This is a genomic window from Kaistella rhinocerotis (assembly GCF_030243905.1).
Classification (GTDB): Bacteria; Bacteroidota; Bacteroidia; order Flavobacteriales; family Weeksellaceae; genus Kaistella; species Kaistella rhinocerotis.
Window position 1 is genome coordinate 115,343 of record NZ_JASSYY010000002.1, and the last position, 115,343, is coordinate 230,685.

The following is a 115,343-nucleotide window of genomic DNA, read 5'->3' on the forward strand; positions in this document are numbered from 1 at the left end:
ACGCGCAACGATGATCCTACAACAGCTTCCAGGCCTTTCGACAAAGACCGTGACGGTTTTGTGTTGGGCGAAGGCGCAGGAACTATTATCCTTGAAGAATACGAGCACGCAAAACAACGCGGTGCCACAATCTATGCCGAGCTGAAAGGCGGCGGTATGAGTGCTGATGCACACCATATGACGGCTCCTCACCCAGATGGCCTCGGCGCTTATCTGGTTATGAAAAACTGTCTGGATGATGCAGGTCTCTCCACAGATGATGTAGACCACATCAATATGCACGGCACTTCTACTCCACTTGGTGATATAGCAGAATCAAATGCGATCTCAAGACTGCTCGGAGACCATGCTTTTGATATTCAGATCAATTCCACTAAGTCAATGACCGGTCACCTTTTGGGTGCAGCAGGTGTTATTGAAGCTATTGCAGCCGTTCATACCATCATTCACAATATGGTTCCTCCTACAATCAACCATTTTACTGACGACGAGAATATCGACAGCCGTTTGAATTTTACATTCCACAACGCTGTTGAAAAACAGGTAAATGTCGCCATGAGTAACACTTTTGGCTTCGGTGGACACAACGCATGCGTACTTTTCGCAAAAATCTAAGAAATCCCTGATGGAGTTAAAGAAATATTTTCCTAAATTCCTTAGTGCGAAAAAAAATAATCTCTCAGAGAAAGATTACCTGCTAAGTCTGGAAATCAGCAAGATAACAGGTTGCAGCGTTTACAATATCAATCTCTACCGTGAAGCATTTTCTTTAAAAACCGGTAGTTCAAAAGAATTTAAAAATTACGAACGTCTCGAATTTCTGGGCGATTCCGTATTAGGTGCGATCATCTCGTGTCACCTTTTTTCTACCTATCCGCAGGCAAACGAAGGATATCTCACTCAAATGAAATCCAAAATTGTCAACAGGAAAAATCTCAACAAACTGGGTGAAGAATTAGGTCTGATCGATATCCTGCAAACCGAAACTCCGTCTACACTTAGCGAAAACATCGCGGGAAACCTTTTTGAAGCACTTATCGGTGCGCTCTACCTGGATGTAGATTACGAGACATGCAAGAAAGTGGTACTCGAAAGGCTTTTGACCCCTTCCTCGATCAACAAGCTCGAAAATAAGATCGTCAGTTATAAAAGTCTTCTGCTAGAGTGGTCTCAAAAGAAAAAGGAACAGATCAGGTACGATACGTTTCAGGAAACCCAGCCCGGACGGCAGGTTGTTTTCCGCAGCATCATCTGGATCAATGACCGAAAGGTGGCCAACGCCACCGAAACTTCCAAGAAGAAAGCAGAAGAAAAAGCCGCACAGCGTGCCTTCTACATTTTAAATAAAAAACAAAGTATCCTTGAAAACTCAAAAGATCCGGCTTAATTTCGATTCTGAACCCGATCCTATACAGATTGGCCTAGTAAGACTCGCGAAAGAGATTCCGGATTTTGAACTTTTCTACCAAATCAATGCGCTCAATACATTCCAGTTTACCCGGATAAAAGATTTTGTCTTAAGAGGAACGTACTTTGACCACAGCTTCGCACGTTTCGAAGGTTATCACACAGACTCGAAGATCTGTATTCATTTCATTTCGAACAAATCTATCCGAAGTGTACAGAAAAAGCTGGCTAATGAGCTCTTTTCCGGCGAAGAAGAATGCCGTTTCCTCCTTCCCAATTCACCGGAGGTGGATTATGTAATCAAAACATCCGAGCCGTTTGATGATTTTTCCTTAATTTTGCATCCTGAAAATCTGATGTTTAAAATTCAGTCTTTCATGCTAAATCCTTCCGAGGAGCTTTATCAAAGCTTTCAATATTATGAATAAATATCTAAAAAAAACCAAAATCATCGCGACCCTGGGTCCAGCATCATCTGACAAAGAAACGATGCTGCAGCTTATCCAGGCCGGTACCGATGTTTTCAGAATAAATTTTTCGCACGCTGATTACGATTTAGTAAGAAAAAATGTAGAGACAATCCGTCAACTAAACCAGGAGTACGGATTTTCAGTAGGGATTCTCGGTGACCTTCAGGGTCCTAAACTGCGCGTTGGCGTCGTAAAAGAAGGCTCTTACCTGAACCCAGGAGATATTCTCACCTTCACTAATGAAAAGATTGAAGGCGATTCTGAGCGGGTTTATATGACCTATCAGCAGTTTCCACAAGATGTGAAAGTGGGCGAAAGAATCCTCATCGATGACGGAAAACTCGTACTTGAAGTTGTAGAGACTAACAATATCGATACGGTGCGCGCCCGAACGATTCAGGGTGGACCACTAAGTTCTAAAAAAGGGGTAAACCTGCCGAACACCAATGTTTCACTGCCGGCGCTTACCGAAAAAGACATCGAAGACGCCAATTTCATGCTTGATCTTGAGCTTGATTGGATCGCACTTTCATTTGTTCGCCATGCACAGGACATCATTGACTTGAAGGAACTCATTAAAAATCATCCATCAAATAAAGTTAAGACACCGATTATCGCAAAAATCGAGAAACCTGAGGGCGTTCGCAACATCGAGCAGATCCTTATGGAATGTGACGGTTTGATGGTAGCACGTGGAGACCTTGGCGTGGAAGTTCCGATGGAAGAAGTTCCTGCGATCCAAAAAAACCTTGTAGAAATTGCAAGGAAGCACTCCAAACCTGTGATCATTGCGACACAGATGATGGAAACGATGATCAACAGCCTTACGCCGACACGCGCGGAGGTGAATGACGTAGCCAACTCGGTTCTTGATGGTGCTGATGCCGTGATGCTTTCGGGCGAAACGTCCGTCGGCCGCTACCCTGTGGATGTGGTACGCAATATGGCTAAGATTGTGAAAAACATCGAGCAGACGCACTTCTATCAGAACAAAAACTCGCCGATCGAGCGCGAATTTAATTGTGTTGACGAACGTTTCATCACAAACCGCGTTTGTCTTGCGGCCGTGAGAATTGCGAAATCTGCCAATGTTGAAGCAATCGTAACCCTTACGAATTCAGGTTACACAGCTTTCCAGATCTCAGCACACCGTCCGAATTCGAATATTATCGTTTTCAGCTCCAATAAACGCGTTCTTACGATGCTGAACCTGTTGTGGGGCGTTCGCGCATTCTATTATGACATGCAGAAATCTACCGATGAAACCATCATCCAGGTGAATATGCTTGCACACACACACGGCTTCGTTGAACAGGGTGATTTTGTAATCAACCTGAATGCTACGCCGGCTTATGATGGCGGTAAGACCAATACACTAAGGTTAACAACGATTTAAGAAGTACTTAAACAAGATAAATATCCGCGGTTTCAGTTGAAGCCGCGGATTTATTTTGACTAAAATTAGAACTTCTATTTTTAATATTTTATTTCGCAACGCGGGTCGTGCGTTTAGTAATATTTAAGTGATTAAAGTAAATGTAAACGCAGGAAGGACATTTAGTTACTGCTTTCAAGAAGCTACTCCATTAAAGCGCTCTCTCTACTGTTTTCCTTTAAAATTTTCTATATTTATCTGATATTAAATCACCAAAATCACTATGGATAAAAGGAAACTCAGAAGCACAATCTTTCAGCATCTCGATGGTATTGTCACAGCGCCTGTTGCTGCGGCACTTCTCGAAAGGGGCGTTTTAGTTAAAATTGCCGAAAGCCGAAACACTACACTCACAGAACTTTCCGCACTGTTTACGGTAAATGAAGGTTACCTGAATGTGGCAATCCGGGTTCTGGCTTCACAAGGTTTCTTAAACTATTTCGTGGATAATGCAACAGATACAATACACATTTCAGCCAACGAAAATACACAGCACTTACTTAGTTTTGGGCATTTGTACCAAAGGGTTCTACCGGTTTTAGCACAGGCTTCAGATTTTGACTTCCAGAATATGAAACCGGAAGCGTTCTCAAAACTTGTGGCTGTATTCAAAGAATTTAAAAATAATTTCGACCTTCAAATATCATCAGATCAAACTGAAGTAAAGATTGCGGAGCAAATCCTGAAACATATCGAAGGTTGCCTGGCAGGGCCCATCATTGTGCAACTCGGTATGAGCGGCATGTTCCACAAATATTTCATGGAAACATCTTTTCAGGCTGCAGAATTCCACAAAGAACCAGAGAATTTTGAAAAAATCCTGGATTTTCTCAAAGATTTAGGTTGGTTTACGAAAACGAATTCAAATTTTAAATTCACTGAGACCGGACTGTATTTCGCGCGCAGAGCTGCATCGTATGGAGTTACCGTCTCCTATCTGCCCATGCTGAGCGGTGTGGCAGAGTTGGTTTTTGGAAAAGCTGACGGGTTGCGGCCTGAATCTGAAAATGAAGATGAAATCCACGTAAACCGGAAGATGAATGTTTGGGGAAGTGGTGGCGCGCACTCCACCTATTTCAAAGTAGTGACAGACTTCATTATTTCGATTTTCAACCAACCAATTCACCTGCAGCCAAAAGGCATTTTGGATATGGGCTGTGGTAATGGAGCTTTCATACAGCACATCTTTGAAACCATCGAGCGGCATACGCTGCGCGGAAAAATGCTCGAAGACCATCCTCTTTTCCTTGTAGGCGCAGATTATAACCAGGCCGCACTGAATGTAACGCGCGCAAACCTCATCAATAATGACATTTGGGCGAAAGTAATCTGGGGCGATATCGGAAATCCGAATCTGCTCGCAAAAGATCTCCGCGAAAACTACGAAATAGACCTTGGAGACCTGCTGAATATCCGAACATTCCTGGATCACAACAGAATCTGGAAAGAGCCGAAAGATCCTGTTCCAGACCGTGTTTCCACTTCCACTGGCGCATTTGCGTTTCGTGGCAAACGAATTGCGAACAGACTTGTGGAAGAAAACCTGAAAGAACATCTTAGTCTTTGGTTGCCGTATATCCGCAAAAACGGATTGTTGGTAATCGAACTTCATACTTTAGCCCCGGAACTTACAAGCCATCATCTGGGCGAAACCGCCGCGACCGCATATGATGCAACGCATGGATTTTCTGACCAATACATCCTGGAAGTAGATGTTTTTCATAAAATTTGTGATGAAGTTGGCTTGCAGGTAAACCAGGAACTGTTTAAAAAATATCCGGATTCGGAGCTTGCGACGGTTTCAATCAATTTCCTGCAGGCAAAAAATTAATTTAAAAATGTCACAGCATCACGATCACAACCATCACGCAAACCGGAAAACCCTGATCATCTGCTTGAGTATTATCTCAGCATACATGGTGGTGGAAGTCATTGGTGGATTCATCACCAACAGCTTATCGCTGCTCGCGGACGCGGGGCATATGCTGAGTGATGCGGTTTCATTGTTCATAGCGCTGATGGCATTCACGTTCAGTAATAAATCAGCGGATTACCGGAGAACATACGGCTATAAACGGTTTGAGATTTTGGCAGCGGTTCTCAACGGTGCCACGCTTATCCTTATTTCGGTGTACATTATGTTTGAAGCGGTTGCACGGTTCAGAAACCCACCCGAAATCGCCTCGCACGGAATGCTTATCATCGCCGGAGTCGGTTTGCTCGTGAATGCAGTGGTAGCGTACATCATGATGCGCGGCTCCGATGTAAAAGAAAACCTGAATATGCGCGGCGCATACCTGCATGTAATCAGTGATATGCTGGGTTCGGTGGGCGCAATTATCGCGGCGTTGCTCATTATATTCCTGGGTTGGGCGTGGGCAGATCCGCTTGCCAGCGTAATAGTGGCGCTTCTGGTCTTACGAAGTGGCTATCTGGTCACAAAATCTTCCGTTCATGTATTGATGGAAGGAACGCCGGACAACGTTCAGATTGAAAAAGTGACACAAAAGATATTAGAAACCGGTGATATTATCAGTATCCATGACCTGCACATCTGGACAATCACCAGCGGACTGAATGCGCTGACCTGCCACGCCGTGGTAGATGACAGCCTTACCGTTGCCGAAAGCGAGGTATTGCTCGGTAAAATAGATCATGAGCTGCAACATCTTAACATCCATCATGTTACGATACAACTGGAGACCGGCGCACATACACACGATGCTTCGGTGCTCTGCAGTGTGGAGGCAGGACATAATGATCGTCATGAGCACTAGATTTCTGTCCCTGTCATTGTAGACAAAAACTTTGGGAAAGAGAAGATTCTAAACAGTTCCTCTTAAAATTTAGTATTTTTACACAAAAGAAAACGAAGAAATGTTCAATAACCTCCGGCATACAATGGAAAAAGAATGGTTCGGTGTGCTGACGCGTATGGGCGCCAAACTTGGCATTCCGGTGTCGAAACTTCGGGTGTTCTTTATCTACTCTACTTTTGCTACAGCCGGTGTCTTTTTTCTCATTTATCTGGGGTTAGCCTTCACGCTTTGGGTAAAAGATATCTTCATTACCCGCCGGCCAAGCGTGTTTGACCTTTAGAAAGTTTTTTAGGCTCAAATCTTGCAGGGAAGACATCAAATTTCGTTTTCTAATATGGAATATCTGCACATCCCCACTCCTGATGATTACCGCGCTGAAGAAATCTATGCATTTTATTGTGCTACCTTCCCACCAGACGAGAGACGGGGCGCGCAACAGTTTAAAAAATTATTCTCAAATCCCAGTGTAAAGGTTTTTTCAATCCTTCATGATCTCCAAAATATTGGCTACATCATTTCATGGGAACTTACCGGTTTCGTCTTCATCGAACATTTTGAAATTTTCTCGGAATTCCGCAGCCTAAAATACGGTTCCGATGTGATCAGCGATCTCTGCAAAGACTACACACATATCGTTCTCGAAGCTGAACCGGGAACACTTGACGAAAACGCCCGACGCCGCATCAGCTTTTACAGACAAAATGGTTTCGAAGTCATTGACGAAAATTATGAGCAGCCTTGCTACGAACCTGATAAAAATGCACTAAAGCTGTGGCTGCTGGCGAACTGGCATCCAGAGAAAACCGACTGGATCAAGGAGGAAATCTATGATGTAGTTTATTGTTAAGCAGACAAGACTTTAAATAAAAATTTAATTAAAATAAAGCCGGACAGAATAATCTGTCCGGCTTCTATATTAAGGATTGGTAACAGGAACACTGCTGAATCCAATTGACGTTTTGAGCGAAATATCTGAGGTTGGAGACTGTTTTAAAACATACACCACCCTTGCCTGCACGGCACCTGATTTCATCATTGAATCCAAAGTAGTGGATGTATTGATATCAAGTGAAAGCGAACTGCCTACATTTTCGGGTACTACATCCCGCGATGCTACCATCACCTCGTTCCCGCCATTGTTTGAAAGATACACACGTACCGATTTGAACATACTCATGCTCGTATTAGAATCAACCGACATTGTGGCCGATGAAACTCGGATGTCTTTCACATTCGCACCTGCGCCCGTAAGCTGGTTGATACTCTGCGCGGGTGAAACTGCTGAAAGCTGAACATTCGCCGGGGAGCCCGACGTAACCAAAACGGTAGCTGTATACGGAAAAGTGTTCTGAAGAATTGAAGAAACCGTGGAGCACGCGGTAAGCGTAAAAGTGGCAGCCGCAGCCGCGAATAGTAGATTTTTCATAGTACGATTATTTAAATATTGAAACCGTCTGACAGAAACTATACCAACTGAAAATTTTAACGTAAGTTTAACGTCTTGCAAATCACTATTTTATTGAGACAGAAAAGCGCCCTTTAGATTCGCCCGATGCCATATTGCTTTTCCCGATGAGCAACCAAATTTCCCCATTTTCGTGGATTTTATATATCATTTCGCGCCCGAAAGGACCGTCATATTCGCCGTTCGGTAGGCGGACCTGATTGAAACGGATGTTCATGTCTGGATTTTCAGTTGTAATGGTTCCGGAGATGTTTTTGCTCGTGAAATTCTTAATTTTTAAGATGTACTGTTGCTTGTCCTCGGTAAATTCATCGGTAAGTGTAAGCGGAATCATGTCACCGTTGATGGTTTTTATGATTTTACCTTGTTCGACCGTTCTAAAACCTTTATAATTAGAAGATTTTGTGGAATCAACTTGAACAACACCGGCTTGAGGATGGGTTGCAGGCGTTGAATCGTTTTGTAATATGGTGGAAGTAGAATCCGAAATTACCTGATTATTGGATTTGACCGATTCTTCTTTTGTACACGAAACGGTGATTAAAGCCAGAATAAAAACAAGTGTTCTCATGCGGAATGGATTTGATTTACAAATCCTAATCAAAATCCCTGCTAAAAATTGAGATCCTCAGTTTAAAATTCTTTTAAACAAAGTGTGAAATTAAATGATTGTTCCTGTCGCAGCTGGGAAGCTTCGGTCACATTAATCGACCTGATACTCGAGTTTTATCGTAATGCTGGCTTCTTTTTCCTTTGAAGAAGTATTGAAAGTGCCACCGTAAGAGAATTCTTCCGTTGAATTGGGCTCCGTAATCTGTGTGACGCCCATTGTCGCTTTTTTAAGGTTACCAAGTTTGGAACCGGCATTTTCGGCAATTCTTTCGGCTCGCTGTTTGGCATCTTTGGTGGCGTCAGCGATCATCTGCTGTTTTACATCTGCCAGTTTCGTGTAGAAATAATTTGGCGGCGAGGAGGTGAATTCAATTCCAAGATTAATGATTTCTGTGATGTTTCGCGAAAGGTTTTCAATTTTTGCCACGTCTTTGCTGTCTATGGACACGCGCTGCGAAAGCTGATAACCGGCAAAACTCTGCTGACTCCGGCCCATGTTGTCTGTGGAATAGTTGAACTGCTTTTGGATATCAACTGCCGAGAACACCATCTCATTTTTCGGGATTCCTTTTGAAATTAAATAGTTTTCGATCACTTTTTTGTCATTCGCGAGTTCATCGTAGGCTGATTTAAGTTCAAAACTATTTCGCGAGAAATTTCCGCTCCAGGCGATAAGGTCTGAAGTGAACTTCTTTGTCCCCAAACCAGTGACAGAAATGGTATTATCAGACTGGTTCCGGTTCTTGATCGCACTTGCGAGAAATGCAAGCCCGATGATGAAACCTGCGGCAGCGATGGCGATGGCGATGATATTGCGGTTCATTTGGTCTAACGATTTATTATTAAAGTTAAGAAAAAAAATTAAACTCAGATTTTTATTTCTGGTCCTCTGTAAAATCACGTTCCTACTTTGTGGGTTTTAATATATTCCTGATAGGCCATTTTCATATCAGAAAGGATCGCCACGACATTGAAGCTTTTCCGGTATTTTTTCGCAAGCGAATAACTGTTATCGGCATAAATAAGAAATTTGTCAATATCCTCTTCGGTCCATCCTCTGGATGTGTAAAAGCTGAGATCGAGTTCTGCTTTGATCCGTCGGTAAAACGCTTGAGTTTCCGCATAATTCGCGGTAGAAATTGGCGAACTGGTTGTTTTACTTACCAAGCCTATAAGAGCAGACACGGCCTTTACCATATCGACCTGTCCGGCATTATAATCTTTTGGGGCAAATGCAGACGGAGTTATAAGTTTAGGCGAAGATTCTGTTGGTGGAGTTCGCATATAAGAGTCCATTGAAGAATTGAGCGCAACAACCCTTCTCGGTGGATCCAGAGATTTTACATCTTTCTTTAAATTACCCGATGCCTGAAAGGCGAGTTCTACTTCTTCTATCAGATAAGCTGAGTGCGTGAGGGAAATATTAAGCGGCCCGGAATAATTGTAAGTTGAAATCTTTGTTGACGAACGCTCGTAGCCGCTTTTTACAAAACGCAGTTCGTCTGAAGGTTTTGCGCCGATCATGTAATTTCCGTCTTTATCGGAATTTACCTTTTCACCGGTTCGGGTATTTAAAATGAGCGCATTTGGCAGTTCAGAGCCAAACTCGGAGCGCACCTTTCCGAAGATGTATTCCTGAGCGTGGGCCGAAAGGGCCATGAGAAGGAAGGAAAGCAGGAGTAGTTTTGTTTTCAATGCTAATTTTTTCTAAAAGTAGATTTATTTTGAAGATGCTTTGGGAAGTTTAACCGAAGTTAACGCGTTTTAAGAGTTTTTCTGAATTTAGAAGTTTTTCGGATGTTATTTTATCAAATTTTTTGAGGAATCGGGTGCCGCGGGAGGGATAGAAGCGGCATCCTTTTTTGGGAGGCGGCACCGGGCCGCCTCCCAAAAAAGATAGAGCGGATAGCCCGGCCCGAGGAAGGGAATGGAGGCGCGGCCGCCGCAGGCGGCCGCGCTGTAAAGACCGACCGAGGGACACGCCCAAAAAAAAATAAAATTTATTGCGTATCTTTGTAACCTTATAACATGGGGTTGACTGGTTTCGACAGCAAGACCAATGGGTAAGTAAGCATGCAGAGAACCGTAGCGCGATCTCTTTAATCCCTTGCTACACAATTTTAACTGGCGACCAAGAGTTTGCTCTTGCAGCATAATCCGAATCATAGTAGGATTCTGCGCTCTCCCGAAGCATAGTAAGGAGGCAAGATGTCTCACAAACGCTCTGTTCTGCGGCGTTTGAACCTGAGGCATAGCAATGCGGAAATAAGTCCCGGGAGACTTCGGTCCGGGATCGAAAATTTTAGAAGTTAAGCTGTAAATTGGGTGTCTGTGCTCTGTTTGCAGTCGAAAATCAAATACAGAATAAGCATGTAGAAAACTTATGTATTGCTTGTTTGGACGAGGGTTCGAATCCCTCCAACTCCACTTTTAAAAATATAACCTATTGTTTTTCAGTAGGTTATTTTATTTTTAAACGATTTTATATTTCTTCATTCAATTTCGTGTACTCTGTCTCCCGGAGCGGTTCCAAGCCTGAATTTTCATCTTTGATTATCTGAATCTCACACTTTGCAGGTGAATTTATGTAAAACACAGGAAAAACTGGAGTTTCTGTACCGAATATCTGCCGGATTAATATTAATTTTGCTGAAACACACAATGATGAATCTAAATATATTCCGGAAAAGAAGCAAGGCCTGCAACTTTGACAGCGAAGACTGGCGCTTCGACGACGACAAACAGATGTTCTGCCTTATTCTGAGCGTTCCCAAAACTAAAATCACGCCCCAAACCGTTGTTTATCTTTATAAAAAACAGGGCGATCGCTATATTTTCATGTCTGAAGGTTTTGAAGCCATAAACGGCAGTGAACTGGTCTATTATGCGCTGTCACCCTTTGGCGGAAAGATCAGAATTAAATAATATTCAAATTGCCATCACAAAAAAAGATCCTTTAGAAGTTCTAAAGGATCTTTAAAGTTTTAAGTGAATGATTTTATAATTGAGGGCCAGCCGCGACGAGCTTTTTCGCCTCGTCATTGTCGCAGTACTGCTCGAAGTTCTTGATGTAACGTGCCGCCAAATCGCGTGCCTTCACCTCCCATTCTGCCGCGTCCGCGTAACTGTCACGTGGATCAAGGATGCCTTCAGAAACATTAGGTAATGCTGTCGGGATTTCAAGATTCATTACAGGAATTGTCGTTTTTTCTGCGCTATCAATGCTGCCGTCGATGATCGCGTCGATGATTGCGCGGGTATCTTTAAGTGAAATTCTCTTTCCTGTACCGTTCCAGCCGGTATTTACCAGATATGCCTTCGCTCCGTGCTCTTTCATTTTACCGATTAAAGTTTTAGAGTACATCGTAGGATGCAGCGTTAAAAACGCTTCACCAAAGGCCGGCGAGAACGAAGGTTCCGGTGCGGTAATTCCACGCTCCGTCCCAGCCAACTTAGAAGTATATCCGCAAAGGAAGTGATATTGCGCCTGATCTTCATTAAGAACAGAAACCGGAGGCAAAACGCCGAATGCATCTGCCGAAAGGTAAACGATTTTCTTCGCGTGACCTGCTTTTGATGGCAATACGATTTTGCTGATGTGATAAATCGGGTAGGAAACACGTGTATTTTCCGTGATTGAATTGTCGGAATAGTCGGCTTCACCCTCATCATTTACCACTACGTTCTCCAGAAGTGAATCGCGACGGATGGCTTTGTAAATGTCCGGCTCTTTTTCCTCGGAAAGGTCAATCACTTTCGCGTAGCAGCCACCTTCGAAGTTGAATACGCCATTATCATCCCAACCATGTTCGTCGTCGCCAATAAGATATCTTTTAGGATCTGCAGACAGTGTTGTTTTACCCGTTCCCGAAAGTCCGAAGAACAGCGCTACATCGCCTTCCTCGCCCACGTTTGCGGAACAGTGCATCGATGCCATGCCTTTTAGCGGAAGGAAATAATTCATCATCGCGAACATCCCTTTCTTCATTTCGCCGCCGTACCAGGTGCCGCCAATGATCTGGATTTTCTCGGTAAGATTGAACATCACGAAGTTTTCAGAGTTCAATCCCTGTTGCTGCCAGTTCGGGTTGGTAGTTTTAGAACCATTCATCACGATAAAATCCGGTTGCCCAAAGTTTTCGAGTTCATAGTTTGAAGGACGGATGAACATATTGGTTACAAAGTGCGCCTGCCATGCTACTTCCATGATAAAACGAACTTTAAGTCTCGTGTCAGGGTTTGTGCCGCAAAAAGCATCTACTACATAAAGTTTTTTTGAGGTAGAAAGCTGTTTCAGCACAAGTTGCTTGCAGCTTTCGAAGATTTCAGGTGTTGTAGGTAGATTTACTTTTCCGTCCCAGAAAATGGTATCTTTCGTACTGTCGTCTTTTACTATAAACCTGTCTTTTGGAGAACGTCCTGTAAAAATTCCAGTTTTTACTGCCACTGCACCGGATTCTGTCACCACGCCGCGCTCAAAACCTTTGTTCTCCGGAGAAATTTCTGCCTGGAAAAGTTCTTCGTAGCTCGGATTGTAGATTACCTCCTGGTAACCGGTGATTCCCAAATCGTGTAGTTGCTGAATGATTTTGATGTTCTTCATGACTCTCTTGTATTTCTGTTTGATTACTTTTTGGAATGACAAAATTAATGATATCTAAGGGTATTGTCGGTTCTAAAAGTACTGATATTCATCACAAACGGCAAGTCTTTAAGACATCCTGATAATCAGAGAATTAATTCAGACCAGGTATAAATACAGCTAAATCCGCGTTCCGAAAAATAACGCTCGTAACCCGAAAATTTCCGGCTCATTACAAAGTCTCCGCCCCACGCACCAAGGCTTTTCACGAAAACAGGGCAATCTGAAAAGTATCTTTCTTTCACGGTCTTTATTAAAAGCGCGTTTGACAATTTTTGCTCATGCGCTTCCATCAAATTTGAAAACGTATCAATTTCAACCGTATTCACAACTTTATGTGTCAGGTCTGAAAACCACTCAATCAACTCAGGATCATACGGTAGTGCACGGTAGTGTTCAATACCTTCGCGGCTGTCCTGTTTTTGATTCAAATGAATAAAAATAAGTTCATCACTGAAAACAGGATTAAAATCAACCTTATGAACCCGTCTATCCTGCCCTGAAATCTGATACAGAACTGCTGATTTCTCTTTTGCAACCGCTATATCGTAACCGCTTCCGCCCAAACTCGCCTCATTTAGTTCATAAGGATTAATGCCAGCCCATTCGGCCATATTATTCATCAGCGTTGAACTGCTGCCCAAGCCAAAATTTGCGGGGAACTGTAGGTTCGTACGGATGCGGTAAGAGGTATTCTCTTTAAATTTAATTGAAGACAAGCGCGCAGTGTTCTTTAAAACCTTTAAGACAAACTCAGCCGCCGGAAGCAGGTTAGCGGACGTGATTTGCCAGTCCGAATAGCGAATTTCGGTGCTGAGCCAAAGCTCATCCTGGAGATAGGCTTCCCAATGTATCGTAGATCTTCCGTCACTTATTTCCTCAAAAAAAAGCTCCTGCCCCCATTTTGTAGGTACGGCAAGAGCCAGAGCGCCGTCCAGGACGGTATATTCTGAAGTTAAAAGCAGTTTTCCGGGCGAAAATAGTCGGCCTTTCATTACGCTAGATCGCGGCTGAGACTTCCACTTCGCTGTTAATTTTCCTGATCAATCCCTGAAGGGTTTTTCCGGGACCCACTTCGATAAAAGTCGTAGCGCCGTCTTTGATCATGTTTTGTACAGATTGTGTCCACTTTACCGGACCAGTAAGCTGGCTGATGAGATTTTGCTTGATTTCCTCAGGCTCGGTCACAGCTGTTGTCGTGATATTCTGGTAAACCGGGATCGTGGCATTGCGGAAACGTGTGGCTTCAATGGCTGCTGCAAGCTGCTCCTGCGCCGGCTGCATCAGCGGTGAATGAAAGGCACCGTTGACAGACAGCAAGAGTGCACGTTTTGCACCCGCTTCTTTCATTTTTTCACAGGCTTTTTCCACTGCGGACGTTTCACCGGAAATCACAAGCTGGCCGGGGCAGTTATAGTTAGCGGGAACTACGATACCATCAATGCTTTCACAAATCTCTTCCACCTTTTCATCGGCTAAGCCCAAAATAGCAGCCATCGAGCTTGGATTCGCATCACAAGCGGACTGCATAGCCTTTGCGCGCGCAGAAACGAGTTTAAGACCATCTTCAAAAGATAAAACACCGTTGGCTACCAATGCGGAGAATTCGCCTAATGAATGGCCGGCAACCATTGCGGCTCCAAGTCCATTCACGGCTTTCAGCGCCGCTACAGAATGGATGAAAATTGAAGGTTGTGTAACTTCGGTTTTTTTCAGATCCTCTTCAGATCCTTTAAACATAGTAGAAATGATATCGAAACCGAGGATATCATTTGCGGAGTCCATGAGGTCTTTGATGTCTTTCCGGGAATCATACAGTTCCTTACCCATGCCCACAAATTGTGATCCCTGTCCAGGAAATACAAGTGCTTTCATATAGAATTAGAATAGTGCGGTTATATTGTTTTTATTTTAAATCGCCTTCGCTTAGTTGGACAACAGTCTCACAACACGGTAACCTTTGTTCACATAGGCACCGTTGCGGATTTTTTCAAATTCAAATTTTGTCGCAAGCTGCGTTTGAACCTTGTTCATTTGCTTAAAGATCTCTCCCTTTTTATTCTCACGGCTCAGCATATCATTTACGATATCAAACCCGATGATTGAATATTTCGGTGGCGTTTTGCAATATTTGCTCTTGTAAGCTTCCAGAATTTCTTTTTCAAACCTGCCTTCAGAATCTACTTTGCGGTCCATCAGATAAACAAGGTTCACCTGGCTCAACTCGTCTACTTTGCGCTCAAAGATTGGCGAATAGTACATGCTGAACGCTTTGATACCGCTGATTTCTTTAGACAAAGCCATCATTCTGTTTGCAAACGCGTCCCCATCTGCATCGCGGTCACTTGCCAAAATAGCGATTACCGGTGCAGACTGACCTGTCATCATGTTTTTATCGGGCTCGATCTCTGCGCCAGAGTTCACAATGACAATATTGGCGTTCTTCAGCGTTTTTTCAAGGTTTGTCTTAAGGTAATTTGCATTCGATTTGTCATCATCAGCTACGATGTAGATCTTTTGGTCTGAGTAAACGTCCTTCACCTCTTTCACGATGCGGTCTGCAAATACCGATTGGTTTGTTTCAATAAGAATCAGATTTTCAAATTTCAACAGATCATCGCTATTTGCAAATGGTGCAACAACAGGAATTTTCTGCGTTTTCACATAATCGAGTACCTGCAGAACATTTGACTTAAAGAACGGCCCGATGATCAGGTCTGTATTATCAGAATTTATCTGCGTCAAAGAATTTTTAAAGCTTGCCTCGTTGCCGGCATCGATGATTTTCACATCCAGCTTTTGTCCGCTGGCGGCACTGCGCTCAATCGCGAGTTTGGCACCGGAAAGAAAATCCAGCGAAAGTGTGCGGAATTTAGAATCGTTGGTATCAAAGCCAAATGGCAGCATGATCACTACATTCAGTGCATCTCCCGATTTCTTTACGTACCCGGCGTCTAATTTTTTGATTTTTAAGACCATTCCCGCCTTCAAACCTGACGAAAGGTTCGGATTCAGCGTCAGCAACTCATCAAGACCGATCCCGAATTTATTTAGAATACCAAAAACGGTGTCACCGCTTTGCACGGTATAAGTCACATAGTCATCAGCTGTGGAAGTTGTAGTGTAAGTATTCGGTGCAGGTGTGTCGGTTTCAATTTTTTCCGTTGCCGATTTCGCCGGCGCTGGCGAACTGGTGTTTCCCTGTACGATTATCGTTTCACCCGGACGGAGACCTTTTTCTTCAAGACCCGGATTCATCGCAAACAGTTCTTTTTGTGTAAGACTGAATTTACGCGTAAGCTTGTAATAATTATCCTTTGGCTGAACCATGTAGGTGTCATTTGCGTCCGAATTTACTGTCTTTTCAGCCACAGCAGGTGTTTCAACTGATGAATTCTGCGCTGCAATCACCTGATTTCCACCATAACTGCTGATAGCGGCAAGGGGTAAAGTCACTTCAGACCCTATTTTCATGTTTGAATCCAGATTTGGGTTCAGTGCACGTAGGTCTGCTTCTGAAATTTTATATTGTTTGGTAAGACCGTAAATGGTCTGTTTAGGCTGAATAATGATCTTGCCAAGTTGTGCAGATTGCGCTGCTGGCTTGGAACCGGTAGATTTACCCACAACCAACACTTCACCGATGCTTATTTTACCGTCCTGAACTTTAGGATTCATCCGGTACAGCTCTGCGGTGCTGATGCCGTATTTTTTGGAAATATTGTAGGCGTTATCACCCTTCACAACGGTATGTATATTCTGCGCGCCCAAAGCGAGGGCAGCGGTAAATGCGGACAGAGCAATAATTTTTCTGATCATTTCTTAGGATAATAAGTACAAAAATAACGCATTAAAATTAAATGGAGATGACCGAAAGCACCGGTTTATCTACGTTGATCACCTCATAACAAGTTTGAAGCCACGTCTTGCCATGGTCTGCAAAAAACACCGAAAAATTCAGGACACGCTCCTGCCAGACGCCGCCCGGATGCACAGCCATAAATAAATCGTTGAGCTGCTGAAGTTTTTCGTTTTGCTTTATTTTCTCTGCGCGAAGCAAACGTTTCCGCATCCGTACGAAAGATTTCAGTTGCCTGGTTTTTTCGGCATCCACTAGATTTTGGAAACTTTTGTCTGTAAGTGCGGAGATGGAACCAAGTTCGTTAAAATGCTTTTGGAGCTGGCTTTCGCTAATATCTAAATATTTCAGGATTTCATTATCCGAGAGTAGTAAATCCCGCGTAACATTCGCAAAATTTTTATAAAAATCATCTATTTTGAGGTCAAGCCTGTCGATTTTGCCGAGCGTTTTTTCCTGAATCTGTACGATTGAATTTCGCGGAATGAGGATTGGAAACGGGAGTTCAAGCGCTGTGAAATAGTCTTTAAGTTCAAGCCAGTACATTATTTCGGCATTACCTCCGACGTACGCCACATTTGGCAACACGGTTTCCTGGTAAACTGGCCGTAAAAGCGCATTCGGACTGAATTTTTCAGGATGATTCTCTAATTCCTGCAGAAGTTCCTCTTTTGTAAAAGTGATTTCAGTATCGACAATACGGAAATTGTCACCGTCAGCTTCAATGCGGTTTCTTGTGTTGTTCAAATAGAACAGATTGATCTCCCGCGGATTCACCTGCACATTGCCGTAACGCGTCTCCAGCTCCTGTACGGCCGGCTTTGTCGACTCAAAAAGTGCTCTGGTCAATATTTCACCTTTGAATATTTCTTTCATCTGTTCCTTCAGCCGCACATCATTTCCGTCAAGGATCAACAGGCCATACTCTGCAAACAGCTCGTGAACCAAAATCCGTGTTGCCTGAGCGAGGGTATGTCCCTTTTTGTAAGCGCGCTGCATCATCAGAAAGAGTTCTGTCCCGAACACCGAATTTTTAAATTCACTTTCGAATTCTGAGATGAAATGATCATCTTCAATCTCGATTTCGCCCACAGGTCCGCCGGCGTTTGCACGTACTTCAAAGTAGTTTTCAGGCGTACGGAAGTGGTTGATCTCAGCAAAATCGTGATCTTCGGAGGCCATCCAGAAAATCGGGACTGTATATTGACCTGGAAATTTTTTGTTTAAATAATCTGCCGTTTTTATCGTCTGCAAAATTTTATAAACAAAAAAAACCGGCCCGGTAAAAAGATTTAACTGGTGCCCGGTGGTCACCGTAAATGTGTTGTTGAGGGAAAGTTTTTTAAGATTTAGCTGCTGATTATCACTTAGATTTAAACCTTTCGTTTGAGATTTTAAAGTATTAGCTAAAATTTCTCTTTGAGCGTCGGTGAATCTTTGCTTTTTAGCCTCAAATTTTTTCGCGAAGTTTTGATCGCTAAAGAGATCATCCTCAAACCCAGAAATTTTTTGATCCAGATAATCTTTTATCAAAGTCGGAATGCTTTCAATATCCTGAAATGGTATGGAGGTGATACTTTTCAAAACTGTTTGGTTAAATTTTTTGCCCGGATCCATTTATTTCTAAATCAATACGCAGCGTCTCAATATTAATAATTAGCTAAATAAATACCAGACGATCCCGAGATTCAGCCTGAAATCTGAGACCGGATAATAAGGCGCTGCAAATGACCGGTTTTTCTGAATGGTCGTATTCAGGTGCTGGGCCTCGATGAAGAAAAACATTCGCTTCACTTTCAAATTAAAATACACATCCACAATCGGTTGGCCGCCTATAGAATACGATGATGAGTTTGGAAGAATAAATTCGTTCAGCACCGGCGAATATTCCCGCGAGGCGAACTTGCTGAAGTAATAAGCCTTAATTCCCGTTTGAATCTCAGCTGCATCTTTAAACGCTTTAGACTGCCAGTAAAGGTTTGCGCGACCAATAAATTTAGGCATCGGAAGCAAATCCTGATTGCTGAGCGCCGTCTGGAAATGCACACGCGGATTCAAATGAAATTTCCCGTAACTGAATATCGCTTCACCGCCGATCTGCGAAATATTCAAAGCTGAATTACTTTGCTGAGATTGTGCTGCAGCATCCAGATACGTATAATTGTTAATCATGAAATAGTTGGCAAATACCGAACTTTTAAACCATTTCAAGTTTACCGAACCGCCAATTTCGGTAATCGTTTCATTGACTGGATTTTCAAGGAAATAATTAAACCTGCGGTAAACAGAAGGGTTCATCAACAGATTAAATGTTGGGGAGGCAGTTTGGAAATTCACTTTCGCATCTACAAAATAACCCGCGACAGGCTCGAATTTCAGCAGGTTCTGAGAGCGCAGATAACTGCCAAATTCTGTTCCGGTAGAAATCTCAAGGTTTGAATTAAGTGCAACTTTATTCCACAAATTGATCTGGAGATTGCCCACCGCGCCCAAACGGTTTTCTGAAAGTTCCTGCGGAATGTTCAGGGATGCTGGTAATGCCTCGCCGATACCGAGTTTAATGCTTTGGTGACGGACTCCCGCGTCGAGCTTGATATTTTCCTTATCGAAAATAATACTCACGGTGTTACTCAGGTTTTTCGAATACTTTTTCGAAGAAAGCGGATAATCTATGAGTTCTGAAATGTCATCAAAATAAAAATCCTGCGGCAAAGCCTGTATGAAATAATATTTGTTGCCCTGATGGTATAGCGTATGCCGAATCTTGAACGGAAATTTTTCCGATGCAAACGGCCGGAACTGATGACTAAGATAATAGCGGCGGTAAGAAAAACGCGAATCTGCGCCGGTAAGGTTTACCGGTAAATTGATGCGGTTGTCAAAATTCGAGTTATCGCCCAAAAACAAGCCGATATCTGCTACACCGCCATTCTCCTGGTTGTTGACATTTTGATGAACGAAATGCGCGAAAGCATCGTATTTGTTATTCTTCGAAACATAATGTCCGGAGAAAATCACGTTGTTGTTCGCCGCAAGATTCTCTTGATAAAGCCCGAGCGAACGCAAGCCCATATATTCGAGGGCAAAATTGAAGTTTTTACCAATATTTTGCGTGTACGTAGTTTGTAGGGCAGCACCGCTACTCACCGAGTTGTGATAGATAAACGAAGTGGTGGGCGTTTTCACATCATAATATCTGATGTCTTTTATCCCCTGGATGATAAACGACTTATTTGTAGGTAAAAGTGAGAGATTCTGCTCGGTATTTACTTCAAAAATCAAAGGCTGAAAACCCGAGCCGATGTTTGCAAACTGAATACGTCCGAAATTATCGCGGTTGTTGTACTGCGTAAAAACAAAGGTTTTTTCAGGCGTGAATGCGGTATCGAAAATCTTCTTTTCGCTGAACTGTGTCCGGAAAGTATAATCGTAAATAGTGGGTTTAAAAATCTGCAGCGAATCTTTTCGACCCGAATCGATGACAAGTGTGTCTTTGGGTTTTACACGGTTAGAATCGGTTTTATTGAGCACCTGGGCGCTAAGAGACAGTGATAAAAAGAATATACAGAGAAGGAGAATCCTCATTATTTATTTTTGTGAGACAAATGTAAGAAATATGGGCAAATAAAAACCCCGCCGGGTGGCGGGGTAAGTTTTAAGAAAAATCTTAGTTGTAACCAGGATACTGTTTTAGGTTAGCGTTGCTGTTCAGCGCGCCTTGCGGAATAGGGAAGACAAACAGTTTATCACCGGCCGGGATCGTACAGTTAATCGTACAGTTCGATGGTCTTACGACAGGCAGATTGTGTCTCTTAAGATCGAAGAAGCGATGTCCCTCACCATAGAGCTCCTTAGCTCTTTCAGTCAGGATATCATTCAAAAGGTCGGCACCTGTATAAAGCGATCCGTTTCTTGAAGCTGCAAATGCGTTAAGTTCTGTAAGCGCCTGCGCATTCTGACCGGCTAAGTACAAACCTTCGATTCTGTTCAAGTATGCTTCTGAATAACGCAGAATTTTCACGTCTCTTACGTAATTTCCTTCAGAGGTAAGTCTTGGATATTTGTTCATCCAGTAACCTTTCGGGCTGTCTGTATTCGGCGTTGTAGGTCCTGTGTTTGAAATCAAACCAGTGGTAAGTGAACCTCGACGGATATCTGTAGCTGCGAAACTGCTGTAAAACGACTGGTTGATCAGCATACTTCTACGTGAATCCTGACGGCTATAAAACACTGGAAGCGAAACGTTTGAACCAATACCATTAGCTCTGTTAGTCACCTGGTTGAAATCAAGTTCCCAAATAGTTTCCGGCTGCTCTTCTGAAGCAGTATCATCATTACCTGCAAAATAGCTTGTGTAGGCACTGATCGAATTCGTTCCAAGTCCGAATGAACCTGCAGGCGCGGAATCAATTACCTGTGTTGCAAGATCTACAGCCTTTTGGGCATCTCCCGCTGCACGGCGCGTAATGTATACTCTTGAAAGTAACAGTTTGGCTGCATCTTTTCCTAGTAATACTTTAGACTGCGGTGTAGCTTCAGCGTTTTGCGCACCTTCGGTAAGGTCTTGAATGATTCTGTCATAAACTTCAGCAACCGTTGCACGTGCCGGCTGAATGGTAACATCATACACATCCGTCACCAACGGCACACCATACTCCTGATTCACACCAGATGAAGGTGTAGGTGAGTAATAGTTCACCAAAATGAAGTAAGCCATACCGCGCAAAATCTTAGCTTCTGCTTTCATGCGGATTACCTCTTCATCTTCAGGGACCGAAGACTGAATCACGAAATTACATTTGGTGATCATGTCATACAAAGTTCCGTAAAACTTAAAATCATTTACGGTCGCACTGTAGTTGTAAGTATAGGTTGTAGTGTAAGATGAGTTCGAGTTCGAAACGAAGAATTTGTCACCCAAAATATCGGCAAACATTGTAGCTTCGGCACCAAGGGCATTAGCTGAGGAAATTGAAAGGTAAGCACCGTTCAGAAGTTGCTGAAGTTTGGTGGGTGTATTGATCTCGTTTAAGCTGTCCTGGTCGGGCGGAAGCAATTCCAGATCACGGTTGCTGCAGGAGTTGCTCGTGAAAAAGACCAGCGCTGAGGATAATATTATTAAATATTTTTTCATTGTTATATTAAATTTAGTCATTAAAAACCGATTTGAATTCCGAATGAAACGGTACGAACCACTGGAGAGGCGTACCAATATCTGCCTTTTCCAAGTGCTGACCATGAGTTGGAAGTTGATTCCGGATCATAGTTCAAATCTTTATCAAATACGTATGTAAGCAGGTTTGTCCCTCTTGCATAGATAGTCAGGTTGTTTATGCCGGTAGCATCCTTGAATGTATCGCCGAAAGAATATGCAATTCTGGCTTCTTTAAGTCTGATATGATCACCTTTGTTCAGGAATCGCGAAGATTCAAGTCTTGAACTTCTTGGGTTAGTGATCACCGCTTTCGGGTTGTCTGCACTGAAATTTTCAGCTCCCGGCGCATCAGTCCAGCTATTATAAAGCGCATCGGTAATCTGGTTTCTGGTCGCAAAACGTCCGTCGTGGATTGTGTAAGAGTGAACACCATTCTGCACGTAGAAATCAAACTGCCCTGAAAGCATAAAACTCAAAGTAAAGTTTTTGTAGTCGAATGAGTTTGTAAGACCAACGTTATAAGTTGGGAATGCATTTTTACCCATCCATACCTTCTCCGCTTGTGCCTTGTCATTTGTTACAGTGGTGCGTGAACCATCAGTATACCAAATACCGTCACCCGCAGAAATACCATTGGCTGCATCATCGGTTTGCGCTACACCTGCCCAAAGCCATGTGTAATATTCACCGAAAAGTTTGCCCGGAGCAAAAGCTACAAGTTCATTACTTCCATCAGATGTTTCTCCTTCAAATGTTACCAGATCAACGTTCAGTTTTTCGATTCTTGATTTTCCGTAAGATCCATTCGCATTGATGTTCCAGCTGAAGTTTTCAGTCCGTACCGGTACTGCATCCACTACCACTTCAAAACCGCGGTTTCTGATGGCGCCAACATTGTCATAGAAGAAAGTAGGACCACCTGTTTCCACCGCCGGATAGGAGCGGAAGATTGCCTTATCCGTCAGTTTGTCGTAATAATCTAAGGTAAATTTGAGCCTTTCATTCAGAATTCCGAAATCTGCACCTACATCAAGATGCGCAGATTCTTCCCAGCTCAGGTTACGGTTACCCGCCGAAGCGATAAATCCATTACCACCGTATGGTCCCCAACCGATGTTGGAATCATAAACAAGTGTCGCGTACTGGTTGTACTGGCTGTACCACTGGTCTGCGTAAGGAATATTACCCAGGACACCGTAGCTTGCACGAAGCGTCAGTGACGAGAAAGCATCAGGCATGAAAGATTCATTCATCACATTCCAGGAGCCACCTAAAGACCAGAAACTACCCCATTTGTTTTCACCCAAAGTGGAGTTACCGTCACGGCGAAGCTGCCCTGAAATCGTATACTTACTGTCTAAAGTATAATTAAGTCTTCCGAAATACGAAATCTGTCTCCACTGCTGGTCTGTGTTTGAGGCAAACTGCTCATCAGAGAAACCAAAATAAGGTCTGGGATCGTTCTGCGTGAAAGTAATCGCCTGGAAGTTGTTATAGGTATGATCCTGATACTCCATTCCGAGGAATGCCTGAACATTGTGACGTCCATTGAAGATATTTCGGTAACCTAATGTATTCGACCAGTTCCAGTCGAAAATTGTAGTGCGGAAATCACCAAGGAAACCTTGAGTATCCGTCATGATCGTATACACAGGATGCCCCGCAAGAACGTTTTGTCTTTCCGTCATGAACTGTGCCTGCATACCGTACAGGGAATTGAAATAGAAATTCTTGATGAACTGATAATCCATATTCGCTGAACCGATGATGGTGTTGATCGTAGATTTCTGGCTGGTCTCATCCAGGATAGAAACCGGGTTGAAACCTGGTGTTGGTGAGCCTTCACCCAGATCCTGATTGTAGTCACCGTTCTCAAGATAAATAGGTCTCAGTGGAGAAATCATGATCGATGATGTAACCGGGTTTGCCGATGCACGTCCACCGAAATAGGTTTGTCTTTTGATATTTGAATAATTGAGGTTTACCCCAAATTTCAGTTTATCAGATGCTTTGTGATCTACAGCCGTATTTACACTTATTCTGTCAAAGTTTGAGGTTTTGATCAGTGGGCTATTGTTATAATACGTTCCACCGATACGGAAAGAGGTATTCTCGCCACCACCTGATGCAGAAAAGTTGTAAGTGTTTACTACAGATGAAGTTCTGTTTACGGCCTTTACCCAATCTGTATTGGTGGTCCCGTCATAATTACCCTCATAGGTAGGTTCTGAGAGGAAAAAATTTGTAGCCTCCTGCAGTGTAGAAAAGGTTTGGCCCAGAAGGTCCTGACTGTTCCACATCAAGATTCCACCATATTTAATGTATTCGTCAGAAGACATCAGTTCCATCTTGTCGAAGGCGCGGTCCTGTGTTCCGGTCTCAGTAGAGAATTCAAAACGTGTCTTTTGGTTATACTTTCCTTTTTTAGTGGTAATCAGAATCACACCGTTCGCACCGCGTGAGCCGTAAAGTGCAGTAGCCGAAGCGTCTTTCAGCACTGACACATTTTCAATAGCATTCGGGTCGATCGCGGAAAGCGGGTTCCACGATTCCATCAAGGAAGCGTTATCTGATCCCTTCCCTACAATTACACCATCGATTACGTATAGTGGGTTTGGCGTACCAAGAAGAGAACTTACCCCACGGATGGTTACCATATTTGATGATCCCGGATCACCACTGGCTGAAGAGAAGTTGAGCCCGGCCACACGGCCGTTCAATACTTCATCCACCGATGAAAATGGTGTGCTTTCAAAATTAGCCTTGGAAACTACATTATATGCGCCCACTTTCTGAGCCGGATCCAGCTTGATCCCCCCGATCAGTACTACCTCCTGAATTTCTTTAGTTTTAGTTGCAGTATCTCTGTTTGCCCGCTGCGCATTCAATGCGTGTCCTGCAAAGAAAAGCACGCCGATACTTAAAACTCGTAATTTTACATTCATATTAACACATTTTAATATTTTAATAGGCAAATATGTTAATTTATATTAACATAGCCAAAACAATTTTTAGGAAATTGCAATCTTTTTTTTGTTCTGGTACGGAATGTGTGACGTAATACCCATTTCTTTTCCAAAATGGCAACGATACCCGTTAGCGCCCGATTTTACACGTTTTCGTGAACGGAACTGAAGCTTTGATCTCGACGAATTACTTAAATTTTAAATAAAAAATGCTCCACCCAAACGGGTGAAGCACTTTTATAAATTACAACGTCTAAACTATTAGAAGTTCGGATTGTTGTTGATTTCTGCCTGAGGTATATCATACGTCAGTCTATCATCATCAGAGTTGAAACTCTGGCCTGCAAAGAACAAGTGGTTCGGACCTCTCTTCACCGTTGCCTTGTTTCTCTTCATAGCCAGGTAGCTCTTACCTTCACCCCACAATTCGATTCTGGTTTGCAGATAAATCTCATTCAATAGAGCTGTACCAGAAAGACCGGAAATGTAAGATGTATCCGCGACTCTGTTAGCTAAGAAAGAGCTAAGTACTGTTCTTGCCTGAGCTTCGTTTCCAGACTTCGCAAGGGTCTCAGCCGCAAGAAGGTGGAACTCATCAACACGCATGTAAAGGTAGTCTGTGATCACGATACGCTGACCACCGATTGTACGCGCAGGATCAAAGAATTTATTCACAGGAACAGCAGGATAATCAAATGTACCCGCAGCATCAGCAGGAGCCGTAGTGAATCCGCTGGCAGTTTCATTTACAGATCTGAACTGGTTTCTTCGGATATCATCTGCACGCATTGCACTGTAAAGATCTAAGTCAATAGATTTAGCATCACCAACCCAAGAGTAAGAGTACGTGGTAATATCTAACTGACCCCACCAGCTGATCAAGTCAAGATCGTTTGCCAGTGTAAGGTCGAAGCCCCACATCCAACTTGGAGTCGCCAGGCTATTGAATCCGCCCCCTGTAGCACTAGCTTCGTCAAATACAAGGTCACCTGCAGTAGTTTTAGGGAACTTAGCAATTAATTCTAATGAAAGAGTAGCTGCTTTCGCGTTATCTCCCATTGCAGCATATGTGTATGCCAACAAACCTTTAGCCACATCCTGATTGATCATCCCTTTGTTTGCACGGCTGAAACCGTTCAGCAAAGTTACTGCCTCAGAAAGGTCCTTCACGATCTGTGCGTAGATCTCAGACTGTAAAGCTTTAGGCTTCGCTGCTACACCAGTATCCGTATAAAGTGGAATTGCAGGTGATGCCGGATCATATTTGGTAGTGAAATACTGAGTAAGGTAGAAGTATGCATAGGCCCGTATCGCTTTTGCCTGACCCATTGATGCTTTATCGCTGGCTGTAGCAGGAACGAAATCGTTTCCACCCAATCCCGCGATTACATCGTTTGCAGCGTATGCAATTCTGTAGTAATATCTCCACGGCATGTAGTTGGAGTTATTAGTAAAGTCAGTAGTCGCTGTAAGGTTGGCAATGTTTCGGTACCATCCATAAGTTACACCGCTCAGTACCATATCACCCGACAAAAGGTCTGCAGTGAGGTCGTAACCTTTCTGACCGTAATCATCATGACCCGTAGTACCTCCTGTTCCGGTATTTACCATCATCAGGTAAAGACCGTTCAGTTTCGCCTGAGCTGGCGGATTTGCCAACGTTTCCGTCGGCTCGCTTTCCAAAAACTCATCTCTACAAGAAGTAGTAGTGAAGAGTAGTCCCATCATGGAACCTAATATAAGTAGCTTTTTCATTTGTTAATTAAAAATTTAGAAGTTTGTCTTTACACCAAACGTAATGGTAGAAAGAGGTGAATATCTGTAAGTGTTACTGTTCCCGGTTTCAGATGTTGTAGGGTTGAAACCTTGTCTCTTAGTTTGGATCCACAAGTTATCTCCCGTAAGTGAAATAGTAAGACCGTTAAGTCCAAGACCTGCAAAATATTTGTTTGGCATTGTGTAAGCCAGTCTCACATTATTCAACACAAGATAATCAGACTTTGTGAGGAACCTTGTTGACATACTGTTATAGTTAGTATCTCCAGTACGGTTGCTGGTAAGTCTTGGTACATCTGTGATGTCACCTGGGTTCTGCCATCTTTGCATGATATCCTGGTGCCAGTTGTTGTTACCTACGACACTGTTGTGCATCAATGCTGCGTAAGCGCCGTCATAAGCGTATCCACCGATACCATACAGGAACTGAGCAGATAGTGAAACCGCTTTGTAACCTGCATTTACAGAGAACGCACCTCTAAGGTCAGGAATAGCTGATTTACCCACATATTTCTGAGTTGCTTGTGTGTAGTTTTCTGTAGTTGCTTCCAACACTGTAGCTCCAGGATTAGCGGCTAAAAACTCAGCAAGTGACGCGATCTGCTCACCAGAATCGAATTTTCCGTTACCGTTGTTATCCGTATAGCTTACGTTCCACATGGCTGCACCCGTTGCAGGGTTCACGCCAGCCCATTCTCTCATATAGAAATCATAAAGTGAGTGACCTACTGATCTACCGAAGCCAACTTCAGCTACATCAATAATCTTTGGCTGCTGCGTAGAAGGATCAATTGGCATTCTGGTAAGCTTGTTATCAAGCCATTCACCGTTCACAGAAAGATCTAAATAGAAATCGTCTTTATTAATTACGTGACCTGTCAATGTAAATTCAACACCCTGGTTCACCAAAAGACCGTCGTTTACTTTCAGGATTGCGTTACCTGTAGAAGGTGCAAGTCTTGAATCAAAGATAAGCGCGTCTGTAGTTTTGTGGAAATAATCTACAGAACCTTCAATAATTCTGTTTTTGAATAAGGTGAATTCTGCACCCGCATCAAACACTTTAGATTTTTCCCATGTAAGTTCTGGGTATCCGATTCTGTCAAAAGCCGCAGCCGGAAGATCCATAAAGTTACCAGGGTTGTACACATTGTACCCAGGGTAGTAACCTACACCTGCCTGATCACCTACAGTACCGTAGCTGGCCTTAAGTTTAAGTCTGTTGAAAACGTTGCTGTCCTGCATGAAAGCTTCTTTGTTTACAACCCATCCAAGACCTACGGAATAGAAAGTATCCCATTTGTCATTAAGGAATCGTGAAGTACCGTCTCTTCTCACACTTGCAGAAAGCAAATATTTACCTTGGAAATCATACATTGCCTGACCAAAGAAACTTTCAAGCGCATAGTTGTAAAGGTAAGAATATGCCGGGTTCTGGTTGATTGCGTTGTTGAATTCGCCACCATCAGGAATTACCAAACCATATTTAGAAACTGACATGTAGTTGTATTTCCAGTCAGTTGTTTCATGTGCAGCAAAAGCTTGTACGTTATGATCTCCAAACTTCTTCATGTAACGAAGCAACTGAAGGAAGTTGTATGAAAATAATTCTGTACGAACTTTATAAAGTGATCCGAACTGGGAAGCAGAGCTACCGTAGTAAGGGTTGCTGTAGTCGTTTCTGGAGTTGTTGTAATACTGACCACCGATTCTTGTTTCGAAGCTCAGGTCTTTGGTAATGTCAGCTTTCAGGAAGAAGTTCGCGTTCATTTCGTGCTTCTTTCTGTTATCCAGGTTGTACGTTGCGTCCGCAATAGAGTTAGTAAGTGCACCGAAACCTCTACCGTTACCATAATCGTACTGGTATCCACCATAATATGGATCATTTACGAAGCCACCCTGAGCATTTCTAAGGAACAATGGATAGATAGAAGGAATGTTATCTACGAACCAGAAGATACTCCCACTGTCTTCAGTCTGGCCGTTTCTGTCTGTATCAGAGAAAGCATAACCCATGTTGAACTCACCTTTCAACCAAGATTTAGCCTGGTGTGCGATGTTCAAACGTCCGCTGTAACGCTCATACTTAGAGTTGATGGTATAACCTTCATCTTTCAGATAACCGATACCGGTATAATAAGTAGTCTTTCCTTCACCACCGCTGATGCTGAAGTTGGTCTCAGATCTCATAGAGGTCTGGAAACCATAGTCTCTCCAGTCTTCCGGGTTATATTTTCTTGTAACACCTTCTCTTACCTGATGTGTAGCAGGATCAATCAACTGTGCTGCCGTAGCATTCCACATATTATATTGAGTTCTTACACCCGCCGTAGAGAAAAGTCTTGCATTAGCATAAGCTACAGGATCTGCACTTCCGCTTAGTCTTCCCTGGTTGTAAAGTGCTTCCCATGAAAGTCCGATGTATTGTTCCGGGCTGCGGATCACATCGTAACGCGGGATTAAAGGTGCATTGAAACCAATTCTAGTGTCGATTGTTACTACATCTCTACCGGCTCTACCTTTTTTAGTCTGAATCAATACAACACCGTTCGCACCTCTGGAACCATAAATTGCGGTTGCAGTAGCGTCTTTAAGAACAGTCATGTTTTCGATGTCGTCTGGGTTGATCGCAGATACGTTACCTGCAAACGGAATTCCGTCTAAAACATAAAGCGGCTCTCTGTTTCCACTTACCGATCCGAAACCTCTAATTCTGATAGAAGGCTCAGAACCCGGCTGTCCGGAAGTAGTAATAACACGTACACCAGCAGCTTCACCAGTCAGCGCCTGTGCAACGTTCGATACATTTTTCTTAGCAATGTTCTCACTGCCAACTTTGGAAACCGATCCAGTGTAATCTTCTTTTTTCACTGCGGTATAACCAACAATCACCACCTCATCTACTTCAACAGTTCTTGTTGAGTCAGTCTGAGCATATGCCATTCCTCCTCCTAAAAAGAAGATAACACCTGCTCCGAGTGCTTTTAATTTCACATTCATCTTAACACATTTTTTTTAAATTGAACGCAAATATGTTAATTATATTTAACATTAACAAACCGCTCCAATACTCAGGATATTTATTCGTTTTTGATTTTACAATGGTTAAGCGTGATTAATGCCTCATTATAAATAATTGAAAACCTTTTTTGGATTACTTCTGTTAAATTTCTAAAATCCTTACATTAACTAAAATTTTGATTTTTTTATAATTTAACATTTCAGCGTGAGCCACAAGCTGCGAATTAGATTAAATTTTAATTATTTTCTTGCCTTTAAAATAAAAAGCCACCAAAAAACTTATCGTTTTTCTTACGAATTTGCTTTTTTAAAAAAAATCCGTCCCTTTTGCGAAAAAAGGACGGATTAACGAAAAATTAACTGAATGAAGTTTTCATTCAAAGGATGTTACCATCCAGGGTTTTGCTCTGCCTGCAAAATAGGATTGTTGGTAGTGGAGCTTAATGGGAATGGCCACAGCACTCTGAAGTCTTCCTTCGGTATCATCGCCACACCGTAAGGTCCTGTATATGGCGTACCCAGAGTAAACATAGCTGCAGTAGGCATTGCGTTAGCTACTTTAGCCGGGATTCCTGGCATTGGCACCAAATCGTCGTACAGTAATCTGTGAATATCATTCCATCTCATACCTTCGCCCAAAAACTCAATACGTCTTTCAGTGATGATCGCATCTACCATTTCGGTAGCATTAGCGAACGAGGCCGCAGTATACGCTTCAGTTGCCGGTGCAGCTAGTGCGCGGTTTCTTACCTGGTTCAGCTGTGTAAGAGCCATAGGCAGATTTCCGAGACGGGCATTTGCCTCCGCCATACTCAGCACTACCTCAGCATATCTCAGGATAGGGGTTGCATCGGTGAGGTTCGTGATATCTTTGTATTTGTTTGAAAATTTCACACCTGACGCTGCGGTTCTCACCATAGTACCTTCTTCGCGACGCTTGTCGGTAGCTGTCCAGCGCGGATTTCTCCAAATAATGGGGCTGATACAAACCAGTGAACGGTTATTATACATAGAAGCTAACGCCGCATTTACACCAGGGTTTGTAACTGCCGAGTTTTCAATGGAGAAAATAGACTCTGTGTTGCCATAATTGCTGGTGAACGGAGCTGATGGCGCGCCTAACGCATACCCGGCAGCAAGTTTAGCTCCTTCAGTAAGCACTTTGTTCCAGTCACGCATGTTAAGATACACCCGCACTTTTAGTGCCGCTGCAGCTTCCTTAGACGCTCTTGTGATCTTCATGTTACCCGTACGCGTCGTCTTACTCGGCATCATACTTTCCGCATTGTTCAGATCCGTAATAATCTTTGCATAAGCTTCTGCAACGGTTCCACGACCTACGGCTAAAGCCTGATCAATAGTCGCTGGAGAAGTGATTGCGAAATCTCTATAGGGAACACCTGGATGTGTTGCTCCGGTAGTGAAATTGTATGGTCTTGCAAAGTGCTTAAGCAACTCAAGATGCGCCAATGCACGGAAGAAATACATCTCACCTGCGTACCCATCCTTTACAGCTGTTGTAATTACGCCGCCTTCTGCAGCTTTCGCAGCCCCTTCAAGTACAATATTCGCCTTGTTGATCAGTGCATAAAGGTTTTCATAGTGGTGAACGTTGTTTGCCGTACCTGGATCATAGGTCGCAGTGTAAGTCAACTGATAGAATGTGGCGGTATTCACCATATCCTCTCCACGCATATCACCCTGCACGGTATAGGCCGAACCGAAGGCATATCCGCGCGGCGTGTTGGCCGCACCGGGAGCTGTATAGTAAAATCCGTTCTGAGCCGCGTTGTACACTCCCATTACCGCCAGGTCTACGTTAGCTGCCGTAGAAAATGCCAAGTTCTCATCGATGCTGTTAAATGGCTTCAGGTCTATAATCTCATCCCGTGAACAAGATGTCCCGGCAAAAGCGACCGCTGATAGGGATAGCACCAATCCCAGTTTTTTAATTATATTCTTTTTCATTTTTATTTAAATATTTATAGTGAAATATTAAAGCCCATAGTAAATACACGCTGGCGAGGCGTTGCATTAAGGTCTACACCATTTGTTTCCATCTCCGGATCCAGACCTGTGTATTTGGTAATGATGAATGCATTCTGGGCCTGAACATAGATTCGCATGCTCTTGATACCCACCTGCTCAACCACAGTTCTTGGTAAAGTGTAGCCCAGTGAGATAAGATCGAATTTCACATAATCTCCATCCTCCAAAAATCTTGAGGTAGCGTTGCTCGACTGGTTGGTGAATGTGTTGTCACCAAAGAACAGCCTTGGCGTCCATCCGTCTCCCGGATTTGTCGGGCTTTGCCATCTGCCCAGGATTTCGCTGGAGTTGTTTGTAAAGTTCAGGTTCATCATCTCTCTTCTGGTAGAGTTAAAGATTTTGTTACCGCCTGCAAACCTTACGGTAGTGCCCAGATCAAAATCTTTATATCTTAAACGTAAACTTGTGGCTCCAAAGTATTTAGGTAAACTTTGTCCCAGGATCATCTTGTCTGCAGAAGTGCTTAAAGTAGCCGCCTGAGAAACATCGCCAGGGTTTGACTGGTTGAAAACTGCATATCGGTTTCCGCCTACAACACCCTGTACAAGGCTGCCATCTGCTTTATAATACACCGGGTTTCCGTTTGCTGGGTTCACACCCCAGTATTTAAAGCCCCAGATAGAGTTGATAGATTCGCCTACACGGTTGATGTTATTAAGACCAATCATGTCTGCATTGTTATTGGCCAGTGAAAGAACTTCGTTTTCGAGCGTAGTAATGTTTGCGTTCAGATCGAGACCGAAATCTTCGGTGTTGAAAACGGTGTAATCTGCAGAAAACTCAAGTCCTTTGTTCACCATGGTACCGATATTCTTGTAGATAAGGTTACCAGGAATACCCAAACCACTGTCCAGCGGTGCTCCAAGGATGATATCATCGATTTGGTTCTCATAATAATCGAATGTAAAACGCAGTTTGTTGTTGAACATCCCAAGATCAAGACCTGCGTCAATTTTCTTGGTACTTTCCCAACGAAGTTCGTCGTTACCGATTTGCGAGTAAGCAATACCGTTATAATCCGCATATTTCAGGTTACTGAAAGTTCCCAGATAAGGGTAGTTTCCGATGTCTGTGTTTCCTACCTTAGCCCACGATGCGCGAAGTTTTAAGTCATTAACTACATCAGCGATACCCTGCATGAAGTTTTCTTTTGAAACTGTCCATCCTGCTGAAACTCCCGGGAAGTTACCGTACTTGTTTGCATATGGAAGAGAAGAAAGACCGTCTCTACGGATTGATGCCTGAAGGAAGTATTTTTGCGCAAAATTATAGTTCAAACGTCCTGCAAGTGATACAAAACCGTTCTCGGTGATACCACCACCGGCCTGTAGCGTACCGATTGAGCCGCTTATTACACCGCTGCCGAAATACACGTTAGACAAATTGGTTCCCCCACCGAAGAAACTCTGGACCTTTTGCTTCTGAATCTCATTCACACCTACAAGTGTTACATTGTGGTTTTCACCAAATGTCTTGTCAAATGTCAGGATGTTTTGAACGTTATTTCTCAGAAGGTCAGAGAAATCATTTCGGATAAATCCGTTTGATCCCTGACCATCACCGTGCACCGGATTCCAGTAAACGTAGCCTTTGGTCTGAGACTGGTCTACACTCGCCTGAAGTCTGTAGTTTAGGAAAGGAAACAGACGGATATCTGTAAATACCGATCCGATGAATCTGTTCACATCTGATCCATATTTGTTATTATCGATGGTGTACATGATGTTGGTAATGTTATCACCCGCTAACATCGTATTCTGCCATCTGCCCACCACACGTGGATCTATAAGATCAATATTATATCCTGTAGGATGCGCAGGATTGTACACCGGTGTATTCGGTAACTGACGGATCGCGTTGAAAATATTACCCGAAAGTGATGAAGTACCTGTGTTAAGCCCTTCGTACTGTGTTTTTGTAAAACTTAAATTGGTTCCGATCTTTAACCAGTCGAAAGCCTGATGGTCGATATTCGCACGTCCTGTGAAACGCTTCATCGCATTCGGCTTGGTAACACCCTCCTGGTTTGAGTAACCAATCGACGTATAGTAATTAGACTTCCCTAAAGAACCGGAAGCAGACAATACGTTATCTGTCTGGAATGCCGCTGAGCGAAGTACCGCTTTTTGCCAATCAGTATTGAACTCTGTCCCGAACGCGATAGGAGTTTGTGTTGCCGCAGTTGTTGTATTTGCTCTCTTTTCGTTTGAAATCGTGATGAAGTCAGGTGTTTGAAGCAAATCATAGTAACCAGCAGGACTTGCATACCCCGCATAATTACTGAAGTTTAGGTTGAATTTACCGCCACGGCCCTTTTTGGTCGTGATCAGGATCACTCCGTTGGAGGCACGCGAACCGTAGATCGCTGTTGCCGCACCGTCTTTAAGGATTTCGTACGATTCAATGTCATTGGGATTTATTTCACCCAAACCGTTCGTAGCCGTTTGTCCACCAATATCACCAGACCAGATAGGAACACCGTCTACAATAATCAAGGGACTTACCCCATTTGTGATGGATGCAACACCTCTGATTCGGATTCGTGGAGCTTCACCTAAAACGCCAGTAGGCGTAGAAACTGATACACCCGCAGCTCTACCTGCAAGCTGCTGTTCAAAACTCGGCGCGGCGATCGAAGCGATATCCGACGCTTTGATTGACGAAATCGCTCCGGTAACCTCACTTTTTCGCTGCGTACCGTAACCCACTACGATCACCTCGTCGATGTTCTGCACTTTTGCAGTATCTTGTTGTGCGGAGAGCGTTTGACCAGCAAAAAACACAACAGCGATGCTAAGTACTTTAATTTTCACATTCATATTAACACTATTTAATATTATTTTCGCAAATATGTTAAAATTCTTTAACATACCAAACTTTATCTATTGAGTAAATGGAAAATTGTTTGAATAATTATTAAATTTTATAATATTTAAATTATATTAAAGCAAGTAAATCACAAAAACATTAATAATTCCGTAATTTTAAGTTCAATTCTGACCGTTAAATTAGATTTCTCATATTAAGACAATAAGCAATTTAAAATAATTCTAAAATAGGTTTTAGTTAAAAAAAAGACCTGCTTCTCAGCAGGTCTCCTATTTATATGTCAATTTTATTATTTGAGTTTCTTCTTCACAGCAACTTCTTCATACACTTCCAGGATGTCACCAACTTCGATATCGTTGTATCCTTTGATGTTCAAACCACATTCGTAGCCTTTCGTTACTTCTTTCACATCGTCTTTGAAACGCTTCAAGCTTTCCAGTTCACCATCAAATTTCACGATTCCATCACGCAGCAAACGGATTTTGGAGTTTCGTGTCACCTTTCCGGTCAAGACCATACAACCTGCAATAGAGCCAACTTTCGAAATCCTGAACACTTCACGGATCTCTACGTTACCGATTACCTGTTCTTTGATCTCCGGCGAAAGCATACCTTCCATCGCTTCTTTTACATCGTCTATAGCAGCGTAGATTACAGAATATGTTCTGATCTCAATCTCTTCTTTATCAGCAAGGTCTTTCGCATTTACACCGGCACGTACATTAAAGCCGATCATAATAGCATCCGAAGCTGCTGCAAGCAACACGTCGGACTCGGTTATCTGACCGACACCCTGATGGATGATGTTCACGCTGATCTCTTCTGTGCTAAGACTTTGCAACTGATCTGAAAGTGCTTCCACAGAACCGTCCACGTCACCTTTAAGGATAATGTTAAGTTCCTTGAAGTCGCCAAGGGCAATTCTACGGCCAAGTTCATCAAGCGTAAGGTGCTTCTTGGTGCGGATAGACTGTTCGCGTTGAAGCTGTTCACGCTTAGTGGCGATACTTTTCGCTTCTCTTTCATCTTCAAACACGCGGAATTTATCGCCAGCTGTCGGCGCACCGTCGAGTCCCAGAATCGTAACAGGTATTGATGGACCGGCAGATTCAAGAGGCTTACCACGCTCATCAAGCATTGCTTTTACCTTACCGTGGTTTTTACCTGCAAGAACATAATCACCTACCTTCAGTGTTCCACTTTGTACAAGGATAGTAGAAATATATCCACGACCTTTATCAAGTGACGCTTCAATTACTACACCCTGGGCGTTCTTGTCTGGATTAGCTTTTAATTCGAGCATTTCTGCTTGAAGCAAAACCTTATCCAGCAACGCATCCATATTGTTACCAAACTTAGCTGAAACCTCCTGAGACTGTACATTTCCACCCCATTCTTCTACGAGTACATTCATCGAAGAAAGTTGCTGACGTACGTTATCTGGATTCGCGTTTGGCTTATCTACTTTGTTTAACGCAATGATCATCGGAACTCCCGCCGCCTGTGCGTGAGAGATCGCTTCTTTGGTCTGAGGCATCACATCATCATCCGCAGCTATCACAATAATTGCGATATCGGTGATCTGCGCACCTCTCGCACGCATCGCGGTAAAGGCTTCGTGACCCGGTGTATCCAGGAACGTGATTCGCTGACCGTTTTCGAGCTGAACATTGTATGCACCGATGTGCTGCGTTATACCCCCAGATTCACCAGCGATTACGTTTGTCTTTCTGATATAATCGAGTAAGGAAGTCTTACCGTGGTCTACGTGACCCATTACGGTAACAATAGGTGCACGTGGCAACAAATCTTCCTCAGTATCTGTATCTTCTTCGATCGCCGATTCTTCAAGATCCGCATCAGAGAATTCAATTTTGTATCCGAATTCGTCAGCTACAAGCAGAAGTGTATCGGCTTCCAGACGCTGGTTCATGGTTACCATTACGCCAAGAGAGAAGCACGCTGAAATCACTTCTGTCGGGCTGACGTTCATCAGACTGGCCAATTCACCAACAGTAATGAATTCGGTTACCTTCAGAGTTCTGTCCGCTGCATCCATTTCCTGCTGCAGTTCGTCCTGCTCGCGGCGGTATACACGTTTTTCTTTTCTGTATTTAGCACCCTTGTTCTTACCGCCTTTATTGGTAAGTTTTTCAAGTGTTTCTTTAATTTGGTTCTTTACCTGCTCATCGGTAAGTTCTACCGGCATTGTAGGTGCACCGCGTCTGCTGCCACCACGTCCGGCATTTCCACCCTGGCCTCCCGGACGGTTTCCACCCTGGCCACCACGGTTTCCACCAGCCTGACCGGGACCGCGATTGCCGCCCTGCCCTTGTGGTCTGTTACCTTGAGTACCAGCTGTTCCGGTGCCCGGTGTTGCAGGTTTTTCAATTCTTTTTCTTTTCTTCTTGGCTGCCGCGCTTGAAGATTTTGGTTTGTTGAACTGTGAAAGGTCCACAGTCTCTTTCAGAATTTTCACACCATCCAGCTTCTGATAAACAGTTTCGATCTTCTCAGGAACTGAAGGATCGGCCGGAGCTTTCTCGGGCTCAGCAGCAGGTTTTGGTGCTTCTTCTACAGGTTGTGGCTTCACTTCTTCTATAGCCGGTTTCTCCTCCTTCGGAGTTTCCTTCGGCGCTGTACGTGTACGGCCGCTTTCGATCTGTGAAAGATCTATCTTGTCAAGAACTTTAAATTCCTGCTTTTCCGCCGCAGGCGTATGCAGAGTAACCTCTTCAACCGGCTTCTCAGCTGGTGTTTCGACAGGTTTTTCAACCGGAGCTTCAGGCTTCTTAGGCTCGAGGTCTATTTTGCCCAAAACTTTGGTTTCGGGACGGGCGGTGGTTCTGGCGCGAATGATTTCTGGCTTAGATGGCTCTATTTCCAGTTTTTCTTCGGGAACCTTCGTGATCACCACCTCGTGCGAGGCTTTACGCTGCTCACTGTCCTTCGCGAACTCCGCTTTCAGTGCAGAATATGCTGATTCATCCAATTGAGCGTTCGGGTTATTGTCTACCTCCATTCCTTTAGACTGCAGAAACTCTACAAGTCTTGGGATTGAGATATTTAATTCCTTTACCGCTTTGTTTAATCTAATTTTGGACATGTATAATGTAAACTTTTGTTTTAATTTTTGGTAAAGTTAACCTATTTTAACGTTACCGGGTTTTTTTGGAAGTTTAATCCTCAAACTCTTCCTTCAATATCTGTTTTACTTCCTCGATAGTTTCCTCTTCCAAGTCAACCATTTTCAGAAGTGCATCTGTGTCTTTATCCAGCACACTTTTCGCAGTAGTAAGTCCTACTTTCTCGAATTCATCGATGATCCACTGTTCGATATCGCCTTCTTCACTTCCGGCAAATTCTTTCAGTTCTACGTCATCATCCTCAGCAGATTCTCTGTAAACATCAATCTCATAACCGCTTAACCAAGATGCCAAACGGATGTTCTGACCCTGTTTTCCGATCACTCTTGAAATTTCGTCAACCGGCGTATATACCATTGCATAATTGGTCTCGTCGTTGATGTCGATCTTGTTGATGGTGACATTACCCAAGGCTCTTTTAACCATGATCTCAGGATTTTTTGACCATTGGATCACGTCGATGTTTTCATTCTTCAGTTCACGTACAACGCCATGAATCCTTGAACCTTTCACACCTACACATGCTCCTACAGGATCAATTCTGTCGTCATAGGCATCTACAGCGATCTTCGCTTTCTCACCCGGGATCCGCACTACTTTTTTAAGTATAATGGTACCATCCTGAATCTCCGGAATTTCAAGCTCAAGCAGTTTTTCGAGGAATTTCGGTGCTGTTCTTGAAACGATAATCTGCGGTTTTGCGCCTTTGAAATCTACACTTTCTACGATCGCGCGGATGTTTTCACCTTTCTTGAAGAAATCAGACGGGATCTGGTTTTCTTTAGGCAAAATAAACTCATTCTCTTCATCATCAAGCAAAATCACATGTTTGTGACGGATGTGGTGAACTTCACCTACAACTATTTCGCCAATCTTGTCGCGGAACTCTTCATAGAGCATCGCATTGTTATGCTCCTGAAGTTTTGTAGCTAAAATCTGCTTCAGCGTAAGAATGCTGCGGCGTCCCAGACCTTCAATCGGGATTTCAATCGTAAAATCTTCGCCCACCTCAAAGGTTGGGTCAATTTTTTTAGCTTCAGAGATTTCTATTTCCAGGTCGTCATCTTCAGACATATCGTCTTCTACGATGGTTTTATTCAAAAATATCTGAAAGTCTCCCTTATCAGGATTCACGATCACATCAAAATGATCGTCTGAGTCGAATCTTTTTCTCAGCAAAGTCTTCAGCGAGTCCTCAATGATCGCCATCAGGTCGATCTTACTGATGCTTTTTTCCTCCTTGAAATCGCCAAATGCTTCTATTAATGCTAAACCGTCCATATTTATAAGTGATATAGAATGAGGCCTCTGCGGCTCCATCTTTATTGTTAAAATTTAATCGTTACCAGTGCTTTTTTGATGTCGGTGTACAGAATTTCCCTGTCTTCCACCACATCTGTCTTCCCTTTACCAATTTCTTTTGGTTTGCGGTATTTTAATGTCAAAATGATTTTATCTTCTCCCACTTCTTTCAATTCACCCGTGATCTCGCTTGAATCTGTCATTAATAAATCAAGTTCGCGCCCGATATTTTTCCGGAACTGACGAGGCGTACTAAGCGGTTCGCTCAGTCCGGCGCTCATCACCTGCAATGAAAAATCGTGCTCTTCACGATCCACATTAAACTCGATCGCGCGGCTCGCATCCAGACAGTCTTGGAGCGTTACGCCATTGTCACCATCAAGGATCACCGTGATATCGTCAGCGGCAGAAAACTTCAGATCTACCAAAAAAAGGTCTTCTCTTTCCGCCAAAAAAGTGTGAAGCAATTCTTCAATTCTTTTTCTAAATTCCATAATTTCATGTAGGTTACGAAAAAAGGCGTTCTTTCGAAAGCCTTTTCATTATTATCCGTAAATCCGGTGCAAATATACACATTTTTGGCTATCAGACAAAATTTTTGCAGATTATAAAACCTTAACGGGCTGTACCGCAGCGCCGTCTATTTAATTATATTTGCATGTTTTAAAGAATTTTATTTTGAATATTACAATTGTAGGTACGGGCTATGTAGGATTGGTAACGGGGACTACCCTCGCTGAACTTGGAAATACCGTCTATTGCGTGGACATCGACGAAGATAAGGTTGCAGCCATGCAGCAGGGCGTAGTTCCGATCTATGAACCCGGGCTTGAAGAGATGTTTTTGAGAAACATCCAGTCCCGCAGGCTGTTTTTCACCACCAATCTGAACGAAGCCCTGCAGAAAAGCGAAGTGATTTATCTCGCGCTTCCTACGCCGCCGGGTGAGGACGGATCCGCAGACCTTTCTTATGTTTTGAATGTGGCCGAAAAAATAGGTGAAGCGATGACCGAATACAAAGTCATTGTCAACAAATCCACAGTTCCGGTGGGTACCGCAGACACCGTCCGCGAAACCATCTCGGCAGTGACAGACGTACCTTTTGACGTAGTTTCAAACCCCGAATTCTTAAGAGAAGGCTTTGCCGTGGAAGACTCAATGAATCCCGCCCGCGTGATCGTCGGCAGTGAATCTGAGAAGGCACGTGAAATCATGTCGAAAATCTACCAGCCTTTCACCAATACCGGGATTCCGATTATTTTCATGGATGAAAAATCATCGGAACTCACCAAATATGCCGCAAACTCGTTTCTGGCCGTGAAAATCACCTTCATGAACGAAATCGCAAATTACTGCGAGAAAGTAGGCGCCGATGTAGATAAAGTGCGTCTCGGTATGGGTTCAGATGATAGAATCGGGCACCGGTTTCTGTTTCCGGGCATCGGCTATGGCGGAAGTTGTTTCCCGAAAGATGTGAAAGCTTTGATTAAGTCGGGCAAAAAAGAAGATTTTAATTTTCGGCTTCTGGAAGCGACCGAAAAAGTGAATCAAAATCAAAAAATTATTTTGGTTTCGGAAATCGAAAATTATTTCGACGGTGATCTTCAGGACAAAAAAATCGCCGTTTGGGGACTTGCTTTTAAAGCAAACACCGATGACATCCGCGAAGCGTCCTCACTTGACAATATCCGATTGCTGCTCGAAAAAGGAGCAGAAATCTCAGCTTATGACGCGATTGCCGAACAGAACGTAAGAAAAATCCTTGGTGATAAAATAAAATACGCTACCGACATGTATTCGGCGCTAGAAGACGCTGATTGTCTGCTTATTGCCACTGAATGGAGTGAATTCCAAAACCCGAATTTCGAAATGATGGCGGAACAGATGAAAAATAAAGCAATCTTTGACGGCCGGAATATGTTCGCCCTTGAACAGGTGGAAAGTACCGGGTTTTTCTATAAATCGATCGGGCGGAAAACCATAAAATAAGCTAAAACACACAATTTGAAATTAAATTTATTCGGAAAAGCTTTATTCATGGCGATGCTGGCGTTTGTCGTCAGCACGTTTGTTTATTTCTCTTTTGCAAATATCTATTCTTCGAAAATCCTCAATTTTCAGGAATTTGAACAACAGTTCAGTTCGGGCATCTATCAGTACAGAAAATTAAGCGGCTGGCTGCTGATCGGTGTTTACGAAGTTTTTCAGTCATTCAACCTCGATCCTGAAATATTTAAACTAAAATTTTTAGACCCAAAATCTGAGCCGCTATTTTACCTCAGTTTTTATCTTCTGAACACGTTTTTCCTGATGCTTTCGGCGGTCATGCTGACGCTGATTTCAGAATCAAAATCTTTCGAAGCCACCGAAACCGAGAAAACGCTGATCAACGGATTAATCATATTCACGATTTCCTTATCACAATTCGTGATCGTTCCATACGATGTTTCAAGTTATTTCTTTCTTATTCTATTCTTTTATATTCTCCTAAAATTTTTAAACCTACAAAACACGCAAAATCTCGTCTCATTGTGCCTAATCTTAGCACTTTCAACCCTGAACAGAGAAACTGCGGCGCTTTCTGTTTCGATTGCTGCCACGCTTTTATACGCTAAAAACGGACTTCGGCAAGACACAAAAGTTCCTGTGCTGATCTTAGCTGGTGTTTTCGTTTCAGGTTATTTTGGTCTGCGGATGTTTAGCGAAGATTTTACCACGAACGATGGAAATTTGTTGATCCAAAATTTTACACAGCCAAAGAATCTGCTGGGTCTGGTTTTTTGGATTACTTTTCTGGTTTTCTCGCTGCTCATCGCGAAAAACACAGGGTGCGCAAGAAGGATCTTGATGTTCCATGTCCTTTCAGCACCGTACATTTTAATATGTATTTACTCCGGAATTTTATACGAAATACGGCTTTACGTACCGCTTTTCATCACATCAGTTCTTATCGGACGCACGAAACTTAGCCAAATTTCATTAAATAAAACTATTTTTGGTTAAATATCATTAAACACAAATGACACAACCTCAGCAACAATGGACGGAAACCATCGAGGCGCAGCACTCGCTATTTGACCTGAAACTGAGCGAGGTGTGGCGCTACCGGGACTTAGTCTACATGTTCGTTAAGCGTGATTTTGTGGCCGGATTCAAACAGACAGTACTCGGGCCGCTGTGGTTTTTCATCAACCCGATTCTCACGACGGTTGTCTATCTCGTCATTTTTGGAAACATCGCCAATCTTTCAACAGATGGCGTCCCAAAAATTCTTTTCTACCTTGCCGGCGTTACGCTCTGGAACTATTTTTCCTCGTGTCTTACCGGCGCATCGAGCGTTTTCACCTCAAATGCAGCAATTTTCGGAAAAGTATATTTCCCGAGACTCGTGATGCCGCTGACCATCGTGATTTCCAATCTGATGCGCTTTGGCGTACAATTTCTGCTGTTCCTTATTGTTTTTATTTACTATTTAATTCAAGGTGAAGTACAACCAAATATTTGGGTTTTGGCTACACCTTTCTTAATTTTTTTAATGGGTTGCTTCGCACTCGGCATGGGGATGATTTTTTCGGCTCTTACCACTAAATACCGCGATCTGCAGATGCTTTTGGGCTTTGGCGTGAGCCTTTACATGTATGCCACGCCAGTGGTTTATCCGCTTTCAGCCTTATCCGGAATCTGGAAAAAACTCGCCTATTATAACCCACTCACCGGAATTTTTGAATGTTTTAAATATGGCTGGCTCGGCTCCGGTGATTTTTCGGCGATACTGCTTGCAGTGAGTTCTACTATCATCTTTGCGCTGCTGGCCATTGGCACCGTCATATTTAATAAAGTGGAGAAGAGTTTCATGGATTCGGTGTAAAGAGCAAAGTAAATAGTGAATGGTGAAAGTCTTATCCAGAAATTAAAACTTTGAACTATTGAACATTTGAACAAAATTGAACAACCGAACCATTAAACAAATTTGAACAATAAAGAATGCTTGCATTAAAAGCTGAAAATATTTCGAAACAATACCGCCTCGGGCAGGTCGGGACAGGTACGCTTTCGCATGACCTCAACCGATTTTGGCACAAAGTGCGCGGGAAGGATGACCCGTATCTCAAAATCGGGGAAACCAATGACCGTGCGACGAAAGCAGAATCCGAGTACGTCTGGTCACTGCGCGACATCAGTTTTGAAATTGAGCAGGGCGATGCTGTCGGGATCATTGGCCGGAACGGTGCAGGAAAATCCACTCTTCTGAAGCTTTTAAGTAAAGTCACTAAACCCACCACAGGAAAAATTTATACCAACGGCCGTATCGCCTCACTGCTCGAGGTAGGCACCGGTTTTCATCCTGAAATGACGGGTCGCGAAAACATTTTTCTTAACGGCGCGATCTTAGGGATGACCCGAAAGGAAATCACGCGCAAATTCGATGAGATTGTCGATTTTTCAGGCGTTGAAAGATATATCGATACACCGGTAAAAAGATATTCGTCCGGCATGTATGTGCGTCTGGCTTTTGCTGTCGCGGCGCATTTAGAATCAGAAATTTTAATTGTGGACGAAGTATTGGCCGTTGGCGATGCAGAATTCCAGAAGAAATGCCTGGGCAAGATGGGCGACGTGAGCAAAGGTGAAGGACGCACGGTTTTGTTTGTGAGTCATGATTTGAATGCGGTTTCGCAGATTTGTAATACGGGCATCTTACTGAACAAGGGCATTGTAGAGCACATCGGCACCATACGCGACACTGTTGCGACGTACCTCAATGCTGATAATGATGATGCAATCTATTTAAACACAGGCAATAATTCCCACAAGGCCATATTCATTCAGCAGATCGAAGTAACCCGGGATTGCGGAGGGGTTTCCAATGAGTTTACTTATGACGAACCCATCAATTTTAAATTCAGTCTCAGTATGAACGGACCGCCTCCGAAAGCAAGTTTCTTTGTGACCGTACTCGATTCCCGGAAACGAAGAATATTTTCCTGCGAACGCGAAAATATAAGTGAATACATGACGCTTACCATCGAACCTAAAACACTTGTCCGCGGCAAATATTCGATTCAGGCGTTTATTAACCAACCCAAAATCGCCCAACTTGACATGGTAGAAGATGTGTGCAAATTTGTCGTGACCGACCCCAATTCATATTTAGCAAAACACGGCGAATATGATTATGGATCGGTTTTCGGAAGATATAAATGGGATTAATATGATAAATAAGCTGAAAAAACTTTGGGAGGTTTACCGCAAAGAACGCTACCAGGAAAATTTGCGGCACGTGATGGATCACAAAACCGGACTTACCCCCGCAGAACACGCACGAATTTTAGCTTTTCCCGAATTTGTGCCCGGTGAGGCAAGCCTTTTCGGACAACCGTTTTCATTTTCGCACGGCCCTTCTTTAATTCACTCTGTTGACGAAATTTTTAAGGAAGAAATATACAAATTCACCTCAGAAAGTCCCACCCCGTACATCATAGACTGCGGTGCAAACATAGGTTTGAGCGTTCTTTATTTTAAAAGGTTATTTCCCGATTCTGAAATTGTCGCTTTTGAACCTGATGAGAAGATTTTTAAAATTCTCGAAAGAAATACGAATAGTCTCGAAAATGTAACCATCGAAAAAAAGGCTGTCTGGACGGAGGAAACTACGCTGGAATTTTTTTCTGAAGGTGCTCTCGCGGGATCTGTGGTTACCGATTTCAGCAATAAAAACGACATCATTGAGATTGAGACTGTCGATCTGAAAAAATTCCTGAATAGAAAGGTCGATTTTCTAAAAATCGACATTGAAGGAGCGGAAAACACTGTCTTTTTCGATATTGCAGACCATCTTCATCATGTGCAAAATCTTTTTCTGGAATATCATGGTCTTATTGGCGAACCCCAGAATTTAGGCGAAATCTTAAACGTACTGAAAGAAAAAGGCTTTCAGTATTACATCAGGTTAGCAGGCGAGACCATCAAGTTCCCATACTGTGGTGAAAAACCGTCAACGTTTAATCAACAGCTGAATATTCTCTGTTATCGAACTTGAAACTATGGAAAATGCCTTAATCTCAATCTGCATACCCACCTACAACGGCGAAAAATATTTGCAGGAAGCCCTGGATTCGGTGACCAAGCAGACGTACAAAAACATTGAGGTCATTATCTCTGATGATGCATCCGCGGATGCCACGCTAGAGATCGCGGAAAATTTTAAACAACAGGCTCCATTTCCTGTTTCTATTTTTAAACATGAGCCTGCCGGAATTGGCGCCAATTGGGATCACTGCATTGAAAAAGCCACTGGCGAATGGATAAAATTTCTGTTTCAGGATGACATTTTAGAACCAAACTGTCTTGAGGAATTCTTAAAAGTCCAACAGAAAACGGGCGAACATGTCTTTTTTTGCAAACGGATGATAATTGATTCTATTGGAAAGGACATTTCAGACACCTCCTACATTGCAGATCTTCAGAAGCGAATCCTGCCGGACCTTGCTGATTATATGGTATTTTCGAAGAAAGACCTGAAACTGATTGGTAAAAAAAAAGCGCTAAGCCACAATTTCATTGGCGAGCCGGTCGCGGGTTTTGTGAGCAAAAGCGCATATCTGAAAACGGGTCTGCACAATCCCATGCTGCGGCAACTTCTTGATTTAGAATATAATTTGCGCTTGCTTCGCAATTTCAACATCGTGCTGATCAATGAAAAACTGGTGCGTTTCCGCGTTCATCCTGAACAGACCACCCAACAAAACCGGCGCAAAAACATCAACGAACATTTGATTTTAGACCACTATATCATCCGGAATTATTATAAATATCTGGGCCGTGCTGCCATTTTAGGCTATTTTTATGAAAGGTTCGGTCTTCTTAAAAACCTGCGCGGCAAAATCCCATTCTGATGCATCCTAAAGTCTCCATCATCGTCCTCGCCTACAACCACCAGGATTTTATCGGAAAAAACCTGGAAAGTATTTTCATGCAGGATTTTGAAGGTAATATCGAGCTGATTATCTGTAATGATGCTTCCACCGACAATACAGACGCGAAAATCCGGCAAAAGATTGCGGACGCACCGGCAAATTTTAAAGTCAAATACTTCAACCATCCAAAGAACCTTGGCGCCACGCCTAATTTCTATTTTGCTTTGAAAAAGGCGACCGGCGAATTTCTCGCATTTTGTGAAGGTGACGACTACTGGACCGATGCCGCGAAACTCTCGGTGCAGCTAAAACTGATGGACGGAAACCCGGATTGTGCGCTGACATTTCACCAGGTCATCAACGTTTCGACGCATAGCGAGTATGACGGAAAAATATTTGCAGAAATCCAGGACCGTGAATTTTCTGCTACCGAAATCTATCGTCACTGGATTATCCACACCGCCTCGGTGGTGATGCGCCGCGATGTACTTGAATCTGACGCTTTTAAAGTCACAGTCCGGGATCCGAATTTGCTGTATTTTGACACTATTCTTTTTTTGGCAGCCTCTACCACGGGAAAGTTGATCGGTATCAGCCGTACAATGTCTGCGTACCGTCGTCACGAACAGGGTATTTCGTTCGGCCACAACTTAAATAAAGATTTGCGGCACAACACCTTAGACCAAACAATCGGTGAGTATTATAAGGGTAAAATAAAAATTCTCGCAGACTGGCAGATATTTTCGCGCAGCCGGCTGGGTTTCAGTTTAGCAATAAAAAAGAGGAATATAATGACAGCCGCGAAATTCCTGTTTTGGATTTTAAAGAAGTACAAAATCCTCACAATTTATATAATCAAAAAATGGCAGCATTAAGGATCGCTTTTCTCAGCAGCCAGCCACTTGAGGACCGGCGGCATTGGTCCGGGACCATGTTCAAGATGTACGAATCCCTACAGGCGCAGGGCTTTGATATTGTCTGGATGCCAACCGGGAAATTTTCGGCAAGTGAGGAAAAAATATTTGCTTCCATTCACAATATTTACGAACGCACATTCCGCAGGCGCTTCAATTCTCATCATTTTATTTTAAAAGCTTTCCTCGCATCCAAAAAAACCCAAAAAATCCTTCAAAGCACAGATTACGACCTGCTTTTTTCCCCAACCTACATTAATGAAATCGCTTTTTTAAACATTAATAAACCGATACTGTACCTAAATGACGGAACTTTTAATAAACTGATTGGTTATAATCCCGGCTTTATGGGGATGGGCTGGCTTTCAAAAAAAATCACACGCCTGCTTGAAGAAAAGGCATTCAATAACGCTAAGCAGCTCGTATTTTCGTCGGATTGGGCCGCCAACGATGCGCATAAAACCTACGGAATCCACTCCCGAAAGATTTCCGTCGTAAAGTTTGGAGCAAACCTCCGCGTGCCCCATTTTGCATTGCTGGAAAAAGATTATTCCGGATCATTAAACATCTTGTTTTCGGGTGTCGGCTGGGAACGGAAAGGTGGCGATATCGCACTTGCAGCCGTAAAAATTCTGCACGAAAAAGGCTATGACTTAAAATTTAAGATTATGGGCTGCACGCCTGATGTGCAGGAAGTATTTGTAGAAATCATTCCGTTTTTAAATAAAAATTATCCCTGCGAACTGGCCGAAATAGAACGTCACCTGTCCGAAGCCCATTTTATGTTTGTGCCCACGCGCACCGATTGTTCTCCGATTGCTTTTTGCGAAGCCGCTGGATTCTCCTTGCCCGTCATAAGCACTGATACCGGCGGTGTTCCCTCGATTGTTGAGCACGGAAAAACGGGCTTTCTCTTACCCGAAAATGCAACCGCGGAAGATTATGCCAACCTGATCGAGCGCGAAATATTAAATAAAAGAGTGCGTCTCAAAGAACTTTCGGAAAATGCTCGCCATAAGTATGAAGAGGAACTGAACTGGCAAGTTTGGGCAGAAAAAATGAGCGAAATCATTAAAGAAATTTCAGCTAAAAATGCGTAGATAATTGCGGAAACCTAGTTTCCATAAGACCCAAATCTGGCTGTGACCATTGAGTCTCGCAATGGAATTGAAATTCCTGGCGGCGGTCTTTTTTGCATCGGCCGGAATACTGTAAGTCAGCAACTCACCAAAATAGAGCAGTGAACCTTTCGGATTGGTTTCCATCAGCTTGCGGTAATTATCCGTAAGCCCATCTGCCTGATATTCACAGTGATAAATAAATTCATTAAAATAAAGAAGCTGATACTTTGAGGCAATTCTAAACCAGACGAGCGATTCTGTTATAAACTTTTCGCCTGAAAAAACCGGGAAAGGAAATTCTTTAAGTACTTCAGTTTTGTAGATTTCCGCTAAGTCAAAATTATTTTTAAACCGGTACCTCATCTCCAGCGGCGTACTGACGCGCTCGGTGAAGGGAAAATCGTGCATTGTGTCACCGAAAGACCGTTTGCCGGCAATTCCAGCAATTTCAGAAGACTGAATACGCTCTATATATCGCAGTGCAACAGACAAAGCTTCTGCCGGCAACCAGTCATCACTGTCTACGATGAAGAAAAAGTCGCCCTCAGCGTGCTCCACACCGAGATTAGTCGCCGCATGTTTCCCCTGATTTTCCTGCTCAAAATAGCGAATTGGAAAGCTTGAATTTGAAATAAATTCTGAAACTACTTTTTTCGTTACATCCGTAGAACCGTCATCCACAATCACCCATTCAAAATCATTGAAATCGAGCTGTGTAAGGCTCTCAAACAGGCGGGGCAGCAAATGTGCACGATTGAATGTAGGTGTGAAAATGGTGAATTTCATGTATGTACAAATTTAGTTACTTTTACTATCTGTATGAAAAAAACTATTCTGTTCGAAGTCGATTTCAAAGACTGGGCTTTTTACTTCATGGTAAAATCCTGGTCACTGAAATTAGCGGACGAATACATTTGCTACTATGTCTGCAATGAACCGTACCGAATTAAAGCATTAAAAAAAACAAATCAGTTTCAGATTTTCATATGGAATTTAATTTCCACGGTTCGTTTCCAACTTCTTAAAGTGGTTTCCTGCGAAAAGCGGAAAGTACAGTTCATACATCCCTCAGGCAACTATTCTTACCCAAGGTTTACAAAAAACACAGTGGTTGCATTCAATGATGAAAGTACTGAAACCGAAAAATTACACTTCGATTATGTCGTTTCGATGGCATATTTCTTCCAGTACAGCTCGGAGATCCCGTTTAAAGGAACTAAAAATTTAGTAGGAATTTTTAATGATTGTTTTCCGCATCTTGGTCCCGAGTTCGACATTAAAACAAGAACGAATGTAAATGCGCTTTCCCGCGCAGAATTTTTTGAAAAGTACCTTAAACACTACGATTTCCTTCTGTTGGCCAACGATAATCTCATCAATGCGTACAAACAGTACACACCGAACCTTGAATTTGCACTCGGAATCTATAAAGAAGAATGTTTCGGGTTTAAGAAAGTCAAAAGTGAAGTTTTCACTTTAGGCTGGACAGGAAATCCGCACCGGCCCGTGAAAGGGTTTTTCGAAATCATCGAACCAGCAGTGAAAAAAGTGTTGGCAACAGGCCGAAATATACGCCTCAAGACCTCATTTGATGCGCCTTACGAAGAAATGATCGAGTTTTATAATGATGTGGACCTTGCGGTGATCGCGTCCAGTGGCGATGGTGCGCCAACGATGTTTTGTGAGGCCAGTCTTTCGAATATTCCGTCGGTTTCCACGTTTATCGGGCTGCCGGCAATGGTGATTCAGGATGGCGTAAACGGAATCTTTATCAACCGCGATATCGATGAAATGGCCAACGCGATCATTTACCTCTACGATAACCCTGACGTACTTGAATCTTTTGCACAAAGGATTAAAGACGATTACTGCTCTGTAATGAGCAATGAAAAAAACATCGCAAAAATCCGCGCTGTGCTGCAAAAATTAAAATAAAAAGGTCATTCGGCGTTGCCAATTTAAATTTCTATTAAATGAAACCCAAAGTTTCCGTCATCACCACCTTCTACAACTCAGTTTCACTGGGGAACTTTGTACATCGTGCGATGGATTGTTTACTTGCCCAAACCTACCACAATCTCGAGTTGATCTGCGTAAATGACGGTTCTAAAGATGAAACACTCACACAGCTGAAGATGTATGCTGAAAAAGATTCACGTATTTTAATCATTGATAAACCCAACGAAGGAACCGCGCAATATGCAAAAGCGGCCGGACAGGACGTTGCCACAGGTGATTTGGTGATGCTTTTCGATCACGATGATTTGCTTTCCGCAGATGCTATTGAAAAAGGCGTTCAGATTTTTACAGAAAATCCTGATCTCGGGATGGTCGGAATGATTGTAAAAACCGTATTTCACGATGGAAACATTAAAAACATCTATTCGCTCCATCAGCTTCTCGATACCGAGTCCGCCTTTGTTCCACACCAGATCAGCGGCGAAGATGCGCTGCGGCTTACGGTGGGACGTTATGATTTCCATTTCCGTGGAATTTATCGCCGTGAAGTCTTCCAAAAGGTTTCGTTCAGGTTTACGGAAAAACTTTTGAACGCAGATGAGATCGTGGAGAGATTAATCCTGAAAAACGTAAAACTAATTGGCTCGTGCAGCGGTATTTACACACATTTTGTCCACCCCGATTCTTCGGCTAAATCATTTAACATAAAGAAAACCGATCTGGTGGTCACCGATATGTATATGCGCAGTTTCGCTAAAAACCATGGCATCTACAATGAAAGGAAGGAAGTTTTTGAGCGGGTTGCGTATAAAAATCTGATCGATGCGATGAAAGCCTTCCAGCATTTTCGCAAAGAATTGCCCGCTGAGGAATCTTACAGACAAAATGAACGTCTCCGAACCGCGTTCAGTGAAATTGACCGGCCGGTTTTATTTAAAAACTTTAATGGTTTTATTCGGTTCTATCACCAAATTTTATTGTCAGCCTACAACCTTTTCAGCCGCTTTTATCAAATGAAAAAATGATCAGCGGTAATACATCCAACGGAAATACTGTACAGCCAAAGCCGGCGGCAGCGCCAATTTGATGGATTTTTTCTTCACTGAAGTGCTGAAACGGGGACTGAAATAATCTTTTAAGCGCAGATTTGGGTACTTTTTGTACAGCCCGAAACTGTAAAGCCATTCTCGCGCGTCCTGTTTTGCCTTCCAGTTCATCACTAAAGTCATCGTTTTATAATTCACAATGTGCGTGCGGATAAAATTGCGGATTTGCGGGTCTTTTGTTACTTTTAAAGACTGTGTAAAATGTTCTATAATTGTCGCCCAATTGTCAAAATGCCGCCTGTTTCGGTTGTGAATCACCGATTTTTCATGCAAAACATACGTGTATGTCAGCTCCTTTCGCAGTGCTATTTTGTTAAGTTTGAGCATGGTATGAAAAGTCCACAGTTCATCCTGCGCAAAAAGACCGGGCACGAACCAAAGTTCATTTTTGCGAAGAAACTCCGTGAGCATTAGCTTATTAACAGCGTAAGTCACCAAGTCGCCGTCTGCAAAAGCCTTCATCACCGAAAGATTACCTTCAATCACTTCCTGATTTGACAACAGCGGGATACAGATCGATTTTTCACCTGATTTCAACTGCTCACATTCGAGTTGCGCGACGGTCATTTCAGCGCCGGTCCTTTCGGCGGTTTCAACGAGCAGTTCTATGCTGTTTTCCTTTAAATAATCGTCACTGTCAAGAAAAAAAAGATATTTCCCGCGGGCAGTTTCGATTCCTTTATTCCTTACCACCGAAAGCCCGGAATTTTGCTCTAAATGGATGATTCTCCAGTTTTTTAACTGATTTTTTTGGATAAAACTTTCTGCAATGTCAACACTTTTATCCGGCGTTTGGTCATTGATCAGCGTTACTTCAATGTTTGGGTAAGACTGCACACGTACCGATTCAAGGCATTTGACAATAAAATCTTCGCAGCGGAAAAGCGGGATCGAAACGGTAACCAAAGGCAGCATCTGTGTGATATTTCGTCAAAAATACTTAATTATATTTTCAAATTCTTAGATTTGTCTGCACCACCAATGCACACAGGATGATAAAAAGTTTACTCGCCAAATCCGTTTCGAAGCTGTACGAAATTCTGCACAGGCTACGGGCTGACGCACAGCGGCAGCAGTTTTCGGTAAACCCGGAAAGCGATGTACACAGCAGTTTCCGGCTTGGGACGCACAATAAAATTGGCATTGACCCTTCAGCCAAAATTCAGATTGCGGAAAACGTCACGATCAATGAATATAATCTGCTTACCGTGAAACCGCGGACAAGTTTTTCGGTAGGTCGCGGGACATACATCACACGCTCCACAATCACTTGCCTGGAACGCATCGAGATTGGTGAAAACTGCCTGTTCGGCGAAGGTTCGAAAATTTTCGACCACAATCATCAGCATACTTCTGAGCCATTTTCAGTTTCCAAAACCGAGTTCAACACTGCTCCAGTAAAAATCGGCAATAATGTATGGACGGGCGCCAACTGTGTCATTCTGAAAGGTGTCACGATAGGCGACAATGTAATATTGGGCGCAGGTTGCGTGGTACACAGAGACGTGCCCGCAAATTCGGTGGTGGTTGCCAACCAAAATCAATCAATAAAAAACATTTAAAGTTTTATGCTATTCTCGGTTCTTGTCCCGCATTACAATCATTTTGAATACTTCAAAAAGTGCTACGAAAGTATCTGCGCACAGACCTACCGCGATTTCGAGATTATTCTGGTTGATGACTGTTCTACGGACGGTTCTTTTAAAAAAATCCAGGCATTTACCGAAGGAAATTCGAAAATTAAGGTTTACAGGAATGACAAAAACCGTGGCGTAGGTTTTACGAAACGACGATGCGTGGAGCTGGCGAAAGGAGAAATCTGCGGTTTCGTGGATCCGGATGACGCACTTCACGAAAATGCGCTCGAAATAAGCATCAACAACTTCGATGAAAAGACGGTTGCAACCTATTCGCAACTGTATTTATGCGACGAAAACCTTGATGTAACGAAAATCTTCCCGAATACGGCAAAGGTCCGCAACGGAAAAGCGCTCTTCTTTAACATCCATTTCGAGGTGGCGCATTTTTTTACGTTTCGTAAATCGGTGTACAACCTTACGGATGGAATTAATCCTGAGCTCCGCGTGGCTGAAGACCAGGATTTGATCCTGAAACTTTATGAGAAAGGCGATTTTAAATATATTCCGCAGCCGTTGTATTATTATCGACTTCATTCCGGCGGACTCTCGCACAGCAAAGATTTAGAAAAAACAAAGAATGAAAGTTGGCACCGGGTACTTTCGGAAATAGCGGCCAAACGGGGTTTGGATACAATCTATGGCGTCAGGCCAGGTGACATTTCTAATTTTCCGGAATTCATTTATAAAAAAGAAAACACTACAATAAAACGCTTGATGCGGAAAATGAAATGTTTTTAAATGTTTGTAGTAATGTCAATGCTTAATGAAAATCCCAACGTATTTACCCTCAAAACTAACGATTTCGGGCTGAATATCATTCGCTTCGCAAAAGTCTCTAAAAGCAGCATTATCACCGATATCATCGCTGATTAAAACCCCGCCGCTGCGCAGATGAGCGAAAAGCTCGTGGTAAGCCCACATGCGGCCATCGTAGCTTTTGTCACTTTCATAAAGCAATTCAGTCATTTGTGGAGGTTTTTTTATAAAAATAGATTATTTGATCTATTTTCTTTAAATTCCATGTTTTTAAAGCCAAATATACGCATGCCTCCTACCCGAAAGATTAAAGTCCTCTTCAGACACCGTTCCATGGAAATGGGCGGCGTGGAAAAAGTATTATTGAGTCTGCTTGAAAACCTGGATCCGGAGAAGTTTGAATTGACGGTTTTATTGAATTTAAATCAGGGCGAACTCCGCAATGAGATACCGACGCACATTCGCAAAGTGGTTTTGGCCAAAGGCAGGGAAGACCTGTCCGGAAATATTTTAATTCAAAAAATACAACTGGTGGCAAGGCGATTGAAACTCGAAAACCTGCGCCGAAACCCGCAGATAATTGACCGTGATTATTTGAAAAAGTCTTTCGACATCGAAATTGCGATGACGTACAACGATTTTGAACCGGTGCTGAATTCATCCAACAAAAAATCAAAAAAAATAGGCTGGTTTCATTCCGAAATCAACGAAAGGCAACTAGCAGTCCTGGTTCCGCAGATTCTGAAGCAGTTCCCGCAGTTCGATCATATGGTGTACTGCTCAGAAAATATCAGAAAACTGATGCACCGTGAGCATCCAAACCTTGCGTATCCGCCCGAAAGCGTGATTACGAATGCAGTTTCAACCACAGAAATTCGGCGAAAAGCTGATGCGTTTGTTCCGGAAATGCCGTCAGCACCGGTTTTTGTGGCGGTCGGTCGGCTGAATACGCGGAAAGGTTTCCACAAATTGATGGAAGCGCACGCGAAACTTATTTTGGAAGGTTTTCAGCATGCGGTAATGATCATCGGTGACGGCGAAGAACGCGCAAACCTGTTCGAACAGCGAAAAAAGCTTAATGTGGAAGAAACTTTCATTCTCGCCGGCAACCAAATGAATCCGTATCCTTACATCAAAAACGCTGATTTTTTCATATTGCCAAGCGAGTCGGAGGCTTGGCCACTGGTGATTGCGGAGGCGCTGATTCTGCAAAAACCCATCATCGCGACTGATACCGGTGATGTGGGATTAATGATTAAAAACCGCGAAACCGGTTCATTGGTTCGCTACGACGCCGACGAATTATATAAAGCGATGCGCGAATTCCTTACTGACAAAAAACTGGTTTCCGGAATTCAAAAGAATCTGTTGAATATTGACAGTCAATTTGATAACGAAAAGATTTTCCGCGAAATTGAAAAACTTCTGATTAATGCTTACCAAACTTTAGATTGATCTGTGGCAAAAAAGAAAATCCTTATCCGAATCGGTTCGCTGCGGCATGGTGGCGCGGAAAAAGTGCTTGTCACTTTTCTAAACAATCTGCCGCGGGAAAAATATGAAATCGACCTGTTGCTGAATCTATATTCGGGAAAATATTTAGGCGAAGTTCCTGCTTTTGTAAATGTTCTGTACCTGAATAAAGGCGAAATGATTACCACGAACCGCACGCAGGATTTGCCTCGTAAAGTTTACAGAAAAGTGTATCAGGCATTTTTAAAAAAATTTCCGAAAGTCCTGTACAAAAGCATCCTGAATGGAAAACAGTATGATATTGAATTTGCGGCTATCCATGGTATGCGCGATGATATTTTAAATTCGCCTCTGAAATCTTCAAAGAAAATCGTCTGGATTCACAATGACCTGCGCAAAACGCATTTTCACAATTATAACGACGCTGAAATCCGGAAGTTTTTTGGATTTGATAAAATTCTGGTGATTTCTGAACATATTAAAAACGATTTTGAAAAACTGGCGCGAAACGATTTTGAAAGACAGAAAATTTTGAGGATCTACAACCCGCTCGACACGGAGAAAGTCATCGCCAGCGCGGGGAAACCTTTAGAAATTGCCAAATCCAACGTGCCGACATTCGTGGCAATCGGTACCGTTTTTCCGCAGAAAGGTTTTGACCGTCTGTTGAGAGTGCAGCGCAGACTTTTGGACGAAGGTTTTAGTTTCAATGTGAAAATTATCGGCGACGGATATGATTTTGAAAAGATTAAAAAACTTAAAGAAGACCTTGATTTAGGCGATTATGCAGAAATGACCGGCTTTTCAAACGATCCGTATCCACACCTAAAGGCGGCTAATTTTTTCGTCCTCAGTTCCCGATATGAAGGCTTTCCGACTGTACTGTCTGAAGCCGTGACTTTAAAAAAGAACATCATTGCCACGGATGTTTCGGGTGCGCGTGAGATTTTAGAAAATGGAAACCTCGGATTGATCGTAGAAAATTCTGAAGAAGGCCTGTATGAAGGCTTAAAGAAAGCGCTGCAGGATCATGAAATCTTCCTCGAATTTCAGCAAAACCTCAACAATCATGTGCTGCCATTCAGCCTTGAAAACTCGGTGCGGGAAATTATGGATATCATAGACGGGCTCTGATTCGAAATATCTGCTAACTTTGCTCTGATGCCGAAAAACAATATCATCCAGAAAGATTTCTACCGCGAAAGCGGCAAAATGCTTGATACACCGGGCATCTGGATGAAATGCGTAAACCCGAATCTTCATTTCATTTACATTTTAAGGAAAACCCAGCGTCACCCGAAAAATTCAATTCTGGGAATGTTTTGGCGACTGGTTTTGCGTCATCATCAGATAAAATACGGTTTCCAGATTTATCCGGAAACGCAGATCGGGGCGGGTTTTTACCTGGGACATTGGGGCGCAGTGGTTATCAATCCAAAAACGAAAATAGGTCGTAACTGCAACGTCGCGCAAGGTGTGACGATCGCGCAGGCCAACCGCGGAAAAAAAGAGGGCGTACCCACCATCGGAAACGAAGTATGGATCGGGCCTAATGCTGTTTTAGTCGGTAATATAACGGTTGGAAATAATGTATTAATTGCACCGAACGCTTACGTAAATTTTGATGTACCGAATGATTCTGTAGTAACCGGCAACCCGGCGACCATCATTCCAAATCCGGCCGCAACTGAAGGCTACATTAGTAATAAAATTGCGGATTGATCTACTGTTACACGTAATTTTTTTGTATTAAATCTTGTTAATTTTAGCCCGTTTTAAATTCTAATTTTTATTTTTGTGCGCGTTCGGAGCGGTGCTTTTGCACGAAACCGGCAATCAAAACAGGTTCATTAGCCCCAATATGAAAAGATCTTACGAAGTAATATTTGAGAATAACCGAAAGTGGGTTGAAAGTAAACTGGCAGAAGACAAAGACTTCTTCAAAACACTTTCAAGCTCACAAAATCCTGATTATCTGTACATTGGATGTTCGGACAGTCGGGTTTCGGCGGAAGAGATGATGGGTCTGAAACCGGGCGAAGTCTTCGTTTCCAGAAACGTTGCGAACCTGGTGAACAGCCTCGACCTGAATGTAACTTCAGCTATACAATACGCGGTACAGCATCTGAAAGTGAAACACATCATCGTTTGCGGACATTACGGCTGCGGTGGCGTTCGGGCAGCGATGACTCCCGAAGATTTGGGCATCCTGAACCCATGGCTGCGCAACATCCGCGACGTGTACCGGATACATCAGCTAGAATTGGATGCGATTGATGACGAGCAGAAACGTTATGATAGGCTTGTGGAACTCAATGTTTTAGAGCAGTGCATCAACGTGACAAAAATGGCGGTTGTACAGGAAGAATATTTGGTAGATGAATATCCTATCGTTCACGGCTGGGTTTTCGACCTCCGAACGGGTAAGATAATCGATCTTGAAATTGACTTTGAGAGTACACTGAAAGATATTCAGAAGATTTACAACCTTACCAATTCTGATTGGGTGATGAGCAAGAAAAAAAATAAAAACCTCATCTGAACATAGACAGAACAAAATGAAAATTTGGAGTATCATTACATTGACGGTCTTCCTGAACTTTATGGCTTTACCAAGTATTGCCGGCGCGTTCGGATGGGATCTGCCGTCGACTAATGTGATCATCTCCGAAGAAGAAAGCCAGCATTCGCCGTTGGTTATTAATGAAAAGACCATTCCGGACACTTTGAATGTCCATGATTTTCTGAAATTTTTCCAGGCTGACCAGAACAGCAAATCTTTCCTCTGGACTGATGATTCTGTTCATCTTTCGCCTTTCCTCACTATATTTTCTCCACCTCCGGAAGCATAATTTTTTCTCCGAGTGTATTTGCAGCTGTTTCCATACCGAAACGGACGCAAATCTGTGATTAAAAATTATCATTCAACAACGTACTATACTCATTCGCAGTATTTTACATTATACTACTTTTTCTAAAATGAAAAAAGCAAAATCTATATACGGAGGAATTAAAGAAAATTTCCCTTCCGGCCTCGTCGTCTTTCTTGTCGCACTTCCTCTATGTTTAGGAATTGCACTGGCATCCGGCGCACCGCCACTTTCCGGCATTATCGCAGGAATCATTGGCGGCATTGTCGTTGGTTACTTAAGTAATTCCAACATCTCTGTCACCGGTCCTGCCGCAGGCCTCACAGCCATCGTTCTCACAGCCATTACAGATCTTGGCGCGTTTGAGCTGTTTCTGTGTGCCGGACTTATCGCCGGGATGCTCCAACTGATTCTCGGTTTTTTGCGTGCAGGAAGTATCTCAAACTATTTTCCAACTAATGTGATTGAAGGAATGCTCGCCGGTATCGGAATCATTATTATTCTGACCCAAATCCCGAACGCATTCGGTTTCACAGACGGTTTCGAGACCAAAGAAACACTGTTTGAAAACGGCTTCAATCCGGCTTATTTCGGGCAACTAGCATCTGGAGTTCACATGGGTGCGGTGATTGTCACTTTAGTTTCCGTTTCAATACTGGTGGCCTGGGACAAATTTCCGGTTTTAAAGAAAATCAAAATGATTCCGGGAGCGCTTGTAGCCGTAGCAACTGGCATTCTGCTCAATTATATTTTCGTCGTATCCGGAAGTTCGTTAGCGATCGGACCTGAGCATTTGGTTTCGCTTCCGGTTCCGCAAACCGCGGCAGACTTTACAAATATGCTGGTTTTCCCGGATCTGAACGGTTTTCTAAATCCAAAAGTGTGGATCGTCGGTGCAACAATCGCGATTGTGGCATCTATTGAAACGCTTCTTTGTATTGAAGCTTCAGACCGCCTCGATACGCACCGCCGGATTACAGATACCAATCTTGAACTCCGTGCGCAGGGTATCGGAAACCTGCTTTCCGCCGCGATTGGCGGCCTTCCGATGACTTCGGTTGTAGTGAGAAGTTCCGCAAATGCGGGCGCCGGAGCTACCTCCAAGACTTCGACGATGATTCATGGCGTGCTGCTTTTGGTCTGCGTACTTTCAATACCGTTTATTTTGAATTTAATTCCGCTTGCCACACTTGCAGCAGTTCTGATTCTGGTAGGTTACAAACTCGCGAAGCCCGCAACCATCATGCACTTCTGGCATAAAGGCAAATATCAGTTTATCCCGTTTATCGCCACCGTGATCGCAGTAGTTTCATTAGACCTTTTAAAAGGTGTGGGAATCGGATTGCTGATTTCAGTTTTCTATATCCTGCAGGGAAATATGAAGAGAGCTTATTATCTAAGCCGCGAAGATCTGGATGACGCCGATGATATCAATATTAAACTGGCCGAGGAAGTTTCATTTCTGAATAAAGCAGCCATCAAGAAAACACTTAAAAATGTAAGACCAAACTCAAAAGTGTGTATTGATGCACGCTCAACGTCCTACATCGCGACCGACATTCTGGATATGATTCAGGAATTTGCCAACATCAGAGCGAAAGAAGAGGATATTGAAGTGACACTGCTCGGCTTCAAGACGTCTTACCGCGAATACGCTGAGGACGAAGATTCCCACGTGATCATCGCACACAGAAGAGCAATTTAAAATATTAAGAACAATAATTAGAATTAAATTAATGAAAGCACATACATTAGAAACCCAATCAACCACAACTCCGGAAAAGGCACTTACATTTTTACAGGAAGGTAACCAGCGCTTTGTACAAAACCTTAAAATGAACCGCAACCTGCTCGAACAGGTGAATGACACCCGCGCAGGACAGTGGCCTTTTGCCGTGATTTTGAGCTGTATCGACAGCCGTACCTCAGCGGAACTGATCTTTGATCAGGGTTTGGGCGATATTTTCAGCATCCGTATTGCCGGAAATTTTGTAAATAAAGATATTTTGGGCTCCATGGAATTTGGCTGTAACGTAGCCGGGTCGAAACTTGTCGTAGTACTGGGTCACAGCAAATGTGGTGCGCTGAAAGGCGGCCTGGACGCACGCGCCATCGAACCTGCCGGCATGGAAAACCTAAACCATCTGATCAATAATTTCGAAGGATGTATAAATGAAGTGATACAGGACGGTGAAGAACGTTCTTCATCGAACAGCGATCTTCTAGAAAGGCTGAATGTCTGCAATATAAAACGTACCATTGCGGATATCCGTTCGCAAAGTGCTACACTGCGCAAACTTGAAGAAGAAGGCTGCATAAAGATTGTTGGCGCCAACTATTGTGTAGAAAGTGGCGTGGTCACGTGGCTGTAATTATTTACCGTTAAAACCGGTCATCGCATTCTGAATGCCTGCGAAAACAAAGGAAAGGCATGCTTTAGAAAACTTCTCGATTCTTTCGGGAAGTTTTTCTTTTTCCTCCTCTGTCCATTTTCCAAGCACGTAATCTACCTGCTTACCTTCAGGAAACTCTGCGGAGATACCGAATCTAAGGCGTGGGTAATTTTGAGTCTGCAGCTGCTCCTGAATGCTTTTCAAACCGTTATGACCGGCATCTGAGCCTTTCATTTTCATCCTAAGAGTCCCGAAAGGCAGAGAAAGGTCGTCGGTAACAATCATTAGATTTTCGACCGGAATATTTTCTTTCTGAAGCCAGAATTTCACGGCGTTTCCCGAAAGATTCATATAAGTATCGGGCTTTAGAATAAATACTTTCCGGCCTTTATATTTGCCTTCAGCCAAAAGACCAAAATTGGAAGATTTAAAAGGAGCTTCAATAGTTTCTGCAATTTTCTCAGCAACTTTAAACCCGACATTGTGCCGGGTTTCTGTATATTCATCTCCTTTATTGCCGAGACCGACGATAAGATATTTCATCTTAAAAAAAAACTATTTTGTGTATTCGAAAGTTAAAGTTCCTGCTCCTCCTGAGCCTACCGCTTTACTTGGATAGCCATCAGCATCGTACGTATAAGTGTAGGTAACCGCCTGGCCTTCCACACTTATTTTTTTATAGTTATTTACTGAAAAACCAGTTACAGCACTACTTTCGGTACCGAAAACTGAGCTCAGGATATTGAATACTTCGGGTAAAGTATGGAAAGGATTTTTGTAGGAATCATAATCACTGAAGTTGGCAGTGAGTACAATTGGAGGAATCGTAATGGGCGGCATGGGCGGCATGCTCATCGTAGATTTCCAGACGGAGATATTGTTTCCGCTGTAGGTAATATCATTCTGCATCGTGAACATATCGTAAGTCACAGTGGGATCAGAGATGTCGATACCCTGCATTTTACTTACGATTTTCGAAACTTTTCCGGCGGCATAACTCGCTGTTATGGTATTGTTAAACGAATTACCCGAATCTTCCACACCCGTACCTTTAGCTTCCGTAAATTTCCCGTTGGTATAGGAAATATCAAAATTGGTGGTCGTAACGGTTCCTCCATCATCCTGCACCACTTTTATCTTGCTGATGTTATTGTTGTCGTAAATCAGGTCATACGACACCGAATTATCGCTTGATCTAACATTCGTCAGCTTACCAAGTGCATAATTATAAGTTATCGTATAATTTCCGCCTGAACCATCGGGCGCTGTAAGTTTATGAAGCAATTTCGACGTGCCGGACCCGCCGCCGCCAGTTGGTGCATCTGTATCAAGCCCAAAAAGCAGGTCGCCGTTTTCATCCCGTCCGGGTTGGCAGGAAAATACCAACATAAGACTGATGAGTGTCGGGAATATATACAGTAGTTTTTTCATTTATTGATTTTTAGCAAAAGTAATGTATTTTTAAAACGTTTCAGAAATAGTTTTTTTTTGTCATTCAGGACCGTTTTCTTCGCTCATAGTTTAAGGTAATCTGAGCGTAATGGTGTCCCCGAACTCTTTTTCTTTATTTTCAGGAATATAAAAAAGCGTTAATAATACCTCTTCATTACGAACTTCGGTGAGAAGTTCTTTCGCTATACTAAAATTCTTCTTAATCAATTTCATAATTTCTGCGTCCTGCGCACTGCCAAAATTCTGAATTGCCTCAATTTCTTCGACTTCAGATTTGCTGTTGACTTTTAGTTTATAAACCGCAAACCGGTTCGCAGGGCGTTCCATTACAGTTTTTTTAAAATCTCCTTCACCTCTCTGGAAAACTGAGTTGTCAAAATAGAATGCCTGCGAAAGATTAAATTTATTTTTTCTTAAAAAATTCAATACTTCACGCTCCAGATCAATATTTTTGGTTTCAGAAGCAATTAAAGTCATTGGTGTACAGCTTGATATCACAAACTTAGATGAAATTCGTGGGTTTTCGCGGCTTGTCATAGACCAGATATTATCACCGTCACCTTCTGACAGATAAGCGATATATTTTTCACCAGTTTTAAGTTCTACTTCGCAACTACCACTATTGATATCACCTAACAGTCCCAAAACTTCTACCATGCGCGGCGGCTCACCTTTATAAGTTGCCATTGTTTTTATTTCAGCGGTGTAACTGCGCTTTCTTTTGTTTGGTGTTATTTTTAAAATTTCAATCTCTCCCACAAAATCTGCATCCTGAAATTGGATACCCACTTTTCCCGTCTCGTCGCATTTACATGCAAGAACATACGTCTGCAGAAAAAGGGCTGCCAGTAACAAAAGTTTTTTCATCAGTTAAATTCGATATAAAATTAAATTACAATATCCTTTCCAGCACTCGGTTCACCTCATCCACATTCTGCACATTTTCTTTGCGCATCATCAGTTGGTTGCCTTCTTTGTTCACTTTTTCTTTTAATGTGGCCTCAGCAGGATTTTGGTGAAGATAAGCGATAATGTTTCTGAATTTCTCGCTTTGGTAAAATTTATCCTGCGGATTTGGTGGAAAGTAGCCCAGGAAAACACCGTTTTTCACCACGATCTTATCGAAACCAATTTCAGCCGCAATCCATTTGAGCTCAACAGATTTCAACAGATTTTTAGCTTCAGGCGGTAATGCGCCGAAGCGGTCGTTAAGTTCGTTTTCAAACTTTCTTAAATCTTCGCGATTCTGAATTTCAGCCAGTTTTTGGTAAAGTGAAAGTCTTTCTTCAATGCTTTGAACATAAACATCAGGCAGCATCAGTTCAAGATCAGTGTCAATATTTACTTCTTTGGTGGATTTAAATAATTTTTTGCGGTCTTCTTCATTCTCGAAAAGTTCACCGAATTCCTCATCATTCTGAAGTTCTTCCAGCGCTTCCTGCATAATTTTCTGGTACGTATCAAAGCCCATTTCGTTGATGAAACCGCTCTGTTCACCGCCAAGAAGATCGCCCGCACCACGGATTTCAAGGTCTTTCATCGCAATCTGGAAGCCGCTTCCAAGATCCGAAAACTGCTCGATCGCCTCCAGTCTTTTTCTTGCATCCGATGTCATCATATCAAACGGCGGCGTAATCAGATAACAGAAAGCCTTCCGGTTGCTTCGTCCTACCCTTCCGCGCATCTGGTGCAAATCGGCCATCCCGAAACGCTGCGCATCGTTGATGAACATGGTGTTGGCGTTCGGCACGTCCACGCCGCTTTCTACAATAGTCGTCGAAACCAAAACATCATATTTACCTTCCATGAAGTCAAGTACGTTGCGTTCGAGCTGTTTGCCTTCCATCTGTCCGTGGCCCGTAATTACCTTAGCATCAGGCACAAGCCTTTGGATAAGTCCGGCGATATCCTTTAAATTTTCAATTCTGTTATTGATGAAATAAACCTGGCCGTCGCGCTGGATTTCGTATGAAATCGCATCGCGGATAATTTCTTCACTAAAACCTACAATACTGGTTTCTACCGGCTGACGGTTTGGCGGCGGCGTCTTGATCACCGATAAATCCCGCGCGGCCATCAGCGAAAACTGCAGTGTCCTCGGAATAGGCGTCGCGGTTAACGTCAGCGTATCAATGTTATTTTTTAAAGTCTTGAGTTTATCCTTCACCGCCACACCAAACTTATGTTCTTCATCGATGATCAGAAGACCTAAGTCCTTGAACTTCACCGTCGGACTTACCAACTGATGCGTTCCGATCACGATATCCACCTTGCCTTCTGCCAGACCTTTCAGCGTCTCCGATTTCTGTTTTGCCGTGCGGAAGCGGTTCAAATAAGAGATGTTTACCGGAAAATCTTTAAGCCTTTCCTTAAAACTTCTGTAATGCTGGAAAGCCAGAATGGTCGTCGGCACTAAAATCGCAACCTGTTTGCCATCCGTAGCTGCCTTGAAAGCTGCCCGCACCGCAATTTCCGTCTTGCCGAACCCTACATCACCACAAATCAGCCTGTCCATCACGGTTTCCTTTTCCATATCGGTTTTCACGTCGAGCGTCGCTTTTTCCTGATCGGGCGTATCCTCATACAAAAAACTGGCTTCCAACTCGTTCTGTAGATAAGAATCGGGTGTGAAGGCGAAACCTTTCGCGGTTTTTCGCTTCGCATAAAGTCTTATCAAGTCGAAAGCGATCTGTTTTACTTTCGCTTTAGTCTTTTGCTTTAATGTTTTCCAGGCCGGCGAACCCAATTTGCTCAAAACGATTTCTTTTCCGTCCGGGCCGTTATATTTTGAGATTTTGTGCAGTGAATGAATGCTTACGTACAGCAAGTCGCCGTTTTTATAGGTGAGTTTAAAACATTCCTGCACTTTGCCGTTGTTGTTTACTTTTACCAAACCCATGAATTTGCCTATGCCGTGGTCGATATGCGTGATATAATCACCGACTTTCATCTGCATGAGGTCTTTCAGCGTGAGCTGCTCAGATTTTGCAAAAGTATTTTTAGCTTTAAATCTTTGGTAACGGTCGAAAATCTGGTGATCTGTGTAAACCGAAATTTTGTGGTCGGCATCTACGAAACCTTCGTGAAGTTCAGATTTGAAAGATTTAAAGAAAATCTTTGAAACACTCACCGAATCAACATCTTCAGATTCAAAATCGTCAGAATTTCCCGTCGAGATCTCTTCAAAGATTGCCTCAAGCCTTTCTTTTTGCTTCTCTGTGGAAAACGAGATCCAAATATCGAAATTGTCACGTCGTTTTTCTTTTAAATCATCTATCAGCAACTCAAAATTCTTGTGGAAACTCGGCTGCGGACTCTGGCTCAGTTCAATTTCTATTGTGTTGCCGGTTCCAGACTTTAATGGTTCGATCGTAAAATCAATAAGCTTGAAGCGCTCCAGATTTTCGGCGAATTCGCTGTCGGACACGAAAAGTTCTGTGGGCTTTTGATGCTTGATGTCTTTGTTTAAATTTTCGAACATTTCCTCCGCCTTCGCAAAGAAATCTTTGATCTTCCTCACAGCCAAAAAGGCGTTGTTCGAAATCACGAAACTGTCTTTCGGCAACAGTCCAAATAGCGGCACTTTGCTCCCTGAGACCGCGAAATTCATATTCGAAACCAACTGAAATTCGTTCACTTTGCCGTTGGTAAGCTGCGTTTCGATATTAAATGTTTTAATGCTTTCGATTTCATTACCGAAAAAAGTGATTCGGTACGGCTCTTCATTAGAATAAGAAAACACATCCACAATGCCGCCACGCACAGAAAATTCGCCGGGTTCCGAAACAAAATCGGTCAACTGAAAATTAAACTGTTGCAAAAGTTCGCCAGTGAAATCGAAATCCAGGCTTTCACCCACTTTTATGCGGTGCGAAATCGCATTAAAATCTTCTTTTTTTAATACTTTTTCAGAAAGGCTTGCGAAAGAAGCCACGATGACCTTTGGTTTCTTAGACGCATTCAGCTGATTAAGTACATCCGTTCGCAAGACCAGATTTGCATTTTGCGTTTTCTCTATCTGGTAAGGCGCAAGATGGGTCGCCGGGAAATAGAGCACATTTTCCTTTCCGAGGAGATCTTCCATTTCGGCAGTGGCGTAAAGCGCTTCTTCTTTATCTTCGATTAAATAAAGAATGGTTTTTTTGCGCGTAAGAAAAAGTTCTGCTGCGAAGACAGACGGCGATGAACCTGCGGAACCCCGCACAGAAAGGCGGCTATGGTCATCAATATTATTAAAAATCTCTGCACCGAAACCACTTTTGAGCATATCGGGCAGGAAGTTTTGACTTATGTTTTTTAACTGCATTTAAATAATTTGGGAATTTCGATGAGAAGATCTCAAACGTCAAAAACGATTCCGGAAAATTTCCGGAACCGTTAAGACATGCAAATTTAAGATTTTATTTGTCAAAATTTATTAGCTATTGGGCAGCAAACTGTTATCCAAATACTTTTAAAGCAATGTTTTAGTGGCACACCGTTTGAAAAGTCACACGCGTTAACCGTAAAAAATAGTATTATGAAAAGGATTGCATTTAAAACTAAAACCTCAATCTTCCGGAAGACTGCCAAATTCGCAGGATTTCTGATGTTAATTTTCTCCGTTTTCGCGCTGAGCTCATGCAGCCGCGACGATGATCCGTCAGACAACGATTTCTTTGCCGGCACCTACCGCGGAACACTCACGTATGATGACGGCACCACCTCGATTACAAAGGAAAACGGAAGCGTATTTGTAACGAAAATCGGCAGCGCTACGAAGTACAACTTCAGATTTTCAGACGGAATTCCGGATATCAACGGAATCGAATTCCAGAAAGAAGGCGACAACACAATGGTGATGGTGGGTTCTACGGCAACATCGTACATTAGGATCGACAATAAAGACCTGAAAATATTTTACAGCAATAACGGAAAAACCTGGACGGCTAATGCCAACAGATAGTCTGTAACGACAGGATACACCGAAACTGTTTCAATTTTATTGAAGCAGTTTTTTTGTATTTTTAAACAAAATTAGCCAATGAAATTCCGTCCTGTTTCAGGCCTGCTGTTTATGTACTTCGTACTGATAATGAGCGGTTGCCGAAGTGATTCAACAGACAATCCGAGAGCCTATGTAGAAGGCCAGATGGTTGCTGCGACGGTAGATTTCAATAAAATCAGGCTTAAAATCATCAGCAATAATATCGTGACAGCACAAACCGCGCTGCAGGCTGGCGGATCTTTCACACTTTCCGGACCCATCTCAAATGATGGCTTTTCGTTGACATCCACCGAAAAAATAAAATCTTTCAAAGCCGAAAAATCCGGGCTGACAATCTCCGCAGATTCAATGCAGATCAATGTTCCGAAAGGAATCACTTACCTTAAGTTCAACGAAATAGTGCTGACGAAATGAGGATCGCTATTTTACTTTTAATGATTTCGCCGGCGCTTTTTTTGAGCCAGAAGCGGAAAAAAGGTCTCGATGTAGTTTCGAACATCGATGTGAAGGTGCTTGCGATGAAACCGATCGGAAATAACTGGCTCGCCAAAGACCTGCAGCCTTTTTACGGTTTTGGTTTCGGTGGAAACCTGATGACACCGATCAATTTCGGAGTAGGGATTGATTACAGCGCCTATTTTTCGAATGTAGATTATGGCCGAAGAAGCAGCTACGGCAACCTCGGTTCGCCGCGGATGACCGTTATCGATGCTTTCCTGACGCATCGTGATGGGATTTCCGAAGATTTTTTCATTGAAGAAATGGCCGGATTCTCCTTTTACCGGCTGACGAATAATTTCATTGACCTTGGTTCCGAACAGTTAAAAGAAAAAGCGGTTGGGTTTCACCTTGGCGGGAAAGCAATTTACACGCTGGATGGGCCGCAGCAGGTTTTCGTAGCAGGAAAAGCGAATTTCTACTTCGGCAACACATTTAATGAAAATGCTGATATCCGGAGATACTACAGCCGCTCGGTCCTGCTAAGCCTGAGTTTGGGTTACAGGTATAATTTTTAGACCTTTCGCATCAATAATATTTAAATTTGCTGAATGATAAATTTCATCAAGAAAAAAATCGCGCTTATTTGGGCAAAAAAGCACGTTAAAGCTACCGCAAAATTCAAAAATAATGCGGTAGAAGATCAGCAGCAGCTTCTGCTTTCGCTTGTAAAAACCGCGGAAAAGACATTGTTTGGACGGGAACGAAATTTTGAAGAAATCAAAACCATCCAAGATTACCAGACACACGTGCAAATTGCTGATTATGAAGAGTTAAAACCTTATATCGAAAAAGTAAAAAAAGGCCAGCGGAATATTCTGTGGACAGAAACACCGGAGTATTTTGCAAAAACTTCGGGCACCACTTCAGGCTCGAAATACATCCCGATTTCAAAAGAAGGAATGCCTTATCAACTCGCTGCCGCGCAAAGCGCGATCTTTCATTATATCAGCCAGAAAAACAATTCAGATTTCGTGGCCGGAAAAATGATTTTCCTGCAGGGAAGCCCTGAACTTGAAGAAATTAACGGCATTAAAACAGGACGTCTTTCCGGAATTGTTGCGCATCACATCCCGAATTATCTTCAGAAAAACCGCCTTCCGAGTGAAAAAACAAACCTCATCGACGACTGGGAAACCAAAGTGGACGAGATTGTAAAGGAAACCGAAAGGCAGAACATGACGCTGATTTCGGGCATACCGCCCTGGCTGATCATGTATTTTGAAAAACTCATCGAGCGCAATGGAAAAAAAATCACCGAACTTTTCCCGAATCTCCAGCTGATCATTACCGGCGGTGTAAACTTCGAGCCTTATCGTGAGAAAATGAACGAACTTTTGGGCAGGCCCGTGGACACCATCCAAACTTTTCCGGCGAGCGAAGGATTTTTTGCGTTCCAGGATGATTATACCAAAGAAGGTTTACTGCTGTTGACCAATCACGGAATTTTTTATGAATTCGTGCCGCTTGAAACCTACGGAAAACCCGATGCACAACGGCTTACGTTAAAAGACGTGGAACTTCACAAAGATTACGCACTGATCCTGACGACCAATTCCGGACTTTGGGCGTATTCTATTGGTGATGTGGTGCGATTTATTTCTAAAGATCCTTACAGAATCGTGGTTTCGGGCAGAACCAAACACTTCACTTCGGCTTTTGGTGAACACGTGATCGCGTTTGAAGTGGAGGAAGCAATGAAGGCCACAGTTGAAAAATTTCCGGCTCAGATCACCGAATTCCATCTGGCGCCACAGGTAAATCCTGCCGAAGGTTTGCCTTATCACGAATGGTTCATCGAGTTTGAGAAAGAACCGGCGGACATGGAAGCATTCAGAATAAATTTAGATAAAGAGATGCGGCGCCGAAATACATATTATGATGACCTGATTGCCGGAAACATCCTAAAACCTTTGGTTATCAGCCGGCTAGAGAAAAACGCATTTCACGAATACGCAAAATCTGAAGGGAAACTTGGCGGCCAGAACAAGATTCCAAGACTTGCGAATGACAGGAAAATCGGTGATTTTCTGGATAAACTGAAATCCTGAAATTAAACGGACTTAAAACCAAAACCATCCGAATAGGGTGGTTTTTTTTATAATGCTGGGGTTCATTCAGCCTAAGGTCTATTACTCAATTTTTTTTAGGGTCTAAATTCATAAATTCCAAAGCATTAGATCTAATATCGGGTAAAATGGAAGTTCGGAATTACGCATTTCTTAGGAAATCACGTGATACTGCCTTATATTAGCGGAAAATAATTATTATTAATGAGAAAATTTTATGTTTTGGGAGCAATGTTAGCGATAACATTCTCAAATGCGCAGACCGCGAAAAAAAGCTTTATCAAAAAAAGCGAAAATGGCCTACACCAACCTTTTGTCTCTAATCTGAAAGAGAGCAGTATTAAATTTCAGCAGGCAGCAGATTTTGACAATGCTATTATTTCAATGGTTGATCAGGATGATGCGCAGATCATTGCTGCAGACGATTTCCAGCTTACAGAAGCTGTAAAAGTTGACAAGTTTGTTTTCTACGGCACACAGGATTACGATGATTTACCTGATTACCTACTTGGTGCAAAGATGTACATCTTCAATGACGATAACGGCAAGCCGGCCGGCACACCTACAAATGCGGGGAATGCGGTAGCAGCCATCAATTTGCGCGGTAGCAGTGCCATTGCTATCTCTACTGAAAACCCATGGGAATTTACTATCGATGTCAATGTAACGCAGGCTTTAGGACAAACTCTTACGCTGGATGCCAACAAAAGGTATTGGGTTGCATTCGCACCGATCGTAGACCTTGGTGATGAATATGGTGCAGATTCTTCTGAAATATTCTACTGGGCAGGCACGCCAACCGGTAATTTTGCTGAGCCTGTCCTTATTGATGAGGAAGATCTTTTTCAGGCAGGAGCAACAGACTGGAGCACAATCTCCGACCTCACCGGAGACACTATGCCGGGGATGGCATTCTCTATTACTGGCGAAACTGCACTGGGAACGGGCGAAGTTTACTCAAACCGTAAAAATGTTTCCGTTTACCCGAATCCTGCAGTTAGCGTAGTGAACGTGAAAGCAAACGGGAAACATGCCATCACGAAAACCGAAATCTATGATATGAACGGCAAACTGGTTACAAGTTCAGCAAGCAATTCTATCGATGTAGAAAAACTCCCGAAAGCAGTATATCTTGTTAAAGTTTATGCGGGTTCAGAAGTTATCGAAACTACAAAACTTATCAAAAAATAGATTTAACTTCTATTTTTAAAGCCTGCGTTTGCAGGCTTTTTTTTGTTTTAAATTCTCTATTTTAGTTCGAAACCGCCTTCAGCCCAACAACAGAGGCGATCAGTGTAAAGACAAAAAACATCCGCCAGAAGGTCGCTGGCTCATTAAATATGAAAATTCCCGCCATCACGCCGCCCACTGCACCAATTCCCGTCCACACTGCATACGCTGTTCCCACGGGAATCGGGTTGCTGCCGTACGAAATCGCTTTATAAAGCAGGAACATGCTCAGCGAAAGCGAGATGGCAAATCCGGCCCACCAGAAAAAGCTTTCACGGCCCGTGGTTTCCTGCGCCTTGCCGAGACAGGTCGCAAATCCGGTTTCGAAAAGACCGCCGATGATCAGTAAAATCCAGTTCATAAACGCAAAGATAATTTTTCCCTGAAAAATGCCGGGCAAGATTTACATTTGCACATGATTTCACTCACGCCTCTACAAACGCTGAAAATTCCCGAGTTCCGGAACCTTATGGCCGGACGTTTCTTTCTGGTACTTTCTTTCCGCATGCTGGCTACGCTGATGGGTTGGTGGATTTACCAGCTTACAAAAGACCCGTTTGCAATCGGCCTCATCGGGCTTTCAGAAGTGATACCGGCTGTATTCACCGCGCTGTACGCAGGCCATGTGATCGATAATTCGGAGAAAAAGAAACTGCTGCTGATCTGCAACTACATCTATGTTTTCCTCATAGGTTTGCTCATCATCCCGGCTTTTTTCGGGCACCGACTTTTACATTTCAGCAATCTGCAGATCTCATACTTCATTTACGCAGTGATATTTTTTACGGGTTTTTGCCGGGCTTTCCTCGGACCCATCATCCCGTCGATGATCCCCAAAATAGTTTCGCGCGAGACTTTGCCCAACGCTATTACTATTAACCAAGGCACATTTCTCACGGCTTCGGTTTGCGGACACGCGCTCGGTGGCTTCCTGATTCACTGGATCGATATTTCGGGGACTATTTTGGTAGTGGTCGTACTTATGGTGCTTTCCTCGTTCTTCTTTTGGTTCCTGAAAAAGCATCATTCAGAAAACGGCCAGCGCGACATCGGCGTGGTACAAAGCATGCGCGAAGGCGTCGCGTACATCTACAAAACCAAGGAAATCCTGGGTGCGCTGTGTCTGGACATGTTCGCGGTGCTGTTCGGCGGTGCTGTGGCAATGATTCCGGTGTTCGCGTCAGACATCCTGAAGGTGGGTTCGGAAGGTTTCGGCCTGCTGAATGCAGCTTCAGACATCGGTTCCATGTGCATTATCGCGTTTCTGGCCTTCTTTCCGTTGAAGAAAAATCAGGGAAAAATACTGCTGGCGGCGGTTGCAGGTTTCGGTCTCTGCATCATCGCGTTCGGCTTTTCGCAACTTTTCTGGCTCTCATTCGGTTTCCTCATGCTGAGTGGCATGCTCGACGGTATTTCGGTTGTCATCCGCGGCACCATCGTTCAGCTGAAAACACCAGATCACTTGCGCGGCCGCGTGCTCAGTGTAAATTCAATCTTCATCATGTCGAGCAACGAGATGGGGCAGTTCGAAAGTGGTGTGGCTGCCAAACTTTTCGGCGTAGTACGCTCCGTGATATTCGGTGGTACAGCTACGGTGCTCATCGCGCTGCTGGTGGGAACTACCAACCCGAAACTCCGGAAAATGGAGTATTAAAATATTTTTTAGGAGCTACAAATTTTCGTTCATTCTGAAGACTCCACCCGCTTTCCGCTGCAATCCCGCTGAGGCGGGGATTTCCGCTGCAATCGGGGCTAGGAACCCGGGCATTTTACCTTCAGACAGACATTGACTTATTAACATCGGTTAGCATTCATTACCAACATTTTAACCCAGAAACACGGGCTATTGTTGGTTAATAAATGGCAGGCGATTTTAAAAAAAACTATCTTTGCCCCATGACACAGAAGGAAACTTTATCTTCACTGATTCACGGCAATTTCGCCCGTGAGCTTTCCATTTCCGATGGCAAAATGCCGCCAAACGCAGTAGATTTTGAGCGTTTGGTGATCGGGACTTTCCTTATTGATAAAAAAGGCCTCGATTACTCGATAGATTTACTTACGGCAGACGTATTTTACGATCCCAGACACCAGGAAATCTTCCGTGCGATCCTGAAACTGTATGAAGGTAACCATCCCGTTGACCTGATGACCGTAATCCAGGAACTTAAGAAAAACGAAAAGCTGGGTTTTGCCGGCGGCGATCATTATATCATCGACCTTACAATGGGCGTGTCGTCAAGCGCGCATATCGAGTATCACGTGCGTGTGATCCTCGAAAAGTTCATTCTTCGAAGCCTGATCAACGTTTCCGCGAACGTAATCGACAGTTCGTACAAAGAATCTACGGATGTTTTCGAACTTTTGGATAAAGCCGAACAGTCTTTCTTTGAAATCACCAACGGAACCATTAAAAAAGGTTTTGACACAGCAAATACACTTGTAAAACAGGCGATTGAAACCATTAAATCATTAAAAGACAAAGAAGGAATCTCCGGTATTCCGTCAGGTTTCAGAGACATTGATAAAGAAACCGGTGGTTGGCAAAACTCGGATTTGATTATCATTGCGGCACGTCCTGCTATGGGTAAAACGGCTTTTCTGCTTTCGATGGCACGAAACATTGCCGTGCAGCACCAGATTCCGCTTGCCCTATTCTCGCTCGAGATGGCGTCTGTGCAGCTTATCACGAGGATGATTGCCTCTGAAACCGGCATCTCTTCAGAAAAACTCCGTAAAGGCCAGATGAGCGATGAAGAATGGCAGCGTCTGTTCTCCAATGTATCGGAACTCGAAAACGCACCACTCTACATTGATGAAACACCTTCTCTGTCGGTATTTGATTTCCGTGCGAAATGCCGCCGACTTGTGATGCAGCATGGTGTGAAGATCATCATGGTCGATTACCTGCAGCTGATGACGGCGAATTCCGGTAAAGGCGCCGGAAACCGCGAACAGGAAATCGCCACGATTTCCCGATCCCTAAAAGCAATCGCAAAAGAACTTAATGTTCCGGTGATCGCGCTTTCGCAGCTTTCAAGATCGGTGGAAACGCGTCCGGGCAAAAGACCGATGCTTTCTGACCTGCGGGAATCGGGAGCGATTGAGCAGGACGCCGATATCGTGTCGTTTATTTTCCGTCCTGAATATTACAAGATTACCACGTGGGATAATGATGAAGACGGCGGGGAAAGTTCAACTGAAAACCAGGCCGAACTCATCATCGCAAAACACCGGAACGGCGCTACGGCAGACGTAAGGATGTCATTCTTTAAAAACATCGCGAAGTTCGCTGACCTCGATTTGTTCGGTAACCAGCACACGATGGGTTATCAACCGTCTAACTTCGCCGCGATGGACGCGCCGGGCGGATTTGATAAAATCCGGGCAACCATTGATCCGGGTGCCGCGTTTGATTTGCCGGGCAGCCAAAATGTGTCGGGTTCATCGATGAATGATTTGGATGACGATGAGGAATTTGAGTTTTAAATATTAAAATTTAGCTATACAAATTAAGTCGGTGCAATGCCGGCTTTTTTTGAAGCTTATCTTAAAGAAATATTACAGATTGAGTTTACGAATAGAAATCTACACAGACGGCGCGTGCAGCGGAAATCCGGGAAAAGGAGGATACGGGATTGTGATGAAAGTTCCGGAGAAAAACTACGTGAAACACTTCAGCAAAGGTTTCCGCCGAACTACCAACAACCGCATGGAACTGCTGGCGGTGATCGTGGCACTCGAAAAACTGAAATCTCCGGACAACGACATCCACATCTTCACAGACAGCAAATATGTGTCCGACGCTATCAATAAAAAATGGCTGCTGGGTTGGATAAAGAAAGATTTTAAAAACGTAAAAAACCCCGATTTGTGGCGAAGGCTGGTACCGCTGCTCAAGACTCACAACACGACTTTCCACTGGATAAAAGGCCACGCCGGGCACCCCGAAAACGAAATCTGTGACCAACTCGCGGTGAAGGCTGCACAGGGACCGACACTGGAAACCGATGAATATTTCGAGAATCCTGATCCGGGCGGGCTGTTTTAATTTAATTTACCACAGCAGAAGTAATCGCTGTCAGTGCTTTTTTACTTTTGTTATCTTTGTTCAATGAATTATATTGAAGCGCTGAAGCAAAGATATTCGGTAAAGAAATTCGACCGCGAACGGCAGGTTCCGGCGGATGTTTTGCAAAACATTCTGCAAGCCGGCAAGCTGTCTGCAAGTTCGCTTGGCCTGCAGCCTTACAAAATAGTTATCGCAGAAAGTGCCGAAATAAAATCCAAACTGATCCCGGCATTTTATAATCCATCCCAAATCTCAACGTGCTCACATCTGGTCATCCTTATTTCTAAAAAAAATGTGGATGACAGTTACATTGACGGTTATTTCCGGCACATTTCTGATGTTCGCGAAGTTCCGGTTGGCAGTCTGGACCTGTTCCGAAAAAACATTGAGGGCTACACCAAAAAACCGGAACAGGAAGAAGTTGCCTTTTGGGCTGAAAAACAGACCTATATCGTACTCGGAAATCTGATGTTTGCGGCCGCGCTGGAGAAAGTGGATTCATGTCCGATGGAAGGATTTAAAAAAAACCTCATCGAAGAGATTCTGGGCTTAGACACTGAAAAAGAAAGTGTTGCAGTGACGCTTGCACTGGGCTACCGCGCGCCGGATGACAACTTCCAGCATTTAAAGAAAGTGCGCAAACCAGATCAAAAATTATTTAAGTTCATTTAATTTCAATGATAAAAACAGATGTACTGGTAATTGGTTCCGGGATATCCGGCCTCTCCTATGCCATTAAGATTTCCCAAAAAATGCCCGATGCGCAGATCACCATCGTCACCAAAGCTGATGAGGATGAGAGCAACACGAAATATGCCCAGGGCGGGCTTGCTGTGGTGACCGATTTTGATAAAGACGATTTCCAAAAACATATCGATGATACGATGCGTGCCGGCGATGGTGAAAATAAGCGCGAAGTGGTGGAAATGGTCATCAGGGAAGGTCCGGCGCGGTTTCGGGAACTTGTAGATTGGGGAACCAATTTCGATATGGAAAAAGGCGGGGATTTCAAACTCGGGCGTGAAGGCGGCCACACCGAAAACCGCATCGTTCATCATAAAGACGTTACGGGTGCCGAAATAGAACGAGCCCTGCTCGAAACTGTACGTAAATCGCCGAATATCGAAATGCTGGCGCATCATTACGTGATAGACCTCATCACGCAGCACCACGTTCCGGGCAAGGAAACACAAACCGACGATATCGCTTGCTACGGCGCCTATATTTTAGATGAAAAGCAGAAAATAATTAAAAAAATCACCGCCAAGATCACGCTTGTAGCCACAGGTGGCGCCGGACATGTTTACAAGAACACCACCAATCCGGTGATCGCAACAGGCGACGGAATTGCCTTTGTGCATCGCGCGCGCGGAAAGGTCTCGAACATGCAGTATTATCAGTTTCACCCTACTGCACTCTACTCAAAACGTGACGGAATGCTGTTTTTGATTTCTGAAGCGGTGCGTGGAGACGGCGCAAAACTGCGGACCAAAAACGGTGAAAAATTCATGCATAAGTACGATGAACGCGAAGAACTCGCTTCCCGCGATATCGTTGCACGCGCGATCGATAATGAACTGAAAATCTCCGGTGACGAATACGTCGGGCTCGACTGTCGTGGAATGGATGAAGAAAATTTCAAAGAACACTTTCCGAATATCTACCAAAAATGCCTGCAGGAAGGCATAGATCCGTTTAAGCAGCTGATTCCCGTGGTTCCGGCCTGCCATTACCTGATGGGCGGCATAGAAACCGACATGAACGGACAAAGTTCGATCACAAACCTGTTTGCAGTGGGCGAATGCACAAATTCCGGACTTCACGGCGCAAACAGACTCGCATCAAATTCACTGCTCGAAGGATTGGTTTTCGGGCATAATGCTGCTATGAAAACTGTGGAACTGCTCAAAGCGAATCAGTTTAATTTTGATGACCTGAAAGCCGTGCCGGAATGGGATGACGAAGGCCTGAAAATGATGGACGAGATGGTAATGATTTCCTATTTCCGCAGACAGCTTCAGGAAATGATGAGCGATCTGGTAAGCATCGTAAGGACTAACGAACGGCTTTTGCTGGCACAAAAGAAACAGCGCGAAATCTATGAAGCTGTGACCGAACTTTATAATTATTCCATCATGTCGCCACAACTTTCAGAACTTCGGAATCTGGTAAACGTTTCCTATCTGATCATCAAACATTCTCTGGCGATGAAACAGAATAAAGGCGCATTTTTTAACAAGGACCTGAACTGAGATTTAAATTCTAAAAAACCACTGTATGAAAATCTCTCCTGTCATTTCTACAAACGGACTCGCTGAAATAATTAATAATAAAAATGTTATACTCATCGATGCCGGCAGCGGAAAGCATGCGTATGAAAGGTATCTGCAAAAGCATATCGAAAATGCATTCTATGTTGATTTGAATGAAGATTTAGCTGAAATTCCCGACGATGCCAAAAACGGAGGCCGTCACCCGCTTCCTTCGCCCGAAAAATTTGCAGAAGTTTTGCAGCGCGTAGGAATTAAAGAAAACTCACACCTCATTGTTTACGATGATAAAAACGGCTCGAATGCTGCAGCTAGATTTTGGTGGATGGCGCGCGCCGCAGGCCTTGAAAATGTTCAGGTTTTAGACGGCGGTTTGCAACAAACTGAAAAATCCGATTTGCCAATCACTCAGAAAATACCTGTCGCTGATGAGGTTGAATTGATTAAATTCAAAAACTGGGAGCTTCCGGTCATTCATTTGGATCAAATTGAAAGCTTCGTATCCGCAGAATCGAATATTCTAGTGGATGTACGTGAAACCGAGCGCTACAATGGCGATACTGAACCTATCGATCTGGTTGCAGGACATATTCCGGGCGCGATCAATCTACCTTTTAAAAATAATCTTGGCGAAAACGGTTTTTTCCGTAAGCCTGAAGAACTTAAAAAACAATTCCAGGATGTTTTTGGAAACGTCAATAGTATTGCAGTTCATTGCGGCTCCGGCGTCACCGCCTGTCACACGATCCTGGCAATGGACTATGCAGATCTTCCGATACCCACACTTTACGTCGGCTCCTGGAGCGAATACAGCCGGAACAATAAACCGATCGCGACTCAACCCCGCAAATAATTTTACTCAATAAAATCATGAAAAAACCAAGTTACGTTACCGATAAAAATATTAAACAGTTCATAAAATCTGCACTTGCAGAAGACATTCAGGATGGCGATCACTCTACGCTTGCGACAATCCCGGCAGATCTGCAGCAAAGAGCCAAACTTTTGGTGAAAGAAGACTGCATCCTGGCCGGTGTAGAGATGGCCACGATGATCTTTAAGCAGTTTGATAAGAATCTGGAAATTGAAGTTTTAATTAAAGACGGCGCAACTGCCAAAGTGGGCGATATCGCGTTTTATGTGACAGGCAGCGCAAGGTCAATTCTTTCCACCGAAAGGCTGGTACTCAACTGTATGCAGCGCATGAGCGGCATCGCCACGCTGACACACGACTGGGATTCAAGGTTGCTCGGAACCAAAACCAGACTTCTGGATACCCGCAAGACAACGCCAAATTTCAGGATTTGCGAAAAATGGGCAGTGGCAATAGGTGGCGGAACCAATCACCGGTATGGCCTGTACGATATGATCATGCTGAAAGACAACCACATCGATTACAACGGAAGCATCACCAATGCCGTGAAAATGGCACGCGAATACAATAAGTCGCTGAAGAAAAAACTGAAGATAGAAGTGGAAACCCGCAACCTCGAAGAAGTGGAAGAAGCCCTGAAAATGGAGGTAGACCGCATCATGCTCGACAATATGGACACTCAAACCATGGCGAAGGCAGTAAGCCTGATTGCCGGAAAATGTGAAACGGAAGCCTCGGGCGGAATCACGCGCGAAATGCTGAAAGAAGTCGCTAAAACAGGTGTAGATTTTATTTCGGCAGGCGCACTCACCCATTCGGCTTCGAACATAGATTTAAGCTTGAAAGCCGTAGTCTGAAACTTATGTCAAAGCACGTTTTGGGGAATTATTTTTAGCGATTATGCAATGCATTATTTCTCTTCGGGGAAATTTTTAAGCACATTAACTAGCTGTTAATGTGCTTTTTAAATGTAATTTTTACGTAAATTTAAATCTTAACATCTCTGTAATAATAATCTCATTTTTTTTGTTCATTTTTGCAGCAAAAGATATTTTCAATTATAACCTAATCGAGTTGATATGAATTTGAAACCATTTAAGAAGAGTGTTCTTATCGCTGCAATTGCCTTTGCAGGTTACGGCAACGTACATGCACAGGTTACTACGAGTAACATGACCGGTATTGTAAGCACGCGCGACGGAAAACAAACGTCGGGTGCCAGAATTACGGCCACCCACTTGCCTTCTGGTACAGTGTATAGTGCTGCAGCGAATGCTTCGGGAGCTTTCAACCTTCCGAACATGCGTGTTGGCGGACCTTACCGTGTAGAAGTAAGTACCGGTACGGAGCAGCCAATCATTTATGAAGATGTGTACTTAGAACTTGGCCAACCATTTACATTAAACCCTGTTTTCGGTGAGAAGACAGAAAACATCGCCGAAGTGGTACTTACAGGTACACGCGGTGTGAACACAAACAAAACAGGTGCAGCAACCAATGTAGGTTTGAAGCAAATTCAGGAACTTCCACAGGCAAACCGCAGCATAACAGAATTTACAAGACTTACGCCCCAGGCAAACGGCAACTCATTTGCAGGCCGTGATGCGCGTTACAACAACCTTCAGATTGACGGTGCGAACTTTAATAACGGTTTCGGTTTAAGTTCAAACCCACTTCCGGGAGGAAATTCACAGCCTATTTCTTTGGATGCGATCCAGGAAATTTCTGTAAACATTGCGCCGTTTGATATTACTCAATCAGGTTTTACTGGTGCAGGCATCAACGCGGTTACAAAATCTGGAACTAACAGGTTTCACGGTTCACTTTACGGGTATTACACAGGAAAAGAACTTAGCGGCTGGAAAATTAACGACAACGATATCGCGAAGGTTTCCGGTGGACAGATGACCAATGGATTCACAATCGGGGGACCACTTGTTCAAAACAAACTATTCTTCTTCGTTAGTGCTGAAAGAGAAACTGCTACGGGCGCTAACGCTTCAGGTGCAAACCTTTGGAAAGCTTCACAGGATGGTGTTTCCGATCCGGCAAATAACATTTCACGCGTAAAAGAGTCAGACCTTATCGCGGTAAGAAATCACCTGATCAACCGTTGGGGTTACGATCCCGGAAGATACCAGGGCTACGCTAACGAAGCTGAGCAGCAGGGAGACAAATTCCTCGCGAGACTTGACTGGAATATCAACGACCAGCACAAATTTGCCATACGTTACAATGTGTTGAATGCCAAATCAATGCAGGTTGCCAATGCTTCATCAGGGCCTTCACCTAGATCGGCACACGGACGTGTAAGTGACAAGGCAATGACATTCGAAAATGGTAACTACGCACTTGAAAACAGAGTACAGTCGCTTACTGCGGAATTGAACTCAACTTTCAACTCAAGCCTTTCGAATAAATTATTGTTCACCTACTCAAAAATCCAGGATTTAAGAACTACACCATCAGATCAACTTTTCCCTTTTGTTGATATATGGGATGGTTCTGCAAGCGGCGGAAACTACATCAGTTTCGGTACGGAGCTTTTCTCTTATCTGAATGATGTGATCAATGATAACTTCTCCATCATCAATAACCTTACTTACAGCGCGGGTAAACACACAATTACCGGAGGTGCGGCGTATGAGATGCAGAAATTCGGTAATTCATACACCAGAATGGGAACAGGTTACTACCGTTACGCATCAGTTGCAGATTTCCTTACGACAGGTACAGCCAACGAAGTGGCGCCGATCATGTTCGGCCTTACATATCCGTACGCAGGTCAGGACACTTACTCACGCGTAAATTTCGGTCTTTTATCTGCTTATGCACAAGACAGAATTGCGTTGAATGACAGATTCAATTTCACTGTAGGTTTACGTGCTGAATTGCCAATGTATCTTAATGATCTTACTGCAAACCCAGCTATCGATAATCTGACATTACTTGACACCAAAGGTAACCCAACGAACTATTCTTCTGGCGAGTGGCCAAATTCTAAAGTAATGCTTTCACCACGTTTAGGTTTCAATTATGATGCTTTTGGTGACCGAACGCTCACTGTTCGTGGTGGTACTGGAGTTTTCTCCGGTCGTGTACCGTTTGTCTGGTTGACTAATATGCCGACCAACGCAGGCGTTCTTCAAAATATCGTGGAACCAACTTCATATCAGCAGGTTGCGGGATGGATCAATAATATCACTTTCCAGCCACAGGATATCTATTATCATTTGAACAATGTGCCTGCAGGTGCCGGAAACGTGTTCATTCAGTCACCGGCTGATGGTGCACCAAGTACATTTGCACTTGTAGACCGCAATTTCAAGATGCCGTCTGTGTGGAGATCAAGCATCGGGATCGATTACAGAATTCCAAATTCATTGATCACGCTTACATCAGACGTTCTTTACACTAAAGATATCAACGCAGTTTTCCAGTACGGTGCAAACAGAAAGCCTTCTACTGTGAAAATGACGAGCCAGCCGCGGGATTTCTATCCGACACCGGCAGCGGGACAAATGCCAAACTATCAGTATAATTCAGCGATTGGAGCAAACAATGCCACGATCCTTACCAATACTGATACGAAAGGTTATGCATTCTCAGCTACGGTAGGTGCAAGCCTTCGCCCTTGGAACGGACTTTCAGGATCGGTATTCTACACTTACTCTGAAGCTGAGGAAGTATCTTCAAACTCTGGTTCTAACGCGTCATCTTCATGGCTGGGTTCACCGGTTATCGATACACCAAACCAGGATTTCCTGAGCATTTCGAATTTTGCGGTTCCGCATAGAGTTGTAGCGAACGTTACGTATGATATCAAGCAAACCGGAACAACCATTGGTGCTTATTACTCAGGTGCTCACCAAGGAAGATTCTCTTATTACTATACCAATGACCTGAACGGAGATGGTTTAGCTAATGACTTGATGTACATCCCGGAAAGTACTGCTACGATGAAATTTGCGAATATCACTTCCGGTTCAGGTGCAAATCAGGTAACCCTGTTCACAGCTGACCAGCAGAGAGCAGCATTCGAGCAGTTCATCACCGATAACGGACTTGAAAAATACCGCGGACAGATCTTGCCACGAAATGGTTTCCTACTTCCATGGTTGAACCGTGTAGATGTACGTATCTCACAAAACCTTTTCAGCGATATGGTACAAAAAGGCGACAAGATTCAGTTAACGCTTGATGTTCTGAACTTTGGAAACATGCTGAACTCCGAGTGGGGAATCCAGGATACTACTGTAAGCCAGTATGGTGCAGCTATCCTATCCAGATCAGGTGCTGTTTCGCCAGATCCTACATTCACTATGGTAAGAGATGGCAGCAACCTGGTAAACGCGCCTTACAGAGCTGCGAACAACAGATTTACCACGTGGTCAGCTTTATTTGGAATGAAATATTCTTTCTAAAAACAAGCTTTCCGCTTATACATATCCCGGCAATACGCCGGGATTTTTTTTATCTTTGCCATTAACAAAAAAAATATTATGGATTTCAACATTATGCTTCAGGCACACCGTGGTTTTGCTTACCTTATTTTGCTCGCAATCGCTGTTTTTGTCGTAGCACTGCTCATGACAATGTTTGGCTATTCGGGAAGAATCACCAAGCTGCTGAGAAAATCAACACTGTTCACAATGATTTTTTTCCATACGCAAGCCGTAATCGGGCTGATCATGCTGTTCTTCTTTTCACCGGGTTTTAAAGCCGCGACTGAGGCCGGAACACTGATGAAAGATTCTGTGGCCAGAAACACGTACGTAGAACATCCATTTGCGATGATTGTTTCTGCGGTTCTGCTTACAATCCTTAATAAAAAATTCAAGACCAACGACAAAATGCAGATGCCGTGGGTGATCATGGCGTTTGTTGCACTCGCTCTGATGCTGTGGGCCTTCCAGTGGAACAGGCTTTTTGGAGGGTAAACGCTGGTCTTTAAATGGGTTCAAATTGTTCAAATGGTTCAATGAGGTTCAAATTGTTTATCATAATTACTTAATTGACCTAACCACTTGAACATTTGAACCATTGAACCATTTGAACCGTTTGAACAACTTAACAATATTAAAACCTCTTTGAACAGAAAATTATGAAAGTAGCCCTTGTAGGCGCCACCGGAATGGTGGGCGAAGTAATGCTGAAGGTTTTGGAAGAACGCAACTTCCCGGTGACGAAACTCATCCCGGTTGCGTCTGAAAAGTCTGTGGGCAAAACGATTTTCTTTAAAAATGAAGCCATTGAAGTCGTCTCCATGCAGGATGCCATTGATATGCAGCCGCACATCGCGCTCTTTTCTGCTGGTGGAAACACTTCGCTGGAATTTGCGCCGAAATTCGCTGCCGCTGGCACTACCGTGATCGATAATTCTTCCGCATTCAGGATGGATGCAGATAAGAAATTGGTCGTGCCCGAAATTAATGCGGAGGAACTTACGCCATCAGATAAAATCATTGCAAACCCAAACTGCTCTACAATACAGCTTGTGATGGTATTGCATCCTTTAAATAAGAAATTTGGGCTGAAACGTGTGGTTGTTTCAACCTACCAGTCAGTTACGGGAACCGGGAAAAATGCGGTGGATCAGTTGAATGCCGAAATTTCGGGCGATGCTGATGCCGCAAAAGTTTACCCTTACGAAATTTTTAAAAATGCATTGCCGCACTGCGACGTATTTGCCGAAGACGATTATACAAAAGAGGAAATAAAACTGATGACCGAACCCAAAAAAATTCTGGGTGACGACAGCTTTAACCTAACAGCAACCGCAGTGCGCGTTCCTGTACAGGGCGGACATTCTGAAAGTGTGAACATCGAGTTCGAAAACGATTTTGACATCGACGAAATACGCAATATTCTCTCTGAAACGCCGGGCGTGACGGTTTTGGATGATGTACAGAATAAAATCTATCCGATGCCGCTTTACGCTGAAGGAAAAGATGAGGTTTTCGTGGGCCGGATCCGACGTGACCGTTCACAACCGAACACCCTAAACCTTTGGATTGTTGCCGACAACCTCCGGAAAGGAGCCGCAACCAACGCCGTGCAGATCGCCGAATATCTCGTAAAACAAGATTTGGTTTAAAAACAAATGCTCACCAGAAAGTGAGCATTTTTTAATTATTAGACTTTTCAAACAATATAATTAAATACCACCGAACTATGACTTCAGAACGCAGCTCAAAAAGCAATTTCGTCTTTCAGCGGCAGGTCGCTTTCATCGGGATTGGCCTTTTCATCGCCAAACTTTTGGCATGGCATCTCACCAATTCAGATGCGGTATTTTCGGACGCGATGGAAAGTATCGTAAATATCGTGGCGGGATTTTTAGGCCTGTATTCGCTTTACGTTGCGGCTAAACCGCGTGATACCGGTCATCCGTACGGGCATGGCAAAGCAGAATTCGTCACATCGGGTATTGAAGGCGGACTCATCATTTTTGCCGGAATCATTATCATCGTTCAAGCCGTAGACTCTTTGCTTCACGGTAATGTTCCAAAAAAGCTTGATTGGGGAATACTGATCGTCGGAGTTACCGCGGGCATCAATTATCTGATGGGCTATATTTCATACAAAAAAGGAATCAGGGAAAACTCACTCGTGCTGCAAAGCTCAGGTAAACATTTGCAAAGTGACACTTTCACTACGCTCGGGGTTGTGCTGAGTTTGGTCCTGGTCTATTTTACCAAAATTTACTGGATCGATGCGGTGGTGGCACTTCTTTTTGGCGGATACATCATTTTTATCGGTTATCAGATCATTCGAAAGTCGCTGAGCGGGATCATGGATGAAGCTGATGTACGGCTCCTCACGAAATTGTCTAAACTTTTAAATGAAAACAGGCAGCGCGATTGGGTAGACATCCATAACGTGCGGATCCAGCAGCACGGCAGCGAACTGCATATTGACGCGCATCTTACTTTACCCTGGTATTATGATCTGCGTACGGCACATAATGAAATGGAAGAAGTGTATAAACTGATTGGGAAAAATTCCGAAAGAACCATCGAGTTTAATTTTCACCTTGATGACTGCAAGCCTTTTTCATGCGAAATCTGTGAACTTTGGGAATGTAAAGTGAGGCAGCACACATTTAAAAAGAAAATTGAATGGAATGATTCCACAATTGCGCAGCTCAATAAACACGACGTAAACACTTAATCTAAAGCTTTACTTTTCCAGTTTCCTGCGGTAATAGAAAACCGGAATGATCAGCAGTAAAACCAGTGGCTGAATCACGAACCTTCGGATATAGAAGGAAAAAAGGTAGCCGATTTCAAAGTTTGTGTGGATACAATAGAGATAGATCGGAAGTGTGATGGCGAAAGCGATTACAATCAAAGCGGCGGCCTGGGCGGTCCATCTGGTATTTTTAAATAAAAACTGCACGATCACCAGCGAGAAAATAAGATTGAGAAAAAACCGGAATAAATGTCCTAAAATTAGGCTTCCCCAATCGTAAAGCGGGAAGATCGCATTTTTATCGGCAGATTTGAAATATTGCAGAAACGGATCGTAAAACAGCGGTTCTTCAAACATCCGCACCGCAATCAGCCCAAACACACCGGCTAAAACTAAAAACCAACTAAGAATTTTCATCCGGAACTTCCTTTAATGCGAATCTGTTGATCCAAATGAGCCAAAGAAGCACCACGCATCCATAGATAATGGCCGGAAAAAGATAATCGTGGCCTATTTTTGAGTACTGCGGCATCTCAACAAGCAGAATATTAAGCCCGGCAATACGAAGGATATTTACGATGTGCAAAAAAACCAAGCCCGCAAACGCAAACAGAAACGTTTTTGGCCCTCTGAAAAACGCAAAGATGAAAGCCAGAAACAGAATGATCACAGATATCGCGTTGCAGCCTTCCACCATTCGGGAGACATACCTGCCACTCACCCAAAACCACGAAGTCTCCTGAGCGGGTTTACCGGGAACAAGTTGAGAAGGATAATCCAGGAGATTTTGCACGAAAATGGTCTGGCGCGCTACCCACTCGGAAGCAGGGTCTAGACCGGCGCCTTTGTATAAATTCAGATACAGCTGATAACCTAAAACCAACAGTACATAAAGCACTAAAAAACGCAAAAGTATCTTAAAGACAGGCCGGAAATCACTGAACATGTGCAAATATACTGCTTTTAAGAAATTCTAATTTAAGTATCTTTGTCTAAGCATGAATCACGACAGAGAGAGGTCTTTTTTCGAAAATTATATTGGCAAACCGGCCAGCAGTTTTGTTTTACTGGCACAAAGCGGGTCCGCGCGTAGAAATTTTCTGGCGGGCACAGCAGATTCTAAATTCATTGTCACTTCGAACAGCAATATTGCCGAAAACGAAAGCTTCTTTTATTTTTCGGATACCTTTTCTAAACTTCAGCTCAATACACCACGCGTCTTTGCCATTTCGCCGGACCGGTCGATTTACGTGCAGGAATTTTTGGGAGACAACACGCTTTCAGAAATTTTAGGCGAAGAGGGACTTTCTGAGCGGGCTTTAAACTTAGTGAAACAAACAATAGAAAAGCTATACAACTTACAGAAAGCGACTTTGTCCGCAATAGATTACTCGCAAACTTTTGAATATGAAAGGTATGACGAACTTCCGGTAAGCAATGATCTTTTTTATTTTAAAAGTTTCATCGCAGATGTACTTGAACTTCCCTACCACAAGTCTACGCTGCTGAGTGAGTTTAAAAAAATCACAGCCGAAATAGAAAAACTGGAGCCGCGAGGCCTGATGATCCGCGATTTTCAGGCGAGGAACATCATGGTAAACAGCAGTGACGACGTTTCATTCATCGATTATCAGTCTGCGATGCATGGACCGCTGATGTATGATGTGGTTTCGTTTCTTTACCAGGCAAAAGCCGATTTTCCCGCTGAATTTAAAGCAGAGATGCTCGAATACTATTTTTCGCTTTGGAAGGACGAACTCATCGCCGAAAAATTAAAGCTTGCACTCCAGCCGATTATTTTGATCCGCTATCTCCAGGTTTTGGGCGCATATGGTTTTCGTGGTTTGGTGCAGCGGAAAGCACACTTTCTGGCCAGCCTTTCAAAAGGAATTGGAAACCTGAATCAGTTCGCGAAGTCTTCAGAATTCATGGATACACTGCCGGAACTTAAAAAAATTGCTCTGGTATTAGGTGCGGAAACTGTGCAGTATAAAATCGAGCAGATGATGGCGGAAAAATAATAAACTGTAAATATTAAATATAAAATTCAAAGATCAGAAATATGCCTTTAAACATAGAAATACACAGCTTTTCATACAAAATCGGCGGAATACCAAAAGATTCAAGCGGTAATGGGGGCGGCTTCACGTTCGATTGCCGTGGCATCCTGAACCCGGGACGAATCGATGAATACAAACCGCAAACGGGCTGTGACCTTCCGGTGCAGGAATTCCTCGAAAATAAAACCGAAATGCCGAAATTTCTTGCGCTTGTCCAGGAAATTGTCTCAATCAACATCAACAATTATCTGGAGCGGGGGTTTGAGCACCTTCAGATTAATTTTGGCTGCACAGGCGGCCGTCACCGCTCGGTGTACTGTGCCGAAAAAACTGCCGAGTTTGTGCGCGCTAAATTTCCTCAGGCTGTTGTGAAGCTTATTCATGATGAGCAGCCTCAACTTTGTGAAGTGCAACAACCTTAAATATGAAAGCGCTTCTCTTCGCTGCGGGCAAAGGAACGCGGCTTAAACCGTTCACAGACCACCATCCGAAAGCGTTGGCAAAGGTGAATGGCGTGCCCTTGCTGGAACGTAATATCAAATATCTGCAAAGTTTCGGTATCAACGATTTTGTGGTCAACGTGCATCATTTCGGAGTTCAAATTGTTGATTTTCTAATTGAAAACAAAAATTTTGGTGCCAAGATCCAGATTTCAAATGAGAAAGATCAGCTGCTCGAGACCGGTGGTGGATTGCTTTTTGCACGCGAATACCTCGAAAATGACGGCGATTTCCTTATCATGAATACGGATATTCTTACGGATCTTAATTTAAATCAGCTAATTAAATTCCATTACACAAAAAATGATTTCGTTACTTTAGCTGTCTCAGACCGAAAAAGCTCGCGGAAACTTTTGTTCAATGAAGATATGGTGCTGCGCGGATGGCAGAATACAGATTCAGGCGAAAAGCGTTTAGCCGAACCTGATCCTGGGTTTAAAGCGCTTGCTTTCAGCGGAATTCACTGTGTAAATCCGGCGATCTTTGGAAAGATCAAAAGACAGGGCAAGTTTTCGATCATTGATGAATATCTGGACCTGATGTTATCAGAAGAAATTCGCGGATACGAGCACAACGCAACTTTGATTGATGTGGGACGGCCCGAATCGGTACTGGAAGCCGAAAAATTTTTTAAATAAAGAATGTAAATGAGCAAAATAAAAAGGGGAAAAGGCACCACGCGCGCGGCGAGCGGCACTGAATACGAAATAGACCAGAAAGTGCAACGCTCTTTCAGCGAAAAGACGTGGGATGAAACAATCACCAAAGACAGCTGGATGGTTTTCAAGATCATGGCTGAATTTGTAGACGGTTACGAGAAACTGGCCAAGATCGGTCCGTGTGTTTCCATTTTTGGGTCTGCGCGTCTTCAGCCTGATAATCCTTATTATGAAATGGCGACAGAAATTGCTGAAAAGATTACGGATATCGGATTTGGCGTGATCACAGGTGGCGGCCCCGGAATCATGGAAGCCGGAAACAAAGGCGCGAGAAACCGCGGCGGAAAGTCCATCGGGCTGAATATTGAGTTGCCTTTTGAGCAGCATTTCAATCCGTACATCGATAAGGGTTTCAATATGGATTTCGATTATTTTTTCGTGAGAAAGGTGATGTTCGTCAAATATTCACAGGGTTTTGTGGTGATGCCGGGCGGTTTCGGAACTTTAGATGAATTTACGGAAGCATTAACACTCATCCAGACCAACAAAATAGGAAAATTCCCGATTGTACTTGTAGGAACCGAATTTTGGAGCGGATTACTCGAGTGGTTTCAGAATACCCTGCTTAATACCGGTATGATTTCTGAAGACGACCTGCAGCTTTACAGAATAGTGGATACTGCCGATGACGCGGTGGCGCACATCAAGGCTTTCTACGAAAAATACACGGTGAACGTAAACTTCTGATTGGCATCATATTTGAGCCTTAACCACACATTATACAGTAATGAAAAAAATTCTATATATTACGGGGTTACTGCTGCTGGCAGTAATGATGAGTTTCGCCTCGGCGGAGTTTTACTCATCGATGACGAAGGTGGATTACGTGGAGGGAAACCGTACTTTGAAATTCACCACGAAGATGAATACGCGCCATATCTCTGACGCGATAAAGATAAACCCAAACACGGCGGGTTTTGAAGCTGAAGTAAAAAAGTACGTGAACAATAATTTCGATCTTTATGTAAACGGTGGTGCGAAAACACTCACTTTCACCGGAAGCCAGGTAAACGGCGAATCTACATGGGTTTATTTCGAGACCGGCGGTGTGACAGACATTAATTCTTTAAGGATTAAAAACACCATACTCCTCGGGACTTTTCCCGGCCAGATCAACATTGTGAATATCGCCTTCAAAGGCAACCAAAGGACCATGAATTTCCAGCGCGGAAAGGAAGTGAACGAGGTAAGTTTCTAAAACTAATAGGTTATAAAAAAAAGAGTTTTCCAAGTGAGAACTCTTTTTTTTGGCCATTACCCAGATAGTTTTAAGTTGTTAAAGATATTTCAGAGCCTTCGTACTACCTATTATAATATTAAAGGGCTAATACCTCATCATATAATGCATTTAACAAACCTGAAACGCTTTGCTGCAGGATTTAAAGCTGTTAATAAAGACTTAAATCAACCATTTAAACATAAAAAAAGGGCTGCAAACTGCAACCCTTTCTATTTAATTTTGAAGAGACTATTTAGTTCCTTTCACTGCGAAGTTATCAACTTCCCAAGTCGTAGATGAGCCTACAACTGAAGTGTATTTAAAGGCAAACACTACTTCTTTGTTCAGGTAGCTTTTCAGGTTTACTTTACCTGAACCTACGAAGCCTGAAAATGCGTTAAGGTCTGTATCCAGTCCCGGGTTCAGTTTCGTCCAGTTCGTTGTACCTACCGTTCCTGTATAGTTATCAGTAACGTAGAGTTCCAATGGATTTCCGCTGAATCGGCCGTCGGTCTCAAATGATACGTAAGCATCAGTAAAGGTTGACGGGATCGCGATTTTCTTAGAAACCAACCAGTCTTCGTTCAGCATACGGTTACCATCCATGATGGCGCTTGGTCTCGGATTTCCGAAAGTTGTGGTGCTCCAAACTTGCGTACCTTCAATGTTCACAGCAGTCCAGTTAGCAAGTGTATCAAAACCATCGCTGAAAATTGTGGTATAAACCGCCGGAACGGTACCGTCACATCTTGGATTATCAAAGTCTGCATTGACCAGGAAGGGAATCCAAAGCTGATAATCATTATTGAATTTACTTACGATCGCGTAGATATCGCCTTTACCACCGTCTACTTCTACACCTGAGAAAGAGGCAAAATTACTGGTTCTAAGGAAAATCTTGCTTCCGGAGCAATCTTCCAAAGTTCTGTTCGTAGTAGTTCCTGAAGCATAAGGTTTCCCTAAATCTGCATCGATGAACTGTACATTTTTAATTTTCACATATCTACCTACATCTTCGTTTGTAAGCTGTGCGATCGTACGTTCAGTAGGAACAACAGCTGTTGCCGGTTTTTTCGTATCGATGAAATGCTTGTAAACATCTACCTCGGCGATCTGACCTGCGTTTCCGTTGAATGGCTGACCAATCTGCAGTTCACCGTTTACATTTCCGATGTAAAGATCTTTCAGTTTGATGTAAACTTCTTTACCCACTCTGAATCTTTCATCGCGGTAAAGGTCAGTTTTATTGATGTTTACACGGATACCACCGGTAGCATCTTCCACGTATACATATTTGAACAGGTTACCTGTCTCATCGTTAGCAGTCACCTTAGCTTTAAGCAAATGGTTAGCAGTAATCTGGGTAAGTGAACCATTGAACAGTTGCTTCACTTCAGAAACCGTTTTCATCGTGTAATCTGATTCCGTGATGCCACAAGGATCGCTGGTGATACCATCTTTACGAGGGAAATGTTTCATATCTGCCAGGTCTGACAGTTTGTTGATATAAAACTGATAGCTTGAGTTGAATTTACTCAGAATACCGATGAAGGTACCTTTACCCGCAGGAAGAGTTTGGTTCGCAAAAGAAGCGAAACCACTGTTTCTCACCACTCTTGTCGTTACACTTGTCGTTGGGTCGTTCAACTGACGGTCAACGCTTGTTCCCGCAGGAGCGAAAACTGAACAAAGCACTTTCGCATCAAATTCTGCATCAGGAATCTGTACCAAGCAGCCTAAGAAACGGTCGTTTGCAGTTCCCAGTTCAGCAAGTGTCATCGTTTTAGGTACGATTGGTTTTGCTTCTTCACAAGATTTGAAGATATGGGTTGCTACCATTTTTTCAGGGATACGTGCTACACCGTTAGCTGCAGCTCCCGGCGCCATGTCTTTAACGCCTAACTGTACCAAGCCACCGTACGTTCCCAGTGCAAGCCCGTTAAGTTTGATATATATCTTAGATCCCTGCGGGAATCTTGTATACGTACTTACTGCATCTACACTGATCACGAAACCCTGTGTAGGGTTCTCACGTGCATCCTGAATAAAGATGGTCTTGTAGATATTTCCTGTTTCATCAGAAGAAGAAACATACCCTTCGATCACATCAGTGGTATTTTCAGGGAAGACGTAGGTCTGGTTTATGTAAAGCGCCTTTACTTCCTCCAAGGTCTTGGTCTTCATCAGTTCAGCGCAGCCGTACCCAGTAAGGTCAGGGTCGGTGTACTTATCATCATGCACACATCCCGAGACCACAAAGGACGCCATGATGACAAATAGTATCTTAAAGAATGAAAGATAGTTTTTCATAATGTTTTTCTATTTTTTTTAAAATCTTAAATAAACGTTAGCAAAGTACTGTGTTCCGCGGTCATACCAAAGTTTCGGACCAAAGAATGGTGTAGCACGGTTAGCATCAGTGACAGCGTCTTCGAAATTCACGTTTCTACCCTGCTCGAAACCACCAGTTACATAGTTTCTGTTGTTCAGAATATTGCTTACACTAAGGCTTACCCCAAGTCTGTATTTTCCTAAAAGGAAAGATTTTCCTGCATTGGCATTCAGCATAAACTGATCGTCGAATTTTTTCTGTGCGGTAAGTGAAGCAATAACTTCCGGCGTTGCAGCTTCATAGTTATCACCAGTAACAGGGTTATAATAAAGTCTTGGTGTCTTGTTCAAAGCTGAAAAATCAAGATATTGATCCATCAGATAATTTCCGGTTACACCCACCCACCAGAATTTAGGTGAATTGTATCTTAAACCAGCAGAGAATGCTTTCTGAGGCGTTCCTGCAACTTTATAACCTTTTACATTCGCTTTTCCTTTCCAGTAATCTTCACCTCTGAAGTTGTTCAGGTCATCAAAAGTAGATACCGAAGGATTGTTGGTGTACTCATAATCTCCCCAACTTCCTACAAGGTTTGCGTTCAGAGTTGGTGTGATTTTTACATCCACGCCCAGCTCAGCACCCATGTAGCGCTTGTCTACATCGCTCATCGCTTCGTTAACCAGCGTACTGAGGGAAGTTCCCGAACCCGCGTCTACGTCAGCATAATAACGTGAGATTTCAGTCCCGTTGCTGAGGGTAGTATAATATCCGGAAAGTCTTACTTTAAGGATTTGACCTCTCAGGATGTAGCTAAGATCATTAGAATTAATGATTTGGCTGTCAACACCTGGCGTAAGGAAGTCTACTGCACGTGGGTTGATATAGATTTCGTTCAGTGTAGGAGCAATGCTGAAGAAGGCGCCATTATAAACAAGGAAGTTTTTCCCGTTGATTTTGTACGTCAGCTTACCTTTCACACCTGCATCCAAAGAACTGAAGATATCGCTTCTTCCTTTAGAATTGTCGGCATAACGCGCACTGCGGTATTTCCCGTCTCTCTGAGATTCTGTATAAGATGAGAAAATAGAAGCCATCACGTTCCATTTAGGAAAATCTACTTCTGTACTTACATTCAGGCCATAAGTATCTCTGAACAGTTCATATGAATATTGTGTACGGTCACCAACTCTCACGATGTAGTTTGGATCATCAGTATTATAAAAAGCGTCACCGTCAAAAGCATTTCTGTTGAACGCGAAATCGCCGCCCAAAAGATCTTTCACTCTACGGAACACGTCTGACTTCAAGGTCTGATAATTCAGGTTGATGTTCAGTTTCCAGTTTTCCTGCAGTTTCGTGTCATAATGAGAAACTACGTTGATGGTTTTATCTTCGTTCACATCCTCTACAAGACTGTAGATTGATCTTCTACCGGTAATGGTCTCGCCACCGATCGTATAAGAAGCCGGATTCACGTTGCTGTTTTGGTAGTAAAGGTCCGTCCAGTCTATCTGCGCAATCGCTTTGTACTCTTCCGGAGTATTAAGACCGTAACTTGGCAGTTTTCTGTAATAGTGCGGATGTGGGTCAGCACCACGGAACCAGTCGAGGCGGCTTCTTGCGTCGCTACCCTGCTGATAAGAAACTGTAGTATTTAAATTTGATTTGTCATTAAGTTTCCAGTAGTGAGCCAATTGGAAAACAGGTTCAAAAACCTTACGTACACGGGAACTTCTCTTTTCACCGTCTTGCCAACCCCAGTAAGAGTTGTAGTTTTTGCCCATGATATCGTAAACTTCCTGTGTATTTGGGCTGTTTGACGCTCTGTAAGTTGGTGTACCAAACGCGGTAAGGTTCAGCGCATGGTTTTCACCCAATCTTTTTTCGATGGATCCAAAGTAAGCATACGAATCGTTGTATGTACCTTCGATAACACCTTCTTCGGCCCATCTTCGGCTTCCGGAGAATGTAAATGCCCAACCGTTTCTCAGCAAACCTGAGTTATACGTAGCCATAGCACGGTTGTTATAACTTCTGTTCGTAGCCGAATAAGCCAGTGAAACACCTTTTCTGTAAGATGATGCACGTGTGTTGTAATATACTACCCCACCAAGATTTCCGAATGCATATTCTGATGGCGTGATATTATCAACCGATTCATATGGATATCTTGTTACATCATTCAGACCTCCCCAGTTGCTGAAATCTACACGGCCGTCATCATTTTTAGACATTGAGACGCCGTTGAACAATACATCTTCAAATCTATTGTCTACACCACGCGGACGGAACCAGTAAGCTCCCAACTCAAACGCGGAAACACTTTGGAAGATATCACGTCCCGCATTCAGTAGCCCGATAGTTGGCTGCATAGACGAACCACCCTCGTCACCGTCAGTTGCGGAATCATCTATCACCATCACACCAGCCGTAGATATAGTAGATAAAGACAAACTGATAACACCCAAATCTTTTCTCTTTTCGTTTTCTGCTACATCGAATTCAATGATTTTCGGATCAAAGCTCTGTTTAGATACAGTGATCTGATACTGACCCGGCTTTAAGTCCACAAACTGAAAGTATCCGATCTTGTCGGCAGTTACTGAACTTGAAGATTCACCCAGATCCACCTGAGCATTCTCAACTGGCTTGCCTTCTGCATCTTTTACGTACGCATAAACGGTAGTTTGCGCAAAGTAAAAAGAAGCCGGAAGCAACGTAAACAATGAGATTAAGGATAACTTTTTTATCATAACTAATTATTTATTCCCCTTATTGATAAGCGTTTTTTAAGGGGAGACAAATTTAAACTTAATTTTTCTTAACTTAAAGATTTTTAACACTTTATTCTCGGTATAGAACATGATTTTTTACGGATAATCACTGTGGTAGAATATCATACTTAAAAACATGATATTGCTTAGGTTTTGAATAGGATACCATCGGTCACCATAAAAATAATTAGTACTTTTACAGCCCTTATATTTATGATTTTCGAAAATGAAAAAACTCCTCTTTTTATTCGCTGTTATCAGCACAACTTTAGCATTTGGCCAGCAAAGAAAAGTTCAGCGCGCAGCAGTAGCGTTCATGAACGTAGAAAACCTGTGGGACACCATACCGTCCGCAGATTATATTGATGGTACGAAAGACGTTCACAACCCCGCATTCCACCGCAGCGTGCCGCTCGATTCACTAAAATATCTTGAAGTAACCGAAGAGTACAAAGGTGAATGGACCGATGATTTACTGATAGGCAAGAAAGTGGTTCGCCGCCAGATACTGTCAGATGACTTCACGGTAAACGGCCCGAAAAATTGGGACACCAAAAAGTACAACCAGAAACTCGGCAATATTGCCCGTGTAATTTCGGAGCTTGGCCGTCAGTACACCAATGACAATCCGGCTGTAGTTGGTTTACTTGAAGTGGAAAACCGTCAGGTAGTTCAGGATATCATCAAGCAGCCTCTATTGGCAAAGAGCAATTACGGAATTGTCCATTACAACTCTTATGATGCACGAGGTATTGACATTGCCCTGATCTATCAGAAAGGCCGTCTCAAAGTAACTGAAACCTACTCAAAAGATGTTAAAATCTTTAATGATGAAGGCAGAAGGTCTTATACACGTGGCGTGCTTGTGGTAAAAGGCTTCCTTGATGGTGAAAGAGTCGGTATTTTCCTTAATCACTGGCCATCCAGAAGTGGTGGAGAGGCAGCTACGATTGCACGCCGCGCGGCAGCCGCAAAAGTATTGAAAGAAGAAATGGATAAGGCGCGTGCGGAATATCCGGAAATCAAGCTGTTTGCCATGGGTGACTTCAATGATGATCCTGTAAGCCCAAGTTTGAAGAAACATTTGGGAGCTGTGGGCGAACCTTCGCAACTGTCTGAAAAAACTCCTTATTATAACCTGATGTACAAGCTGTACAAAGCGGGCGTGGCATCATTGGCTTACCGCGATGCACCAAACCTGTTTGACCAGATCATCATTTCCAAAAACCTGTATTCAACGGATAAACTTACCAAAACCTACTCCCTCTATAAGGCTGAGATCTACGCGCCGTCGTATTTGGTGAATCCTTCCGGACAATGGAAAGGCTATCCTTTACGCTCGTGGGACGGTGACCGCTTTACCAACGGCTTCAGTGATCACTTCCCGGCTGTTTCTGTAGTACAGCGCGAGGTAACGCAGTAATTCTCTTTAAAATAAACCTTAAACCGAAGTTTTAATAAAGCTTCGGTTTTATTTTTGTATTTTAATTAAAAATTTAACGCAGTGAAATATATTTTGATGTTATTTGGCTTTTTAGTGATAAATGCCTGCACAGCCCGCCCGCAAACGGCTTCAAATACAGAGAACACCATAAAACCCGAAAAGAACGAAGACGGCGAGTGGGAAATCCACGTCCTCGATTCACAGTACGACTATTTCCTGAATGCAATTGCAAAACCGATGTCAATGTATTCAGAAGGTTATCTGAAAAACAAAAACGCCTTTTTGGTAAGCGAATGGAACTCCTATTACTTTTCGGGCCGCTACAGAAATATCATAGAATCTGCGATAGAATACAACCCGCAGGAAAATTATGGGATGACATTCAATTACCGGCTCTACCAAGTATTTGCGTACGTGCAGTGGAAATACGGCCTCAAAATGAATGGCTTAAGTGGTGCCGAGGTGCGATAACAAAAAAAAGGTTCCGAAATTTCGGAACCTTTTAATATTTAAGACTGAAAGATGATTACCTGTTGTAATTTTCTTCCACTTTATCCCAGTTGATCAGTTCAAAGAAAGCAGATACATAATCCGGTCTTCTGTTCTGATAATTGAGGTAATATGCATGTTCCCACACATCAAGACCTAAAATCGGGGTTTCCTGTACATCTACCACCGGCATCAGCGGGTTGTCCTGGTTTGGCGTAGAGCAAACCGCCACGGCGCCGTCTTCCCTTTTGCAAAGCCATGCCCAGCCGGAACCAAATCTTGTCTTAGCAGCATCAGCAAATTCAGTTTTGAATTTCTCGAAACCTCCATACGCTTCCAGTGCCGCTTTCACATTCCCGACAGGTTCTTTGCTTCCGCCCGGTGTAAGAATTTCCCAGAAAAGTGTGTGGTTGAAATGCCCGCCACCGTTGTTTCTTACGGCAGGCTTATCATTTCCTGTTTTGCAGATCTCCTCAATTGATTTGCCTTCAAGTTCAGTTCCTTCGATGGCTTTATTCAGGTTGTCGATATATGCCTGGTGATGTTTTGTATGGTGAATTTCCATTGTTTTCGCGTCAATGGTAGGTTCCAGAGCGTCGTACGCATACCCTAATTTCGGTAATTCGAATGCCATAATTAATTTTTTAAAAGTGTTAATACCCAAATTTACTTAATATAAAATGCATCAGCAAAAATGGCCGATCAGTTTAATAAATCTTTAACATTGCTTAACACGATAACACACCCGGCCATTTAATTTAATACTTTTGAGGATTGGTAAACATGATATGACAAACAAATTTACACCTGCACTTTTGATCACAGCACTCTGCCTGACAGGATGCAGTACAGACCGCGAGGAAAAGAGATTACAGAACCGCAGCCACATTTGACCAAAATTATTACAACATATTACGATAATCCGGCTCAGCCCGAAGTATCCGTGAATTCACTTGAGTACAATTCAAAAGGACAGTTGGTGAGCGGAAGCAGCGCCGCACAGTCTTCCGTTTTTGAATATGACAGCTCCGGAAAACTAGTAAAGACGATCTATTGCAATCCCGATAAATCCTATGCCTACACAAACAATTATCTTTACGAAGGCGAAAAACTGGTCAAGATAAATTCGGTGTACGACAATCCGAACTACAATCGAAGCGCAAGTTACACTTACAATGCTGCCGGACAGGTAATGTCGTAAAATCGTGTGAGCAACCCGATTGTTCTTCGCCAATCACTCAAACTTATACATATAGTAACCAAAATATCTTAGCTGAGACCACAGTATGGAACTCTACCTTCTCTATTAGCACGAAGAGAGAATACACCTACGATGATAAGAATAATCCGTACAGTTCATTAAATTCGTACCTCCGCACGCTGATGGGTGGCGCTATGTCTTTAAGTGAAAACAATTATAAAACTGAAAAGATCAGCTACAAAGACGCGTCCGGAAACTGGATTGAAAACCAGAATATCACGTACACCATGCAGTACAACTATGATAATCTCCCGGTTTTGGTTACCGGAAAGGACCAGAATGGTCAGCTGTACGCAGAATATCGGTATGAATACCGAATGAAATAAAATATTTTACACATAAAATAGCCGCGCTGATCAGAGTCAGCGCGGCTTTTTAAATTTAATACAAAATGAAATTACCTGTTCATACTCATGAGGAATTCTTCGTTATTCAAAGTTCCTTTGATGTTTTTATTTACAAATTCCATCGCTTCTACCGGGTTCATGTCTGCCAGATACTTTCTAAGGATCCACATACGCTGCTGCGTGGTGTCATCAAGCAGTAAATCATCTCTTCTGGTACTCGAGGAAACGAGGTCAATCGCAGGATAGATACGCTTGTTCGCGATTTTACGGTCGAGCTGAAGTTCCATATTTCCGGTTCCTTTGAATTCTTCAAAAATCACCTCATCCATTTTAGAACCAGTGTCGATAAGCGCAGTTGCGATGATTGTCAGTGAGCCGCCACCTTCGATATTCCGCGCTGCACCAAAAAATCTTTTTGGTTTGTGAAGCGCATTTGCATCCACACCTCCAGAGAGAATTTTGCCTGAAGCCGGCGTCACCGTATTGTAAGCACGCGCCAAACGCGTAATCGAATCGAGCAGGATCACCACATCGTGGCCACATTCTACCATTCTTTGAGCTTTTGAAAGCACCAGGTTGGCCACTTTCACGTGTTTATCAGCCGGTTCGTCGAAAGTTGAAGCAATCACCTCTGCGTTTACGCTTCGTTCCATGTCGGTCACCTCTTCCGGTCTTTCATCGATGAGCAAAATCATCATATATGCTTCCGGGTGATTGGCTGAAATAGAATTCGCGATATCCTTCAGCAACATGGTTTTACCCGTTTTAGGCTGTGCAACGATCATCGCACGCTGACCTTTACCGATGGGCGTGAATAAATCAACGATTCTTGTAGAAAGCGTAGAGTTTTTTCCGGTCAGGTTAAATTTTTCTTCGGGGAAAAGCGGTGTAAGAAACTCGAAAGACACGCGGTCTTTGATGAACTCAAGGTCTCGGCCGTTTACTTCCGTAGGTTTTAGGAGAGAGAAATATTTCTCACCTTCTTTCGGCAAACGTACGATACCGCGCACGGTGTCACCTGTCTTTAAACCATAGTTTCTGATTTGGTTGGTAGAAACATACACGTCATCAGGCGAGGAAATGTAGGAGAAATCCGGCGAACGCAGGAATCCGTAGTTGTCCGGTAAGATTTCAAGAACGCCTTCAATGGTTACAAGGCCGTCAAAATTAAAATCTTTCTTCGCCTCTTCCTGGTTTTCAGCGTTTTGCTGATTACGGTTTTGATTTGGATTTTGGTTTTTCTGCTGATTTTTCTGGTTCGGATGCTGGCGGTTTTGGTTCTGATTCGGATTTTGGTTATTTCCGTTTCCATTGCTGTTTCCGTTTCCATTATTGACGTTGCCGTTGTTTCCGTTGCCATTATTTCCGTTTCCGATATTTGAGTTCGGCTTTTCGTTGCGTTGTGGTGCCTGAACCGCATTGCGTGGCTGTTCGCTTTTGGTTTCTGCTGCTGGTGCAGTTTCCGGTGCGGCCGGTTCTTCAACAGTCGGCTCTGCAACCGTTGCTTCATTTGAGGCAGTGGTTCTGGTTCTGCGCTTTTTCTGCGGCCGTGTTGGTCCAGTTTCAGCTGTTGTTTCGGCAACTGCTTCCGGAGCGACATCGGATTGTGAAGGTTTTTCGGCGACAGCTTCTTTTGCCGGTTCCGTTTCGTTCACGGTTTCCGCTGAGGGGGATTCTTTCACTAGTTCTTCGGTAGGTTTAGGCTCTTTTTTCTTTGGTCCCGGCTTTTTTGCAGCAGGTTTTTTCGGAGCAGGAGCAGGCTTTTCTTCTGTATTGGCAGGCTTTTCAGTTGCGCTGAAATATTCTTTAGCCATTTTGGTATTTGATGCCTGAAAATCCAGAATTGCGAAGATTGTCTCATTATCACCGCTGTTTTTGGGAAGTTTTAAGCCAAAATCAGACGTGATTTTCGCCAACTCCGACGCGGTTTTCGAGCGTAATGTCTCAAATGTGAACATAAATTATTATGTGAAAAGTAATTATAAGTAAGTGTAAGTAAGGGAATTAAGTCGGACGACTTCTTTAAATCAGATGATTTTCTATTGCAAATCTACATTAATTTTTTATTTATGCAAATAATAATCCCTATTTTTGCTCTTCAGATTAAATACGAAAATGCTACAAAGAATACAGACTGTCTGGATATTTTTGGCCATTGTAGGGGCTATCTTGCTGTTTGTCACCGGACAGGATTTCTCACTCTTCGGGCCCATTCCCTTCATCTCTTCAGTCTGCGTCGTATTGATATTTTTCGGCTTTTCAGCTATTCTGAGTTATCAGAACCGTAAAAGACAAATTTTGCTTAACCATATAAGCATCTTTATAAACGCTTTGTTGCTCGGTTTATTGGCGTATTGGCTGCTAACTTTACCTGGAGGAATAGATTTTCCTGAGAAAGGTATTGAGCCGCTTTTTACTTTACTGTCTGTCATTTTTCTGCTTTTGGCGAATTTGGCAATAAGAAAAGATGAGAGGCTCGTAAAATCTGTAGACAGACTCCGCTAAACTCACAACGATTTTTTTTGAGTGAAACAGCTTCTTCGGGAGCTGTTTTTTATTTTTATTAAAAGCGAATTGGTATTTTTAAATAAAAAAACAATGAACAAACTATTACTTGTGCTTTCGGTCCTGTTTTCTGTAAGTGCTTATGCGCAAAATATTTCTCAGGAAAAGGTGGTGACAATCCTTACCGATTTAGCCTCGGATGAGATGAAAGGACGTGAGATCGGAACACCTGAGAACGATTCGGCCGCCACATATATCGCCAAACGCTTTGCTGAAAGTGACCTTGCATTCTGCACCGGCAGTTCATATCTCGTCCCGTTCGAATATAAAGGCAGAACCGTGTACAATGTCTGTGGTCTCAAGAAAGGGAAATCGGATAAAAATCTGGCATTTTCAGCTCATTTTGATCATATCGGTTCCAACGGCAATTCGGGCGACAATGTCTTCAATGGTGCTGATGACAACGCCAGTGGGGTAACAGCTGTGATTGGTATAGCCGATTATTTTAAAAATATCAAGCCTGATTTTTCAATGATGTTTATGGCATTTAACGGTGAGGAAAAAGGAATGAAAGGCTCCAAAGCAATCGCGGAAGTAACGGATTTACAACCTTTGTTTTCTAAAACTGCAGCACTGTTCAATTTCGAAATGCTCGCCACCGTCTCACAGTTTGGCAATAATGCACTTTATATGACTGGTGACGGATTTTCAGATTTGGATGAACTCATTAATGCAAATTCAAAAGACGGGCTGAAAATCAATGCTGATCCGTACACGGGGCAGGATTTATTCTACCGGTCAGACAATGTGGTTTTCGCCCGGAAGAATATTGTTGCGCATTCATTTTCTACCGTAGACATGCGCGTTGCGACCCATTATCATCAGCTCAATGACGATATCGGTGTAGTGAATTTTGATAATTTGACATTGCTGATCAATAGTTTAGGCAAAACCATTCAGCAACTCAAACCGGGAAAGTTCGCACCGCGATATAACGAAAAGGTAAATCTGAAGTAGACGTACTGCAACCTAAAATTGCGTAATTTTGCGCCGAAACTCTCTCAATGAAACCATTCCAACGTATTCTTTCCTTTGCACGGCCTCATCAAAAATATCTTTTTGGCAGCATGTTTTTTAATATTATGTACTCTGTGCTTAATATTTTTTCTGTGGCTACAATGCTTCCCATTTTAGGTCTGATGTTCGGCACTGTAGACAAGGTAGACACCACAAAACCGCCTGTAAACTCCGGCCGGCTCGTAGATTTTTTCAGCTATGCGAAAGACTGGGCCTACTATACAATTCAAAGAAACATTGATGAACACGGCACGGTGCAGGTTTTGGCAGTGCTGTGCGGTGTTACCGCTGTGGCTTTTCTGTTGAGGAATATTTTTCGCTACCTCGGCGCTTATCTGCTTGTAAATTATCGCGTTGGGATTACAAAAGACCTGCGCACAGCGATGTACGACAAATTCCTGAAACTGCCCGTTTCATTCTTTACCGAAAAACGAAAAGGCGACATGATGAGCCGGATATCAAACGATATCGGCGGCGTGGAAGGCGGCATAATGGGCAGTTTAGTAGATGTCATCAACTCACCGTTCATGATAATCTCATCACTGATAACGCTTTTTATACTTTCACCGAACCTAACTTTGTTCTCGCTACTTGTTTTCCCGCTGATGGGCGCACTGATCGCGTGGGTGGGAAAAAGTCTTAAACGTCAGGCAACATCGGCGCAGGAAGAACTCGGAAACCTGTTTTCGCTGGTTGACGAAACGCTTAAATCTTCGAAAGTCATCAAGATTTTCAACGCTGACACCATTCTGAAAAAAAGGTTCAGCACCACCACAGACAATTGGCAGAAATATGCGATTGGTATGAGCCGCAGACGCGAACTGGCTTCACCGATGAGCGAATTTCTCGGTTCCGTTACTATATTGATTATCACCTGGTTTGCGGGCGTTCAGATCCTGAATGAACAAACCATGGAACCGGAGACATTTTTGGTATTTATCGGTATGTTTTTCCAGATTCTCGACCCCGCTAAAAAATTATCAAGCGCAATTTCGAATATCCAGGGTGGAATGGCGAGTTTAGACCGTGTTTCTGAGGTTTTAGATTATGATCTGAAAGTGGAAGAGATCGCAAATCCGCAACCTATTTCTACACTGAACCATCAGATTGAGTTTAAAAATATCGGCTTCTTTTATGATAAAGACAATGTGATCCTAAAGAATTTCAATCTGGTGATTCCGCGCGGGAAAACGGTGGCACTTGTGGGTCAGTCGGGATCCGGTAAGACGACGATCGCAAATTTGCTGGCGCGTTTTTACGATGTTTCGGAAGGTGAAATCCTTATCGACGGCGTAAACATTAAAAATTTAAGTCTGAAAGATTATCGCCATCTGCTCGGTATGGTAACGCAGGAATCGGTTTTATTTAATGATTCCGTTTTCAACAATATCCTGATGGGCAAACCATCCGCTTCAGAAGAAGAAGTGACGGCGGCCGCAAAAATCGCGAATGCGCACATTTTTATCGAAAATCTTCCCGAAAAATATTACACGAATATCGGCGATGATGGCAACAAACTTTCGGGTGGCCAGAAGCAGCGGGTTTCCATAGCCAGAGCGGTGCTGAAAAATCCGCCAATCATGATTCTGGATGAAGCTACCTCAGCCTTGGATACCGAATCTGAAAGATTTGTGCAGGACGCTTTGGAAAAAATGATGGAAAACCGAACTTCGCTGGTCATCGCGCACCGCCTTTCTACCATACAGAAAGCGGATTGGATTGTCGTGATGGAACGCGGAAACATCGTAGAACAGGGCACTCACGAAGAACTCATGAATAACCAGAAAGTTTACCGGAAATTGGTGGAACTTCAGAATTTTGGGTAATTTACAACAGTTAACTTATGAAAACATTACTTCTGTTTTTCGCTCTTATATTATCATCTCTCGCGTTTGCACAGACTGTTTCGGCAGATTCAGCGGTCGTTACCGAAAAAACCGCGCACTTTCCTGATGGTGGCGCGAAAAATTTTCGTCAGTTACTTGCTGATAACTTTCGCAGTAAGAAAGTGAAAGGATCAGGAAAAGTTTCTTGCCAACTCAAATTTGTGGTTGAGACAGACGGCTCGATAACAAATGTTACCGTAACAGGCTCCAACGAAAGTTTCAACAAAGAAGCGGTACGGGCAATTTCCTTGATAAAAACAAAGTGGGAGCCGGCCAAAATGAACGGAGTACCGGTACGCTACTGGTTTAAGGTACCACTCAGCATGATCTTCTAAATACATTAACTCTAAACGTTTAAATAAAAAAGATGAAAAAATTTCTTATAATGTTTCTGTTCCTGAGCTCAGCAGTTGCTTTTGCGCAAATAACATCGGAGAATGTAGGAGAAGCAGCAGCTCAGGAAAAATCTGTGCAAAATTCAGATATTACAAAAAGCAAAGATTACCCTATTCTAAAAACAAAAATTGATCTTACCGATGTTTATACCACGGCAGATACACCAGCGGAATTCCCTGGCGGTATTAATCAGTTCCGAAAGAAATATATGGAGATTTTCGAAACTAATTTGGATGAAAAGTCAGGCACTGTCCTTCAGGCTACTGCGTATTTCATCATTGAGAAAGACGGAAAAATGAGCAACATAACCGCCATTGGTGATAAAAGACTTTCAGGCGACGCTGTGAAGGCACTTAAAAAGATAAAAATGGTGTGGAAACCGGCAATTATCGGTGGCGAACCCGTAAGATTCCTTTTTAATTATCCACTTACGATGAGTTTTTAAATTATACAAACACTAAAAGTTTAAATAAAAAAATGATAAAGAAAATACTTTTAATGTCTCTGTGTCTATGTGCAGCATTGGTATTCGCACAAACCAAAGTGGAAGACACAAAAACGGAAACAACTCAGAAAAGCGTTGAAAAGTCGGGGGAATTCCCGGGTGGAATAAACGAATTCCGAAAACAACTCATGAATCATTTCAGGGCAGATAAGTTAAAACTAGACAAGGGTACCGTAAATACCACCGTAACTTTTGTTATTAATACAGATGGATCGGTGAGCGATATAAAAGCATCAGGTGAAAATCAGGTGATGAATGATGAATCTTTACGGGCAGTTTCAAAAATCAAAACCAAATGGATACCGGCGGAGCTGAACGGTGAGAAAGTAAAATATAATTTTACAATGCCGTTTACAATAAGCTTTTAGATTTTCCTTTACAATTAATCTGCAACAATTTATGTTAAATAAAATTATAGTATTATGCTCTCTTTTGGTCACCAGTATTATGTTCGCACAGGTAAATGACAACGGTGACCAGCTAAACGAGGTAGTAGAAACCGCTGATAAAATTCCCGAGTTTCCCGGAGGCATCTACGAATATCAAAACCAGTTTGTAAAAGCTTTCAGATACGAAAAATTCGAAGGAAAAGGAAAACTACGGACTACTGTTATATTTATACTTGAGAAAGATGGTTCAATAACAGATGTGAAAGCTCTGGGAGGCAGTCAATTATTAAATGATGAAAGTATCAGAGCCGTAAAAAAGATTAAAACAAAATGGATTCCGGCAGAAATTAATGGCGAAAAAGTGCGATTTCGTTTGAGATTTCCTTTTAGTACGGAAATTGATCAGCCTATCCACATCCCACTCACGCTTTAGCCGGATTCAGTACTATCCAAATCTTCAATCAGCGCCCGTCACTTCCCAATCATCTTTTTTATCGAATTCAGCTTCATCAAAGCTTCTATCGGCGTCAGTGTATTGACGTCGATTTTTGTGAGTTCCTCGCGGATATTCTCCAAAACAGGATCGTCCAGCTGGAAAAATGACAGCTGCATGTTCTGGTCTGTCAAAGCTTTTGTTTTCCCCTTAGAACCGCTCTGGCTGCGGCTTTTTTCCAAAGTTTTCAACACTTCGTTTGCACGGTTCACTACTTTAGAAGGCATTCCTGCCAGTTTCGCCACATGAATCCCAAAACTGTGTTCGCTGCCGCCCGGAAGCAGTTTCCGCATGAAAATAATGTTGCCTTTGTTCTCTTGGATAGAGACATGAAAGTTTTTAATCCTTTCGAAAGTCACCGTCATTTCGTTCAGTTCATGATAATGGGTCGCGAACAGCGTTTTGGGCTGAGTCGGGTGCTGGTGCAGGTATTCAGCAATTGCCCAGGCAATTGAAACACCGTCGTACGTTGAGGTTCCGCGCCCGATTTCGTCTAAAAGGATCAGGCTTCGTTCCGAGATATTATTTAGGATATTCGCCGACTCATTCATTTCCACCATGAAGGTAGATTCCCCGGCTGAAATATTGTCTGTGGCACCGACACGGGTGAAAATCTTGTCTAAAAAACCGATCTCAGCATGTTTTGCAGGCACAAAACTGCCGATCTGCGCCATCAGACAGATGATTGCGGTTTGTCTGAGAATCGCAGATTTACCCGCCATGTTGGGGCCGGTCACCATGATGATCTGCTGCGCGTCTTTATCTAAAAACACATCATTCGGAATGTACTTTTCACCGAGTGGCAGAGCATTTTCAATGATCGGATGACGCGCTTCCTTTAAATTGATTTCAAAACTTTCATTCAATACCGGACGCGTATAGCTTTCGGAAACCGCGAGTTCTGACAGTCCCACACCACAATCTAGCTCGGCGATTATTCGGGAATTGGCCTGAACGGTGTCAATATAAATCATCGCTGTATCACAGACTTTGCGGTAAAGTTCAGCCTCAATTTTCAAAATCTTTTCTTCCGCGCCCAAAATCTGGTCTTCGTAATCTTTCAGTTCCTGCGTGATATAGCGTTCCGCATTCACCAGCGTCTGTTTTCTGATCCAATCTGCGGGAACTTTGTCTTTATGCATATTCCGGACTTCAATGAAGTAGCCAAAAACATTATTGAAACTGATCTTCAGACTTGAGATTCCGGTTCGTGCAATTTCACGTTCGCACATTTCATCCAGAAAACCTTTTCCTTTCGTCTGTAAACCGCGCAAATGATCGAGATCTTCTGAGATGCCCGGTTTTATCACACGTCCTTTGGCTAAATTTACGGGAAGTTCATCATTTAGATAATTCTTAAGAAACTCTATCAGTTCATCAAGATTATTTAATGGCTCAAGCCAAGCCAAAACCTCATCAAACGGATGAAGCAAAGCTTTGATTTGCTGAATGTTAATCAAACTCTGACGCAGATATCCGAGTTCCTTCGGGCAGATTTTTTCCGAAGCGAGTTTCCCCATCAGCCGGTCCAAATCTGATATTGATTTCAGGAGCTGCTGGATTTCATATTTAAGTTGGTCTTCCTGGTTGAAAAACTCAATTAAGCTAAGTCGGCGGTTGATTTCTGCAACAGATTTCAACGGAAGAATCAGCCTTCTTCTGAGCAGACGACCGCCCATCGGTGTCGAGGTCTTATCAATGATATCGAGCAAAGATTTCCCCTGCGGACTGCTAGGCGACAATATTTCAAGATTCCGAAGCGTAAAATTATCCATCATCAGATAATCTTCCTGCGGAATGAGCCGGATGCGTGTGATATGCTGCAGCAGCGCGTGATGCGTATCTTCCACCAAATAGGCAAAAATAGCGCCGGCGGAAACAATTCCTAACCTGAATTCCTCAATTCCGAAACCTTTTAACGAAGCAGTTTTAAAATGATTGGTCAGCTTCTCATAGGCATAGCTGTGTTGGAATGCCCAATCTTCAAGTTTGAAAGAATTGCGGTTCTTCAGCTGAGTAGGAAGTTCTGTGGTGCGCTGATAAATGATTTCGGAAGGATCGAATGTGTGAACGATGTGCAGAAGTTTCTCAAGATTTCCCTCTGAAACCAGGAATTCACCCGTAGAGACATCGAGCAAAGCCATTCCGTATTTTTCCTTTTCCTTATGAACGGAAAGCAAAAAATTGTTCTGTTTTGAACTTAAAACCTGCTCATTAAAAGTTACGCCAGGCGTCACAAGCTCGGTCACGCCACGTTTTACAATTCCTTTTACGGTTTTCGGATCTTCAAGTTGGTCACAAATCGCCACGCGTAAACCCGCACGCACGAGTTTTGGGAGATAAGAATCCACCGAATGATGCGGAAAACCGGCCAACTCAATGCTGCCTTCCCCATTGGCTCTTTTTGTCAGCACGATGTCCAAAATCTGGGAAGCGCGGATCGCATCTGAGCCGAACGTCTCATAAAAATCACCCACTCTGAACAGCAACAGCGCATCCGGATATTTCGCCTTGATGGTATTGTACTGTGTCATTAGAGGGGTTTCTTTTTTAGCCATCGTAGAGTTGTAATGGGCGCTGAAGCCTTTATTTTAATTAATTTTGCCAAAAATACGAAAATGTCATCCCCGAAGAAACTTAAACTCGAAGAATTGGGCCGAATAGATGTTGAGGCTTTCAAACAGACCCAAAAAATCCCGGTAACGGTAGTGTTGGATGATGTTCGAAGCATGCACAATGTCGGCGCCGTATTCCGCACTGCCGATGCCTTTCTCATCGAAAAAATCATCCTTTGCGGAATTTCACCTCAGCCGCCACACCGCGAGATCCACAAAGCCGCACTTGGCGCAACCGAAAGTGTAGACTGGATCTATGTAAAGGACATTTCGGAAGCTTTAAATAATTTAAAATCAAAAGATTACCAGATCATCGGAATTGAACAGACTTCAAATTCTAGAATGATGACTGACTTTGAAATATTAAAAACCGAAAAATACGCGGTTGTTTTAGGAAATGAAGTGGAAGGTATTTCCGATGGTGTTCTGACACAAATTGATACATTTTTAGAAATTCCGCAACTTGGCACCAAGCATTCTCTGAATGTTTCGGTGTGCGCGGGGATTGTCATGTGGGAATTCTTCAAAGCATTAAAATAAAAAATCCCGCCTTGTATAAAGCGGGATTTTTCTTTTTAAGCTAACTTATTTCCTAGAAGCTGCTTTGATTTTGAGTATCCGGTGCACCCGCATCAGCGGTAGCTTGATTAGAATTCGTTGCTCCGGCAACTTTATCCTGAACCTGTGAAGCCATATCGCTTGCTTTAGATTTCAGGTCTGTACCGAATTTACTGAAATTGTCTTTTGCGGTATTCAGTGTGTCTTTCACCGCCTGCTTCTGCTCTGGAGTCGAATTTTTATACTTCCACCAAGCCACTGCGCCTACGCCCAACAATGCTAATAAGCCATTTCTTTTACTGCTCATAATTTTAAGTTTTATAATTAATATTTTGTTATCCAATTACTTGTAAAAACTGTGCCACGTCAATTTATCGCTTCACAAAAATTTGTTAATTAAGTCTGGGCCCGGTCAAACCTGTATTTTTTGAAATTGTGAACTGTCAACCTTAAAACAAAAAACTCTGCCAAAACGACAGAGTTTAAATTATTTTGACATGAATTTTATCCCAAATAAGGGTATTTGTAATCTTTTGGAGAAACAAAAGTTTCCTTAATGCTTCGTACAGAAGTCCAGCGCAATAAGTTCATTTTTGAACCGGCCTTATCATTTGTTCCTGAAGCTCTGGCTCCGCCGAATGGCTGCTGACCAACAACCGCGCCGGTTGGTTTGTCATTGATGTAGAAATTTCCGGCAGCGTTCTCCAGTGCGTTATATGCTTCCTCGATTGCGTAACGGTCCTGCGCGAAAATGGAACCTGTAAGTGAATAGATAGACGTTTGATCTACCAGTTTCAGTGTTTCTTCCCACTTCGCATCTTCATAGATATAAATCGTAAGAATTGGTCCGAAGATTTCTTCGCATACAGATTCGTACTGGGGATTTGTAGTTTCAATCACCGTCGGCTCCACGAACCAGCCTTTGCTGTCATCGCATTTACCGCCAAAGATTACAGTTGCGTCCGAAGCCTGTTCTGCACGTTCGATATAGCCTTTGCATTTTTTGAAAGAAGCTTCGTGGATTACCGCGTTCACGAAATTCGAAGGATCTTCCGGACTCCCCATCTTCACAGTTTTAAGCTGCGCACCCATGATTTCTTTTACTTCAGCCCAAAGAGATTTTGGGATATAAGCACGTGAAGCAGCAGAACATTTCTGGCCTTGATACTCAAATGCGCCACGCACCAAAGCGGTTGCTACAGCAGCAGGATTTGCGGTATGGTGAACCATAACGAAATCTTTTCCACCGGTTTCACCTACAATTCTTGGGTAGGTTTTATAATTATGGATGTTATCACCGATCATCTTCCACATTCCCTGGAATACGGAGGTTGAACCTGTAAAATGCAGACCAGCAAAATCAGGATGTGCGAGTACTTTCTCTGCAGTTTCTTTACCGTCTGTAAAAATCAGGTTGATTACACCTGCAGGAAGCCCGGCTTCAATTAAAACTTCCATGATAACCTGCGCTGAAAGAACCTGGCTGTTTGAAGGTTTCCAAACCACCACATTGCCCATCATTGCCATACATGTTGGCAGATTTCCGGCAATAGCGGTAAAGTTGAACGGCGTTACAGCAAAGCAAAAACCTTCGAGCGGACGGTATTCTGAACGATTCCAGATACCCGCGTCAGAAACCGGCTGTTCTGCGTAAATCTCGGTCATGAATTCCACATTGTAGCGCAGAAAATCAATAAACTCACAGGCTGCATCGATCTCAGCCTGATGAACGTTTTTACTTTGCCCGATCATCGTCGCAGCATTCAGACGGTCTCTGTATGGCCCGGCAATAAGTTCTGCAGCCTTAAGAAAAATCGCTGCGCGGTGCTCCCAGCCCAGTTTGTTCCATTTTTCTTTTGCAGCCAACGCTGTATTGATAGCATCGTCTACGTGCTGCATCGTACCTTTATAGTAAAAGCCAAGGTCGTGTTTGTGATCCTGCGGCGATGATATAGCAACTTTTTCATCAGTTGTTACTGCCTGGCCATTAATGAACATCGGGATTTCCCATTTTTCGCTCCACATTTTCTTATACGTGGAAATAAGCGATTTCACCTCGGGAGATCCGGGCTCGTAAGCTCTTACCGGCTCATTCACAGCAAACGGTACCTGAGAGATTGCTTTACTCATATCTTTAAATTTTTTTACGATTAATATTAGAATGTTATGCACAAAGTTAAGCCAATTGCCGCAATGTGCCAAAAGCCCGCCTGCTTGCTACAGGCGCTCTTTCACCAGGATTTTCTCGCAGATAATCTTGCTTAGAATCGCCTGCTCATCGCCAATTCGAACGGTCATCGACCGGTCATACCTTTCAATCAGAAGGATTTCGATTTCTTTTCCCAGTTCCAGTTTTTTTTCTGTCAGATAGGTCAGAAAATCGTCGTCGCTTATGGTGACCGACGTGAAAATAAATACCTTTCCGGTGCTGCACTCGCTGAGCTTCAGCAGGTCCTGCGCGATAATGACGCCGTCTTTATCGGGAATCGGTTCGCCGTGCGGATCATATTTGGGAAAATTGAGCAGTTCATCCATCTTATCAAAAAATTGCTCTGAATGTATATGTTCGAGTTGCTCTGCAATTTCATGGACGTTTTCCCAGCCAAAATTCATTTTTTCAACCAAAAACATCTCTGTCAGCCGGTGTTTTCTTACGATTTGCGCGGCCTGTCTTTTACCTTCCGAGGTTATTTCGATCGGTTTATAACTTTCATAAATAACCCATTTTCTGGTTGCGAACTTTTTCATCATATTGTTCACACTGGGCATTTTCACATTCAGGAATTTGCTGATCTCATTTACAGTCACGGTATTTTCGGTGGTGGTGAGATGAAAGATTGCTTTAAGGTAGTTTTCCTCGGTAAGAGACAGCATATATTAGATAATTTCCTGTACAAATCTAACAATTAAATCTAAACATAAAAAAACGCGCTTCATTGAAGCGCGCCGCATAACCCTTAAAACACATAGGATGGATGCCATTTACCCTTATATCACGTTTAAATCGGAAAACTGGTTATTAGTTTTTTTTAGGGGGCAAATTTTCTATCACAAAATTCACCCATTTATGTAGAGAATCCACAGTTATTCAACTGATTCATCACCGCTAAAAAACCCGATTTTTATCCTACATTTATACCACTGAAAATAACTAGTTAATTATTTTGTCTATAATTATTGCTGGGTAATACTTATATAAATCAATGAAATATTCATTTAAAAACGATTACGCTGAAGGCGCGCATCCACGGGTGCTGGAGGCGCTTGCACTTACAAATCTTACCCAACAGAACGGCTATGGTCTCGATGATTACTCGCAGGAGGCGCAGCGACTGATAAAACTGCAAATGGAAAGTGAAAATTCTGCCGTACACTTTGTGTCAGGCGGAACCCAAGCCAACCTGATCGCAATCTCAGCTTTCTTAAAACCGCACGAAAGTGTGGTGGCCGCCGATACCGGGCATATTTTCACCAATGAAAGCGGCGCGATAGAAGCTACCGGCCATAAAGTTCATGGGATTTACAGCGAAGACGGAAAGCTGAAACCTGAGGATATCCAGAAAGTGATTGATGCGCATCAGAATATTCCGCATCAGGTGAAGCAAAAATTGGTTTATATTTCAAACTCCACGGAAATCGGGACGCATTACTCTAAAAATGAACTGAAAGATTTGTATGCATTCTGTCGGGCCAAAAACCTCTTCCTGTTTATGGATGGTGCACGACTTGGCAATGCTTTGATGGCCGACAACAATGATTTAATTTTAAAAGACATCGCGGAATATACGGACGCATTTTACCTGGGCGGAACGAAAAACGGCGCGCTGATCGGCGAAGCGATTATTATAAACAACGCGGAGCTTCAGGATGAGTTTGGCTATCATTTAAAGCAAAAAGGTGCGCTGCTTGCGAAAGGCCGTTTGCTCGGAATACAGTTCCAGGAACTTTTTCGGGAGGGTTTATATTTCGAATTGGCCGCGCATGCAAACCAACAGGCGATGAAACTAAAATCAGCTTTTCGGGATGCAGGCTGCGAAATGCTTTCCGAAACTTTTACCAACCAAATTTTCCCAATCCTTACGCAGCAACAAATTGACGCACTTTCTGCTAACTTTGATTTTTACATTTGGAAGAAACTCGAAGACGGACGCGCAGCCATCAGGATTCTTACTTCCTGGGCAACCCCGCTTGAAATGGTGGATAAATTCATTGCAGAAATAAAAAATATAAAATGAAAAAATTAGTTCCTTTAATAATCCTGCTGTGCTGCAGCCATCTAAAAGCCCAGCAACCTGTAGTTGATCCGCAAATCAGCGATTTTGTGAAAAACGCAAACAAAGATTCCCTACGCGCAAACGTAGAAAAGATGGTAAGTTTCGGCACGCGTCATACCATGAGCTCTACTACAGACCCAAAAAGAGGAATAGGGGCAGCCAGGAACTGGGTGTTAGCGAAATTTCGGCATTATGCAAAAAATTCCGGAGGGCGGATGGAAGTCTATCTTCAAAATCAGGATCTGAAACCGGATGGAAAACGGATTAACAAGGTTACCAATCTTGGAAACGCCATCGCGCTTCTGAAAGGTACGGACCCGAATGACAAACGGATCATCATCATGTCCGGACATCTCGATTCACGCGTTTCCGACGTGATGGACGCACAAAGTGACGCGCCCGGCGCGAATGATGATGCGAGTGGCGTTGCTGCGGTAATTGAAGCAGCGCGTGTGCTAAGTACATCAAAATTTCCCGCATCAATTCTTTTTGTGGCAGTATCCGGCGAAGAACAAGGACTTTTGGGTGCTAAAATGCTTGCTGATCAGGCGAAAAACGAAAACTGGCAGGTTTTGGCAGTTTTGAATAATGACATGATTGGCAATAACACTTTTGATCAGACCAATAAAGGCGAAAAACCTAAACTGCGGGTTTTCAGTGAGGGATTGCCCGCGATTGATACAGAAAAAGCTGCGGCCGGACTGCGGGCACTCGGACTTGAAAACGACGGTGCGGCACGACAACTGGCGCGTTATACCAAAGAAACCGGTGAACGCTATGTGAAAGATATTGATATTAAACTGATTTACCGTAACGACAGATTTCTGCGTGGTGGCGATCATACACCGTTTGTCAATCACGGTTTTACGGCTGTGCGGCTGACGGATTGGTTTGAGAATTACGATCACCAACATCAGGATATCAAACTGGAAAATGGCAAACAGTACGGGGATTTAATTAAATTCATGGACTTCGATTATTTAAAGACAAATACCGAAGTGAACGTAGCGGTTTTGGCGAATCTTGCAAAGTCTCCGCAACAACCGATGAACGTAAAGATGGCTGTGCGGGAACTTACCAACAGTACGGCGCTGCGCTGGGAAAAACCCGAAATTGGCAAGGTGAAAGGATATAATATCCTGATCCGCGAGACCAGCAGCGCGGTTTGGACTGAAAAAATTTTCACCACTGAAACTTCCGCTACAGTTCTGTATTCAAAAGATAATTTCCTGTTTGCGGTGCAAAGCGTTTCCGAAAACGGCAACGAAAGTCTTCCTGTGATTCCGCAGGTTTCGAGATAAAAAAAATTCCGCTTCTGAAAAAGCGGAATTTTTTATTTATAATTGAAGGAATTAACCTTCGAAATCTTCAAATTTGTCCACGATTTTCTGTGAAACTCCTGTATTACTGAATCCTCCGTCGTGGAAAAGGTTCTGCATCGTCACTTTTCTCGTCAGGTCAGAGAACATACTCACGCAATAGTTCGCACAATCCATCGCATCGGCATTTCCGAGTGGCGACATGCTGTCAGCGAAATTAAAAAACCCGCTGATTCCTTTCACACCCGCACCCGCTTTAGTCATCACTGGCGACTGAGAAATGGTGTTCACGCGCACTTTGCGCTCGCCCCAATAGTAACCGAAACTTCTGGCGATGCTTTCAAGATAAGATTTGTTGTCGGCCATATCACCATAATTCGGGAAGGTGCGCTGTGCAGCGATGTACGTAAGGGCAAGAATAGATCCCCACTCGTTCATGATGTCTTTGTCCCAGGCCGCTTTCATCACTTTGTGGAATGAAACCGAAGAAACATCCCAGCCTTTTTCAAGGAAATCGTAATTGAGGTCGGTGTAAGCTTTTCCTTTTCTGATGTTCACAGACATACCGATGGAATGAAGGATGAAGTCTATTTTCCCGTATTTTTCCTGAGCATGCGCAAACAGTTTTTCGAGATCTTCCACTGATGTTGCATCTGCAGGCACAACGTCCGATCCCGTTTTCTTCGCGAGTTCGTCGATTTCGCCCATTCTCATTGCAATAGGAGCATTAGACAGGATAAATTCCGCACCTTCTTCATGGCATCTTTCTGCCACTTTCCAGGCAATTGACTGATCGTTCAGTGCGCCGAAAATAATTCCTTTCTTCCCTTGTAGTAATCCGTATGACATAGTAATCGTTATTATTTCTCACAAATTTAGAATTTTTATTGCTCAAAGCATAAAAAAAGGGAACCAATTTCTTGGTTCCCACATCTAACTATATGAAATTATGATTAGTTGGTGCTCTTTCTCCATTCAGCTTTTACATCTTCCCCCGCGTCTTTCACGTCATCTGCTGCGTCTTCAGTCCAGTCTTTGGTTTTTTCCCAGGCGTCAGATACAGCATCTTTGGTATCTTCCCACGCATCTTTAATATTTTCTTTTGCACGGGCCATCCAACCTTCGCTTGTTGCTACACGATTATTTCTTTTTTCTTCACGAATGTAATCTTTCGCACGTTCTGCATAATCGTTTACTGTCCACTTTGTCTGATCGACTGCTCTTTCGGCGTCGTTGTAATCTTGTCTGTCCATAATTAATTATCTTTTTTGTGATTAATGAATGAAAAATGATATTTGATGTTTACTGTTTATCAAGTTCTATTCCTTAACCATTTAATGAAAAGTTAAAGTATTCTTAACATAAAGCCAATATGATTAAATTAATGACCACTTTTAAATATTTTAAATTGATTCTGTTAAATTTTTAAATTT

At 43.1% G+C, this 115,343-nt stretch carries 102 protein-coding genes and 1 other RNA gene (1 of these 103 cut by a window edge); 64 read left to right on the plus strand and 39 right to left on the minus strand.

The annotated features are described in order from the left end of the window. The 8 genes from fabF to QEP06_RS05780 form a co-directional block, all read left to right on the plus strand. Positions 1-615, plus strand: partial view of a beta-ketoacyl-ACP synthase II gene (gene fabF, locus QEP06_RS05745; protein ID WP_285269456.1) — the end only. 630 nt of this gene lie to the left of the window's left edge; 615 of the gene's 1,245 nt are visible here — the last part of the coding sequence; its start codon lies off the left edge, out of view; the stop codon is at positions 613-615. Positions 616-625: 10 nt separating this feature from the next. After that, positions 626-1,387 (plus strand): ribonuclease III, encoded by a 762-nt coding sequence (gene rnc / locus QEP06_RS05750; RefSeq protein ID WP_285269457.1) that lies wholly within the window; start codon positions 626-628, stop codon positions 1,385-1,387. Beyond that, complete coding sequence (locus QEP06_RS05755) at positions 1,362-1,835, plus strand: IPExxxVDY family protein (protein ID WP_285269458.1); 474 nt, start codon at positions 1,362-1,364, stop codon at positions 1,833-1,835. Before rnc ends, QEP06_RS05755 begins: the two co-directional genes overlap by 26 nt. Beyond that, positions 1,828-3,273, plus strand: coding sequence for a pyruvate kinase (gene pyk, locus QEP06_RS05760; protein WP_285269459.1), 1,446 nt, complete (start codon positions 1,828-1,830; stop codon positions 3,271-3,273). The genes QEP06_RS05755 and pyk overlap by 8 nt, the downstream gene beginning before the upstream one ends. Before the next feature lie 262 nt (positions 3,274-3,535). Continuing rightward, positions 3,536-5,143 carry a class I SAM-dependent methyltransferase gene (locus QEP06_RS05765; RefSeq protein WP_285269460.1) on the plus strand — a complete coding sequence of 536 codons (1,608 nt, stop codon included), beginning with the start codon at positions 3,536-3,538 and terminating at the stop codon, positions 5,141-5,143. A 7-nt stretch (positions 5,144-5,150) separates the two neighbouring features. Then, positions 5,151-6,089: a cation diffusion facilitator family transporter gene (locus QEP06_RS05770; RefSeq protein WP_251832805.1), complete on the plus strand. Its 939-nt coding sequence runs from the start codon at positions 5,151-5,153 to the stop codon at positions 6,087-6,089. Between the two features lie 100 nt (positions 6,090-6,189). Then, positions 6,190-6,411, plus strand: coding sequence for a PspC family transcriptional regulator (locus QEP06_RS05775; protein WP_251832804.1), 222 nt, complete (start codon positions 6,190-6,192; stop codon positions 6,409-6,411). Between the two features lie 54 nt (positions 6,412-6,465). Beyond that, positions 6,466-6,978, plus strand: a complete 513-nt coding sequence (locus tag QEP06_RS05780; RefSeq protein ID WP_285269461.1) for an N-acetyltransferase — start codon at positions 6,466-6,468, stop codon at positions 6,976-6,978. A gap of 69 nt (positions 6,979-7,047) precedes the next feature. Here QEP06_RS05780 and QEP06_RS05785 read toward each other — a convergent pair whose 3' ends face one another. From QEP06_RS05785 to QEP06_RS05800, 4 genes are all read right to left on the minus strand, one after another. Next, positions 7,048-7,557 (minus strand): hypothetical protein, encoded by a 510-nt coding sequence (locus tag QEP06_RS05785; protein WP_251832802.1) that lies wholly within the window; start codon positions 7,555-7,557, stop codon positions 7,048-7,050. Positions 7,558-7,642: 85 nt separating this feature from the next. Further along, positions 7,643-8,167, minus strand: coding sequence for a hypothetical protein (locus tag QEP06_RS05790; protein WP_285269462.1), 525 nt, complete (start codon positions 8,165-8,167; stop codon positions 7,643-7,645). Positions 8,168-8,299: 132 nt separating this feature from the next. Beyond that, on the minus strand, positions 8,300-9,031 hold the full coding sequence (locus tag QEP06_RS05795) for an SIMPL domain-containing protein (RefSeq protein ID WP_251832800.1): 732 nt from the start codon (positions 9,029-9,031) through the stop codon (positions 8,300-8,302). A 74-nt stretch (positions 9,032-9,105) separates the two neighbouring features. After that, a complete protein-coding gene (locus QEP06_RS05800) occupies positions 9,106-9,903 on the minus strand; it encodes a peptidase associated/transthyretin-like domain-containing protein (RefSeq protein ID WP_285269463.1) in 798 nt (265 codons plus the stop codon). Between the two features lie 335 nt (positions 9,904-10,238). On the opposite strand from QEP06_RS05800, the gene ssrA reads away from it, so the two are divergent. Together ssrA and QEP06_RS05810 are read left to right on the plus strand one after the other, a co-directional pair. Further along, positions 10,239-10,638, plus strand: a transfer-messenger RNA (tmRNA) gene (gene ssrA / locus QEP06_RS05805). Between the two features lie 231 nt (positions 10,639-10,869). Further along, positions 10,870-11,133, plus strand: coding sequence for a hypothetical protein (locus tag QEP06_RS05810; RefSeq protein ID WP_285269464.1), 264 nt, complete (start codon positions 10,870-10,872; stop codon positions 11,131-11,133). Positions 11,134-11,206: 73 nt separating this feature from the next. On the opposite strand, the gene pckA is transcribed toward QEP06_RS05810, so the two are convergent. The 15 genes from pckA to rimP form a co-directional block, all read right to left on the minus strand. Further along, complete coding sequence (gene pckA, locus QEP06_RS05815; RefSeq protein ID WP_285269465.1) at positions 11,207-12,811, minus strand: phosphoenolpyruvate carboxykinase (ATP); 1,605 nt, start codon at positions 12,809-12,811, stop codon at positions 11,207-11,209. 125 nt (positions 12,812-12,936) lie between these two features. Further along, a complete protein-coding gene (locus QEP06_RS05820; protein ID WP_285269466.1) occupies positions 12,937-13,845 on the minus strand; it encodes a GYDIA family GHMP kinase in 909 nt (302 codons plus the stop codon). A 4-nt stretch (positions 13,846-13,849) separates the two neighbouring features. Then, complete coding sequence (fabD, locus tag QEP06_RS05825) at positions 13,850-14,725, minus strand: ACP S-malonyltransferase (protein ID WP_285269467.1); 876 nt, start codon at positions 14,723-14,725, stop codon at positions 13,850-13,852. A 51-nt stretch (positions 14,726-14,776) separates the two neighbouring features. After that, a complete protein-coding gene (locus QEP06_RS05830; protein WP_285269468.1) occupies positions 14,777-16,669 on the minus strand; it encodes a LysM peptidoglycan-binding domain-containing protein in 1,893 nt (630 codons plus the stop codon). 37 nt (positions 16,670-16,706) lie between these two features. Beyond that, positions 16,707-18,293 carry a bacillithiol biosynthesis cysteine-adding enzyme BshC gene (gene bshC / locus QEP06_RS05835; protein ID WP_285269469.1) on the minus strand — a complete coding sequence of 529 codons (1,587 nt, stop codon included), beginning with the start codon at positions 18,291-18,293 and terminating at the stop codon, positions 16,707-16,709. A gap of 72 nt (positions 18,294-18,365) precedes the next feature. Then, positions 18,366-20,294, minus strand: a complete 1,929-nt coding sequence (locus QEP06_RS05840) for a putative porin (protein WP_285269470.1) — start codon at positions 20,292-20,294, stop codon at positions 18,366-18,368. An 82-nt stretch (positions 20,295-20,376) separates the two neighbouring features. Then, a complete protein-coding gene (locus QEP06_RS05845) occupies positions 20,377-21,843 on the minus strand; it encodes a RagB/SusD family nutrient uptake outer membrane protein (RefSeq protein WP_285269471.1) in 1,467 nt (488 codons plus the stop codon). 20 nt (positions 21,844-21,863) lie between these two features. Further along, positions 21,864-24,809 (minus strand): SusC/RagA family TonB-linked outer membrane protein, encoded by a 2,946-nt coding sequence (locus tag QEP06_RS05850; RefSeq protein WP_285269472.1) that lies wholly within the window; start codon positions 24,807-24,809, stop codon positions 21,864-21,866. 282 nt (positions 24,810-25,091) lie between these two features. Beyond that, the gene (locus tag QEP06_RS05855; protein WP_285269473.1) at positions 25,092-26,585 is read right to left on the minus strand and encodes a RagB/SusD family nutrient uptake outer membrane protein; all 1,494 of its coding nucleotides are present in this window, start codon (positions 26,583-26,585) and stop codon (positions 25,092-25,094) included. 15 nt (positions 26,586-26,600) lie between these two features. Beyond that, positions 26,601-29,606, minus strand: a complete 3,006-nt coding sequence (locus QEP06_RS05860; RefSeq protein WP_285269474.1) for a SusC/RagA family TonB-linked outer membrane protein — start codon at positions 29,604-29,606, stop codon at positions 26,601-26,603. A 408-nt stretch (positions 29,607-30,014) separates the two neighbouring features. Next, positions 30,015-31,595, minus strand: coding sequence for a RagB/SusD family nutrient uptake outer membrane protein (locus tag QEP06_RS05865; protein ID WP_285269475.1), 1,581 nt, complete (start codon positions 31,593-31,595; stop codon positions 30,015-30,017). A 14-nt stretch (positions 31,596-31,609) separates the two neighbouring features. Beyond that, entirely contained in the window at positions 31,610-34,495 is a 2,886-nt protein-coding gene (locus QEP06_RS05870; protein ID WP_285269476.1) for a SusC/RagA family TonB-linked outer membrane protein, read from the minus strand. Between the two features lie 299 nt (positions 34,496-34,794). Continuing rightward, on the minus strand, positions 34,795-37,611 hold the full coding sequence (gene infB / locus QEP06_RS05875; protein ID WP_285269477.1) for a translation initiation factor IF-2: 2,817 nt from the start codon (positions 37,609-37,611) through the stop codon (positions 34,795-34,797). Positions 37,612-37,684: 73 nt separating this feature from the next. Further along, entirely contained in the window at positions 37,685-38,932 is a 1,248-nt protein-coding gene (nusA, locus tag QEP06_RS05880) for a transcription termination factor NusA (RefSeq protein ID WP_285269478.1), read from the minus strand. 47 nt (positions 38,933-38,979) lie between these two features. After that, complete coding sequence (gene rimP, locus QEP06_RS05885) at positions 38,980-39,447, minus strand: ribosome assembly cofactor RimP (RefSeq protein WP_285269479.1); 468 nt, start codon at positions 39,445-39,447, stop codon at positions 38,980-38,982. Positions 39,448-39,631: 184 nt separating this feature from the next. Here rimP and QEP06_RS05890 point away from each other — a divergent pair, with 184 nt between their 5' ends. The 8 genes from QEP06_RS05890 (at position 39,632) to QEP06_RS05925 (ending at position 47,884) form a co-directional block, all read left to right on the plus strand. Continuing rightward, the gene (locus QEP06_RS05890) at positions 39,632-40,942 is read left to right on the plus strand and encodes a UDP-glucose dehydrogenase family protein (RefSeq protein ID WP_285269480.1); all 1,311 of its coding nucleotides are present in this window, start codon (positions 39,632-39,634) and stop codon (positions 40,940-40,942) included. A gap of 15 nt (positions 40,943-40,957) precedes the next feature. After that, complete coding sequence (locus QEP06_RS05895; RefSeq protein WP_285269481.1) at positions 40,958-41,956, plus strand: hypothetical protein; 999 nt, start codon at positions 40,958-40,960, stop codon at positions 41,954-41,956. 16 nt (positions 41,957-41,972) lie between these two features. Then, positions 41,973-42,821: an ABC transporter permease gene (locus QEP06_RS05900; protein WP_285269482.1), complete on the plus strand. Its 849-nt coding sequence runs from the start codon at positions 41,973-41,975 to the stop codon at positions 42,819-42,821. Between the two features lie 116 nt (positions 42,822-42,937). Continuing rightward, positions 42,938-44,164 (plus strand): ABC transporter ATP-binding protein, encoded by a 1,227-nt coding sequence (locus tag QEP06_RS05905; protein ID WP_285269483.1) that lies wholly within the window; start codon positions 42,938-42,940, stop codon positions 44,162-44,164. A gap of 1 nt (position 44,165) precedes the next feature. Next, the gene (locus QEP06_RS05910) at positions 44,166-44,993 is read left to right on the plus strand and encodes an FkbM family methyltransferase (protein ID WP_285269484.1); all 828 of its coding nucleotides are present in this window, start codon (positions 44,166-44,168) and stop codon (positions 44,991-44,993) included. A gap of 4 nt (positions 44,994-44,997) precedes the next feature. Continuing rightward, positions 44,998-45,849 carry a glycosyltransferase family 2 protein gene (locus QEP06_RS05915; RefSeq protein ID WP_285269485.1) on the plus strand — a complete coding sequence of 284 codons (852 nt, stop codon included), beginning with the start codon at positions 44,998-45,000 and terminating at the stop codon, positions 45,847-45,849. Continuing rightward, positions 45,849-46,745, plus strand: a complete 897-nt coding sequence (locus tag QEP06_RS05920) for a glycosyltransferase family 2 protein (RefSeq protein ID WP_285269486.1) — start codon at positions 45,849-45,851, stop codon at positions 46,743-46,745. Before QEP06_RS05915 ends, QEP06_RS05920 begins: the two co-directional genes overlap by 1 nt. Next, positions 46,733-47,884, plus strand: a complete 1,152-nt coding sequence (locus tag QEP06_RS05925; protein ID WP_285269487.1) for a glycosyltransferase family 4 protein — start codon at positions 46,733-46,735, stop codon at positions 47,882-47,884. Before QEP06_RS05920 ends, QEP06_RS05925 begins: the two co-directional genes overlap by 13 nt. On the opposite strand, the gene QEP06_RS05930 is transcribed toward QEP06_RS05925, so the two are convergent. Further along, on the minus strand, positions 47,867-48,691 hold the full coding sequence (locus QEP06_RS05930) for a glycosyltransferase family 2 protein (RefSeq protein WP_285269488.1): 825 nt from the start codon (positions 48,689-48,691) through the stop codon (positions 47,867-47,869). The genes QEP06_RS05925 and QEP06_RS05930 overlap by 18 nt on opposite strands. A 33-nt stretch (positions 48,692-48,724) precedes the next feature. Between QEP06_RS05930 and QEP06_RS05935 the strand changes: the two genes are divergently transcribed. Together QEP06_RS05935 and QEP06_RS05940 are read left to right on the plus strand one after the other, a co-directional pair. Then, positions 48,725-49,840, plus strand: coding sequence for a glycosyltransferase (locus QEP06_RS05935; protein ID WP_285269489.1), 1,116 nt, complete (start codon positions 48,725-48,727; stop codon positions 49,838-49,840). A 38-nt stretch (positions 49,841-49,878) separates the two neighbouring features. After that, on the plus strand, positions 49,879-50,889 hold the full coding sequence (locus QEP06_RS05940; RefSeq protein WP_285269490.1) for a glycosyltransferase family 2 protein: 1,011 nt from the start codon (positions 49,879-49,881) through the stop codon (positions 50,887-50,889). On the opposite strand, the gene QEP06_RS05945 is transcribed toward QEP06_RS05940, so the two are convergent. After that, positions 50,890-51,885 carry a glycosyltransferase gene (locus QEP06_RS05945; RefSeq protein WP_285269491.1) on the minus strand — a complete coding sequence of 332 codons (996 nt, stop codon included), beginning with the start codon at positions 51,883-51,885 and terminating at the stop codon, positions 50,890-50,892. A 77-nt stretch (positions 51,886-51,962) separates the two neighbouring features. On the opposite strand from QEP06_RS05945, the gene QEP06_RS05950 reads away from it, so the two are divergent. Beyond that, positions 51,963-52,532: an acyltransferase gene (locus QEP06_RS05950; RefSeq protein WP_285269492.1), complete on the plus strand. Its 570-nt coding sequence runs from the start codon at positions 51,963-51,965 to the stop codon at positions 52,530-52,532. Between the two features lie 6 nt (positions 52,533-52,538). Beyond that, entirely contained in the window at positions 52,539-53,348 is an 810-nt protein-coding gene (locus QEP06_RS05955; protein WP_285269493.1) for a glycosyltransferase family 2 protein, read from the plus strand. Positions 53,349-53,363: 15 nt separating this feature from the next. Here QEP06_RS05955 and QEP06_RS05960 read toward each other — a convergent pair whose 3' ends face one another. Further along, positions 53,364-53,576, minus strand: a complete 213-nt coding sequence (locus QEP06_RS05960) for a hypothetical protein (RefSeq protein ID WP_285269494.1) — start codon at positions 53,574-53,576, stop codon at positions 53,364-53,366. A gap of 78 nt (positions 53,577-53,654) precedes the next feature. Between QEP06_RS05960 and QEP06_RS05965 the strand changes: the two genes are divergently transcribed. The 7 genes from QEP06_RS05965 to QEP06_RS05995 all read left to right on the plus strand — a co-directional run bounded on the left by QEP06_RS05965 (position 53,655) and on the right by QEP06_RS05995 (position 60,081). Then, positions 53,655-54,821 (plus strand): glycosyltransferase, encoded by a 1,167-nt coding sequence (locus QEP06_RS05965; protein ID WP_285269495.1) that lies wholly within the window; start codon positions 53,655-53,657, stop codon positions 54,819-54,821. A gap of 3 nt (positions 54,822-54,824) precedes the next feature. After that, positions 54,825-55,973, plus strand: a complete 1,149-nt coding sequence (locus QEP06_RS05970; protein WP_285269496.1) for a glycosyltransferase — start codon at positions 54,825-54,827, stop codon at positions 55,971-55,973. A gap of 27 nt (positions 55,974-56,000) precedes the next feature. Continuing rightward, positions 56,001-56,561 carry a serine acetyltransferase gene (locus QEP06_RS05975; RefSeq protein WP_285269497.1) on the plus strand — a complete coding sequence of 187 codons (561 nt, stop codon included), beginning with the start codon at positions 56,001-56,003 and terminating at the stop codon, positions 56,559-56,561. Between the two features lie 139 nt (positions 56,562-56,700). Beyond that, positions 56,701-57,381 carry a carbonic anhydrase gene (locus QEP06_RS05980; protein WP_251832766.1) on the plus strand — a complete coding sequence of 227 codons (681 nt, stop codon included), beginning with the start codon at positions 56,701-56,703 and terminating at the stop codon, positions 57,379-57,381. Positions 57,382-57,397: 16 nt separating this feature from the next. Continuing rightward, on the plus strand, positions 57,398-57,691 hold the full coding sequence (locus QEP06_RS05985; protein ID WP_285269498.1) for a hypothetical protein: 294 nt from the start codon (positions 57,398-57,400) through the stop codon (positions 57,689-57,691). Between the two features lie 127 nt (positions 57,692-57,818). Further along, positions 57,819-59,414, plus strand: coding sequence for a SulP family inorganic anion transporter (locus QEP06_RS05990; RefSeq protein ID WP_285269499.1), 1,596 nt, complete (start codon positions 57,819-57,821; stop codon positions 59,412-59,414). A gap of 31 nt (positions 59,415-59,445) precedes the next feature. Further along, a complete protein-coding gene (locus QEP06_RS05995; protein WP_285269500.1) occupies positions 59,446-60,081 on the plus strand; it encodes a carbonic anhydrase in 636 nt (211 codons plus the stop codon). On the opposite strand, the gene pth is transcribed toward QEP06_RS05995, so the two are convergent. The 4 genes from pth to mfd form a co-directional block, all read right to left on the minus strand. Then, entirely contained in the window at positions 60,082-60,645 is a 564-nt protein-coding gene (pth, locus tag QEP06_RS06000; RefSeq protein WP_285269501.1) for an aminoacyl-tRNA hydrolase, read from the minus strand. 12 nt (positions 60,646-60,657) lie between these two features. After that, positions 60,658-61,533, minus strand: a complete 876-nt coding sequence (locus QEP06_RS06005; protein WP_285269502.1) for a hypothetical protein — start codon at positions 61,531-61,533, stop codon at positions 60,658-60,660. A gap of 90 nt (positions 61,534-61,623) precedes the next feature. Then, entirely contained in the window at positions 61,624-62,421 is a 798-nt protein-coding gene (locus QEP06_RS06010; RefSeq protein ID WP_285269503.1) for a hypothetical protein, read from the minus strand. 25 nt (positions 62,422-62,446) lie between these two features. Continuing rightward, positions 62,447-65,860 carry a transcription-repair coupling factor gene (gene mfd, locus QEP06_RS06015; protein WP_285269504.1) on the minus strand — a complete coding sequence of 1,138 codons (3,414 nt, stop codon included), beginning with the start codon at positions 65,858-65,860 and terminating at the stop codon, positions 62,447-62,449. Positions 65,861-66,073: 213 nt separating this feature from the next. On the opposite strand from mfd, the gene QEP06_RS06020 reads away from it, so the two are divergent. The 5 genes from QEP06_RS06020 to QEP06_RS06040 all read left to right on the plus strand — a co-directional run bounded on the left by QEP06_RS06020 (position 66,074) and on the right by QEP06_RS06040 (position 70,299). After that, the gene (locus tag QEP06_RS06020) at positions 66,074-66,499 is read left to right on the plus strand and encodes a hypothetical protein (RefSeq protein WP_285269505.1); all 426 of its coding nucleotides are present in this window, start codon (positions 66,074-66,076) and stop codon (positions 66,497-66,499) included. A gap of 78 nt (positions 66,500-66,577) precedes the next feature. Next, positions 66,578-66,955, plus strand: coding sequence for a hypothetical protein (locus QEP06_RS06025; protein WP_285269506.1), 378 nt, complete (start codon positions 66,578-66,580; stop codon positions 66,953-66,955). Beyond that, entirely contained in the window at positions 66,952-67,557 is a 606-nt protein-coding gene (locus QEP06_RS06030; RefSeq protein WP_285269507.1) for a hypothetical protein, read from the plus strand. The genes QEP06_RS06025 and QEP06_RS06030 overlap by 4 nt, the downstream gene beginning before the upstream one ends. Positions 67,558-67,590: 33 nt before the next feature. Further along, on the plus strand, positions 67,591-69,090 hold the full coding sequence (locus QEP06_RS06035) for a GH3 auxin-responsive promoter family protein (protein WP_285269508.1): 1,500 nt from the start codon (positions 67,591-67,593) through the stop codon (positions 69,088-69,090). 222 nt (positions 69,091-69,312) lie between these two features. Then, complete coding sequence (locus QEP06_RS06040) at positions 69,313-70,299, plus strand: T9SS type A sorting domain-containing protein (RefSeq protein ID WP_285269509.1); 987 nt, start codon at positions 69,313-69,315, stop codon at positions 70,297-70,299. Positions 70,300-70,360: 61 nt separating this feature from the next. Here QEP06_RS06040 and QEP06_RS06045 read toward each other — a convergent pair whose 3' ends face one another. Then, positions 70,361-70,699: a DMT family transporter gene (locus QEP06_RS06045; RefSeq protein WP_251832753.1), complete on the minus strand. Its 339-nt coding sequence runs from the start codon at positions 70,697-70,699 to the stop codon at positions 70,361-70,363. Positions 70,700-70,753: 54 nt separating this feature from the next. Here QEP06_RS06045 and QEP06_RS06050 point away from each other — a divergent pair, with 54 nt between their 5' ends. The 11 genes from QEP06_RS06050 to QEP06_RS06100 all read left to right on the plus strand — a co-directional run bounded on the left by QEP06_RS06050 (position 70,754) and on the right by QEP06_RS06100 (position 84,727). Further along, positions 70,754-71,992 carry an MFS transporter gene (locus tag QEP06_RS06050; RefSeq protein ID WP_251832752.1) on the plus strand — a complete coding sequence of 413 codons (1,239 nt, stop codon included), beginning with the start codon at positions 70,754-70,756 and terminating at the stop codon, positions 71,990-71,992. A 242-nt stretch (positions 71,993-72,234) separates the two neighbouring features. After that, the gene (dnaB, locus tag QEP06_RS06055; RefSeq protein ID WP_285269510.1) at positions 72,235-73,827 is read left to right on the plus strand and encodes a replicative DNA helicase; all 1,593 of its coding nucleotides are present in this window, start codon (positions 72,235-72,237) and stop codon (positions 73,825-73,827) included. A 79-nt stretch (positions 73,828-73,906) separates the two neighbouring features. Continuing rightward, positions 73,907-74,389, plus strand: coding sequence for a ribonuclease HI (gene rnhA, locus QEP06_RS06060; protein ID WP_251832750.1), 483 nt, complete (start codon positions 73,907-73,909; stop codon positions 74,387-74,389). A 63-nt stretch (positions 74,390-74,452) separates the two neighbouring features. Beyond that, positions 74,453-75,082 (plus strand): NAD(P)H-dependent oxidoreductase, encoded by a 630-nt coding sequence (locus QEP06_RS06065; RefSeq protein ID WP_251832749.1) that lies wholly within the window; start codon positions 74,453-74,455, stop codon positions 75,080-75,082. Between the two features lie 5 nt (positions 75,083-75,087). Then, positions 75,088-76,662 carry an L-aspartate oxidase gene (gene nadB / locus QEP06_RS06070; protein ID WP_285269511.1) on the plus strand — a complete coding sequence of 525 codons (1,575 nt, stop codon included), beginning with the start codon at positions 75,088-75,090 and terminating at the stop codon, positions 76,660-76,662. Between the two features lie 25 nt (positions 76,663-76,687). Beyond that, the gene (locus tag QEP06_RS06075) at positions 76,688-77,533 is read left to right on the plus strand and encodes a sulfurtransferase (RefSeq protein ID WP_285269512.1); all 846 of its coding nucleotides are present in this window, start codon (positions 76,688-76,690) and stop codon (positions 77,531-77,533) included. A 17-nt stretch (positions 77,534-77,550) separates the two neighbouring features. Beyond that, on the plus strand, positions 77,551-78,411 hold the full coding sequence (nadC, locus tag QEP06_RS06080) for a carboxylating nicotinate-nucleotide diphosphorylase (protein ID WP_285269513.1): 861 nt from the start codon (positions 77,551-77,553) through the stop codon (positions 78,409-78,411). Between the two features lie 222 nt (positions 78,412-78,633). Further along, the gene (locus QEP06_RS06085; protein WP_285269514.1) at positions 78,634-81,978 is read left to right on the plus strand and encodes a TonB-dependent receptor; all 3,345 of its coding nucleotides are present in this window, start codon (positions 78,634-78,636) and stop codon (positions 81,976-81,978) included. A gap of 78 nt (positions 81,979-82,056) precedes the next feature. Continuing rightward, positions 82,057-82,494: a hypothetical protein gene (locus QEP06_RS06090; RefSeq protein WP_285269515.1), complete on the plus strand. Its 438-nt coding sequence runs from the start codon at positions 82,057-82,059 to the stop codon at positions 82,492-82,494. A gap of 164 nt (positions 82,495-82,658) precedes the next feature. Next, complete coding sequence (locus QEP06_RS06095; protein ID WP_285269516.1) at positions 82,659-83,651, plus strand: aspartate-semialdehyde dehydrogenase; 993 nt, start codon at positions 82,659-82,661, stop codon at positions 83,649-83,651. Positions 83,652-83,728: 77 nt separating this feature from the next. After that, positions 83,729-84,727 (plus strand): cation diffusion facilitator family transporter, encoded by a 999-nt coding sequence (locus QEP06_RS06100; RefSeq protein ID WP_285269517.1) that lies wholly within the window; start codon positions 83,729-83,731, stop codon positions 84,725-84,727. Between the two features lie 9 nt (positions 84,728-84,736). Here QEP06_RS06100 and QEP06_RS06105 read toward each other — a convergent pair whose 3' ends face one another. Both QEP06_RS06105 and xrtF read right to left on the minus strand, forming a co-directional pair. Continuing rightward, positions 84,737-85,165 carry an exosortase F system-associated membrane protein gene (locus QEP06_RS06105; protein ID WP_285269518.1) on the minus strand — a complete coding sequence of 143 codons (429 nt, stop codon included), beginning with the start codon at positions 85,163-85,165 and terminating at the stop codon, positions 84,737-84,739. Then, positions 85,152-85,694 carry an exosortase family protein XrtF gene (gene xrtF, locus QEP06_RS06110; RefSeq protein ID WP_285269519.1) on the minus strand — a complete coding sequence of 181 codons (543 nt, stop codon included), beginning with the start codon at positions 85,692-85,694 and terminating at the stop codon, positions 85,152-85,154. The genes QEP06_RS06105 and xrtF overlap by 14 nt, the downstream gene beginning before the upstream one ends. A gap of 52 nt (positions 85,695-85,746) precedes the next feature. On the opposite strand from xrtF, the gene QEP06_RS06115 reads away from it, so the two are divergent. The 5 genes from QEP06_RS06115 to QEP06_RS06135 are packed head-to-tail and all read left to right on the plus strand — an operon-like array spanning position 85,747 to position 89,225. Then, on the plus strand, positions 85,747-86,769 hold the full coding sequence (locus QEP06_RS06115) for an aminoglycoside phosphotransferase family protein (RefSeq protein ID WP_285269520.1): 1,023 nt from the start codon (positions 85,747-85,749) through the stop codon (positions 86,767-86,769). A 41-nt stretch (positions 86,770-86,810) separates the two neighbouring features. Beyond that, the gene (locus QEP06_RS06120; protein WP_285269521.1) at positions 86,811-87,230 is read left to right on the plus strand and encodes a RapZ C-terminal domain-containing protein; all 420 of its coding nucleotides are present in this window, start codon (positions 86,811-86,813) and stop codon (positions 87,228-87,230) included. 2 nt (positions 87,231-87,232) lie between these two features. Then, positions 87,233-87,946, plus strand: coding sequence for a nucleotidyltransferase family protein (locus QEP06_RS06125; protein WP_285269522.1), 714 nt, complete (start codon positions 87,233-87,235; stop codon positions 87,944-87,946). A 9-nt stretch (positions 87,947-87,955) separates the two neighbouring features. Continuing rightward, positions 87,956-88,714, plus strand: a complete 759-nt coding sequence (locus QEP06_RS06130) for an LOG family protein (protein ID WP_285269523.1) — start codon at positions 87,956-87,958, stop codon at positions 88,712-88,714. A 40-nt stretch (positions 88,715-88,754) separates the two neighbouring features. Beyond that, a complete protein-coding gene (locus tag QEP06_RS06135; protein WP_285269524.1) occupies positions 88,755-89,225 on the plus strand; it encodes a DUF6702 family protein in 471 nt (156 codons plus the stop codon). Positions 89,226-89,495: 270 nt separating this feature from the next. Here the strand turns inward: QEP06_RS06135 and QEP06_RS06140 are convergent, their stop codons facing one another. Then, on the minus strand, positions 89,496-91,556 hold the full coding sequence (locus tag QEP06_RS06140; RefSeq protein ID WP_285269525.1) for a DUF5689 domain-containing protein: 2,061 nt from the start codon (positions 91,554-91,556) through the stop codon (positions 89,496-89,498). A gap of 18 nt (positions 91,557-91,574) precedes the next feature. Then, positions 91,575-94,331 carry a TonB-dependent receptor gene (locus tag QEP06_RS06145; protein WP_285269526.1) on the minus strand — a complete coding sequence of 919 codons (2,757 nt, stop codon included), beginning with the start codon at positions 94,329-94,331 and terminating at the stop codon, positions 91,575-91,577. Positions 94,332-94,578: 247 nt separating this feature from the next. Between QEP06_RS06145 and QEP06_RS06150 the strand changes: the two genes are divergently transcribed. Together QEP06_RS06150 and QEP06_RS06155 are read left to right on the plus strand one after the other, a co-directional pair. Then, the gene (locus tag QEP06_RS06150; protein WP_285269527.1) at positions 94,579-95,775 is read left to right on the plus strand and encodes an endonuclease/exonuclease/phosphatase family protein; all 1,197 of its coding nucleotides are present in this window, start codon (positions 94,579-94,581) and stop codon (positions 95,773-95,775) included. An 81-nt stretch (positions 95,776-95,856) separates the two neighbouring features. Further along, positions 95,857-96,267, plus strand: coding sequence for a DUF6146 family protein (locus QEP06_RS06155; RefSeq protein ID WP_285269528.1), 411 nt, complete (start codon positions 95,857-95,859; stop codon positions 96,265-96,267). Positions 96,268-96,322: 55 nt separating this feature from the next. On the opposite strand, the gene QEP06_RS06160 is transcribed toward QEP06_RS06155, so the two are convergent. Further along, the gene (locus QEP06_RS06160) at positions 96,323-96,919 is read right to left on the minus strand and encodes a superoxide dismutase (RefSeq protein WP_285269529.1); all 597 of its coding nucleotides are present in this window, start codon (positions 96,917-96,919) and stop codon (positions 96,323-96,325) included. A 207-nt stretch (positions 96,920-97,126) separates the two neighbouring features. On the opposite strand from QEP06_RS06160, the gene QEP06_RS06165 reads away from it, so the two are divergent. Next, positions 97,127-97,486 (plus strand): hypothetical protein, encoded by a 360-nt coding sequence (locus tag QEP06_RS06165; RefSeq protein ID WP_285269530.1) that lies wholly within the window; start codon positions 97,127-97,129, stop codon positions 97,484-97,486. Positions 97,487-97,680: 194 nt separating this feature from the next. Next, positions 97,681-97,872, plus strand: coding sequence for a hypothetical protein (locus QEP06_RS06170; protein ID WP_285269531.1), 192 nt, complete (start codon positions 97,681-97,683; stop codon positions 97,870-97,872). 71 nt (positions 97,873-97,943) lie between these two features. On the opposite strand, the gene rho is transcribed toward QEP06_RS06170, so the two are convergent. Beyond that, positions 97,944-99,851 (minus strand): transcription termination factor Rho, encoded by a 1,908-nt coding sequence (gene rho, locus QEP06_RS06175; protein WP_285269532.1) that lies wholly within the window; start codon positions 99,849-99,851, stop codon positions 97,944-97,946. A gap of 157 nt (positions 99,852-100,008) precedes the next feature. Between rho and QEP06_RS06180 the strand changes: the two genes are divergently transcribed. The 7 genes from QEP06_RS06180 (at position 100,009) to QEP06_RS06210 (ending at position 105,084) form a co-directional block, all read left to right on the plus strand. Next, positions 100,009-100,398, plus strand: a complete 390-nt coding sequence (locus QEP06_RS06180; RefSeq protein ID WP_251832727.1) for a DUF4293 family protein — start codon at positions 100,009-100,011, stop codon at positions 100,396-100,398. Positions 100,399-100,491: 93 nt separating this feature from the next. Continuing rightward, positions 100,492-101,415, plus strand: a complete 924-nt coding sequence (locus QEP06_RS06185; protein ID WP_285269533.1) for a M28 family peptidase — start codon at positions 100,492-100,494, stop codon at positions 101,413-101,415. Positions 101,416-101,462: 47 nt separating this feature from the next. Beyond that, the gene (locus QEP06_RS06190; protein WP_285269534.1) at positions 101,463-103,301 is read left to right on the plus strand and encodes an ABC transporter ATP-binding protein; all 1,839 of its coding nucleotides are present in this window, start codon (positions 101,463-101,465) and stop codon (positions 103,299-103,301) included. A gap of 17 nt (positions 103,302-103,318) precedes the next feature. Next, on the plus strand, positions 103,319-103,696 hold the full coding sequence (locus QEP06_RS06195) for an energy transducer TonB (protein ID WP_285269535.1): 378 nt from the start codon (positions 103,319-103,321) through the stop codon (positions 103,694-103,696). A gap of 32 nt (positions 103,697-103,728) precedes the next feature. Continuing rightward, the gene (locus QEP06_RS06200; protein WP_285269536.1) at positions 103,729-104,202 is read left to right on the plus strand and encodes an energy transducer TonB; all 474 of its coding nucleotides are present in this window, start codon (positions 103,729-103,731) and stop codon (positions 104,200-104,202) included. A gap of 32 nt (positions 104,203-104,234) precedes the next feature. Continuing rightward, the gene (locus QEP06_RS06205) at positions 104,235-104,630 is read left to right on the plus strand and encodes an energy transducer TonB (RefSeq protein ID WP_285269537.1); all 396 of its coding nucleotides are present in this window, start codon (positions 104,235-104,237) and stop codon (positions 104,628-104,630) included. A gap of 79 nt (positions 104,631-104,709) precedes the next feature. Beyond that, on the plus strand, positions 104,710-105,084 hold the full coding sequence (locus QEP06_RS06210; RefSeq protein ID WP_285269538.1) for an energy transducer TonB: 375 nt from the start codon (positions 104,710-104,712) through the stop codon (positions 105,082-105,084). Between the two features lie 38 nt (positions 105,085-105,122). On the opposite strand, the gene mutS is transcribed toward QEP06_RS06210, so the two are convergent. Continuing rightward, the gene (gene mutS, locus QEP06_RS06215) at positions 105,123-107,702 is read right to left on the minus strand and encodes a DNA mismatch repair protein MutS (RefSeq protein ID WP_285269539.1); all 2,580 of its coding nucleotides are present in this window, start codon (positions 107,700-107,702) and stop codon (positions 105,123-105,125) included. A 60-nt stretch (positions 107,703-107,762) separates the two neighbouring features. Between mutS and QEP06_RS06220 the strand changes: the two genes are divergently transcribed. Beyond that, complete coding sequence (locus QEP06_RS06220) at positions 107,763-108,299, plus strand: RNA methyltransferase (protein ID WP_285269540.1); 537 nt, start codon at positions 107,763-107,765, stop codon at positions 108,297-108,299. A gap of 52 nt (positions 108,300-108,351) precedes the next feature. Here QEP06_RS06220 and QEP06_RS06225 read toward each other — a convergent pair whose 3' ends face one another. The 3 genes from QEP06_RS06225 to QEP06_RS06235 all read right to left on the minus strand — a co-directional run bounded on the left by QEP06_RS06225 (position 108,352) and on the right by QEP06_RS06235 (position 111,191). Continuing rightward, positions 108,352-108,624 carry a YtxH domain-containing protein gene (locus QEP06_RS06225; RefSeq protein ID WP_285269541.1) on the minus strand — a complete coding sequence of 91 codons (273 nt, stop codon included), beginning with the start codon at positions 108,622-108,624 and terminating at the stop codon, positions 108,352-108,354. 197 nt (positions 108,625-108,821) lie between these two features. Continuing rightward, positions 108,822-110,447, minus strand: coding sequence for an L-glutamate gamma-semialdehyde dehydrogenase (gene pruA, locus QEP06_RS06230; RefSeq protein ID WP_285269542.1), 1,626 nt, complete (start codon positions 110,445-110,447; stop codon positions 108,822-108,824). An 87-nt stretch (positions 110,448-110,534) separates the two neighbouring features. Continuing rightward, positions 110,535-111,191 (minus strand): metal-dependent transcriptional regulator, encoded by a 657-nt coding sequence (locus tag QEP06_RS06235; protein WP_285269543.1) that lies wholly within the window; start codon positions 111,189-111,191, stop codon positions 110,535-110,537. Between the two features lie 329 nt (positions 111,192-111,520). Here QEP06_RS06235 and QEP06_RS06240 point away from each other — a divergent pair, with 329 nt between their 5' ends. Continuing rightward, positions 111,521-112,552, plus strand: coding sequence for a threonine aldolase family protein (locus tag QEP06_RS06240; protein WP_285269544.1), 1,032 nt, complete (start codon positions 111,521-111,523; stop codon positions 112,550-112,552). Beyond that, positions 112,549-113,892: a M20/M25/M40 family metallo-hydrolase gene (locus tag QEP06_RS06245; RefSeq protein WP_285269545.1), complete on the plus strand. Its 1,344-nt coding sequence runs from the start codon at positions 112,549-112,551 to the stop codon at positions 113,890-113,892. Before QEP06_RS06240 ends, QEP06_RS06245 begins: the two co-directional genes overlap by 4 nt. A gap of 51 nt (positions 113,893-113,943) precedes the next feature. Here the strand turns inward: QEP06_RS06245 and QEP06_RS06250 are convergent, their stop codons facing one another. Both QEP06_RS06250 and QEP06_RS06255 read right to left on the minus strand, forming a co-directional pair. Further along, the gene (locus QEP06_RS06250) at positions 113,944-114,759 is read right to left on the minus strand and encodes an enoyl-ACP reductase FabI (protein WP_251832714.1); all 816 of its coding nucleotides are present in this window, start codon (positions 114,757-114,759) and stop codon (positions 113,944-113,946) included. Positions 114,760-114,863: 104 nt separating this feature from the next. Next, complete coding sequence (locus tag QEP06_RS06255; RefSeq protein WP_285269546.1) at positions 114,864-115,163, minus strand: hypothetical protein; 300 nt, start codon at positions 115,161-115,163, stop codon at positions 114,864-114,866. Positions 115,164-115,343 lie beyond the last annotated feature (180 nt).

Coding starts and splice junctions, on each gene's coding strand:
- QEP06_RS06150 (WP_285269527.1), top strand. CDS start 94,579: ATGAAAAAACTCCTCTTTTTATTCGCTGTTATCAGCACAACTTTAGCA.
- QEP06_RS06225 (WP_285269541.1), bottom strand. CDS start 108,624: ATGAGCAGTAAAAGAAATGGCTTATTAGCATTGTTGGGCGTAGGCGCA.
- mutS (WP_285269539.1), bottom strand. CDS start 107,702: ATGGCTAAAAAAGAAACCCCTCTAATGACACAGTACAATACCATCAAG.
- QEP06_RS05870 (WP_285269476.1), bottom strand. CDS start 34,495: ATGAATGTGAAAATTAAAGTACTTAGCATCGCTGTTGTGTTTTTTGCT.
- QEP06_RS05770 (WP_251832805.1), top strand. CDS start 5,151: ATGTCACAGCATCACGATCACAACCATCACGCAAACCGGAAAACCCTG.
- QEP06_RS06205 (WP_285269537.1), top strand. CDS start 104,235: ATGATAAAGAAAATACTTTTAATGTCTCTGTGTCTATGTGCAGCATTG.
- QEP06_RS06160 (WP_285269529.1), bottom strand. CDS start 96,919: ATGGCATTCGAATTACCGAAATTAGGGTATGCGTACGACGCTCTGGAA.
- QEP06_RS05810 (WP_285269464.1), top strand. CDS start 10,870: ATGATGAATCTAAATATATTCCGGAAAAGAAGCAAGGCCTGCAACTTT.
- QEP06_RS06090 (WP_285269515.1), top strand. CDS start 82,057: ATGGATTTCAACATTATGCTTCAGGCACACCGTGGTTTTGCTTACCTT.
- QEP06_RS06010 (WP_285269503.1), bottom strand. CDS start 62,421: ATGAAAAAACTTTTGTTACTGGCAGCCCTTTTTCTGCAGACGTATGTT.
- nadB (WP_285269511.1), top strand. CDS start 75,088: ATGATAAAAACAGATGTACTGGTAATTGGTTCCGGGATATCCGGCCTC.
- QEP06_RS05955 (WP_285269493.1), top strand. CDS start 52,539: ATGCTATTCTCGGTTCTTGTCCCGCATTACAATCATTTTGAATACTTC.
- rho (WP_285269532.1), bottom strand. CDS start 99,851: ATGTTCACATTTGAGACATTACGCTCGAAAACCGCGTCGGAGTTGGCG.
- QEP06_RS05985 (WP_285269498.1), top strand. CDS start 57,398: ATGAAAATTTGGAGTATCATTACATTGACGGTCTTCCTGAACTTTATG.
- QEP06_RS06035 (WP_285269508.1), top strand. CDS start 67,591: ATGATAAATTTCATCAAGAAAAAAATCGCGCTTATTTGGGCAAAAAAG.
- QEP06_RS06145 (WP_285269526.1), bottom strand. CDS start 94,331: ATGATAAAAAAGTTATCCTTAATCTCATTGTTTACGTTGCTTCCGGCT.
- QEP06_RS05975 (WP_285269497.1), top strand. CDS start 56,001: ATGCCGAAAAACAATATCATCCAGAAAGATTTCTACCGCGAAAGCGGC.
- nusA (WP_285269478.1), bottom strand. CDS start 38,932: ATGGACGGTTTAGCATTAATAGAAGCATTTGGCGATTTCAAGGAGGAA.
- QEP06_RS06085 (WP_285269514.1), top strand. CDS start 78,634: ATGAATTTGAAACCATTTAAGAAGAGTGTTCTTATCGCTGCAATTGCC.
- QEP06_RS05920 (WP_285269486.1), top strand. CDS start 45,849: ATGCATCCTAAAGTCTCCATCATCGTCCTCGCCTACAACCACCAGGAT.
- rimP (WP_285269479.1), bottom strand. CDS start 39,447: ATGGAATTTAGAAAAAGAATTGAAGAATTGCTTCACACTTTTTTGGCG.
- QEP06_RS06025 (WP_285269506.1), top strand. CDS start 66,578: ATGAAATTCCGTCCTGTTTCAGGCCTGCTGTTTATGTACTTCGTACTG.
- QEP06_RS06075 (WP_285269512.1), top strand. CDS start 76,688: ATGAAAATCTCTCCTGTCATTTCTACAAACGGACTCGCTGAAATAATT.
- QEP06_RS05775 (WP_251832804.1), top strand. CDS start 6,190: ATGTTCAATAACCTCCGGCATACAATGGAAAAAGAATGGTTCGGTGTG.
- nadC (WP_285269513.1), top strand. CDS start 77,551: ATGAAAAAACCAAGTTACGTTACCGATAAAAATATTAAACAGTTCATA.
- dnaB (WP_285269510.1), top strand. CDS start 72,235: ATGACACAGAAGGAAACTTTATCTTCACTGATTCACGGCAATTTCGCC.
- QEP06_RS06170 (WP_285269531.1), top strand. CDS start 97,681: ATGTCTTTAAGTGAAAACAATTATAAAACTGAAAAGATCAGCTACAAA.
- QEP06_RS06210 (WP_285269538.1), top strand. CDS start 104,710: ATGTTCGCACAGGTAAATGACAACGGTGACCAGCTAAACGAGGTAGTA.
- QEP06_RS05990 (WP_285269499.1), top strand. CDS start 57,819: ATGAAAAAAGCAAAATCTATATACGGAGGAATTAAAGAAAATTTCCCT.
- QEP06_RS05910 (WP_285269484.1), top strand. CDS start 44,166: ATGATAAATAAGCTGAAAAAACTTTGGGAGGTTTACCGCAAAGAACGC.
- QEP06_RS05900 (WP_285269482.1), top strand. CDS start 41,973: ATGACACAACCTCAGCAACAATGGACGGAAACCATCGAGGCGCAGCAC.
- QEP06_RS05845 (WP_285269471.1), bottom strand. CDS start 21,843: ATGAAAAAATATTTAATAATATTATCCTCAGCGCTGGTCTTTTTCACG.
- pruA (WP_285269542.1), bottom strand. CDS start 110,447: ATGAGTAAAGCAATCTCTCAGGTACCGTTTGCTGTGAATGAGCCGGTA.
- fabD (WP_285269467.1), bottom strand. CDS start 14,725: ATGAAAGCACTTGTATTTCCTGGACAGGGATCACAATTTGTGGGCATG.
- QEP06_RS05820 (WP_285269466.1), bottom strand. CDS start 13,845: ATGAAAGGCCGACTATTTTCGCCCGGAAAACTGCTTTTAACTTCAGAA.
- QEP06_RS06125 (WP_285269522.1), top strand. CDS start 87,233: ATGAAAGCGCTTCTCTTCGCTGCGGGCAAAGGAACGCGGCTTAAACCG.
- QEP06_RS06100 (WP_285269517.1), top strand. CDS start 83,729: ATGACTTCAGAACGCAGCTCAAAAAGCAATTTCGTCTTTCAGCGGCAG.
- QEP06_RS06045 (WP_251832753.1), bottom strand. CDS start 70,699: ATGAACTGGATTTTACTGATCATCGGCGGTCTTTTCGAAACCGGATTT.
- QEP06_RS05860 (WP_285269474.1), bottom strand. CDS start 29,606: ATGAATGTGAAATTAAAAGCACTCGGAGCAGGTGTTATCTTCTTTTTA.
- QEP06_RS05915 (WP_285269485.1), top strand. CDS start 44,998: ATGGAAAATGCCTTAATCTCAATCTGCATACCCACCTACAACGGCGAA.
- QEP06_RS06195 (WP_285269535.1), top strand. CDS start 103,319: ATGAAAACATTACTTCTGTTTTTCGCTCTTATATTATCATCTCTCGCG.
- QEP06_RS05840 (WP_285269470.1), bottom strand. CDS start 20,294: ATGAGGATTCTCCTTCTCTGTATATTCTTTTTATCACTGTCTCTTAGC.
- QEP06_RS05785 (WP_251832802.1), bottom strand. CDS start 7,557: ATGAAAAATCTACTATTCGCGGCTGCGGCTGCCACTTTTACGCTTACC.
- QEP06_RS06190 (WP_285269534.1), top strand. CDS start 101,463: ATGAAACCATTCCAACGTATTCTTTCCTTTGCACGGCCTCATCAAAAA.
- QEP06_RS06245 (WP_285269545.1), top strand. CDS start 112,549: ATGAAAAAATTAGTTCCTTTAATAATCCTGCTGTGCTGCAGCCATCTA.
- QEP06_RS06220 (WP_285269540.1), top strand. CDS start 107,763: ATGTCATCCCCGAAGAAACTTAAACTCGAAGAATTGGGCCGAATAGAT.
- QEP06_RS06235 (WP_285269543.1), bottom strand. CDS start 111,191: ATGCTGTCTCTTACCGAGGAAAACTACCTTAAAGCAATCTTTCATCTC.
- QEP06_RS05930 (WP_285269488.1), bottom strand. CDS start 48,691: ATGAAATTCACCATTTTCACACCTACATTCAATCGTGCACATTTGCTG.
- QEP06_RS06255 (WP_285269546.1), bottom strand. CDS start 115,163: ATGGACAGACAAGATTACAACGACGCCGAAAGAGCAGTCGATCAGACA.
- QEP06_RS06185 (WP_285269533.1), top strand. CDS start 100,492: ATGAACAAACTATTACTTGTGCTTTCGGTCCTGTTTTCTGTAAGTGCT.
- QEP06_RS06105 (WP_285269518.1), bottom strand. CDS start 85,165: ATGAAAATTCTTAGTTGGTTTTTAGTTTTAGCCGGTGTGTTTGGGCTG.
- QEP06_RS05950 (WP_285269492.1), top strand. CDS start 51,963: ATGATAAAAAGTTTACTCGCCAAATCCGTTTCGAAGCTGTACGAAATT.
- QEP06_RS05790 (WP_285269462.1), bottom strand. CDS start 8,167: ATGAGAACACTTGTTTTTATTCTGGCTTTAATCACCGTTTCGTGTACA.
- QEP06_RS06165 (WP_285269530.1), top strand. CDS start 97,127: ATGCAGTACAGACCGCGAGGAAAAGAGATTACAGAACCGCAGCCACAT.
- QEP06_RS05795 (WP_251832800.1), bottom strand. CDS start 9,031: ATGAACCGCAATATCATCGCCATCGCCATCGCTGCCGCAGGTTTCATC.
- QEP06_RS05865 (WP_285269475.1), bottom strand. CDS start 31,595: ATGAAAAAGAATATAATTAAAAAACTGGGATTGGTGCTATCCCTATCA.
- QEP06_RS06130 (WP_285269523.1), top strand. CDS start 87,956: ATGAGCAAAATAAAAAGGGGAAAAGGCACCACGCGCGCGGCGAGCGGC.
- QEP06_RS06030 (WP_285269507.1), top strand. CDS start 66,952: ATGAGGATCGCTATTTTACTTTTAATGATTTCGCCGGCGCTTTTTTTG.
- QEP06_RS06065 (WP_251832749.1), top strand. CDS start 74,453: ATGAATTATATTGAAGCGCTGAAGCAAAGATATTCGGTAAAGAAATTC.
- QEP06_RS05780 (WP_285269461.1), top strand. CDS start 6,466: ATGGAATATCTGCACATCCCCACTCCTGATGATTACCGCGCTGAAGAA.
- pckA (WP_285269465.1), bottom strand. CDS start 12,811: ATGAAGAACATCAAAATCATTCAGCAACTACACGATTTGGGAATCACC.
- QEP06_RS06120 (WP_285269521.1), top strand. CDS start 86,811: ATGCCTTTAAACATAGAAATACACAGCTTTTCATACAAAATCGGCGGA.
- QEP06_RS05830 (WP_285269468.1), bottom strand. CDS start 16,669: ATGATCAGAAAAATTATTGCTCTGTCCGCATTTACCGCTGCCCTCGCT.
- QEP06_RS06250 (WP_251832714.1), bottom strand. CDS start 114,759: ATGTCATACGGATTACTACAAGGGAAGAAAGGAATTATTTTCGGCGCA.
- pth (WP_285269501.1), bottom strand. CDS start 60,645: ATGAAATATCTTATCGTCGGTCTCGGCAATAAAGGAGATGAATATACA.
- QEP06_RS05945 (WP_285269491.1), bottom strand. CDS start 51,885: ATGCTGCCTTTGGTTACCGTTTCGATCCCGCTTTTCCGCTGCGAAGAT.
- infB (WP_285269477.1), bottom strand. CDS start 37,611: ATGTCCAAAATTAGATTAAACAAAGCGGTAAAGGAATTAAATATCTCA.
- rnc (WP_285269457.1), top strand. CDS start 626: ATGGAGTTAAAGAAATATTTTCCTAAATTCCTTAGTGCGAAAAAAAAT.
- QEP06_RS06140 (WP_285269525.1), bottom strand. CDS start 91,556: ATGAAAAACTATCTTTCATTCTTTAAGATACTATTTGTCATCATGGCG.
- QEP06_RS05855 (WP_285269473.1), bottom strand. CDS start 26,585: ATGAAAAAGCTACTTATATTAGGTTCCATGATGGGACTACTCTTCACT.
- QEP06_RS06240 (WP_285269544.1), top strand. CDS start 111,521: ATGAAATATTCATTTAAAAACGATTACGCTGAAGGCGCGCATCCACGG.
- QEP06_RS05965 (WP_285269495.1), top strand. CDS start 53,655: ATGCCTCCTACCCGAAAGATTAAAGTCCTCTTCAGACACCGTTCCATG.
- QEP06_RS06135 (WP_285269524.1), top strand. CDS start 88,755: ATGAAAAAAATTCTATATATTACGGGGTTACTGCTGCTGGCAGTAATG.
- QEP06_RS06200 (WP_285269536.1), top strand. CDS start 103,729: ATGAAAAAATTTCTTATAATGTTTCTGTTCCTGAGCTCAGCAGTTGCT.
- QEP06_RS05935 (WP_285269489.1), top strand. CDS start 48,725: ATGAAAAAAACTATTCTGTTCGAAGTCGATTTCAAAGACTGGGCTTTT.
- QEP06_RS05765 (WP_285269460.1), top strand. CDS start 3,536: ATGGATAAAAGGAAACTCAGAAGCACAATCTTTCAGCATCTCGATGGT.
- mfd (WP_285269504.1), bottom strand. CDS start 65,860: ATGCAGTTAAAAAACATAAGTCAAAACTTCCTGCCCGATATGCTCAAA.
- QEP06_RS05925 (WP_285269487.1), top strand. CDS start 46,733: ATGGCAGCATTAAGGATCGCTTTTCTCAGCAGCCAGCCACTTGAGGAC.
- pyk (WP_285269459.1), top strand. CDS start 1,828: ATGAATAAATATCTAAAAAAAACCAAAATCATCGCGACCCTGGGTCCA.
- QEP06_RS06040 (WP_285269509.1), top strand. CDS start 69,313: ATGAGAAAATTTTATGTTTTGGGAGCAATGTTAGCGATAACATTCTCA.
- QEP06_RS06180 (WP_251832727.1), top strand. CDS start 100,009: ATGCTACAAAGAATACAGACTGTCTGGATATTTTTGGCCATTGTAGGG.
- QEP06_RS06005 (WP_285269502.1), bottom strand. CDS start 61,533: ATGAAAAAACTACTGTATATATTCCCGACACTCATCAGTCTTATGTTG.
- QEP06_RS06115 (WP_285269520.1), top strand. CDS start 85,747: ATGAATCACGACAGAGAGAGGTCTTTTTTCGAAAATTATATTGGCAAA.
- QEP06_RS06050 (WP_251832752.1), top strand. CDS start 70,754: ATGATTTCACTCACGCCTCTACAAACGCTGAAAATTCCCGAGTTCCGG.
- QEP06_RS05960 (WP_285269494.1), bottom strand. CDS start 53,576: ATGACTGAATTGCTTTATGAAAGTGACAAAAGCTACGATGGCCGCATG.
- QEP06_RS05850 (WP_285269472.1), bottom strand. CDS start 24,809: ATGAATGTAAAATTACGAGTTTTAAGTATCGGCGTGCTTTTCTTTGCA.
- QEP06_RS05905 (WP_285269483.1), top strand. CDS start 42,938: ATGCTTGCATTAAAAGCTGAAAATATTTCGAAACAATACCGCCTCGGG.
- xrtF (WP_285269519.1), bottom strand. CDS start 85,694: ATGTTCAGTGATTTCCGGCCTGTCTTTAAGATACTTTTGCGTTTTTTA.
- QEP06_RS05995 (WP_285269500.1), top strand. CDS start 59,446: ATGAAAGCACATACATTAGAAACCCAATCAACCACAACTCCGGAAAAG.
- QEP06_RS06095 (WP_285269516.1), top strand. CDS start 82,659: ATGAAAGTAGCCCTTGTAGGCGCCACCGGAATGGTGGGCGAAGTAATG.
- QEP06_RS05940 (WP_285269490.1), top strand. CDS start 49,879: ATGAAACCCAAAGTTTCCGTCATCACCACCTTCTACAACTCAGTTTCA.
- QEP06_RS06020 (WP_285269505.1), top strand. CDS start 66,074: ATGAAAAGGATTGCATTTAAAACTAAAACCTCAATCTTCCGGAAGACT.
- QEP06_RS05980 (WP_251832766.1), top strand. CDS start 56,701: ATGAAAAGATCTTACGAAGTAATATTTGAGAATAACCGAAAGTGGGTT.